The sequence below is a fragment of the Streptomyces olivochromogenes genome, from assembly GCF_001514115.1.
Lineage (GTDB): Bacteria > Actinomycetota > Actinomycetes > Streptomycetales > Streptomycetaceae > Streptomyces > Streptomyces olivochromogenes.
The window spans coordinates 114,018-229,360 of sequence record NZ_KQ948459.1; the positions used below are offsets into that span (position 1 = coordinate 114,018).

A 115,343-nucleotide genomic window follows, 5' to 3' on the forward strand; every position below is an offset into this window, starting at 1 on the left:
CCGCACAAGCTGTTCCTGCACTTCTTCGAGTCCCCGACCGAGATCCTCGGCGAGAACGGCCAGGTCGTCGGCCTGCGTACCGAGCGCACCGCCCTCGACGGCACCGGCAACGTCAAGGGAACCGGCGAGTACAAGGACTGGGACCTCGGTGCGGTCTACCGCGCCGTGGGCTACCTGTCCGACGAACTGCCCAAGCTCCCCTGGGACGCCGAGTCGGGCACCGTCCCGGACCAGGGCGGCCGGGTGATCGAGGAGACCGGCGAGCACCTGCAGTCGACGTACGTCACCGGCTGGATCCGACGCGGCCCCGTGGGTCTGATCGGCCACACCAAGGGCGACGCCAACGAGACCGTCGCGAGCCTGCTCGACGACCACGCGAACGGACGTCTGCACACGCCCGGCTCGCCCGACCCGGAGGCCGTGGACGCGTTCCTCGGCGAGCGGGACGTCCGCTTCACCACCTGGGAGGGCTGGCACCGCCTGGACGCCGCGGAGAAGGCGCTGGGCGAACCGCAGGGCCGGGAACGCGTGAAGATCGTCGAGCGCGAGGACATGCTCGACGCGAGCGGCGCGTAGACCTCGGGGGCTCCTCAGGGCCCCCTTGGCCTCAGCACTCCTCGACCTCAGGACCCCTCGGGCCCTTCAGCCGACGTAGTCGGCGACCAGAGTCGCGAACTCGTCGGGGGTGACCAGCCGGATGCCGAGGTCCTCGGCCTTGGCGCGCTTGGATCCGGCGCCTTCGCCGGCGACGACCAGCGTGGTCTTCTTGGAGACGCTGGAGGAGGAGCGGCCACCGGCGCGCTCGATGAGTTCGTTCATCTGGTTGCGGCTGAGCTTCTCCAGCGGGCCGGTCATGGCTCCGGTGACGACGACCGCCATCCCGGTCAGTGGTCCGCCCACCGGCTCCGCGCCCTGAGCGCCGGTATCGGCGTCGGTGTCGTCGGCGGTGACGGGCGGAGTGGCACCGGGCTCGGTCATGTTGACCCCGGCCGCGGCGAGCCTGTCGATGAGCGGGGCGAGTTCGGTGAGTTCGGCCACGATGGACGGGGCCTTTTCCGTGCCGATGCCCTCGACCCGCTGCATCGCCTCGGCGTCGGCGCCACGGATGTGGTCCATGGTCGCGAAGTACCGGGCGATACGACGGGACATGGAGCGGCCCGTGCCGCGGACGCCGAGCGCGCACAGCACTCGCGACAACGGCTGCCCCTTGGCCGCGCCGATCGCCGCGAGGAGATTGTCGGTGCTGGTCTCACCCATCCGTTCCAGGGTGAGGAGCTGGTCGCGCGTGAGGGCGAACACGTCGGCCAGATCGGCGACCAGGCCGGCCTCGACGAGCTGGACGACACGGGTGTGGCCCAGGCCCTCGATGTCGAGCTGGTCGCGGCCGGCGGCGTACGAGAGGGCGGCGACCAGGTGACAGTTGCGGCCGTTCTCACAGCGCCAGCGCTGCTCGCTGGTGTCGATGGCGGAGCCGCACCGCGGGCACACCTCGGGGAAGACGATCGGCCGCTCCTCGCCGGTGCGCAGATGGGCGACGGGGGCTTCGACGCGGGGAATCACGTCCCCGGCGCGGTGGACCATCACGTGGTCGCCCAGACGCAGGTCGCGGCGGGTGATGTCGGCAGGGTTGTGGAGGGTGGCGTAGGTGATGGTGGAGCCGTCGATCTCGACCGGTTCGAGGACCGCGCGCGGAGCGATGATGCCGGTGCGGCCCACGTTCCACTCCACCTCCAGCAGCCGGGTGATCTTCTCGACGGCCGGCAGCTTGTAGGCGATCGCCCACCGCGGCGCACGCGAACCGGATCCCGCGGCCTCCTGATCGGCGGCGAGGTCGGCCTTGACGACTATCCCGTCGATCCCGAACGGCAACTCCGCCCGAAGCGCGGCGATCTCCTTGACCCGGGCCAGGACCTGCTCGGCGGTCTCCGCCGTGGTTCCGGGCACGGCGGTGGCGGCGGTGGTGTTCACGCCGAGCTCGGCGCACCGGGCCATCAGCTCGCTGTGCGCGGCCTCGCCCAGCCGTGCCGCGAGAGCCTCCTCGGTGCCGGGCAGCGGCAGCAGGGCATAACCGAAGAAGGTCATCGGCACGGTGTAGGCGCGGTCCTTGGCGCGCAGCGTGCCCGCCGCGGCGTTGCGCGGGTTCGCGAACGGCTGGCCGCCGTGCGCGGTGCGCACCTCGTTGGCGTGCTCGAACTGGGCGGTGGTCATCAGGACTTCGCCGCGCACCTCCACCGTGACCGGCTCGGCGAGTTCGGCCGGGAGGCCTTCGACGGTGCCGATGGCGTGCGAGACGTCCTCCCCGGCCGTCCCGTCGCCACGGGTGATCAGCCGGGTGAGGCGACCATGGGTGTATCGGGCGGCGATCGCGAGCCCGTCGAGCTTCGGTTCGACATCGAACCGGGTGACGTCATGGCCGATCCGCCGGGCCAGCGACGCGGTCCAGGCGGTGAACTCCTCCGGCGAGAACACGTTGTCCAGGCTCAGCATGGGGACCGTGTGCGGGACGTCGCCCTCCACGGCGCCACCGGCGACCTTCCCGGTCGGTGAGTCGGGCAGCACCTCGTCGGGATGAGCGGACTCCCACGCCGCGATGCCCCGCACGAGCCGGTCGTAGGTGTCGTCGTCCAGTACCGACGTGCCGCCCGCGTAGTAGGCGGCCGAAGCCTTCACGGCGTCCTCGACCGCCTGCGCGTAGGCGGCGGCATCCACGATCACTGCGGCTGGTGTTGTCATACCCGCCATCCTGCACGCCACCACTGACAACGCCCCGGTACGCGTCCGCCGCACGCCGTCCGCCGCACGCCGGAAACCAGGTGACCGCGACGGCGGTGACCACTACGGTGAACTCGTTCAGGTGCGAAGGTTTCGGCTACTTCTCCTGTCAAGAGAGAGACGCGGGTTCGAATCCCGTCGCCCGCCCCGGCGGGTGTCGTCCAGCGGCCCAGGACACTTACGTCGCCGACACCGATCCCGATCTCTGAACACCGCGACACGGGCCGTCCGCCACGGGGGAGAACAGGCGGACGGCTTCGTCGTGCGCGGAGGAGCGGCTGTCGGTGACGACAGTCCGCCGCTCCCGCTCCCCCTCCTGCCCTCAGCCCGTCGGCCGCGGCTCAGCTCACTCCGGCGGCGCGGAACCCGGCGCGCCCACCCGCAGACCGTCCATCACGAGGTCCAGAAGGCGGGTGGCGCGCGGCTGCCAGTCCCCGTCCGCGTCGATCTGCCAGAGACCGGCGATGAAGAGGAAGAAGTCCTCGGGGGTCACTCCGGGGCGGATGCTGCCCGCCTTCTCGTTCGCCGCCAGGAGCAGCGCGGTGGCCGAGGACATCGCGCCGTGCCCCAGCCGGGTCAGGGTGCCGTGCGCGAGGGCGGTCGCGCGCAGGGCCTCCGCCAGGCCGGCCTTGGTCATGGCGAACTGGGCGAGGCGGTCCATCCACTCCCGCAGGGCCCGGTCCGGCGCACGCGTCTGGAGCAGCTGCGCCGCGGTGTCGGCGACCTGCTGCACCTCGTGGCGGTAGATCTCCAGGAGGAGTGCCTCGCGATTGGGGAAGTTGCGGTAGAACGTCCCTTGCCCGACCCCCGCCTTCTTGGCGATCGCGCTGAGCGGGGTGTCCGCCGACCGGGTCAGCTCGGCCAGGGCCACATCGAGAATGCGCTCGCGATTGCGCTGCGCGTCCGAGCGCAGCGGGGTGGCCTTCTTCTGCTGCACTCGGGCCTCCTTAGTCCTCCGCCCTCCCAGGCGAGTACCTTGCTAAGCGGACAGCTGTCCGATAGGTTCGAGATGAGCGGACAGCTGTCCGCTTAGGAGTTCACCATACCGCCGGATCCGGCCAGTGTGGACCATCGGTGGCCCCTTTTCCCGGCCCTCTCGCGACTTCCTTTCCCCCTCAGACAGGCGAAAGAAGGCTGATCATGGCCCCCACGACGTCCAGTGCCACGACCTCGACGTCCAGCACCATCACCCTGCACGTCAACGGCGAGAAGTACACGCTGCCCGTCGACCATCGCACCACCCTGCTCGACGCGCTGCGTGAGCGTCTCGATCTCACCGGTACCAAGAAAGGCTGCGATCAGGGTCAGTGCGGCGCCTGCACGGTGCTGCTCGACGGACGCCGGGCCGTCTCCTGTCTGCAGCTCGCCGTCGCCGCCGAGGGACGCGAGATCACCACCATCGAAGGGGTGGCGGACGGTGAGCGGCTGCATCCCGTGCAACAGGCCTTCCTCGACCTCGACGGCTACCAGTGCGGCTACTGCACGCCCGGCCAGATCTGTTCGGCCCTCGCGGTGATCGAGGAGCACGCGGCGGGCTGGCCGAGCGCCGTGACCGCGGACGTGCGGCCCGAAGCGGGGGTTCCGCAGCTCACGCCCGAGGAGATCCGTGAGCGGATGAGCGGCAACCTGTGCCGGTGCGGCGCGTACGTGTCGATCGTCCAGGCCGTCGCACGGGCGGCTCAGTCGTCCGATACGCGGTCGTCCGATACGCGGTCGTCCGAGACCAAGGAGGCGGCGGCATGAGGGAGTTCGACTACGAGCGGGCCCACGACGTCACCGGCGCGGTCGCGCTGCTGGGCGCCGACCCGGACGCGCGCTATCTCGGCGGTGGTACCAATCTCGTCGACCTGATGAAGAGCGGGGTGGAGCGGCCCGCCCGGCTCGTCGACGTGCGTGAACTCCCTCTCGACCGGGTCGAGTTCACCAGGAACGACGGGCTGCGGATCGGCGCGACCGTGACGAACAGCGACCTCGCCGCCCATCCCGACGTACGGCGCCACTACCCGGCGTTGACCCAGGCCGTGCTGGCCGGTGCCTCCGGCCAGCTGCGCAACATGGCCACGGTCGGCGGAAACCTGCTCCAGCGCACCCGCTGCGGCTACTTCACCGATCTGGCGAAGCCCTGCAACAAGCGGGTTCCCGGCAGCGGTTGCCCGGCCGTCGAGGGCGAGCACCACAATCACGCCATCCTCGGTGCCTCCGCGCACTGCGTGGCCACGCACCCCTCGGACATGGCCGTGGCCCTCACCGCCTTCGACGCCGTCATCTCCTACGAAACGGCGGACGGGCCGGGGAAGTTGCCGCTCGCGGAGTTCTATCTGCCGGTGGGTGACACCCCGCACCTGGAGACCGCCCTGCCGCCCGGCGCGCTGATCACCGGCGTCACCCTGCCGGCCGCCCCGGTCGCCGCCCGCTCCCGCTACCGCAAGGTGCGCGAGCGCGCCTCGTACGCGTTCGCGATCGGCTCGATCGCCGCCGCCCTCGACGTCCACGACGGTGTCGTACGCGAAGTGCGCCTCGCCTTCGGGGCGGTGGCCTCCCGGCCGTGGCGGGCCCGTGCGGCCGAACGGGCGCTGACCGGGGGACCGGCGAGCGCCGAGGCCTTCGCCGCCGCAGCGGACGCCGAGCTCGAGGCCGCCCGGACGCTGCCCCACAACGGATACAAGGTGCCTCTGATGCGCAATCTCGTCGTGGCGATGCTGACCGAGCTCACCGAGGAGGCGGCCCGATGACCGGTACGACCACGACCACGACCACGACCGCGACGACGGCGGCGACCGCGACGTTCGGGGCCGTCGGCGCCGCGCACACCCGCGTCGAGGGCGTGGCCAAGGTCACCGGGGCGGCGCGCTACGCGGGCGAGGTCCCGTATCCCGAACTCGCCCACGGCTGGCTGGTGTTGTCCACCGTGGCCCGTGGCCGGATCCGCGCGGTGGAGTCCGCGCCCGTCCTCGCGATGCCAGGCGTCGTCGCCGTCCTGCACCACGAGAACGCCCCGCGTCTCAACGGCGACTACACGAACGCCTTCGGGGTGCCCGACCCGATCGCCCAGATCTTCCAGCACGACCGGGTCCCGTTCGTCGGCTGGCCGGTGGCGCTGGTCGTCGCCGAGACGCCCGAGCAGGCCAGGGAGGCCGCCGAGGCCCTCGTCGTCGAGTACGACGAGGAGCCGCACGACGTCGTGTTCGCCGCCGGGCTTCCCGGGGTGTACGCGCCGGAGAGCGCCCCCGCCGCGCAGAAGGGCGACCTGGAGGTCGAGCTCGCCGCGTCCGCCGTCGTCGTGGACGCCGAGTACAGCACTCCGGAGGAGCACCACAACCCCATGGAGCCGCACGCGGCGATCGCACGCTGGGACGGCGGCCGGCTCGAGGTCGTCGACTCCAACCAGGGCAGCAGGTTCGTGGCGGACGAGCTCGCGAAGCTGTTCTCGCTCGACCCCCAGTCGGTGCGGGTGCGCTCGGAACACGTCGGCGGCGGCTTCGGCTCCAAGGGCACCCGCCCGCACTCGGTCGCCGCCGCGATGGCCGCGACCGTCCTGCAGCGCCCCGTCCGCGTCGTACTGACCCGCCGCCAGATGTTCTCGCTCGTCGGCTACCGCAGCCCCACGGCCCAGCGGGTCAGGCTCGGCGCCGACGCGGACGGCCGGCTGCGCGCGTTCGACCACCGGGCCGAGTGCCTCACCTCGACCGTGTACGAGTTCGTCGAGCGGGCCGCCGAGTTCGGGCGCGCGATGTACGACTCCGACGCGCACTACTCGCAGACCCGTGTCGTACCGCTCGACGTGCCGACCCCGAGCTGGATGCGGGCGCCCGGCGAGGCGCCGGGCTCGTTCGCGCTGGAGTCCGCGCTCGACGAACTCGCCGAGAAGTGCGGACTCGACCCGATCGCGCTGCGCGCCCGCAACGAACCGGCCGTCGGCCCCGTCTCCGGGCTGCCGTTCAGCGGCCGCAACCTGCTCGCGTGCTTCGAGGAGGGAGCCAGCCGGTTCGGCTGGGCGGACCGTGACCCGCGTCCCGGTGTCCGCCGCGAGGGCCGCTGGCTGCTCGGGACCGGCACCGCCGCGTCCACGTTCCCCGTGCTGTCCGCCCCGTCCACGGCGGCCGTGACGGCCGAGCCGGACGGCACCTTCACCGTACGGATCACCGCGTCCGACATCGGGACCGGGGCCCGGACCGCGCTCACCCTGATCGCCGCGGACGCGCTGGAGGTGGCGCCGGAGCGCATCCGGATGCGCATCGCGGACAGCGACTTCGGCTTCGCGATGATCGCCGGCGGCTCGATGGGCACCCGCTCCTGGGCCTGGGCGATCAGGGTCGCGGCGGACGAGCTGCGCGAGCGACTGGCTCTGGGCGGCGGCATTCCGCCGGAGGGGATCACGGCACGCTCGGACACCTCACAGGCGGTCGGCGCGCTGGAGCAGAAGGAACGGCACTCCTTCGGGGCGCAGTTCGCCGAGGTCGCCGTCGACGTCACCAGCGGGGAGGTGCGGGTGCGGCGGATGCTCGGCATCTTCGCGGCCGGCCGGATCGTCAACCCGCTGACCGCGCGCGGGCAGTTCGTCGGAGGCATGGTCTGGGGCCTGTCCATGGCCCTGCACGAGGAGGCTCACCGTGACCGGGCGAGCGGCGGCCATGTCGGCGCCGACCTCGCCGGCTACCACTTCTCCGCGCACGCCGACGTACCCGACATCGAGGCGGACTGGGTCGACGACCCCGACCCCGGGGACCCGGTCGGCATCAAGGGCATCGGCGAGATCGGGGTCGTCGGAGCGGCGGCGGCGATCGCCAACGCGGTCTGGCACGCGACGGGTGTACGTCACCGGAATCTGCCGATCCGCCCGGACCGGGTGCTGCTGGCGGGCGCGGGAGGGGACCGGGATGCTTGACATCGCAGGCGAGCTGAACCGGTGGGCCGAGGAGGGCCGGGACTTCGCCGTCGCCACCGTCGTGAGCGTCGGCGGCAGCGCCCCGCGCGGCCCCGGCGCCGCCCTCGCGGTCGACAGCGGCGGCACGGCCATCGGCTCGGTCTCCGGCGGCTGTGTGGAAGGCGCCGTGTACGACCTGTGCGTCCAGGCCCTCCAGGACGGCCGCACGGTGCTGGAGCGGTTCGGCTACAGCGACGAGGACGCCTTCGCGGTGGGGCTGACCTGCGGCGGAGTCATCGAGGTCCTGGTCACCCCGGTGCGCGCGGACGCGCCCGAGCGGCCGGTGTACGCGGCGGCGCTGGCGGCCGCGTCCCGGGGCGAGGCGGCGGCCGTCGCCCGGGTGGTCCGGGGACCGGCGGAACTGCTGGGGAGGGTGCTGCTCGTCCGCCCCGACAGCTCGTCCGGCTCTTCCGGGGCATCCGACTCCTCCGGGGCATCCGGCCCGTCCCGGTCGTCCACGCCGTACGCGGGCGGCCCGGGCGTCTCCCATGAGGGGAGCCTCGGCGGTCGTCCGGAGCTGGACCGCACGGCGGTGGCCGAGGCCCGTGCCCTGCTGGCGGCGGGCCGCACCGGCACCCTCGAACTGTCGGAGGACGGCGCGCGCTGCCCGGGTGTCGTGACCCTGCTCGTCGAGTCGAGCGTGCCGCCGCCCCGGATGATCGTCTTCGGCGCCGTGGACTTCGCGACGGCGCTGGTACGGGTGGGCAGGTTCCTCGGTTATCACGTGACCGTGTGCGACGCCCGCCCGGTCTTCGCCACCCGGGTCCGCTTCCCCGACGCCGACGAGATCGTGGTCGACTGGCCGCACCGCTACCTCCGGCGCACCGTCACCGACGACCGCACGGTGCTGTGCGTGCTCACCCACGACGCCAAGTTCGACGTACCGCTGCTGGAGGTGGCCCTGCGGATGCCGGTGGCGTTCGTCGGTGCCATGGGGTCACGTCGCACGCACGAGGACCGTGAGCGGCGGCTGCGTGAAGTCGGCCTGGGTGAGCGGGAGTTGGCCCGCCTGAGATCTCCGATCGGGCTCGACCTCGGGGCCCGTACGCCCGAGGAGACCGCGCTGTCCATCGCGGCGGAGATCGTCGCGGCACGGGAGGGCGGGACAGGCGCTCCACTGACCGGCTCCAGGACACCGATCCACCGCGACGGGGGCGGGCGGGGGACCGGTGCGGCGGGGGCACGGGAGGCTGCCTGAGAAAGGCGCGCGCGGACGGACGGCTCAAGCGCGAGGTGCACGGGTCGACCACCCTGGAGGTACCGCCGGTGCCCGCCCGGCGCGACCTGGGAGGTTGGAATGGACACCATGCACGCGGTGCGCGGCCACCGACGGGGCGGTCCCGAGCAGCTGACGTACGAGATCGCCCCGCGTCCGGTGCCGGGCCCGGGAGAGGTCCTGGTCGGGGTGCGGTCCGCGTCCATCACGCCGGACGAACTGGTCTGGGACGCGACCTGGACCGACAGCCTCGACGGCGGCGGCAGCGAGCGGGTGCCCGTCGTGCCGTCCAAGGAGGTGTCCGGTGTCGTCGCCGAGCTCGGCCCCGAGGTGTCGGACTGGAACGTCGGCGACGAGGTGTACGGGCTGATCCCGTTCACCCGGGACGGGGCCGCGGCGGAGTTCGTCGCCGTCCCCGCGGCCGTACTCGCCGCCAAGCCGGCCCGGCTCGACCACGACCACGCGGCGGCGCTGCCGCTGGCCGGGCTGACGGCCTGGCAGGGCCTGGTCGTGCACGGCGGCCTGCGCCCCGGTGCCCGGGTGCTGGTGCAGGGCGGCGCGGGCGGGGTGGGCTCCTTCGCGGTGCAGGTCGCGGTCGCGCTCGGTGCCTCGGTCACCGCGACGGCCGATGCCGAAGCCGCCGATTTCGTGCGCGAGCTGGGCGCCGAGCAGGTCGTCGACTATCGGAGCGAACGCTTCGAGGAGCATGTCGAGGACGTCGACCTGGTCTTCGACACCGTCGGCGGCGACACCCAGGAGCGCTCCTGGAAGGTGTTGCGTCCCGGCGGCCGCCTGGTGAGCATCGTCGCCCCGCCCGACGCCACGAAGGAGGGCGGCAGGTTCTTCGTCGTGGAACCGGACCGCTCCGGGCTGGAGGAACTGTCCCGCCTGGTCGCGGCCGGCGAACTGGCCCCGCCCGTCGACCACGTCTTCCCCCTCGCCGAGACCGCACAGGCGTACGCGGCACTGGAGCAGGGCCATCGCCGGGGCAAGATCGTGCTGCACGTCTCCTGAGCCGACACCGGACACGACAGGTAGTCGAGCCGTGGCCGCGGCGGACACGGGACGTGGTCGGGCCCTGTCCGCGGCTCAGGAGGCCGAGGCCGACCGAGTGAGCCAGTCGTACGCGGCCTGTGCGGTGAACTCGCCCTGACCTCCGCGCAGCAGCAGTCCCGCCGTGGCGAACGCCGGGTCGTCGGCCTGTGCGGCGACGTACGGGACGGCGATGCAGCGCATCCCGGCCGCGTGTGCGGCGGCGGCGCCCGGAGCGGCGTCCTCCAGGACCACGCAGTCCGCGGGGTCCGCCTCCAGACGGCGCGCCGCTTCGAGGAAGACGTCCGGGGCGGGCTTGCCGTGCGCGACCTCGTCGGCCGAGACGACGGTCGTCAGATGGGCGGCCAGGCCGGTGCCCGTCAGGATCGCCTCGATGGCGGCCATCGAGGAGCCCGAGGCCACGGCCATCGAGGCGCCCTCGGCGGCCAGCAGCTCGACGAACTTCCGCATCTCCGGGTACACGTGGGTGGCGGCGCGGGCCAGCTCCAGATAGCGGCGGTTCATGTCGGCGAGCAGGGCCTCCAGCGGGGGTCGCAAGCCGTAGCGCTCCTGCCAGAGCGCCACCGTCTCCCGGGTGCTGATGCCGACGTAGCGCTCGTGCTCGGCCCAGGTGAAGTCGGTGATGCCCTGCTCGGCGAGCGTCTGACGGCCGGCCTCGAAATAGTTCGGCTCGCTGTCCACGAGTGTGCCGTCGAGATCGAAGATGACCGAAGTGCGGCCGAGAGTGCTCATGGGGTCCAGGATGCCAAGCGAGGGCCGCGCGCGGCCGATCACCCCTGTGCCACCCGTCAGTTTCTCGTTGCTCGCCCGATCGACTCCACCAGCGGCAGCACCCGGTGCGGAACCCGCTCGCGCAGCGCCACCTCGGTGCGGGTGCGGACGACACCGGGCATGCTGATGAGCGCCTGGATCACGTCCTCCAGGTGGGCGTTGTCGCGCGCCACGACCCGGGTGAGCAGATCGCCGCCGCCCGTGATCGAGAACGCCTCGATGATCTCCGGTACGGCGGCCAGCGCGTCGCCGACCTCGTCGAGGTGGCCCTGTGTGACCTCGATGTGCACGAAGGCGAGGACGGGGTGGCCGAGCGCAGCGGGGGACAGCGAGGGGCCCGTACCGGTGATCACCCCGTCCCGTTCCAGCCGGTCCAGGCGGGCCTGGAGCGTGCCGCGGGCGACACCGAGCATGCGGGCGTACTCGCGCACGCTGGTACGCGGCTGCTCCAGCAGCAGCCGCAGGATGCGGGTGTCGAGTTCGTCCACGGCCATGATCCACCGGCCTCCCTGCCGCCTGGGCTGATCTTCTTCGACCGTACCAATGGCTCAGCCCGCCGTGAGCCCGGTGGGCCGGTCCACCTCTCCCCGCTCACTTCGTCCGCTCTCCCCGCTCGCCTTGCCCTCCGCGCCGCGTTTGCCGGTGCGTCGCCCACCGCGTTACCTGGAGGGGTGGCATTCGGCTCGAGGAGCGGCGAGGAGCGACGATGATCACGCAGGAGCAGGTCGACCGAATTCTCCGGCTCGGCGGGAACGGGCTCCCGTTCGTCTCCCTCTACCTTCCGGTGGAACCGGACCGGCCCGGCCGGCGTACGTACCGGGCCCGGCTGGCCAGTCTGCTGGAAGGGATCAGGCCGCTCGCGGACGACCGCTCGCTGGAGCACGCCGTACGGGTCTCGCTGCGCGACGACATCGCGAAGATCGAGAAGAGGCTCGGCGAGGAACCCCAGCGGCCCGGGACCGTCGTCGTCTTCTCCTGCAGTGGCCACGGCGTCTACGAGGAGGTATGGCTGCCGCGCGCCACCCACGAACGCGTCGTGGTGGACGCGGACCCCTACGTCCGTCCGATGCTGGCGGTGCTCGACGAGTACGACCGCACCTGCGCGGTCGTCGTGGACGAGGTCACCGCACAGGTCTGGGAGTACCACCTCGACGAGGTCCGGGAGCTGGCGGCGATCCGCGACCGGACGACGCGCGGGCCCGAGCACGCCGCGGGGCTCGACGAGGTCCGGGTCCGCGACAGGGCCGACGAGCTGAGCAAAAGGCACTACCGGCGCCTCATCGGCGAGCTCAAGCGCCTGTTCAAGGAGGGGGGCTTCGATCTGCTGGCCATCGGCGGGCACCCCTATCAGGTACCGGCCTTCATCGAGTTCCTCCCTCGTGACCTGCACGACCGGCTCGTCGGCCGCTTCACCGTCGACCGTGACACCGCGACCGCCGCCGACATCCGGGACAAGGTACGGGTCCTTGTCACCGACCGCGCGTACCAGGAGCAGGAGCGGCTGGTCGGCGAGATCCTCGAGGCCGTCGCGACCAAGCATCACGCGACGGTGGGGCTCGACGACACCCTGTGGGCGGGCTCGCTGGCCGCGATCCGGACGCTGGCCGTGGACGCGCAGGCCGTCGCCCCGGGAGTCGTCTGCGACCGCGACGGGCTGCTCGCCCGCACGGGGGAACAGTGCCCGCTCTGCCAAGACGCCCTGCGCGAGGTCCCCGACGTCATCGAGGAACTGGTGAAGACCGTCATCGAGGACGGCGGCGAGGTCCGCCACATCGAGACGGAGACGGACCTGCACACGCACCTGACCGGAGCCCTGCTGCGCTTCGAGCTCCCCCCGCACCCGGTCGACGCGGAGTGATGCCAATGGCATCCACATGGCTCCCCTCCCCGCTCGATGGCTGTGCCAATGGCTCAGTGCTCCGGAGTCCACTTGAGCCAACAGCCCCGATGATGCTGTGATGGGCAGGTCGATGGCGCTGCGGGACCCCCGCGGCGCCTTTTGCATGCCTGAAGGACAGGCCGAGCTCAAGGGGCGGGGAAACAGTGCTGAAGAGGGTGTTCGTGGCACCGGACCCGGGCCGGCTGCGGCTGCGCGGGGCCCTCCGGGCCGTCCTCGGCATCGGCCTGGCGGTGGCCCTGTGCGGCGTCACCGGTGCCTCCCTCGCGGGCGCGGTCGCGGGCGGACTCGCGGCGCTGCTCGCCCTCTTCACGGTCACCGACGCCACGGTCCGCGGACAGCTGGCGACGACGGCGCTGCTGCCCGTGGTGGGCCTTCCGGTCCTGGCCCTCGCGGCCACCCTGCACGACCACCCGGCGGCGCGGGGCGCGGCCTTCCTCGCCGTCGTCGGCGCCGGTGTGTACGCCCGCCGCTGGGGCGCGCGCGGCCATGCCCTCGGCGTCTTCGGGTTCATGGCCTTCTTCATGGCGCAGTTCCTGCACACCGTGCCGGCGCGACTGCCCGAGCTGTACGGCGCCGTACTGCTCGCCCTCCTCGCGTCCTCGGCAGTCCGATTCGGACTGTGGTGTTACGAGCGCCGGATGCCGCCCGCCGGGGCGCTCGCCCCCTCGGCCGGCCGCGGGCTCGCCCGTCCCACCACCCGCCAGGCGGTCCAGGCCGTCGTGGCCGCCGCCTTCGCCCTGGGCGTGGGAAGCCTGCTGTCCCAGGAGCGCTGGTACTGGGCCGTCGGCGCCGCCTGGTGGATCTTCGTCAACACCACCTCGCGCGGCGAGACCCTGATCCGCGGCTACCGCCGGGTCCTCGGAACGGTGATCGGCATCGCCCTCGGGGCCTCGGTCGTCGTCCCCCTGCACGGCGCGCCCGTACCGACCGTGGCCCTGCTCGCCGTGTGTGTGTTCGTCATCTTCTACAGTGCCGCGGTCTCGTACACCTGGATGATGCTCGCGGTGACGGTGATGGCCGAGCTGCTGTACGGGATGTTCGGCGTGCTGGACCAGCACCTGGTCGTGCTGCGGCTGGCGGAGACCGGCATCGGGGCGATCGGCGCCGCGCTGGCGGTGCTGCTCGTCCTGCCGATCACCACGCACGCCACGACGGACGCCTGGATCGTGCGGGCGATCCAGTGTGTCCACGCCTGCACGACCGAGGCCGCGGCCCGTCTGAACGGCTCCTCCGCCGCCGACCCCGCGGCACGCGTAGCGGAGCTGGAGACGGTGCTGAACAAGGTGCGACTCTCGCTCACGCCCCTTCTGCACCCCCTCAATCCCCTGCGTGCCCGTGGCCGCAGGGCGCGCCAGGTACTCGCGGCGCTCAACACCTGCGCGCGGGAAGTGCGGGGCCTCGCCGCCATCGCGTCGGACCCCGTGGCCTCCTGCGACAACCGCCTCACCGTCGCGTGCGAGCGCGTCGAGAGGGCCGTCGAGGCACTCACCTCACCCGAACCGCGGCGGATCACGGTCCAGGCCGGAACACCTCCCCTGGAAGAGCCGGTACTCGCACACCTGCACGGGCTCGAGCGGGCGCTCGCGGAACTCGCCGCGCCCCTTCTGCACCCCCGAGCTTCGAACCCCGTTCGCGTCTGACACGCGCGAGGCACGTGCACGGACCACGTAGAGGGTGGATCACCGCCCGGGCGGGGTAACCCCGCGGCTATCGGACACACGGAGCCCGCGGACCGTGCGGGAGCGGCCCGCGGGCCAAGCCGCTTGGGGGTGTCACCATGCGGGACTTCCCGCGAGGAACCGGACAGGGAGAGCGCTTCGGCGACGACGGGAGCGCGCGGCACCCGACGCCGTGGGCCGAGGGGCCGGGCGGCTGGCTGGACCGTGTTCCGGCAGGTCGCAGGGCCCGCGGCGCGACCCCGACCGCACCGCCGTACGCCATCGGATCCCGGCGGACGCAGCCGTCCGTCCCGGGTCTCGGCGGGCGCCTGATACCCGTGCCGGGCCGTTCCGCCGCCTCGGCGTCGCCCGACGACTCGCCGCCGTACGCACTCCTGCGCGCCGCCGCCGAGTTCCTCACCCTCCGCCACACCGAGGAGCGCCTCGGCGACCCGGCCCGGCGCATCGCCGCCGCGCGGACCGAGATCGCGGAGACCGGCACGTACCGCCACACCACCGAGGAGCTCACCTTCGGTGCCCGCGTCGCCTGGCGCAACGCCAACCGCTGCATCGGGCGCCTGTACTGGCGCTCCCTGTGCGTCCGTGACCGCAGGGACGTGCGGACGGCCGAGGACGTCGCCGAGGCGTCGGCGGACCATCTGCGGGAGGCCGCCGGCGAGGGCCGGATCAGGGCGCTCATCACCGTCTTCGCGCCTGATCGGCCGGGCCGCCCAGGGCCACGGATCTGGAACGAACAGCTCATCCGGTACGCCGGTTACGCCCGCCCGGACGGCTGTGTGACCGGCGATCCGCGCAACGTGGGCCTCACCGCGCTGGCCCGGCGGCTCGGCTGGCCCGGCGGCCCCGGCACCCCGTTCGACGTCCTGCCGCTGGTGATCCAGGGCGCCGACGGCAGGCCCGACGACCCACCCCGCTGGTTCACGCTGCCCAAGGACGCGGTGCTCGAAGTGGAGCTCGCCCACCCCGAGTACACCTGGTGGCGCTCGCTCGGACTGCGCTGGCACGCCGTGCCCGCGCTCGCCAACATGTGCCTGGAGATCGGCGGCATCTGCTACCCGGCGGCCCCGTTCAACGGCTGGTACATGGGCACCGAGATAGGCGCCCGCAACCTCGCCGACACCGACCGCTACAACCTCCTTCCGCACCTCGCCGACCGCCTCGGCCTCGACACCCGCACCGACCGTTCGCTGTGGAAGGACCGCGCGCTCGTCGAACTCAACCGCTCCGTCCTGCACTCCTTCGACCGCGCGGGCGTCACCGTCACCGACCACCACACCGAGTCCCGGCGCTTCCTCACCCACCTCGGCCGCGAGGAGCGCAAGGGCCGCCGGGTCGGCGCGGACTGGTCGTGGATCGTGCCGCCCATCTCCGGCAGCGCCACACCCGTCTTCCACCGCACCTACGAGACCGTGGAACGGCATCCGGCGTACGTCCACCACCCGGAGGCGCGCGCACGGGCGCTCGGGGAAGCGGGCGGGACCTTGGTCTAGACCGTTGGTCGCCGACTGCTACCGTCGGCCCCGGACAGCGCGGGACCGAGAGGGGAACGGCAGTGGCAGACGGCGGCACGCGGGAACAGCGGGCGTTCATCGGCTCGTTCACGGCGGCGGGAGGCCCCGGCGTCCTCACCGCGGCCGTGGACCGCGGCAGCGGCGCGCTGACCCTCCTGAGCGCGGTGGACGGCGTACCCGATCCCTCGTACCTCGCCCTGTCGCCCGCCCGCGACGTGCTCTACGCGGTCAGCGAGACGGCCGACGGCGCGGTGGCCGCGTACCGCGTGGACGGCGACGAGCCGAAGCCCGCCGGGCCGTTGGTATCCGTCGGAGGCAGCGGCCCCACGCACCTCAGCGTGTTCGCGGGACACGTCCTGACCGCCAACTACGGCTCCGGCAGCGTCACCGCCCTGCCCGTGCGCGACGACGGCACGCTCGTCGGCGCCGCCTCCAGCGTGCTCCAGCACAAGGGCCGCGGCCCGCACACCCCGCGCCAGCAGAGCCCGCACGCCCACCAGGTACAGCCCGACCCGAGCGGCCGCTGGGCCGTCACCGTCGACCTCGGCACGGACTCCGTGCGGGTCTGCGCGCTGGACGGCGGCCGGCTCACGCTGCACCGCGAGATCGCGCTGCGCCCCGGCTCCGGGCCCCGCCACCTGGCCTTCCACCCCCGCGGCGAACACGCGTACGTGCTCAACGAACTCGCCCCCACGGTCACCGTCTGCCGCTGGAGCGCCCTGGAAGGCTCTCTGCGCCCCGTCGGGGAGACGCCGGTGCTCTCGGGGGTCCCGGACGGTGACGCCTACCCCTCGGGCATCGTGGTGTCGCCCGACGGGCGTTTCGTGTGGACCGCCACCCGCGGCCAGGACGTCGTCTCCGTGCTCACGCCCGACGCGGTGGGCGAAGGGCTGCGACTGGTCGCCACGGTGCCCTGCGGCGGCGCCTGGCCGCGCGCGCTGGCCCTCGACCCCTCGGGGCGCTTCCTGTACGCCGCCAACGAGCGCTCGGGGGACGTCACCTGGTTCGCGGTCGACCCGGACACGGGGGTGCCGCGACGGGGCGGCTCGGTGGAGGTCCGGGCGGCGTCCTGCGTGGTCTTCGGCTGACCCGCCCGGCGGCGCCCCGCTGCCGGCGCGCGAGCCGCCGACGTACGAGAGCGTCGATGAGAGAAGGGCCCGCTCCGGTGAGAGGAGCGGGCCCTTCGACGTGCGAGGGGTGGTGCCTGGGCGGTCAGCGGACCGGCGCGCCCTGCGGCTGCTGCGGGGCGATGCCCAGCGCCGTCGTGTACTTGGCCAGCGCGAGCTTGCCGATCGCCGGGTACGGGCCGAGCGCCTCGGCGGCGGAGCAGCCCGCCTCCTTGGCGGCCGCGTCCAGCAGACCGGCGTCGATCTCCGGTCCGATCAGGTACGGAGCCAGGGCGAGCTGCTGGGAACCCGAGCCGCGCAGCTGCTCGGCGGTGGCCGCGATCGCGCCCTCCTCGTCCAGCGCCGCCGCCATCACCGGCACGGCGAGCCGCGCGGCGAGGAGCATGCCGGTGATCCCGGCCGCCTGTACGGCCTCCTCGCCGCCCACGGAGGCGAGGATGATGCCGTCGGCGGCCGTGGCCACGGTGAACAGCCGGGCACGGTCGGCGCGCGCCAGACCCGCCTCGGACAGGCGCACGTGCAGCGCCTCCGCGAGCAGCGGGTGGGGGCCGAGAACGTCGGTCAGGTCGGCCGCGATCCGGCTCTCCATGACGGCCTGGCGGACCCGGCGCAGCAACGCGTTGTCCGGGCCGGCGAGCAGGGGCACCACGACGGCGACGGGGCCGTCGGGCTGGGTCACGTCGGCACCGGCGGCACGGGCCTGCTCATAGCGGGCGGTGCGCTCCTCGGCGGCACGCGTGAGCACGGACTGCAGCGTGGGGAACTCGGCGTCGTCCCCGTCGAGGTACCCGATCCGGGCGTCGAGGCCGGGCAGCTCGGAGCGCGCGATGCTCACGACCTCCTCGGCGAGGCTGCGCGTGGCCGCGCTGGAGGTGCCCGGCACCGCGAGGACGAGCGCAGGCGCGCCCTCGGGAGCCGCCAGCGGCTCGGGTCGGCGGTGCCGCCCGGGCTGGCGAGGTCGCGGCATTCGTACTGGCAGGCCGGACGCGGGCCCAGTGGGGGAGCTCATGGCGACGCATGTTACTGGTTTCTTGGGCTCCCCTGTTCGGGGAGGGTGCAGGTGAGCGGTATCCGTCCCCTTTTGTCTGATGAGTTACGCGTGGATCAGAAATGATCGGTGTGGCTGGACTCGCCGGTGCTGTGGTGCTCCTGTGACGACCCGTGCGGGAGTCAACTTCACTTGTCCGACAGGCTGGATGAATCCTCCTTTCGGGTGACGGATGGCGAGGTTGTGCTCTTTTCGGTCATCACGTAGAGCATGTGTTCGTCGCGGGGGAGCGTGAGCCGGTCGCTCGCCAGGTCGAAGGCGATACGTACGGCGCCGTCCAGCGGGGTACCCGCGGCCGGTACCTGCCGGGCGTGCGGCAACCGCTGCGTCAACTCCGCGCGCAGCGGTACGAGGAGGGGGTCGCCCATCTTGAACAGGCCCCCGGTGAGCGCGACTCGGTCCTCCCCGGTGTCCGGGCAGACGGCGGCCGCGGAGTCGGCCAGGTGCCGGGCGGCGGCGCACAGCACGTCGCGCGCGACGGGGTCGCCCACGGCGGACGCGGCGCACGCGGCCACTTCGGGCGCGAAGGAGGCGAGTACGGCGGGCCGGTCGGTGCGTGGATACAGCTTGCCCGGCAACCCGGCCACCGGCCCGAACATCCGCTCGGCCCGCGCCAGCAGCTCCGCCGACCCGCCGGGGCGCCCGTCGAAGGCCCGCAGGGCCGCCTCGAGCCCGGCGCGGCCGATCCACGCCCCACCGCCGCAGTCGCCGAGCAGGTGGCCCCAGCCGTCCGCCCTGCGCCAGCCGCCCAGATCGGTGCCGACCGCGATCATGCCGGTGCCCGCGGCGATCACCGCGCCCGGCCGGGGGCCGAGCGCGCCCACGTACGCGGTCACCGCGTCGGCGGCCAACGCGAGCCGTCGCACGCCGAGTTCGCGCTCCAGCGCGGAGGGCAGCTCGGCGCGCAGTGCGTCGCCGAGGGTGGCGAGACCCGCCGCTCCGACGGCGACGGCCCCGAGTTCCTCCGTCCCGGTGGCGGCCATCAACTCCCTGGCCATCGGGAGCAGTTGCGCCAGCAGGTGTTCGGCGTCGATGCCGCGCGGGCCGGTGCGGACCGGCTCCTTGGAGGTCAGTGGAACGCCGACGACATGGCCGTGCACGGCCAGCGCAGCCCGCAGCCCCGAGCCACCCGAGTCCACCGCCAGCACACCGGCCGACGCGTGGGAGGGACGCAACAGGCTCCCCTCCTCTCTGCGGACCGGCCGGTTGGGCGATCGGTTGGGCGATCGGCTGGACCGGCTCGGTGATCTCGGCGCGGAGGAAGACTAGCGCCGAGGGGCCGGTTCGCGCGCGGTGCTCGTCCGTGGGAATCCGTAGGAATGTGTCACGGCGTGTGCCAGTAGAGTGGCACGTCGTGGCACCACGACCCTTGCATGAACTCATCGAAGCAGGCTGGGCGAAGGCTCTGGAACCTGCGGCCGAACGTATCGCCGCCATGGGGGACTTCCTCCGGGCCGAGATAGCGGCGGGCCGGACCTATCTCCCGGCCGGGGCGAATGTCCTACGAGCCTTCCAGCAGCCTTTCGACGATGTCCGCGTGTTGATCGTCGGCCAGGATCCCTACCCCACGCCGGGGATGGCCATCGGGCTGAGTTTCGCGGTGTCGCCTGAGGTGCGTTCACTGCCGGGCAGCCTGGAGAACATCTTCCGGGAACTGCACACGGACCTGGGGCTGCCCAGGCCGTCCAACGGCGATCTGACGCCCTGGACCGAGCAGGGGGTGCTGCTGCTCAACAGGGCGCTGACGACGGCGCCCCGCCAGCCCGCGGCGCACCGGGGCAAGGGCTGGGAAGAGGTCACGGAGCAGGCGATCCGGGCGCTGGTCGCGCGGGAGAAGCCGCTGGTGTCGATCCTGTGGGGGCGTGACGCGCGCAACCTGCGGCCGCTGCTCGGGGATCTCCCGGCGATCGAGTCCGCGCACCCCTCACCGATGTCGGCCGACCGCGGCTTCTTCGGCTCGCGTCCGTTCAGCCGGGCCAACGAGCTGTTGGAGAGGCAGGGCGTGCAGCCGGTGGACTGGCGCCTGCCGTAGAGCGGTCACCGGATCTCGTGCCATCCGCGCGGGTTCCGGGGCGCGTACGGGTTCTGTGGGCAGGGACGGGGCGGGCACCGGTGCGCGGCGGTGCCCGCCGGAAGGCGCGGGACGCGCCACTGTCGTGGACGACGAGACCGATCTGACCGTCGTCGGTGCGGCCGTGACGGAGCGTCAGTCGCCCCGCTCGCCGTCACCGCGACCTCGCCCCAGGACCGGCGGCATCCGAGCTCCCGTCGGATTTTCGGGCGGCATCGTGCAACCCCGCCATCGCCGAGCCCGTCGACGTGCATGAGACTGTGCTCCGCGACTGCACTCCGCAGCTCGTCCGCACCGACCCGGGAGGGACCAACAGCATGATCATTTTTGGCACCAGGGGATACCTGTACCAGCTCGCGATACTGACGCTGGTGTGTGGCCACTGCGGCAATCCCTCGGCGCACACGCTGCGCAAGCGTGTCACGAAGTTCACGCTGTTCTTCGTGCCGCTGTTCCCGATCTCGTCGAAGTACGCGACGCAGTGCACTTTCTGCGGCGCGGAGCAGAAGGCGACCAAGGAGCAGGCGGAGCAGCTGCAGGCGCAGGCCGCGAGCGCGCACGCCGCCCAGCAGCACGGCCAGCCGCAGCAGCCCCAGCAGCCGTACCAGGCCTGAGCCGGGGGCGGGGACCGGCGCGGCGGTACGTCGGCGGCGCCGCGCTCCCCGCGGACGGCGCCGGTCCGCCGCCGACCCCTTCCGTACGAGTCGTCCAGGTTGCATCCCGTGCCGCATAGGTCGGAAATGCCCCTCGTCGGGCAATGATGGACTACTTGGACATGGCGTCTCGACGGAAGGGAACCCTCTCATGGGTCTGATCGGATCGATCGGCCTGATCCTGCATCCCCGGCGCAATCCGGGGCCGGTCATCGAGTCGGTCGTGCAGTGGGCCCGCAAGAACGATGCCGAGGTGCTGGGGCTGCCGGACGAAGTGGGCCGTATCGCCTGCAGCGCCGTGGCCGTACCGGATCAGGACCTCGTCGCCCGGGCCGATCTGATCGTCAGTCTCGGCGGGGACGGGACCATGCTCCGTTCCATGAGGCTGCTGTCCGGAAGCGCCACTCCGGTGCTCGGCGTCAACCTGGGCCGACTGGGCTTCCTCGCGGAGATCGATGTCGACGAGCTCCAGCCGGCGCTGGACCGGATCGACAGCGGCCAGTTCACGACCGAGGCCCGGATGGCCGTACGAACGCGCCTCCCGGACGGGCGCGAGGTCCGTGCGTTCAACGACATCGCCCTTGTACGGGTACCCGGCAGCGGCATGGCCGCCATCGCGATCCGGCTCCAGGGCGAGGAGTTCATCCGCTACGCCGCCGACGCCGTCGTGGTCTCCACCTCGACCGGATCGACGGCGTACAGCTTCGCGGCGGGCGGCCCGATCCTCTCGCCCCGGGTGGAAGCCATCCTGGTCGTCCCCGCCAGCGCGCACTCGTCGTTCGACCGGGCGCTCGCCCTGCCCGCGGACGAGGACGTCACCCTCGAACTCCTCCCCACGACCGGGCGACTGGCGGTCGAGGTCGACGGCGAGGTGCTCGGCTACCTCGACGCGGGCGACCGGGTCACCGTGTCGGCGTGCCCCGCGGCGGCTCATGTCGTGCGCCTGGGCGGTACGACGTTCTACCAGCGAGCACGCAGAAAACTCGGCATCAAAGGAAGTATCGAAGCGGGCGCGCGAACCTCCCAGGACCCCGCCGACCCCTCGACGGGGTCCTGAGGAGCGGGCTGAGGAACGCGTCGTGAGCGGCACAGCGGCCGATGCTGATGGTCGTCCATGCGCATCCGGACGACGAGGCCGGTCAGACGGGCGGCACGCTCGCCCGATATGCGGCCGCCGGAGTGCGTACGGTTCTCGTCACCCGCACCGAGGGTGCGCAGGGCGACGGAGCCGGCAGCAGCAAGCCCGGGCACCGCGACCACGAGCCGGCGCAGGTCGCCGCACGCCGCACGCCGCACGCCGCACGCCGCTCCCGCGAGCTCGCCGAGTCGGGAGCCGCGCTCGGCGTCAGTGACCTGGTCCGGCCATGTCCGTACGCACGAGCTGACCGTCGCCGCCTTCGAGTGGACCAAGCGGGCCGGCGGATCTCCCGGCGAGGAGGGCGGCCGGCACTCGCGGAGCCTGCCGAAGCTGCACTACATCGCCGTGTCGCTCTCGAGTCTGCCAGCGGTGCGGGCCCTGGCGGAGGCCGCCCTCGGACCCGACGCCTGGATCCCTCCGCTCGATCGGGGGCTCAGTCCTGCCGGCCGACCCCTTGAAGCGCCGCCCGCTGCCGCGCGGCGCGCACCGCCGCCGACAGCGAGGCGATGTCGTAGGCGCCGTGGTGGCGGCGCCCGTTGACGAAGAACGTCGGGGTGCCCGAAACACCGCTGAGGTCGGCGGACTCCACGTCCGCCGCGACCCGGGCCGTCCCCGTGCCTTCGCGGAGGTCCTTGCGGAACCGTTCGGCGTCCAGGCCGATCTCCTCGGCGTAGCGGAGCAGGTCCTTCGGCCGCAGGTCACCCTGGTGCTGCATCAGCAGATCGTGCATCTCCCAGTACCCGTCCTGGTGGGCCGCGGCCTCGGCGGCCTCCGCGGCGAACTGGGCATTCGGATGGACGTCGGTCAGCGGCAGATGCCGCCACACGTAGCGCACGTCACCGAAGTCGGCGAGCAGCTCGCGCACCACGGGCTCGGCCAGGCCGCAGTACGAGCACTCGAAGTCCCCGTACTCGACGAGCGTCACGGGCGCCTCCAGCGGGCCGCGTACGTGGTCGCGGTCCACGTCCACGGGGTCGCTGAGGTCGACGATGGTGGTGCCCGTACCGAGGAGGGCCCGGACACGGGAACGCTTGGGAAGGGCGCCGATCACCGAGGTGACCAGCCAGGTGAGGAGGAACGCGCCCACCACGGCGGCGAGGATGCCGATCTTCGCCTCCGCCAGCCGGGCCCCGTCGAAGGCGAGGGTCGCGATCAGCAGGGACACGGTGAACCCCACTCCCGCCAGGGTGCCGCCCGCGGTGATGGCGCCCCAGCCGACCGGCGGGTGCAGCCGCCCGCCGCTGGCGCGTGTCGTGAGCCAGGTGGCGACGATGATGCCGAGCGGCTTGCCGAGCACATAGCCGAGGAAGATGCCGAGGGCGATCGGCGAGGTGAAGGCATGGGCCAACTGGCCGGCGCTGATGGTGATGCCGGCGTTGGCGAGGGCGAACAGCGGCACGATCACATAGCTCGTCCAGGGGTGGAACATCCGCGTGAGCCGGTCGTTGGGCGAGAGCGTCGAGGCGATCCCGCGCCGTACGGAGCGCTCCAGCTCCGGCGTCGGCTGCTCGCGGAAGCGCCGGAAGAGACGGCTGGCTCGTTCCAGGTCGACGCGCTCGGCCGGGTAGGCGTAGGTGAGCAGGCCCATCGCGAGCCCGGTCACGACCGGGTCCACCCCCGACTTGAGCAGCGCGACCCACACCGCCGCGCCCAGCACCGCGTACAGGGCGGGAACCCGTACCCCGAGGGTGCGCCGCACCAGCACGACGGCCGCGAAGAGGCCGAGCGCCGTCAGCAGCGCGGGCAGGACCAGGGCGCCGCTGTAGGCGACGGCGATCACGGCCAGGGCCAGGAAGTCGTCCACGACGGAGATGGTGAGGATGAAGACCCGAAGACTGTCGGGCAGCCGTGTCCCGAAGAGAGCGAGCATGCCCAGGGCGAAGGCCGTGTCCGTCGACATGGCGGCGCCCCAGCCGTGCAGGGAATCGTGGCCCGCGTTGAGAGCCAGGTAGATCGCGATCGGTACGACCATGCCGCAGAGCCCGGCGAGCAGCGGCAGCGTGACCCTTCTGCGCTCCCGCAACTCGCCCAGGTCGAACTCCCGGCGCGCCTCGAGTCCCACGACGAAGAAGAACAGCGTCATCAGCCCGCTGTTCACCCACTCCCGCAGGTCCAGGGAGACTTCGCCCGTCCCGATGCGGACCGACAGCTCGGTGCTCCAGAAGGCCTCGTACGTGCCCGGCCCCATGTTGGCCCAGGCGAGGGCCACGAGCGTGGCGGCCAGCAGAACCGAGGCACTGCCGGTCTCGGTCCGCAGGAAGGAGCGCAGCGGACCGCGCCCGTCCTTGCCACACACGGTCTGCCCCGACAAGGGCGAGGTCTCAGCCGGCACAGTCACCCCCTGATTCTCGCCCCGCGGGTGGTCCGGCACGCGGCGAAACGGTGTCGGGGAGGAGATCCGCCCAGGTGCTCGGGGAGGAGATCCGCTCAGTGGCCCGGTGGGGAGATCCGCTCAGTGGCCGGGGAAGCGGTCCGCTCAGTGGTCGGCGACGAGGTCCCTGATGGTCTTGACGACGTCGGCGGGGGCCTCCTCGGCCATGAAGTGACCGCAGGAGACGGTCGTGTGCCGCAGGTCGGGCGCCCAAGCGCGCCACCGCGCGGCGGCGTCGAAGCCGAGAGCCGCGCCCCAGTCCTGCTGGAGAACGGCCACGGGCATCCGCAGCCGGTTCCCGGCCGCACGGTCGGCCCGGTCGTGCTCCACGTCGATGCCGGCCGAGGCGCGGTAGTCGGCGACGATGGAGGGGACGGCCGCGCGGGAGGCCGCCAGGTAGGCGGCGCGGATCTCGTCCGGGATCGCCCTCGGGTCCCGCGTCCAGATGTCGAGGAAATGACCGAAGAAGACGTCCGCGGCGGCGTGGATCATCCGCTCGGGCAGACCCGGCGGCTGGGCCATCAGGTAGAGGTGGAAGCCGACGGCCGCGCCGGTCCCGTGCATCACGTCCCACATGTCCAGCGTGGGCAGCACGTCGAGCGAGGCGAGATGGGTGATCGCCTCGGGGTGGTCGAGGCCGGCGCGGATGGCGACCAGCGCGCCCCGGTCGTGTCCCGCCAGGGCGAAACGCTCGTGACCCAGAGCGCGGGCGAGCGAGACGACGTCGGCGGCCATGGTGCGTTTGGCGTACGCGTTCCCGTCGGCGCCGGTGTCGACGGGCTTGTCGCTCGCGCCGTAGCCCCGCAGGTCGGGACAGATGACGGTGTGGTCGGCCGCGAGGTCGGCGGCCACGTGCCGCCACATCAGGTGGGTCTGCGGGAAACCGTGCAGCAGCACGATCGGGCTGCCGGATCCGGCGACGGCGACGTGGAGCGCGACACCGTCGGCGACGGGGACGCGCCGGTAGTCGAAACCGGGGATGGTCGGTGCCATGGTTCGCCCTTTCTGGAAGGCGGAAGCGGAAGGTGACGGACACGACGAGCCTGCCGGGCGCGAATCAGCAGGTGATCAGCACGTGATCAGTACGGGATCAGTGCGGGATCACCACGTCGTCGGCGCAGTACCGTGGCGAGGGTGTCGGGAGAGGCGAGGAGGGTGCGGGTCGCGTTCGGTGTGCTCGGACCGACCGTGGCCGAGAGCGACGGCCGCGCGCTCGCGCTGAAGGGACCGAGGCACCGGGCCGTGCTGGCGCGGCTGGTGGTGGCCCGCCGCCGGGTCGTCCCTGTCACCCACCTGGTCGGCGACCTGTGGACGGATCCCCCGCCCGGCGCCGTGGGCGCCGTACAGACCTTTGTCGCCGCGCTGCGACGCGTCCTGGAGCCGGACCGTCCCTCCCGGGCCCCCGCCCGGCTGCTGGTCACGGACGGCCCCGGGTACGCGCTGCGCCCGGAGCCGGACGCCGTGGACGCCTGGTGCTTCGAGACGGCCGTCGGCGCCGCCGCGCGGCTGCCGGCCACGCAAGCGCTGCCGCGACTGGAGGAGGCGCTGGCACTGTGGCGCGGGCCCGCCTACGCCGAGTTCGAGGAGGAGGCCTGGGCCCGGGGCGAGCGCTCCCGCCTCGCCGAGCTGCGGCTCCAGGCGGTGGAGCAGCGGGCGCGGACGCAGCTGGCCCTCGGCCTGGCCGCCGAGGCGGTGCCCGACCTGGACGTACACCTCGCCGCTCACCCCTGGCGCGAGGACGCCTGGCGGCTGCTGGCGCTGGCGCTGTACCGGCAGGACCGTCAGGGGGATGCGCTGGGCGTGCTGCGCAGAGCCCGGGCGGTCCTGGCCGACCAGCTGGGGGTGGACCCCGGGCCCCGGCTGCGCCGCCTGGAGGCGGACATCCTCGCCCAGGATCCCGGGCTCGATCCGCCGGCCGGGCCGACGGAGACCACGGCCCGGCTGTGGACACGGACGGCGGCGGCCTACGACCGCACGGTCGCCGCCGGTGCCCGGGCCCGGTTGGAGACGACGGTGAGCCTGATCCGCAACCTCGCGGTCACCGGGGGCGGTGGGCTCGCGGCCGCCCGGCAGCACCGTATGGAGGCCATCGCGGCGGCGGAGGAGTTCGGCGACCCGGACCTGACCGCCCGGGTGATCGGTGCCTACGACGTCCCCGCGATCTGGACCCGCAGCGACGACCCGGAGCCGGCCCGACGGATCGTCGAGGCCGCCGAGCGCGCTCTCACCGCTTCGCCGGGCGACGCGCACGAGGCCTCGCGGTGCCGCCTGCTGGCCACGATCGCCCTGGAGACGCGCGGCAGCCGAGCACCACGCGGCCCGCAGGCCGCCCGCGAGGCGGAGGAGATCGCCCGGCGTCTCGACGATCCCGCGCTGCTGGCGTTCGCGCTGAACGGGGCGTTCATGCAGTCCTTCACCCGCGCGGGCCTGGCCCCACGGCGTGACGAGATCGGCGCGGAGCTGGTCGAACTGGCCGCCCGGCACGACCTGGTGACCTATGAGGTACTCGGTCACCTCATCCGGCTCCAGGCACGCTGCGCGCTGGCCGACTTCGCCGCGGCCGACCGCCATGCCGCCGCCGTGGACCGGCTGGCCGAGCGCCACGAGCTGCCGCTCGCGGGCGTCTTCACCCAGTGGTACCGGGCGTTGCGGCTGGCCGCGTCCGGGCAGCCGGCGGGGGCCGAGGCCGCCTACCGGGATGCCGCCGCACGGCTGGACGGCGCCGGGATGCCGGGCCTGGAGCGTGGGCTTCTCCCGTTCGCCCTGCTGTGCCTGCGGGTGCGGTACCGGAGGACGTGGTCCGACACCGAGTCAGCGGAAACTGGTCCAGGGGATACGGGTCCAGGAGGTACGGGTTCAGGAGAAACCGGTCCAGGAGGTTCCGATCCGGGGCCGGTCGAGATCGACCTGGGGGCGGACTGGGGCCCGTACCGCCCTTGGGCCGTGCCCTTCGCCTTGCTGGCATCCGGACGCCGGGCCGAGGCACGGGCGGCACTGCGCGCGCTCCCGGAGCCGCCGCGCGACCTGATGTACGAGGCGTGCTGCTGCCTGGAGGCCGTGGTCGCGCTGGAGGTCGGTGACCGGGACGTGCTGGAGCGGGCCCGCACCCGCCTGCTGCCGGCCGCCGGGGAACTCGCCGGCGCGGGCAGCGGCCTGGTCACCCTCGGCCCCGTCGAGGACCACCTCGCCGACATCACCACCGCGCTGCGGGCGCCGACGAGTCCAGTTCCGCCCAGATGATCTTTCCCTCGTGTGTGTACCGGGTGCCCCAGCGGTGGGCGAGCTGGGCGACGAGGAAGAGCCCGCGTCCCCCTTCGTCGGTGGTCCGGGCGTGTCGCAGCCGCGGGGAGCTGTTGCTGGTGTCGGTGACCTCGCAGATCAGACGGGATGCGCGCAACAGCCGCAGTCGCACGGGGCCCGGGGCGTAGCGCACCGCGTTGGTGACCAACTCGCTGACGACGAGTTCGGTCGCCATGGCCAGCTCTTCCAGTCCCCATGCACGGAGTTGGCGGGTGGCGAGGGCGCGGGCCCCGGCCACGGCGGCGGGATCGGAGGCCACGTCCCACGAGGCGACGTGGTCGGCGCTGAGCGCGTGCGTGCGCGCCACGAGGAACGCGACGTCGTCGGACTGCGGCGTGGCGGTCAGGCCCCGCACGTTGGCGCAGAGCGCCTCGAGCGGGAGATCGCAGGGGCACAGGGCGTCCCCGAGGTGGGCCATTCCGACGTCGACGTCCCGCTGGTCGCCTTCGATGAGGCCGTCGGTGTAGAGGCCGATCAGGCTGTTCTCGGCGAGTTCGATGTCGACTGCCTCGAACGGGAGTCCCCCCAGCCCCAGTGGTGGACCGGCCGGCAGTTCCGGGAAGCTGACCCGGCCCTCCGGAGTCACGAGGACCGGCGGCGGATGGCCGGCCCGGGCCAGCGTGCAGTTCCGTGTGACCGGGTCGTAGATGGCGTACAGGCAGGTGGCACCCATCACCGTGGTCCGGATCAGGTCGGCCGACGCGTCATGGGACTCCTCCTCGCTGAGGCGGAGCACCAGGTCGTCGAGGTGGGCCAGGAGCTCGTCGGGCGGCAGATCCATGTCGGCGAGCGTCTGCACCGCGGTACGCAGCCGGCCCATGGTGGCGGCCGCACTCAGACCGTGGCCGACCACATCGCCCACGACGAGGCCGACTCGGGCTCCGGACAACGGGATGACATCGAACCAGTCTCCGCCCACACCGTCCTTGGCGTCCGCGGGCAGATACATGGAGGCCACGTCCACGGCCATGCCGCCCTCCAGCGTATGGGGCAGAAGGCTGCGCTGGAGCGTCAGCGTGGCGTGGTGCTCCCGTGTGTAGCGGCGGGCGTTGTCGACGCAGACGGCCGCTCGTGCGACCAGTTCCCGGGCGAGCAGTACGTCGTCCGAGGTGAAGGGAGCCGGGTTCCGCGAGCGGACGAAGGTGGTGAGGCCGAGGACGGTGTCCCGGGCCCGCATCGGCACGGAGATGAGTGAGTGAAGTCCGAACTCGCGCATGCTCGAGGTCCTGGACGGCTGTTCGACGGCCCATTGAGGGTTGTCGGGGTTCAGCACCGGTATGAGGACGGGCTCGCCGTTCACGAGGAGCTCGAGATCGTGCGGGGGCGGGATGAAGTCCACCGGATCGCCGACCTGGGCGACCGCCTCCGGGCACCCCTCCCGGACGGAACTCATGCCCGCCCGCCGCATCACCGGCCCCGTCACCGCCGGACCCGCGTCGGACAGCCAGGTTCCGTGCCCCTCGGTGCTGAGGACCGGCTCCAGCAGATCCACGATGGCGAAGTCGGCGAACCGGGGCACGGCGAAGTCGGCCAGCTCCTGGGCCGTCTCCATGACGTCCAGGGTGCTGCCCACACAGGCGCCGGCTTCATTGACCATGGAAATCAGTTGGCGGGCGTTCCACCGGTCGGTGACGTCGAGCACCATGTAGCAGATGTCCGTGACGCCGCCCTCGACGTCCATCAAGGGGAAGAACGAAGTGGAGTAGGCGTGCTGCCGATGCGGGTCGGCCCAGCTCCAGCCGAGGTACTCGAAGTCGCTGACCGGCTCCCCGGTCCGCAGTACCTTGCGCATCACGTCTTCGAGGGCCTCCGCGTGGAGGCCCGGGAAGAGGTCGGTCAGGCGTCGGCCAAGACGCTGCTCACGCGGTATGCCGCCGATGCTCTCCAGGGTGTTGTTGACCCAGGTGCAGCGCAGGTCCATGTCCACGATGGCCATTCCCACGGGCGAACGGGTCAGGAACCCGTCCAGCACGGACTGCCCCATGGCCCGGCGTATGACGCGCTCCCGTGCCGAGACGAGAAAACACTCGTCGTCGCCGACCTGGAACGACGCGGAAACCCGCAGATTCACTTCGACACGACGGCCGTCGCGATGCGACAGCGTGACCTCTCCGCTCCAGGCCTGGCCCCCACGGCAGCGCTCCATGATCGCCGCTACGCGGCAGGGGTCTTCGGGCACGGCGAGCAGACGGCCGACAGAGCCTCCGACGACCTCGCGGGCCGAACGGCCGAGGAGTTCTTCCGCGCTTCTGGTCCAGCCGATCACCATGCCGGCCAGGGTGACGATCGCCGCCGCGTCCGAGGCTGCTTCTTCCGCACCGATATTGGGCTGTGTGCCGGGACCTTCGCCCGATTCCGGAATCGCAGGTGTCACGTCTTCACCGCCATCCCCATACCTCCATGCTCGCGCCTCCTGCAGCGGCGCGCCAGCGGCGCAAGGGACCGTTCGACGCGGTGAATTCGCTACTGGTCGGGTCGGCACCGCCACGGCGGGTGACCGACGCCGGATGTCGTCCCAGCGGCGGCTCCCGGGCCTCAGCCGACGACCGCGGCGCGTACGCACAGCACGTCCGGCAGATGAGAGGCCAGTTGCCGCCAGCTGTCCCCGTCGTCCGCCGACGCGTACACCTCGCCGTTGCGATTGCCGAAGTACACACCCGCCGGGTCCGCGCCGTCCGTGCAGAGCGCGTCGCGCAGCACCGTGCCGTAGTGGTCCTCCGTGGGCAGCCCCGCGGTCAGCGGATCCCAGGTCCTGCCCGCGTCCTGCGTGCGAAAGACACGACAGCGCCGGTCGGCCGGGACGCGGTCCGCGTCCGCGTTGATGGGGAAGACGTACGCCGTTTCGCCGCGGTGCGGATGCGCGGCCACCGCGAACCCGAAGGTGGACGGGAGGTCCGCGCCGATGTCGGTCCACTCGCCGCCCGCGTCGTCGCTGCGGTACACACCCCAGTGGTTCTGGAGGTAGAGCCGGTCCGGGGTCGACGCGTCCTGGGCGATCTTGTGCACGCACTGCCCGAACTCCGGGTTCGGATCCGGCAGGAACACCGCGGAGACACCGGAGTTGGACGGCTCCCAGCTCGCCCCGCCGTCGTGGGTACGGAACACCCCCGCCGTGGAGACGGCGACCGTGACGGCTCTTGGGTCGCGCTGGTCGGTGAGGACGGTGTGCAGCCCCTCGCCACCGCCGCCCGGCACCCACTGCGACCGGGTGGGGTGCTCCCACAGGGGCCGGACCAGCTCGAAGGACTCGCCCCTGTCCTCGGAGCGGTACAGCGCGGCCGGTTCCGTGCCCGCGTACACCACGTCCGGCTCGGCCGCCGCCGGGTGCAACTGCCACACCCGCTCCAGCGAAGCCCCGGTGTCCTTGGGGAACTTGACGGCGGGCCGCGCCGGTTCGGTCCATGTCCGCCCCAGGTCGCCGGAGTGGAAGACGGACGGACCCCAGTGCGCGCTGTCCCCTCCGGCCAGCAGCCGTGGTGTCCCGCCGCGGGTGTCGATCGCCACCGAGTACACGGCCTGCGCGTTGAAGTACGGACTTTCGTCGAACTCCCAGGCGGCGCCGCGCCGCCGTCCGATGAACAGCCCTTTGCGTGTACCGACGGTGAGCAGTACTTCGGCCATGCCGACCACCTCCGCGACGACGTCGTCTCAGACATCGGCCAGTCTGCACCCCGGCACTGACAGACTCCCCTGTACGTCGAATTACCGCAGGTCAGCCGGGTGGCGTTGGTCGTCGGCGACGTCTCGTCCCGGCCGACGCGCCTGCGGGCGAGGGATGGCCGGATTCGTGGAACGGTCGGGTCGTGGGGCTCGTTGTGAGCATCGGAGGGACCGATCCCGTATGGGAGGGCGATGTGGCATGTCCGTGCGGTCGTGAGGAGGATGCCATCGATGGCGGCATTCCGTGGTCCGAAGGCTCCGAAGGTGTGGCTGTGGCGATGGCGGCGCAACCCGCTGCGGCGTCGCAGTGACGCGCTGGAGGCATGGATCGTGCTCGTCGCCTGGGCGCTCACCGCGCTCGGCGGAGTGCTCACCTGTCTGCTGGCGACGCAGTCCGTGGAGAACGGCCTTGCCCGGCAGCGGGCCGAGTGGCACTCGGTTCTGGCGTTGCTCAACGACGACGTGCCGAAGTCGACCGCGTCGGCGAACGACGCCGACATGGTCTGGGCGAAGGTCCACTGGACCGCCGCGGACGGCTCGCCGCACGCCGGTCAGGCCAGGGTGCCCGTCGGCAGCCCCGGGGGCACCCCGGTGACCGTATGGACGGATGCCGGCGGTCGCCTCGTCGCCGAGCCCCCCACGCCCTCCCAGGCCCAACTGCGTGCCGCGCTGGTGGGCATCCTGATGGGGGTGAGTGTCGCGGGTGTGCCGTTCATCGGCGGACGGCTGGTACGCGGACGGATGGAACGGCGGCGCATGGCGCAGTGGGACGAGGACTGGCAGCGGGTCGGGCCCCTGTGGGGGCGGAAGACGGGCTGAGGAGACACCAGGGGTCAGGCCGGATCGTGGTCCTCCTCCGGTGCCCACGCGGCCGTGAGGAGGGATGCCGTGGCGGCCGAGGCGTACGTGGACGACGCGAGCCAGGCGCGGGCGTACGCCTCCGGATCGACCGGCCGCAGTCGGCCCAGCGCGTCATGGCGCCGGTCCGACGCGGTGTCCACCAGGGCCCGCGCGCACGCGGCCCCCGTGGTCAGACCCACCGCGGCGAGCCGACGAGGGAGTTCGCCGTCGGCCACGGTGGCGGTGACGGCGCGGCCACCCGCGACCGCGCGGTCCACGGCCCGCCGCAGGAGGTCGAGTTCCGTGGGAAGCGCGGGCGCCGGGACGGAAGGGACGACGGCCGTGCCGGTCCCGGGCAGGTGGGTGCGATTGAGGCGACGCAGGCCGAGGTCCGCGCGGATCGGGTCACCGTCCTTGTCCTGCCAAGCCGCGGCGAGGGCGCGTACACCGCTCGGCCGGTCCGCCGCGAGCCGCGCGACGAGGCGCAGGGACAGACCGTGGGCCCCCGCCAGAAGCCGGAGGTTCTCGACGTAGGGGAGTTCGGGACGCTCGTCCGGCGCCAGGAGGCGTACCAGGGGACCGCCGGCCACGGCGAACCCTCCGCCGGTGATCGTCCCGGTGAGAAAGAGCAGGTCACCACCCGCGTCCCGTTCGTCGGCGGGCTCGGCCGACCACCGCAGCGTGGCGGCCACCTGGTCGGCCGGGGAACGCCGCCACAGCGTGTCGAGCGGCTCCTCGTGCCAACGGGCCCCCGAGGCCCGTACGGAACGGACCGCGCCGCCACCGCCGATCCGCCCGTCCGGCGAGACCGTCGGGTCGGTGAGGATCGCCCCGCCGTGGTCGCCCAACTCCCGCAGGGTGAGAGCGCTGCCGCCGGGGACCGTGGAGCCCGCGGCCTGCCGAGCACGGTCGGCGTCGCCCGGCGCCACGTCGGACAGCGAGCGGAGCCGGCCGTCCTGCGCGAGGGCGTACGTGACCGCCCCGGCGTACCCCGAAGCGGTCACCACCGGCTCGGTGAACAGACCGTGCAGCCGCAGCGAACCGTTCGCCGTATAGGCCCGACGTGCGGTGCCGATCAGAACCGGGTCCGGCGCGCGGCGCAGCCCGACGGCGACGGTCAGCAACTCCGCCAGCTCCGAGGCCAGTTCCGACAGCCGGAAGGCGGGGTCCCCGGTGCCCGCCTCGGAGAGCCGTCGCGCCACCCGGACGGCCGCGGCCGCGGCGCGGTGAAGTCCGGCGACGCGCGCCGAGTGGGCGGCATGGAGGAGCGTGGCGCGGTGCACGGCACCGGAGCCGGTCACTCCGGCTGTCAGTACGGCGGTCGCGGCCGCTCGGAGGGCGTGCACCGCGGCGGACTGCGGGGGAGTGAGGTCGAGGGCCCCGGTCTCCGGAGGGACAGGGGTGGAGTCGCCGGCGTCCGACGGCACGACCGCCGTCGACGCCGGCCCGTCCGTCTCCTCCGCCAGCGGTGCCAGCGTCAGCACCGCCGCACGATGCAGACACGCGGGCGCGAGCAGACAGCTGCACACGGCATCCTCGGGGGACGTCACGACTCCGGCCGTGGTGGTGAGAGTGACCGTCGTCGCGTCGTCGACCCGCACCACGACCGTCGCGTCCGTAACGGCGACGGGCCAGTCGGCCGCCTTGGCCGCGGCCGAGTCGGCACGTTTGCGCAGACGGGTCGGGAGCGACTCCAGCGCGGCGGCCGCCACTTCGGCCGTCACCGGGGGAAGCGTGGTGATCGGTCGGGGAAGCGTGGTCATCGGTGGGTACCTCCCATGCGTTCGCCCACCCAGCGGGCCAGTTCCAGCGGGCTGAGGGCCGCCACCGGCATGCCCGCGGCCACCAGCTGTCCCGCCACACCGGTCGAGTAGCGGGGTCGGCCCGCGTCGTCCAGCGAGGCGCAGCCGAGGACATGGCAGCCCGAGTCGACGAGTGCCCGCACCTCGGACAGCAGGGGGCCCACCGGACCCCCCTCCTCGAAGTCACTGATCAGGACGACCAGTGTGCGGGAGGGAACCGTCACCAGTGAGCGCGCGTGCCGCAGGCCCCGGGCGATGCTCGTCCCGCCGCCGACCCGCACCTCGAGGAGCAGCCCGAGGGGATCGTCCACCTGGTCGGTGAGGTCCACGACCTCCGTCGAGAACGCCACGAAGTGCGTGCTCAGTGCCGGGACCCCGGCGACCACGGACGCGGTGAGCGCCGCCCAGATCGTCGACGCCTCCATGGACCCGGACACGTCGACGACCAGCACGAGCCGCCAGTCCGCCGCCTTGCGGGCCCGGGTACGGAAGACCGGCCGCTCGGGCAGTACCGTCACCGCTCCCGTCGCCGGATCGCGGCGCGCCGTCGCGAGGTTCGCGCGCACGGTGCGGGCGAGATCCAGGGGGCCGCCCGGTCTGCGGGTGGGCCGCGGATGCGCGAGACCGGCGAGGGCGGGCCGCAGCCTGTGGGCGAGAGCGTCCGTGAGCTCCTTGACCAGCCGGGCCACCAGGGGCCGAAGCCGGGCGAGTTGCTGCTCGGGCATGCCTCCCGCGTACGAGAGGACCGTCCGCAGGAGTTCGACCGAGGGGCGGGCCGAGGCGGGGTCGAGTTCCTGCAGCGCGTCGACGCGTCCGGCATCGGCCGCCGCAGCCAGCACCTCTTCCCGTACCCCGGGGCCGAAGAGCGCCGCGAGCTCCTCGGACCAGCTCCGCACATCCGGGAACGACGCCTCGCTCCCGCCGCCGGCGCCGCCATCGCCGGGCTCTGCGACCCCCTCGCCGCGCCCGCTCCCGTACAACTCGTCGAGTGCGCGCGCGATCCGGCCGGCTCGCCCCGTCAACTGCCGTGCCCTGCCCAGCAGGAGCCGCCAGCGATCTCCCGGGCCGAGGCTGTTGGGTACGGGGGGATTGTTGGGTCTGGCGGGACTGTCGGGGACAGGGGGATTGTTGGGTGTGGCGGGACTGTCGGGTACGGCGGGGTTGCTGGGCACGCCGGGGTTGTTGGGCACGCCGGGGTTGTCATGAGGGGGCTGATTCGAGGTCGGCGTCGGGTCCGTGCCCCAGGGGGCCAACACCGCCGTCGCCAACGCCGTCCGCCCCGCCAGATCCGCCGCCGCCATCCGGGCCAGGAACCCCGGCTCCGCCACCGCGTCCGGCAACTCCCCCACCGCCAGGCCGGTGCGGTCCTCCACCGCGGCGAGCATCCGGGACCGGGCCGCCGGCGCCAGGACCTCGAAGCCGGCGCGCAGGGCCGGCAGGCGGTCGAGGAAGGCCCGGTCGGTCAGGGACTCGACGCGCTCCAGGAGCGGGTCCACGGCCTCGCCCGTCTCGAGCAGCGGACCGGCGGCGAGCAGTGTGCCGCGCAGGAACGCGGCGAGGTCGGAACGGAGTTCGGGAGTCACGGCACCGTCGACACGGGAGGCCAGCCGGGTGCCGAACCCCGTCGCCTCCCGCAGCCCCAGCAGCACCCGGGCGGCTCCCGCGGCGCCGCGGATCAGCGGCGTACCGTCCTCGTCCAGGCGGCCGAGGGCGTCCGCGAGCCGGAGCCCGCCGCCCGCGGCGTCCACCCGGGTGGCGAGGTCCACCAGAGCGCGGGCGTCGGCGGTGTCGGTGGAGCCGGTCAGCCCGTCGAGCGCGCGGACACCGGCGGCGCCCAGCTCCTCGTACGCGGCCTCGATCCGCGCCTTCTCCCAAGGGGCGGGCAAGCCCGGCACATGCCCCGCGCCGATCCGGCTCAACAGGTCGAGCCCGCCGAGGAGTTCGGGCAGCGTTCCGGACGCGGGCAGCAGTTCGGCGACTTCCGTGAGGCGCTCCGAGGCGAGCCCCGGGAGGGCGCAGCGCGCCGCGTCGTCGAGCCCGGCGAGCACCTGGGCCGCGGTCGGACCGCCGTCGCGCCGCTCCACCGCCCGTCGCCGCTCCAGTACGCCGCCGGCCGCCTGTTCCAACGTCACTCCGTGAACGCCGGTCACATCCAGCATCGCCGCGGTCGACGGCGTCCAGGTCACCGTCCACCGTGTGGTGAGGGCGGCGCCGTCGCCGACCTGCGCGACGTCGGCCTCCTCGCCGTAGGGAACACGGCAGACCGCCATCCTGCGCAGACAGATCTCGCGCCGACGGTCGAGCTCGGACCGCAGCGCGTCGAGCCGCAGCTCACGACGGGCGGGAGCGGTGGGGGAGGGCAGTGAGAGTTCCGCGAGGAGGCCCTCGACCGCCGGGCCGAGGCCGGAGCGTGGCGTGCCGGGAGCGAGTCTCCCCTGCCGGTCACCGACGAGCACCCGCTCCATGGCCGCGGCCACCACCCGCCCCCGACCCAGCAACTGGCCCTGCGTGAGCACCGTCTGCACCGCCTCGACCAGCTCCCCGCGGCCCGCGGCGGGCAACCCGCGCAGGGTGGCCAAATCCCGCGCCACCCGCACCACTTCCCGGGCGTCGGCGGGGCCACTGGGATGCCCCGCCTCGCGGACGGCGGCGCAGATCCGCACGGCCGTCGCCGTCAGCAACTCGTCCAGCCGCCCCGGCTCCCCGGCCGCCCGGAACACCCCCCGCTGCCACTCCGGATCACGGATGCCGGCCGGATACCCGGACCGCTCGTCGAGCAGCGGGTACGAGTAGGGCACGAGGGACGTGATGACCGAGGAGACGTCCGCCGCGAGTCCGGCGCCCGAACGCTTCGGCCCAGCGTCTGAACTCACCGGCCCGGCGCCCGAACGCTCCGGCCCAGCGTCTGAACTCACCGGCCCGGCGCCCGAACGCTTCGGCCCGACACCTGAACTCACCGGCCCGACACCCGAACCCACCGGGCCGGTACCAGCCCGAAGCAGCGCGGGCGCGTGAAACGCCCCGATCACCGCCGCCGTACGCCGCCCCGCGTACTCGGCCAGTCGTCCCCGCATATTGGCCTCGCGCCGCAGGTCGTACGGGTCCACGGCGTCCTCTCCCGTGTCCGCCCGCAACGCCCAGCCCACGAGCAGCGCGGCGCGCCGCAGCTCCTCCGCCGCGGCGCCCGGCGCGCCCGACTCCACCAGCCGCGCCCACAGGTCGTCCTCCGTCCGGCCCCCGGCGCGCGCTCGCAGGGCGGCCGCCAGCCGCCCACGCCCGCCACCCGCCTGGCCCGCACCCGGCTCCTGCGCCACCTCCCGAGCCCGCTCCTGCGCGTCCCGCGCGGCCAGGGGCAGGTCGAACGGCACGACCGGCACCCCTGCCTCCCTCGCCCACCGAATCGCCGCGAGCTCCGGGGAGAACTCGGCGAAGGGCAGAAAGACCACCCCGCCGTGCTCCCGGCTCCCCGCCAGCGCCACCGGTGGCACCGTCGCCGGATCCCCCAGGTATTCCAGCCACGGCGCGAACTCCTCAGGAAGCTCGATGAGGAGCACCTCGGGCGCCGCCGCCGACAACATACCGGGCACGGCCGCCGCGAGCGCCGGCGAATGGTGCCGCACGCCGATCAGGAACGGCTCCCGACACTCCGCCAGCGCCTCCAGAGCCACCTCGGGCGACGCCGCCGAGTCGGCCACTGCCTCACACGAGGTCATCGCGCAGCTCCCACAGCGTCCGCCACAGCGCGGCGCCCTGCTCCGCGCGCCGCCGCACCGGACCGTCCCAGTAGCCCAGCAGCCGGGCGTGGTCGGCCGGGTCGTCCTTGCGTACCGTGCCGAGCAGATGGCCGGGCAGGGTGCGCACGACATCCCTGCCGTCCCCGAGATACGCGGCGCCCAGGCCCATGGACGTGGCGACCTGCACCGCCTCCGCCGTCGACATCACCGTGGTGGGCCGCTCGACCTCCCAGCCCTCCGCGCTCCGGCCCGAGCGCAGATCCCGGAAGGCCGTGACCAGCGCCTCCAGCACCGCGTCGTCCACGGAGAAACGGGCACCCGAGCGGGCGAGCGCCGCCGTGGCCTGGCCACGGACCAGCTCCGTCTCCGCGTCGAGGTCGTCGATCGGTCCGACGGTCTCGAAGTTGAAGCGGCGCTTGAGGGCGGCGGACATCTCGGAGACACCGCGGTCACGGAGGTTGGCCGTCGCGATCAGTGTGAACCCCGGCACGGCGTGCACCGTGCCGTCCCCGTCCGGACCACCGGCCAACTCCGGTACGGCGATGCGTCGTTCGGACAGCAGGGACACCAGGGCGTCCTGCACCTCGGGCAGACAGCGTGTGACCTCCTCGATCCGGGCGACGGCTCCCCGGGTCATCGCCGTGAGCACGGGTGAGGGCACCATGGCCGCTCGGCTCGGTCCCGTGGCGAGCAGCATCGCGTAGTTCCAGCCGTATCTGAGCTGGTCCTCCGTGGTGCCCGCGGTGCCCTGCACGGTGAGCGCGCTGGTGCCGCACACGGCGGCGGCCAGCAGTTCGGAGAGCATCGACTTGGCGGTGCCGGGCTCGCCGACCAGCAGGAGACCCCGCTCGCCCGCGAGCGTCACCACACACCGCTCGACGAGTCCCCGGTCGCCCACGAACTTCCGTGACACGACGAGCCGTCGCCCGTCCGCCCCGCTCAGTGTCTCGCCGTCCGAACCGCACACGAACGTCACCACGGCGCGCGGGGTCAGGTGCCAGCCCGGCGGTCGCGGGCCTTCGTCGTACTCCGCGAGAAACGCGAGCTCCTCGGCGTGACGGTCCTCGGGCAGCTCGATCTGCCGCGCGCCCGACACACCCGGCACACCCGTTACGCCCGACACAACCGTTACGCCCACCGCCTCCGTCACGTCCGTCCTGGCCTTCGCGCCCGCTGCCGTCGTCCCGTTCGCCGTGTTCTGTCCGCCGCTCATGCCCTGCCTCCGCTCCGGCCGCCCCGGCCACCTCTGCCACCGCGCCCGGCGAACTCCTCGAACCCGGGCGCGTCACCCTCGACGACCCGCCGCCAGGCCCGCGCGAACAACTCCGGCACGGGGCGGTCCGGCACCACGAAACCGTGGTTCGTCTCCGGCAGCAGCGGGGTCTTCCAGCTCTCGACGGGCAGCCGCGGCGCCTTGTGCTCCAGCCAGCCGCCGGGCAGGAACTGCGCTCGCCCGGCCCGGGACCGCTTCGCCTCCACCACCAGTCCGGCGGCGGCCAGTTCGGCCCTGGCCCGCTTCAGCCGGGCGGGCTTCCAGCCGGTCCAGGCCGCCTGATTGCGGTCCGTGGGGTCCGGGAGCGCGAGCAGCATGAGATAGAGCCCGGCCGCGTCTTCGGAGAGCCCGCACCGCTGCGCTGCCTCGGCCACCAGCTTCGGCACACTGTGCGCCGGGTGCTGTGCGGCTCCGGGAGGGCCGTCCGCCGTGATCTGGGCGGTGAACTCCTCGCTCAACAGTGTGCGCAGCGACTGCAGTTGCCCGCTGTCCCGGCTCAGCGCCGCGAGCAGCTTCAGCGCCGGGTGATCGGGTCCGCCCTCCTCGCCCGCCTGCGGCAGCACGGCCGACGGCCGCACCCATACGGTGTCCCACTCCGAGCGGTGCCGCATCGGCGCCAGCACGATCGCCGGGCCCGCCCGCAGCAGGCCCTCAGCGTCTCCGCCTCCCTGGGCGGGCAGCCCGAACGTCTCCCGTACCCGGGTCGACACCATGTTCCCGTCATGTCCCCAGGTCACCCCGAGGTCGAGCAGCAGCCCGGGGTCGGTGAGGCGCTCGCGGAGCATGCGCAGGGTCTCGGGCAGCGTCGCGCGCAGCGGATCGCCGTACGGCAGTCGATAGGCGAGCCAGCGCAGCATGCTGACGTACGCGGCCAGGGTGGATCCGGTGAACAGGGCCTGCGCGTCCAGCGGTTCGAGCCCGTTGCCCCGCATCCGCTGCTCGGTGCGGCCCGTCAGCTCGGGGCGAGCCTGGGGGTTCAGGGCGGCGTCGAGCATCCGGCCCGGCCCGATCTCGCTCACCATCCGCGCGATCAGCTCGGGCGGCGCCGCCCGCCGCCGCCCCCGGCGCTCGATCCAGATCCGTACGACGGGCTCCAGGTCGAAACCGTCGGTCCACAGCCGCTCCATGCGTCCGGGATCCGCGGGGACCAGCGCGGCGGTGAACAACTGCCGTTCCGCGACGGACAGTTCACCGAGGGCGCTCCGGGCGGCCCGTGCCTCCGCGCTCTTCGCGCCCAGCGGCTGAAGCTGCTCGGCGGGCAGGAGCCCGTCCTTGCCGTACGAGTTGAGCCCGGGCAGCCCGAGGAGCAGCAGCGCTCCGGCCACCGGGCTCACCCCCACCCGATCGGCGAACTCCCGCGCCTGCTCCGGCCGGTAGGGCAGCGGTCCCCGCTCCCTCACGAGCGCCACCAACCGCCGTACGGCGGGCGCCAGGACCTCGTCCCCGGACGTACCCCGGATCTCGGACTCGACGAGCGCGAAGCCCTCCCAGGGGCCGAACCCGCCCGCCGGGTCGTACTCGACGGCGTTCCAGTACGCGTCGCCCGCGTCGATCTTCTGGCAGGACAGGATCAGCAGCCGCCGGTCGCCCGAGGCCAGCACCTCCCCGACGCGCTCCGGCCGCTCCGACCGGGAGGCCTTGAGCTGCACGACCCGCAGTCGTCCGCGGGGATCGACGAGCACGCCGTCGCCGACCGACAGGACGGCGTCGAGGAATTCCAGCAGCCCGGCGCGCTGGTCGTCCCGCGTGGTGGGCGCGGCGGCGCGCAGGGCGGCCGCCACCGTGCCGGGACCGGTCAGCGAGAGCCAGGCGACCCCGGTGCCGACGAACGGGAACTTCGCGGGCGGTGTGCCCGGGGCCAACAGTGCGCGCAGCGCCCTGAGCTGGTCGACGGCGGTGGTGGCGTGCTGCTCGTTGCCGTAGTAACCGTAGAAGTGCCCGGGAGCGGCGAGCTCCCGCAGCGCCTCGCGCAGGACGTGGTCGTACGCGTGCCGGACCTCCTCCTCCACCTCGTCCCGCGGCGCGGCGACCGGCCGCTCGGCCCGCTCGGCGAGCGTGGCGATCCGCTTGACGCAGCGGGCCGTCTCCTCGACCAACCCGGCCACCCCGAGGGCGAGCCGCTCGTCGGTGACGGCGGGCAGCAGCCGGGCCACGGCCTCCCGGGGGCTCTCGCCGTCCCGGACGGCGGCCAGCAGCGCGGTGGCGTCCGCGTCGGTCACGGCCCGCAGCGCGGCCGAGCCGTGCTCGTCGCGGGGGCGCAGGGCGTGCCAGTACCACAGCGGGGGCAGGAAGCGGGTGCCCGCCGCATGTGCGCTGCTGCGGTTGCCCAGCTGGACGCGGGCCAGCGGCAGGCCGTCCCTGTCGCACAGCTCGACGATCGTGCGGTTCCAGCCCTCCTGCACGGGGTGCAGGAAGGCGCCGCCCGGCAGGCGCAGGGGCGGAGCCGGAATGCCCTTGGTGGTCGCCGGACTACGGCTCCCGTCGACCGAACAGGCTGTCCAGGCACCGGAGTTCTGGTCGTGCGTCACCCACCAGCCGAGCAGCCCGTCCTTGCTGCCGAACGGCGAGCCCTCCAGACCCGGCTGGACCGGCAGCAGGCGGCAGTCCGTCTGTGTGAGGACGATGCCCGGGCGGGCGTCGGCGAGCGCCGAGTCGAAGAACGCAGGCACCGACATCCGGCCGCGCTTGGCGGAGGCGGGGTCGTACTCGTGCCAGCGGTTCTCGTGCAGCACCCAGTACGAGATGCCGTCCGAGGCGATCTCACGGTGCTGCTCGGCGAACGTGGTGTCCCCGGCGTGCACGGGCCGGCCGCCGAAACAGCGGCCGCCGTCGGGCAGCGCGAGCGACACCGGGTGGCCGCCGTACCAGCCGCCCGGCAGGCCCGTCGGCTTGAACACGTCGGCGGGGCGCCCGGACCAGACGGCCCGCTGCTCGTTCCCGTACCCCGACGCGATGAGCCACTGACCGTCCACGTGACGCACCGTCGGCTCGCCGTACTGGCGTCCCTGGGACGGCAGGGTGAGCGTGCGCGCGTCGAGCAGCGCGTCGGGGCCGGCCAGCGCGACCTGGGTCTCGACCCGGACGATCAGCGCGGGCCAGGCGTCCGCGTACTGGTACGAACGGCCGGGCTGGTGCGGCCACGGGTGTTGTCCGCTCGTCGGCGGGGCGACCTTGCCGAGGGTTTCCAGGGCCTCTTCGAGGGCGGGCCAGCCCAGTTCGTCGAGGATGCCCGCGCGCAGGGTGCGGCCCAGGACCGGCGCGGGATCGAAGCCGACGATCCGCCGGACGGCCTCCGGTGCCGTCGCCAGTACGGCGGGTGCCGAGAAGCGGGAGACCTTGCTCAGCAGCTCGTCGAGCCCCGGCAGGCCGACCGGCTCGGCCAGTTCGGCGGCACGGTCCCGAAGCCAGCCCGCCACGGCCGTGCGCAGCGCCGGATGGTCCGCGAGCCGCCGCACGCGGGCCGAAGGACCGGACCCGGGTCCGTCCACGAGCGAGAGGCTCTCCACCGCCCTGCGCAACAGAGGGGCGAAACGGGGGTCGGTGGTGACCGCGAGCAGGTCCCGGCGGCCCGGGCGCTCGTCGTCCGTCCAGTAGCGCAGCTCCAGGCCCTCGGTTCCCGGGGAAGGGTCGGCGACCGGCACACCCGCCGCCAGGGCGGTGTCCAGCAGGTCGAGATCCACGTAGGCGTTCCAGCCCCGCTCGCGCAGCAGCCGCGCCGGCTTGCCGTCGGCGATCAGCCGGGGTGCCAGCCGCTCCACCAGGGCGAGTTCCTCGACGAGCCGCTTGCGCTGCCGCCAGCCACGCTGACGGTGCCGGTCCCAGGAGGTCAGCCAGTCGGCGGCGTCGACCGTGCCGTCGACCAGCAGACCGATCGCCCCGCAGGCGTCGAGCAGCGCCAGCCACGCCGCGTCGAACTCCTCGCGCTGATCACCGCCCGTGGACGGCATCAGCGTCAACAACCGTTCCCGTACCGCCGGATCCTCGTGCGCCAGCTCCGCCAGAGCGGGCAGCGCGGACTTCCAGAAGCTTCCGGCCGCGCGGTTCATGGCGCCCGAGGGGAGGATCGCGGCGAGCAGTGCACGCTCCTCGGCGCGCGGATCGAGCCCCGCACCCTTCGCCAGCCGCCGCAGATCCTCCAGCATGCCCGCGTAGGGAGCGATCCCGGCCGCGCAGCGCTGCGACGACAGCGTCCTGAACTGCTCGTACGCGGCTGTGCCGGACAGCCGTGCCGCCAGCCCCTTGGCGTGGTCGCGCAGCGCCTTCCCGCTCAGCGCGCCCGCCCCGGCGAACTCCAGGAACACCTCCCGCAGCCGGTCCTCGTCCACGTCGAGGGCGTGCCGCTGTTCGGCTGCCCGGGCCTTGCCGAAGAACGACGCGGCGTGCTGGCGCGACTCCGCCGCCAGGAACAACCGGGCCACCTGCTCGTAGTACGTCGGCAGGAAGTGCGGCACCGAGCGGTCCAGCCGGGCGCCGATCTCGTCGAAGCCGTCCTTGGCGTGGCCCGGCTTGCTGGACACCATCCGGGTGAGCCGCTCCATCTCCTTGACCACGGCGAGCGCATGGTGCCCGTTCACCGGGTCGTTGACCAGCGCCCAGGCGGGGAAGCCCAGCGACTGGCGCCTCACCCGCCCCACCGGCGCCGAGTCGGCGGTGCCGAAGCCCAGGTACTCCAGGGCGAGGTCCTCGGCGGGCCCGATCGCCTCGGGCACCAGCCGCACCACCGTGCGCCCCTCCAGTACGGGATGCCCGTACGTCCGTGCCGTCAGCACATCGCCGGCAGCCTCGCCCAACGGCAGTACCGCTCCCGACTCCAGCAGCTGATCCGCGCTCACAGCTCCCCCTCCTCGTCCTCGCCGTTCACCACACGCCCCGCGTACACCAACGCCGCCATCCGGACCCCCTCCGACCAGGCGACCGGCCCCACCTCCCGCAACGGCAGCCGGCGCCCGCCCGCGACCCGCCACTCCAGGCCGCCGGTGCGGGTCTCGGCCTCCGGGTAGTCGGCGCCGATCCAGTAGGCCGCCTCCACCGCGACCCCGTCCTCGACCAGCGGGCACACCGCGTACCCGCCGCGCACCCGATAGCCGTACGAACCCGCCCGCGCGGTCGCGTGCCGCAGTTCCTCGAACTTCCCGCCCGCGTAGGCACTCCACTCGAAGGCGGCGCCGTCCCTCTCGTCCGGCCGCGGCCAGACCTCCCGGAACAACTGACCGGCGCCCTGCTCGACACCGAGCTCCGCCGCGAACTCCCGCAGCTCCTCCAGGTCTTCGAGGAGCACCGGATGCGGTATCACCACCGTCCGCGCGGCGAGTCGGACCGAGTCGCCGTCCAGGTCGACCACGCCGAGGCCCTGCTCCGGATCCGCGTCCCGCAGGAATCCGGCGCGCTCCAGCGCGACCGTGCCGTCCGTGTCCACCGGCGCCACCACCAGGTCCCGCAGCGCCGCCTGCCAGGCGGCGTCGGGCCACACCCGGGCCAGCAGCTCCGTCGGCACGGGCAGGGAGCGGACGATCCAGGTGTCCACCTGGGAGCGGCACTCGCGCTCATGCCGCTCCAGCCACTCGGCCAACTGCCGCAGCCGGACGACCTCCACGTCGTCCCGCAGCTTCGCGGGCACCTGCTTCAGCGTGCGTCCCGCCGCGTTGCGGCACCGCACCTGTGTGCCGTCCAACGTGACGGCATACCCACTGGATGTCTCGATCCAACCCATGACAGGACCCCTCCCCAACCCACCTGTCGACGATGGTGATCACAGTAGGGGAGGGGTCTGACAATGACTCGACGGGTCGTGCTCAACTGGCCCTGAGCTGCGGTTTCTACGCGGCGTCCAGGGCGGCGCGGCAGGCACGCAGCAGCTGTTCGTCCTCGCCGATGTTGTCGCTCCAGTAGGTGTCGGCCCGCGCCTGGTGCCGCCGTGGCGTGGCGAGTTCCGTACGGAGCAGATCGTGGGCGGGCGCGCCCGCCGGCCCCATCCGGGTCAGGCAGTCGGCGAGGAGGGGGCGGGTGTGCGCGTTCTGCTCCCAGGCGGAGCGGAGCGCCGGGAGGACCGGTTCCGGATCTCCGGCGATGTCCCACAGGGAGCCCGCGGCGCTCGCACGCAGCCACACCTTCCCGGAGTCGGCCATGCCGCGCAGTGCCGGCAGGGCGGGTCGGGCCGCGGGCCCCAGTCGGCCCAGGGCCTCGGCCGCGTTGCGTGCGTGGAGCTGCCCCGCCACCAATTCCCTTCGCAACGTCGGCAGTACGGCCTCGGCGTCGCCCTCCAGCGACCAGAGCGCACCGGCCGCCGCCACCGCGCACTCCCCGTCCAGCAGTTCACGCAGGGCCGGTATCGCCTCCCGCGCGTCCGGGCCGCACCTGCCGAGCGCGTCGGCGATCGCCCGTACGAGCCATTCCCGGCTCCGCAGCCCCTCCGGCGCCCCGTGCAGCAGCCGCAGCATCTCCGGTACCGCCGGCGCGTGTCCCAGCCAGCCGAGCGCGAACAGCAGCGGCACCGCACGGTCGTAGGTGTCGAGTGCGTCGAGGGGCAGCTCGCCGAGCCGCTCGCGCAGCAGCGGAGCGAGCGGGGCCGCCGCGGGGCCCAAGTGCTGTACTACGTAGCCGGTTTCGGGGGGTACGACCGGCCCGTCCAGCACCTCGGCGAGCGCCGCCACCGCGCGCGGATCGCCGGCTCTGGCCAGCGCCTTGAGCGGGGCGCCGAGGGCCGGTGTCCCGTGCTCCCACTGGCGTATTCGGTGCTCGGAGCCGACCGCCACCAGGGCGGCGAGGTGGTCGGCGGCCGGGGCGGCCAGACCGAAGAGTGTCTCCAGGACGGAGGCCGCGGCATCGCGCAGCCGCTGTTCCTCGGTGACGACCTGTTCGCCGATCAACGCGACCAGCTCTTCGTACGAGCCCCGCCATTCACGGAGCAGCCCCGCCGCCATCCACACGCCGTTGCACCGGTCGGCCGGCTCGTCGCTGCTCAGCTGTCCCTTGAGCAGGGCGATCCGGTCGGCGGTCCGGCCGCCGAGCGCGGTGTGCAGCGTCCGCAGGAGATGACCCCCCTCCTCGTCGTCGGGGCGCAGGCGCCGCAGGTGGCCGATGAGGGTGTCGGTGTCGGGCCGCTCGGGCTGGTCCGGCACCCGGGGGCGTCGTGATCTGGCCCGGAGCAGCGCGACGACGGTGGGAACGAGGTCGGCCGGCAGGCGATCGGGTGCGCAGCCGGCGAGTTGGCCGAGGGCGGCGAGCCGCAGCCCGGGGTCGTGCGGAGCGGCACCGAGTTCGACGAGGTACTCCACCGCGGGAGCGGCGGACGCGGGGTGCAGGCGCGCGAACAGCCCCAGGCCCTCGGCCAGGGCCGGCCGGACCTGTTCCTCCTCTTCCTCCTCGAGTCGTCCCGTCAACAGCCCAAGGACGCTCTCCGGTTGGCCGAGGAACCGCACGAGCGCCGTCGGTGCCGCCCGGCGCACCTCCGGGTCCCGGTCCGCGAGCAGACCGACGAAGGCCTCGGCGCCCGAGCGAACCGCCGTCCGGGCCATGGCGTAGTTGCCCTCGGCGCCGTCCCCGTCTTCGAGCGGACCGTCGTCGAAGGCGTCCCCACCGCCGATGCTGACGAGCAGCTCCACGACGCCGGCCCGGTCGCGGAGTTCCGCGTGTCCGACGAGTTCGAACAGGAACGGGATGCACGCGAGCGTCGAGTCGTAGACATCGCCCTGATGGTGCACGGCTCCGTACATCCCGTCGAGCGCTCTCTCACGCTCCTGCGGGCACGTGGAGGTCAGTCCCCGGAGCAACTCCGGGACGTCCTCGGCGCTTCCATAGGCATGCTTCATCGAGGCCCAGCCGACCTCGTCCATCCCCGTGAACACGGCATCCTCCCCAGGTGTACGACAACTCATCGTGAGTGTGCACCAAGGCACTGACAGTCACATGTGCCTTTTGGGGCGTGTTCCGGCGCCGGGGCCGGCAAGGGCCCGCCGCCCGCGCCCAGGGGATTCGCATCGAGGCGGGGACGGCGGGGGACCGGTGGGACGCGTCAGACTCCGACGCCGAAGTCGGAGGCGATCCCGGACAGACCCGAGGCGTACCCCTGGCCGACCGCGCGGAACTTCCACTCCGTGCCGTTGCGGTACAACTCGCCGAAGATCATCGCGGTTTCGGACGCGGCGTCCTCCGACAGGTCGTAGCGGGCGAGTTCGGTGCCGCCGGCCTGGTTGACGACACGGATGAACGCGTTGCGGACCTGGCCGAAGCTCTGTCCGCGCGCGTCGGCGTCGTGGATCGAGACCGGGAACACGATCTTGGCGACCTCGGCCGGTACGCCGGCCAGGTTCACCTTGATCGACTCGTCGTCGCCCTCGCCCTCACCGGTCAGGTTGTCGCCGGTGTGCTCGACCGAACCGTCCGGGCTCTTCAGGTTGTTGTAGAAGACGAAGTGCTGGTCCGAGAGGACCTTGCCCGACTCGTCGACCAGCAGCGCGGACGCGTCGAGGTCGTAGTCGGTGCCCGTCGTGGTCCGCACGTCCCAGCCCAGACCGACCAGGACCGCGGTCAGGCCCGGCGCCTCCTTGCTGAGCGAGACATTGCCGCCTTTGGACAGGGAAACTCCCACGCTGCTCTCCTCCGTGCTGCCGTCGGCCGGGCGAGTGGATGCCCGGCACTGGATGGATCGACACCAAAAAAACTACATCACTGTAGAAATAAAGCGGGAGTTGTCGGCCGGAACTTGTCGGTCCTACGTGCTCCTCGCCACGATGCCGGGCGTGACCAGGCCCGTTTCGTACGCCGTGACGACCGCCTGGACGCGGTCGCGGAGGCCGAGTTTGGCGAGGATGCGGGCGACATGGGTCTTGACCGTCGCCTCGGCCAGGTGGAGGTGGGCGGCGAGTTCGGTGTTGCTCAGGCCCTGGGCGAGCAGACGCAGGACTTCGAGTTCGCGTGGGGTCAACGGGGCAAGGTCGCGAGGGAGCGCGGCCGTCTCCGGGGACCGGCGGGCGTGGCGTTCGACCAGGCGGCGGGTGATCGCCGGAGCCAGGAGCGCGTCGCCGGAGCGGACCAGGCGGACGGCGGAGACCAGGTGTTCGGGGGTGACGTCCTTGAGGAGGAACCCGCTGGCCCCGGCGGACAGCGCCGCGTACACCAGGTCGTCGAGGTCGAAGGTGGTCAGGATGATCACGCGAGGCGGGTCGGACGCGCCGGTCAGGATGCGGCGGGTCGCCTCCAGGCCGTCCAGTTCCGGCATCCGGATGTCCATCAGCACCACGTCGGGGCGGGTGCGGCGGACCGCCTCCACGGCTTCGGCGCCGTCGGCCGCCTCCGCGACCACGTCGATGCCGTCGGCCATGAGGATCATCCGGAAGCCCGTACGGGCGAGGGTCTGGTCGTCGGCGACCACCACGCGCAGCGGTGACGTCATCACGCCTCCAGGGGGATCAGCGCGGTGACACGGTAGCCGCCGGTCGGACGTCGTCCGGTGTCCAAGGTGCCTCCGTACACGGCCAGTCGCTCGCGCAGACCGAGCAGGCCACGGCCGTTTCCGGTGGTCGTCGCGGACGCGTCCGGCGTGCCCCCGGTGTCCTTGACGTCGACACGGAGACGGTCGGTGCCGTACTCGACCGTCACTGTCGCCCTGGCACCGACCGCGTGCTTCACCGTGTTCGTCAACGCCTCCTGCACCACCCGATACGCGGCCAGGTCGACCCCCGACGGCAGCGCACGGGGCGGCCCCGTGATCGTCAGTTCCACGGGTACACCGGATTCGCGTACCCGTCCGACCAGGGACTCCAACCGGTCCAGGCCCGGCTGCGGCGCGAGATCCACCGCGGCGGCCGGTTCCGGCCCTTCGGCCTCCATCGTCAACAGCCCCATGGCGTGCCGCAGTTCGGCCATCGCCGCCCGGCCGCCGGCCTCGACCGCGAGCAGGGCCTCGCGGGCCTGGTCGGGCGCGACGTCCATGACCTTGCGGGCGGCGCCGGCCTGGATGACCATCACGCTGACGTTGTGGGTGACGACGTCGTGCAACTCACGGGCGATGCGGGCCCGTTCATGCTCGGCGGCGCGGCGCAGCTCCGCGGCCCGCTCACGTTCCAGCGCCGACATCCGTGCCCGGCTCTCGTCGGCCCGCAGCTTCCACATCCGCAGCCCGCTCGCCGCCACCACGAGCGGGACGAGGATCAGCAGCGTGACGTACTGGGTGGGGACCGTGGGCGACACGTACGGGGAAGTCGGCCCCGAGTTCATCGATGTCCCGACCGTGGCGACCGAGACCGCGGTCACCGGCAGACTCGCCAACGTGGCCACGCGGTAGGGGCCGTAGGCCGCCGCGCTGTAGGCGGCGACGACACAGGGGTAGAAGACCAGGCGCTGTGCGTCGTGCGGTGTCAGCGCCGCGGCGCCCGTCACGATCCACAGCACGGCCAGTGGGTAGCGGCGGCGCAGTGCCAGCGGCAGCGTGGCGACGACCGCCAGCGCGAGCGCCACGATCACACTGCCCGTCTGCGTCGAGCCGGCGAACGGGGCGATGCCGTCGTGGGCGTCGCGCACCCGACCCGCACCGGATTCCACGGCCCACTCGGTCAAGGCGCCTGCGAGGACGAGCGTCAGCGTGACGTCGAAGACGAGGTTCCGGCGGGTCGGTCGCGGGAGCGGACCGGCCTGAAGCCTCAGGTGTTCGAGGGCCGTGCGGAGGGTCAGGGAGTGGGCGAAGAGGCCCTTGCGCAGGCCAATCACCCGTCCCAGCAGGTGCCTTGGGCGCAGGGGGTGTTTCGGCGGTACGGGCGCGTCCGATCGCGGAGGGTCCAGGACCCCCACCGGGTCGGCCGAAGAGTGCCCGATCGACGCGTTCATCACCGGGCCATTCTCGCCGCGCGCCGCCCGCTCCGGCATCCTCCTTGCCGACCCCGGCGCGACCTCCCTCTACATCGCTCGCCTACATCGCAGGGATGACCCGGTACGGCCTCATCCGGACGCGGTAGCGGAAATGACTCGGCCGACCGACGCGCCCGGAGCGGCGGCGCACCTAGCGTCCGGGCAGACCGGCCGACTGGCGGGCGGGACCGAGGGAGACACCATGACCACACCCCTGATCGAACTGTGCGAGGTGAGCCGGAAGTACGACGACGGGCCGCCCGCGCTGCACGACACGTCGCTGACCGTCCGGGCAGGCGAGGCGGTCGCGATCCTCGGACCGTCCGGCAGCGGCAAGTCCACCCTGCTCAACCTGATCGCCGGCCTGGACCGGCCGGACACCGGGACGGTCACCGTGGACGGCGTACGGGTCGACGGGCTCGGCGAGGCCGCCTCGGCGCGCTACCGGCGCGACAGGATCGGGATGGTCTTCCAGTTCTTCAACCTGCTCGACGACCTGACCGTCGCCGACAACGTCGTCCTGTCCGCCCAACTGGCCGGGATGCCCCGCGGCGAGGCACGTCGCCGCGCGGCGGAACTGCTCGGGACGCTGGGTGTCGACCGGCACGCCCGCGCCTACCCCGGGCGGCTGTCCGGCGGCGAACGCCAGCGTGTCGCCGTGGCCAGGGCCCTGATGAACCGTCCGCCCCTGCTGCTGGCCGACGAGCCGACCGGCGCCTTGGACAGCGCCTCCGGGGAGGAGGTCGGCGCACTGCTCACCGATCTCAACGCCGACGGACAGACCATCGTGGTCGTCACCCACGACCCCGCGCTGGCCCGGTCCTGCACCAGCCGCACGGTCCGGCTCGTCGACGGCCGGATCACCGAGGACGTCAGGCCGGAGGCGGTCCGATGAGCGTGCTGGGCCGGGTCGTGCGCTCGGGCGTCGGACGCCGCCGGGTGCAGACCCTCGTGATCGGGCTGACCATGACGATGGCCGTGACCGCGGCCGTCCTCGGCGGATCGCTCCTGGTGGCCTCCAGCGCGCCCTTCGACCACGCCTTCGCCCGGGAGCACGGGGCGCACCTGTCCGTGCAGTTCGACGCGCGCCGCGCGACGGCGGCGCGGCTGTCCGCCTCGGCGGACGCCCCGGGGGTGGCCGAGGCGTCAGGCCCGTTCGGGACCGCGACGGTCACCCCGCACACCGACATCGAAGGCATGGGCGGTGGCATGGACGGCGGCATCGACGGGGTGCCGATGACGGTCGTCGGCCGCGCCGAGCCGCACACCGGCGTCGACCTGGTCGCGCTGACCGAGGGACGCTGGGCCGAGCGGCCTGGCGAGATCGTGATCTCTGACGGATCCCAGCCGTTCCCGAGCCTGGGGCGACGGCTCACGTTCCCCGCACTGCCCGGGGGCCCGACGCTGAAGGTGGTCGGCCTGGCCCGGTCGGCGAGCCGCACCGGCGACGCCTGGGTCGTCCCCGCCCAGATCGCCGCGCTGACGCCGCACGGCCGCGGCGCAGGTTACGAGATGCTCTACCGTCTCACCACGGCGGACACCGCCGCCCGGGTCGCCGCGGGCCGTCGCGCGGTGACAGCGGTCGTCCCGGCGGGAGCGGTGAGCGGGGCGCAGTCCTGGCTGACCGTCAAGAAGGCCGCCGACCGGGAGACCGCGCTGTTCGTTCCGTTCCTGCTCGCGTTCGGTGTCCTCGGCCTGGTCATGTCGGTGCTCATCGTGGGCAATGTGGTCGCGGGGACGGTCGGCGCGGGGCTGCGGCGCATCGGCATTCTCAAGGCCATCGGGTTCACCCCGCACCAAGTGGTACGGGCCTACGTCGGCCAGGCCCTGGTCCCGGCCGCGATCGGCACCGCCCTCGGTGTCGTCGCGGGCCACCTCGCCACCGTCCCGGTGCTGTCCGAGACCGCGAACGTCTACGGAACGGGCGGCCTGGCGGTCGCTCCCTGGGTCGACATCGCCGCGGTCGCGGGGGCGCTGGGTCTGGTGGCGGTCACCGCCTGGGCCGCCGCCTGGCGGGCGGGGCGGCTGCGTACGGTGGACGCGCTCGCCGTCGGCCGTACGCCGTCTCCCGGGCGTGGCCGACGGGCGGGCCGGGTGAGCGCTCTGCTGCCGTTCCCGAGGCCGGTCGGCCTCGGGCTGGCGCGTCCTTTCGCCCGCCCGGCCCGCTCGGCAGCCATGGGCGCCGCCATCGTCTTCGGCACGGTGGCCGTCACCTTCGCCGTCGGCCTGTCCTCGTCGCTCGCCGAGGTGATGGAGGCGCGGGCGCACGACGCCGCCGACGTCACCGTCGGAGTCTCGGGACCGCGGAACTCCATGGCACCGGGCGCCAAGAGCCAGGGCGCCGAGAACCAGGACGGCGAGAGTCCGGGCGCCAAGACTCAGGGTGCCAAGAATCCGAGTGCCCAGGCTCCGGGCGCCGCGAAGGAGACCGAGGCCGATCCCGCCGCGATCACCGCGGCCATCGACTCCCAACCGGGCACCGGAAAGTACTACGGCATCGCCACCACCCAGGCCACCGTCTCCGGTGCGGCCGGTGTCATCAGCGTCGTCGCGTTCACCGGGGACGCTTCCTGGGGCGGCTACGACATGGTGTCGGGGCGGTGGATCGAGGGGCCCGGTGAGGCCGTCGTACCGACCCCCTTCCTGACCGCCACCGACACCCGGGTCGGCGACACCGTCACCCTGAACGACCACGGCACGGCCGTCACGGTCCGGATCGTCGGAGAGGTCCTCGACACCCACCACCAGGGCATGGAGGTCTTCACCGACCGCGTGACCCTCGCCGCCGCCGAACCGGACCTCCAGGTCGAGAGTCACCACATCGCGGTGAAGGCCGGCACGGACGTGGCGGCCTACACCGACCGGCTGAACACCGCACTGCGGCCGCTGGGCGTCACCGCCGAGAACGGCCGGGTCGGCAACAACAGTGGCACCGTCGCCGTGCTGAACTCCCTGACCGCGGTGCTCACCCTGATGCTCGTCGCGGTCGCCGGACTCGGCGTGCTCAACGGAGTCGTCCTGGACACCCGGGAACGGGTCCGCGACCTGGGCATCCACAAGGCCCTCGGAATGACGCCGCGGCAGACCGTCGTCATGGTCGTCACCTCGGTCGTCATGACCGGACTCGTCGGCGGCGCCGTCGGAGTGCCGCTCGGCGTCGCCCTGCACGGCTGGATCATGCCTGCCATGGGACACAGCGCCGGGCTGAACCTGCCCGAGTCCGTCATCGCCGTCTACCGCACGCCCGAACTGGTCCTGCTCGCCCTCGGCGGACTGCTGATCGCCGTCCTGGGCGCGCTGCCGCCCGCGGGCTGGGCCGCCCGGACCCGCAGCGCCGTCGCCTTGCGTACGGAATAGCAGCGGAACAGGAGCGGAACGGGAACGGAAGGGCGACGGAAGGGGGAGCCGGGAGCCGTGCGATTCGAGCCCATGGTTGTACTGTTGCGCAAAGCGGCAATCTTCAAGTGGGTGGCGGCCAGTGGGGCGTGCCCTCGACCGAGGCGAAGAAAGGCGGGCGCGCGATGCTCCGCAACGGACTGGAACCCTGGCACCTGCTGATCGTGGCGATCGTGCTCATCGTGCTGTTCGGCTCGAAGAAGCTGCCGGACACCGCCCGTGCGCTGGGCAAGTCGATGCGCATCCTCAAGAGCGAGACCAAGGCGATGAAGGACGAGAACCCCGCGTCCGCCGCCACCGCCGAACAGGGCACGGCTCCCGTGACCCCCACGGCGGTCATCAGGAACTCCGCCGAGCAGGCCGCCCCGCGCGCGACGACCGAGGCTCCGAGCGCCGCGCACTGAGCCCATGTGGTCCGTGTCCGGGGACGGCGCACACCGCCCCCGGACACGGACACGTCTGAGGACTCAGTCCTCTTCGCCGCCTTCGTCGTCGTCGCCCTCGAAGAAGTCACCCACCTCGTCGACGACTTCGGCCGCGACCAGCCCGCCGACCACCCCCACCGCGAGTCCCGCCGCGCCGGCCGCGACCGCGGTACCGAGGCCGGGCCCGGAGCGGTGGCCCTCATGACCGGACCCGTAGTCGGACCCGTAGCCGGACTCATGGGCCGAGTGCTGCCCGTACCCGCTTGCGGCGGCATACGGATCGGCGTGGCCGTACGTGGCGTGCGAGCCGTACGACGCCCGGTGCTCGACCAACTGCCTGACCCAGCCGTCGACTTCGCTGTTCCAGTCGCGGCCCCCGACAGCGTGATGGCTCACCGTGAAGCGAGTGAGGGCGTCCTGCCCGGACTCGAAGAGCCCGCCGCGCTTGTCGGCCTCCAGGACGATCTCCATGCCGGCCGGGGTGGCCAGGAAGGTCAGCTCGATCTCGTTCACCGCGTGCGCGTACTGCGGCGCGGGTGTCAGCTCGATCTCCTGGTAGAAGGGCAACTGCTGCCCCGTACCCCCGATGTGGCCGTGTTCGAGATCGGCGGACTTGAAGCCGAAGCCCAGCTGCCCCAGCGCCTCCAGGACCGCTTCCTGGACCGGCAGCGGACGCACCGTGAGCGGATCCAGGTCGCCCTTGTCCCTCGCACCGGCCACCGCGAGCTCGGTGCGCACACCGAGGACGATGCCCAGCGGCTGCCCGTACAGCTCGCTGACCGGTGTCTCCCACGGCAGGGACACACTGAACGGAACGCTGTACCGCTCCTGCTCGGCGAGGCGGAAACCGCCGCCGACCGTGAACCGCTCGAAGACGACGGCGCCCTCGCTCTCCCCGTCCTCGTGCTCGGCCTCCACCCGGGCGATCAGTTCGAGCCCGATGTGCTCGATCTCCACGTCCGCGCTGCCACCCTGGAGATGGACCTGCCCGGACAGGATCCCGCCGGGCGCCACCGCGCCGCCGTCGAGAACCGTGTCCACCGAGGGGCCGCCTGCGCCCATCGCCCCGAGCAGCCGTTTGAACACCATGTCGGTGTGGCTCCTTCACTGATCGCACTCATCGTTCCGAACCGGCTCGGAGCGAGCCCCGAGCCGGTGGGATCAGAACTGACGGCATCGGTAATGAAGTTCCCAAGTCACCTGGACGGAGGCATCTTTCACGACTGGGTGCGCCCGAAGCAGTGCTCCAGCTCGTCCAGGTCGTAGAACGCGCTGCCCTTCGCCACGGGCGCGCAGCCCGCCTTGAACGCGGTCTCCTTCTCGTTGTAGAGCATCCGCACCAGATAGGTGTCGCCCTTGCGGAACACGTCCCACTGGATGTTCGCGGCCATCGGGGCCACCGAGCCGCCCCGCCAGGGGTTGTCCGTATAGGTGTACGGCCGAGTCGTCGTCACCGGCTTCGTGCTGCCCGGCAGCCGCATGAGTGCGGCGAGCGGGATGATCTCCTCGGCGTGGGTGAAACGCAGCTCCGCGCCGAGGTCGCTGGTTCCGTCACGCTTGGCCTCGGCCTTCTTGAAGAAGTCGTCGAGCAGGACGTCCGCCATCTTGTACGTGATGTCGCTGTCCGCGAAGCCCGGTCCCTTCTCGTAGAAGTCCTCGGCGTCGCTGAGACAGGCGAACCAGGCGGCGTCGCGCGGGGCGAGGTAGCGCTCCAGGTGCCAGCTGCCCTCGTCGGTCATGGCCGGGGCGATGCTGTAGAGGTTGTAGACCGCCTGGGCCGCGTCCACCTCGCTGCCGATGGAGGCGAACTCCCCGTCCGAGATCCGCTGTACGAAGGCCGGGGTGAAGATCCTCTTCAGGATGTCGCGGGCCGCGCGGTGGGTGGCCGGCTGCTCGGTGACGTTCTTGAGCGTGGTGGCCAGCCGCTGGTCGTGGGCGATGTAGTCGCGGTAGGCGGCACCGCCCGCGGACTTGTGGAAGTAGAGCAGGTCGGGGTCGGTGCGCGCCGGGCCGATGAGGGGAGCGAGAGCCGGGTCGGCGTCGGTGAGCGCCGAGGCGAAGAGGGCGCCGCTGTCGACGGCGCGGCCCTGGCCCGAGCTGACCACGTCGATCGGCTCGGAGTCCTTGGCGATCCGCGCGAACAGTCCGGGCAGCCGCTGTGCCATGCGCGCCGCCGTGTCCTGGATCTCCCGCTTGCCCCGGCCGCTGAGGTTGCCGTATCCGACCTTCTCCATCGCCGCCAGCAGCGAGCGCACCTGCGGGCCGAACTCCGCACCGGGACGGGTGAGTTGGCCCTCGCTCTCGGCCTTGTCCCACAGCTGGAGGATCAGCTCTCCGTCCTCGCCGCTCGTCGCCGCGCGCGAACCGTGCCGGGACACGTTCTCGGTGAACACCGGGACGAAACCCTTCGGTGCCCGCTGGTACGTACGGGCGTTCTGCTGCGGCGCGTACGGCGTCTTCGTCCCGTAACTGCCCGACGCCCCGCCCGCCGCCTGCGCAGGGAGCGGGGACATGAGGAGGACGGAGAGCGCGGAGAGGGTGAGGGCCAGGGCGGGGGCGGCCGCGATGCGTTTCATGAGGGCGTCGATTCGTCCGGGGGCGGGCTCGGTGATCGGCCGCATCGTTTCCGGACGACGTGAACGTCGGGTGACTGTGACATGGCGGGCGCCGGGTGCGCATGCCCCGGCGCCCGCACCTCGAACAGGCCCGAAATGACACCTGGTTGAAGAAGGGCTACCTGGTTGAAGAGGTGTTGGCCGAGGAACTGCTCTGCTGACCAGGGACCTGCCCGCTCCCGTGTCCGGGGACCTGCCCGCTCCCGTGCGGGGGTCGTGACCGTCCTCCCGGCCTCCGCAGGAGTGGGCGGCGGCCGAGCGCGGGCAGCGCGGGCGGGGTGAGGAAGCCCTCCGCGCGGGCGGCGGCGATCCCGATGCGGGGGAGATCGCTGCTCTTCTCGAAGAGGAGGTAACGGGGCTCCCAGACGGGCCGGTACTTGGCGTTGGCCCGGTAGAGGGACTCGAGTTGCCACCAGCGGGAGAGGAACGTCAGCACCGCGCACCACAGACGCAGCACGGGTCCTGCGCCCAGCCGGGAGCCGCGCTCGAAGACGGAACGGAACATGGCGAAGTTCAGCGAGACCCGCTGCACCCCGATCTCCTCGGCGCGCAGCAGGAGTTCGATGACCATGAACTCCATGAGGCCGTTCTCGGAGTCACGGTCCCGGCGCATCAGGTCGAGCGACAGCCCCTTGTCGCCCCACGGCACGAAGCTCAGCACGGCCCGCGGTTCGTCCTGGCTGTCACGGCACTCCAGCATCACGCACCGGCCGTCGCCCGGGTCGCCGAGCCGGCCGAGAGCCATGGAGAACCCACGCTCGGTCTCGCCGTCCCGCCAGTGGTCCGCCTTGTCGATGAGGGTGGCCATGTCGGCCTCGGGGATGTCCTCGTGGCGGCGGATGCCGACGGTGTACCCGGCCCGGCGGATGCGGTTGTGTGCCTGGCGCACTCCGCGCATCGCGCGCCCTTCGAGGGTGAAGTCGGCGCGGTCCACGATGGCTTCGTCGCCGAGTTCGAGGGCGTCGAGGCCGTGCCGGGCGTAGATCGTGCCGGCCTCCTCACCGGCGCCCATCACGGCCGGCGTCCAGGCGTGCCGCCGCGCCTCGTGCAGCCATGCCTCGATCGCACCGGGCCAGGCCTCGGGGTCGCCGATCGGGTCGCCGGAGGCCAGGGTCACTCCGCCGACCACCCGGTAGGCGATCGCCGCCTTGCCGCTCGGGGACCACATGACGGCCTTGTCGCGGCGCAGCGCGAAGTAGCCCAGCGAGTCCCGCTCACCGTGCTTGGCGAGAAGGTCGCGCAGACGTCGCTCGTCGTCCTCGCCGAGGAGTTCCCGCCCGCGCGGCGCGCGGAAGCAGGCGTAGAGCACGAGCAGGAAGGATGCCGCGATCAGGATGTTGACGATCACGTCCACCCAGCGGGGCGCGACCACCGAGTCGAGGCGGTCGGCGAGCGGGCCGACGCTGACCCCGCGCAGCAGCGTGTACGCGATCCGGTCGCTCAGCGGTGCCCCGGACACCTTGTTGGTGGCGCTCACCAGCAGCGTTCCGAGGGTGCCGCTGACCAGGAAGCCACCGGCGCCGACGGCCAGCGCCAGCCGGGGGTTGGAGCGGTCCCCGACGGCCTGGAACTCTCTTCGACCGACCAGCAGCGCGACGACGAAGAGCCCGGTGAACACGGTCGAGAACCAGTTGAAGCCGTGCCGTCGGTACTGCTCCTGCGTGAGCGCCAGGACGTACAGCCCGAAGAGCGGTCCCGCCAGCAGCATGTTGAAGATCCACGCGGCCCGTTTGCGGCGCCGCATCACCAGGGCCAGGAACAGCGCCAGCGCGGCCGAGACCAGTCCGGCGGTGGCCAGGTACGGGGTGAAGAACTCGCCTCCGTTGTGCTCGTGCACCTCTTCCCGGAACGGCAGCGACGTGACCGCCACCACGTTGAGCAGTGCGAGGAGTCGCAGGTACCAGACCGTGGCCGCGGCCGCCCGTGGTCGCAACCGGGCGGCGATGGCTGGCCGTCCGGTCGGGTCCGTCCGGCGCGACTTCGAGTTCCTCTGTTCCGGGACGAGTACTGGCTGTTGTGCAGACACCGTGGAGCATCACCTTGGGGAGAGGGCGGTGGGGGAGAGCTGCGGGAGCGGGGGCGGAGAACTCTGTGTGTTCCCTGAGAGGGCCAGAGCGGGGAAACCCTACATGTTGTAAGGAAGGGGCGAGTTGTGGTCGCGGTGAGGATTGCCGCCGAGGGTCTTAACGAGTGGCGGTCAGCGGTGTTGCGGGGAAGGACTGCCTGGTCCCGGCGGTGCCGCGGGGTAAGCAGCTGGTAAGAATCGAAGCGCGGACGGAATCTCCGCGGTGGGGGCGCGACCGCACCGCCGGGCTGTCGCCATGCGTCCCGCGCAGGGACGCGGGCACCGGGACTCCGATCCGTCACTCGCGTATTACCGCAGCTCAGGCGCGTGATGCCTGTCTTGCGCGGCCCCCGTGCCAGTTGATCGGCCGATCTGCCCTCGTTACGGCCGACCCGGGCTCGGGATGCGATCCGCGTCCACTGTGTTGCGATTTGCACGCTCTCTTGACCGTTAGTTAGGCATGCCTACACTAAGCCCCGCTCTTGGCCGTCCGGCCTGGTATTTGCTGCATCGGAGAGAGGCCCGAGGTGTGGGACGACGCGTTTCCCAGCTTTCTGATCGGTCTGCGTGAGGGGTTGGAAGCGGGACTGATCGTCTCGGTTCTGGTGGCCACGCTCGTACGGTCCGACCAGCGCGCCCGACTTCCCCATGTGTGGACGGGAGTTGCCGCCGCCATCGGGTTGTCGATGAGCTTCGGTGCGGTCCTCACGTTCACGGCGGCGAACCTGCCCGGGAAGTCGCAGGAGGCGTTCGGGGGCACGCTCAGTCTGGTCGCGGTCGTGTTCGTCACCGCCATGGTGTTCTGGATGCGGCGCTCGGCCCGTACGTTCTCCGGCGAGATCAAACAGAAGGTCACCGCCGCGCTGGGCATGGGAGCGGGCGTACTGATCGCCACGTCGTTCCTCGCCGTCGGCCGCGAGGGTCTGGAGACCGCGCTGTTCCTGTGGACCACCGCGCAGGCCGCGGGGAGTTCGTCGGGTCCGCTGGCCGGAGCGGCGGTCGGACTGCTGCTCGCCGCGGCGCTGTGCTGGGGCCTGTACCGGCGCGTCCTGCACATCAACCTCACGCGGTTCTTCAGCATCACCGGCGCCGTGCTCATCGTCATCGCCGCGGGCGTCCTCGGCTACGGCATGCGCGACCTCCAGGAAGCCACGGTGATCCCGGGCGGCACGTCGTACGCCTTCGATCTGTCGGCGCATCTCGACCCGGCCTCCTGGTACGTCACCGTCGTCCAGGGCACGCTCAACCTCACCCCGCAGATGACCTGGCTTCAGGTCGGTGTCCACGGTGCGTACCTGGCGATCGTGATGACGCTGTTCGTACGCGGCGTCCGCGGGGCGGCCCCGGCGAAGCCGGTGCCTGTGGCGTCCGCCGCCGCGGTGGCCGAGACGGCGGACGGCTCCGTGCCCGTGGGGCTCGCTGCCGCGGTGGCCGCCGAGCCGACGTCCGGGGCGTCCGCACCCGCCGCGGGCACGCAGCTCGCGGTGCTCCCCGCGACGGACGTCGCGGGGGCAGCCAAGCGCGTGTCCGTGCCGCTCGACCCCGCCGAGGCGGAGCAGCCCGCGACGCCCGCCGCCATGCGGGCCGAGGGTCCCGCCGACCCCGACGCCAGGAGTGCCGCCGCGTCGACCGCCGTCGAGGCCGAGCGGTCCGCCGCGCCCGCTCCGGCCGGGGGTGAGGCCGGGTCTGTTGCCGCCGACGCCGACAGGGCCGCCTCGTCGGCCGCGATCGAGGCCGAGGCCGACCCGTCCGCCACGTCCGCCGCCGAAGGCGAGCGCGCCTCCGTAGACGAGGCCGCCGCTGAAGGCGAGCGCGCCTTCGCAGGAGAGCCCATCGCCGAAGGCGAGAAGTCCGCCGAGCCTGCCGACTCCGGACCCGAGGAGCCGTCCGCTTCCGCCGAGGGCGCCGTGGCCACGCCGTCCACCCCCCGTCGCTTCCCCCGCTGGACGGTCCCCGCCGTTCTCGTCGCCGTGCCCGCGCTCATCGCGGGGATCACCGTCGCCGCCAGCAGCGGAAAGCCCGCGTCCGGGACGCCCGTCGTCGAGGTGTCCGCGGCCGACTGCGGCAAGGGCTTCACCGCGCCCAAGCCGGGTCGGCAGACCTTCCAGGTGCGCAACACCGGCTCCCGTACCTCCGAGATCTATCTGATCGACCCGGTCAGCAACGCCGTCTACGGCGAGGTCGAGGGCATCGCCCCCGGCACCACCCGCGCCCTGATCGCCACCGTCGGGACGGGCTCGTACGCCTGGCGTTGTGTGCCCAACGGCGGGAAGGCCGTCACCTCGGCAGCCGTACGCGTCGGCGCGGGCGGCGGCTCCGTCCAGGCCGTACTGCCGGTCTCCGAGAAGGACCTCGCCGCACCGCTGGCCGCCTACCGGACGTACGTCGACCAGGGTCTGGCCGACCTGCAGACCAGGACACGCACCCTCCAGAGCGACCTGGACGCCGACAAGCTCGACCAGGCCCGCAAGGACTGGCTCCCCGCGCACACGCAGTACGCCTCGCTCGGCGCCGCCTACGGAACGTTCGCCGACTTCGACGCGAAGATCAACGGACGTACGGCCGGACTCGCGGGCGGGGTCGACGACCCGGCCTTCACCGGCTTCCACCGCATCGAGTACGGCCTGTGGCACGGCCAGTCCGCCGCCACCCTCGCGCCGTACGCCAAGCAACTCGCCGCCGATGTGGACGCCCTGCGCATGGACTTCCCGAAGCAGGACTTCGACCCGGCCGACCTCCCGCTGCGCACCCACGAGATCCTCGAGAACACCCTGCACCGCGAACTGAGCGGCAACGCCGACTACGGCAGCGGCACCGAGCTGGCCACGACCGAGGCCAACCTCGACGGCACCCGCGAACTGCTCAGCCTGCTCCGCCCGCTGATCGACAAGCGCAACGCGAAGGTGATCCCGGCCGTCGACACATGGATGCGGCGCACCGAGCAACTGGTGCTCGCCCAGCGGGCCGAGGACGGCACCTGGACGCCGCTGGACAAGCTGTCCGACACCGACCGGCAGCGCCTCGACGGCTCGGTCGGCCAGTTGCTGGAAGAGCTCGCCCCGATCCCGGACCTCCTGGAGATCCGCAAGGCCGCGTGAGCAGCCCAACGCCTGCTTGAGCAGCCCCGAGGCCGCGTCAGCAGCCCGGCGGCGCCGACCCCGAGACCGTCGGCCCACCCGCGCACCGAACCACCGCCCCCGCAGTACCGGGACCATGTGCCCACAGGAGAGGACCTCCCCCGATGACGACCCCGAGCCAGGACGACCAGGCCGCGCAGGGCGGCTGCCCCTTCGGCCGCCGTACGTTCACCAAGACCGCCCTCGGCGTCGGCGCGGCCGGAGCCGCCCTGGCGGGCGCCGGGCTCGTCGGGGCCCAGGTGGCCGCCGGCAGCACTCCCGCCGCGGCGGCCGACTCGGGCAGCGGCAAGGTGTCCTTCCACGGCGCCCACCAGGCCGGCATCACCACCCCCGCGCCCACGGCCGCCGTCTTCGTCTCCTTCGACGTCATCGCCGAGGACCGCACCCAACTGATCGCCCTGCTGCGCACGATCACCGAACGGGCCCGCTTCCTGACCACCGGTGGCACCCCGGCCGACCTCGGCGTGGGCGCACCGCCCTCCGACAGCGGTCTGCTGGGCCCGGACCTGCCCGCGGACGACCTCACCGTCACCGTGGGCGTCGGCGCCTCGCTCTTCGACGACCGCTACGGCCTCGCCGACCGCATACCGCGCCACCTCAAGCCGATGCGCACCTTCCCGAACGACAACCTCGACGCCGCCGAGTGCCACGGCGACCTGTCCTTGCAACTGTGCGCCGCCAACTCCGACACGGTGCTGCACGCCCTGCGCGACATCACCCGGCACACCCGCGGAGCGATGCAGATCAAGTGGCGCGTCGACGGCTTCCAGAACCCGTCCCGTCCGACCGGCGCGCAGCGCAACTTCCTCGGGTTCAAGGACGGCATAGCCAACCCCGACACGACCTCGTCCCGCGAGATGGACAAGCTGGTCTGGGTCACCGCGGCCGACGGCGAACCGTCCTGGGCGGTCGGCGGCAGCTACCAGGTCATCCGCATCATCCGCATGCTGGTCGAGTTCTGGGACCGGGTCTCGCTCACCGAGCAGGAGAAGATGATCGGCCGCCGCCGTGACACCGGCGCACCCCTGGACGGCGCCCAGGAGACCGACATCCCGCGCTACACCAAGGACCCCAAGGGCGAGGCGATCCCGCTGGACGCACACATCCGGCTCGCCAACCCCCGTACGGCGAAGACCGACACGGCCCGGATCCTGCGCCGCGGCTACAACTACGACCGAGGCGTCGACAAGGCGGGCAACCTCGACATGGGCCTGGCCTTCTGCTGCTACCAGCAGGACGTGGCCCGTCAGTTCGAGGCGACCCAGACGCGTCTGATCGACGAGCCGCTCGTCGACTACATCAGCCCCACCGGGGGCGGCTACTTCTTCGTGCTGCCCGGGGTGAAGGACAAGTCCGACTGGCTGGGCCGCTCCCTCGTCGAGGGCTGATGCGAAGGGTGAAGAGGGGGCTGGGCCGGGGCCGGCAGCGGGGGCAGACGCGAGGCCGTCCCGTCCAGCATGCCGAGCAGGAACGGCATCACTCCCCGCTCCAGCAGGGCCAGTTGCCACTCCTCATGGGCCCGTCTCACCTCGGGATCGCGGTCCTCCGAGGTGGGGCGGTCGCGCGTCGCCAGTGACCAGAGAAGGTCGCCCAGCGCCGCGCCCGCGGTCACCGCGGCCAGGATCACCACCACCATGATCAGCCCGTCGTTCAGATGCGGGCGTACGTCGAGGGCGTGCAGGTCGAACCCGCTCAGGACGTACACGCCCGCGGCGACGACGCCGAGACTCGGCACGAGCAGCGCCGAGACGGACACGGAGCCATCCCCCACACGTACGGCGGCCTTTGAGGGTCCGCCATGTCGTTGCGAGTCCCGCACGCGGAGGTACCGGTCGTACTCGACCGCGGCGGTCGAGGAGAGCGAGGGGCGCGCCTGAAGGGCTTCGGCGCGCAGGCGCTCACGCGTGTCCGCCACGCCGACGCGGTCCACGGCTGCCATGATCTCGGGGGAGTGGAGGGCCCGGTCCAGGATCCGCTCGAAGGTGCCGTCACTCGGCGCCGCCGGACCGTCGTCACGTTCCTTCATTTGGGGGTCCCCCGAGACGTAAGAGGCTCACGATGAGGCAAACCCTACAGTATGTAGGGTTTCCGCTCGTCAACCGCTTCGGTGTCGGGTCTCCATCGGGTCGCGGGATCTTCGTGGGATCATCGGTACGGGACACGTCGCCCTGCGCCGAGTGTCACGGCCTCCCGGTGGCCCGGTGCACGAAGGCGGGCGGGAGGTTCGACCACACCACGGGCGAGCGTTCCAACCTCTCGAAGCGGCCGGCCAGTTCGGCGGTGAAGTCACGCGCGGGCGGAGTCCAGGCCGCGTGCAGATACGCGAAGGTGGTGAACCGGCCGCCGGGCGCCAGGACTTCACTCACGGCGTCCAGGATGCGCCCGCGCCGCTCCCGCGACATGACCGTCCACGGCAGCCCGGAGACCACCGCGTCGACCGGTCCGCTCACCGCGGCGGGCAGCTCGGCGGCCGAACCCCGCACCACGGTCAGCCGTTCGTCGCGTCGCGCGGCCGACAGCCGTGCCGCGAGCAGCGGATTGAGCTCGACCGCGACGAGCCGCGTGTCGGGCGCGAGCCGGGCGAGGATCGCGTCGGTGAACACCCCGGTCCCCGGGCCCAGTTCGACGACGAGCCGGGCTCGCTCCAGACCGATGCCCTCGGTCATCGCGTGGGCCAGCCGACGTGAACTGGCCGCCACGGCACCGGTCATGAGGGGCCGTCTGAGGAACTCGGTGGTGATCGACATGGCGCCCATGCTGGAAGCACGCCGGGTGGCCGCACGTCGTATCCCCGGCCGGTGCGCGTACGACCGCGGGAGGACCCCGTGACGCCCCGCAGGACGATGCGGCGGAGCGGGCCCCGGTCATAGCGTGAGGCGGTGCAACGGCTGATCGAGACCCTGCTCCGCCGGCGGCGCGGCCATCCGTGGCTGACGGACGTCCTGTTGGTCGTGCTGGTGGCCGTGCCCCCGGTCATCCGCCCGGAGCCGGGCTGGCGGCCGGTCTGGGTACAGGTGGGTGTGTACGTCGCCCTGGTGCTGCCGCTGCTGTGGCGCCGCCGTCGGCCGGTGCTCGTCGCGGCCCTGGTGACGGCGGCCTTCTGGGCGCAGTACCTCGGACACGTGTGGGGACAGGAACCGGGGCGTGGCGCCGTCGCCCTGGCCGCCGTCCTGGCCACCCTCACCGTGCGCGGTCTGCGCCGCGCCGCCGCGCTGACGGTGGTCTGTGCCGCGGCCTGCGTAGTGCTGTGGATTCCCGCGTGGCAGCGGGAGTACGTGGGTCCGGGCGCCCGAGGTGCCTGGCTCACCCCGCTCGCGGTGGGGTTGCTGCTGGCCGGGGCCTGGGTGTTCGGCGAGTACGTCCGTGCCCGGCGCGCCTACCTCGCCGAGTTCGAGCGGCGGACCGTACTCGTCGAGTCGGAGCGCCTCGCCCTGGCCCGGGTCGCCGTCGCCGAGGAACGGGCGCGCATCGCCCGCGAGATCCACGACGTCCTCGCGCACAGCGTGAGCGTGATGGTCCTCAACGCCGAGGGCGGCAGGCTGATGCGGCATGTCGACCCCGCCGTCGTCGACCGCACCCTCGGCGTCATCAGCGCGACCGGCCGCGAGGCGCTCGGTGAACTGCGCCGACTGCTGGAGGTGCTGCGTACGCCCGACGCGGCCGCCTCAGCCGATCCCGACCCCGACTCCGCCCCCGCCCCCGACTCCGCCCCCGAGCACCTCTCGGCCGATCTGCGTCGGCTGATCGGACGCCTCGACACGAGCGGCACGCGCGCCCGGCTGGACCTGCGCGGCGAGCAGGACGGCCTTCCGGCGGACCTCACCGTGCAGACGTACCGCATCGTGCAGGAGGCGCTCACCAACATCGTCAAGCACGCGCCGGCGGACGCCACGATCCACGTACGGGTCGACACGGGTGCTCAGGGGCCCGGGCGGCTGGTCCGCGTGCGGGTGGAGAACTCGGCCGGAGCCGCGGGGGGCGCCGTCACCGAGCGCCCCGCCCCGCTGCCCTCGTCCGGTCGCGGCCTCACCGGCATGCGCGAACGCACCGCCCTGTACGGCGGGAGTGTCGACGCCGGGCCCACACCCGACGGCGGCTACCAGGTCGCCGCCACCCTGCGCGCCTCCGGGCCCGAGCCCACCGGGACGGCCCCATGACCGGGCCGACCCCGACCTCGACCCCGTCCCCGTCCCCGACGTCGTCCCCGTCCCGCGTGCTGATCTGCGACGACCAGGAGCTGATCCGGATGGGGCTGCGCATGGTCGTCGACAGCCAGCCCGACCTCACCGTGGTGGGCGAGGCCGCCGACGGCGACGCGGCGATCGCGGGCGCCGCCGCCCTGGAGCCGGACCTCGTCCTGATGGACGTACGCATGCCCGGTCTGGACGGACTCGCCGCCACCGAGCACCTCTGCGCGCAGCCCCACGGGCCCCGGATCCTCGTCGTCACCACCTTCGACCTCGACGAGTACGCCTACGCGGCCCTGCGTGCCGGCGCGAACGGCTTCCTCGTCAAGGACGCCCCGGCCGAGGAGATCCTGGTGACCGTCCGGGCGGTGTTGCGGGGCGAGGTCATGGTGGCGCCCTCGCTCACCCGGCGCCTGGTCGAACGCTTCGTCCTGCACGGGCCCGCGTCCGCGTCCACGCCCGCCCAGCGCCGGCGCCTCGCCGCCCTCACCGAGCGGGAGCGGGAAGTTCTCGCCCTGGTCGCCCGGGGACTGGCCAACGGCGAGATCGCGGCCCGCCTCTTCGTCGGGGAGACGACCGTCAAGACCCACCTCGGCCGCGTCCTGACCAAGCTCGGCCTCCGGGACCGTATCCACGCGGTGATCTTCGCCTACGAGAGCGGGCTGGTACGGGCCGGGGACTGAGCGGTGACGGGGGTGAGGGGTGGCGGTGGCGGGGGTGCGCGGTGACGGGGATCGAGCGGCGACGGGCATCCCGCCGTTCGGCGGGACTTCTCCGCCGTCTGGCGCTGCCTTGTGACCGCGGGCGCGAGGCACGATGGCAGCCAGTGGTCACAGGGACGTGGCCCGGACGCAGGGAGAGCCGATGACCACCAATGCTTCCGCCGAGGCGCAGGGCTCCCGGGTGGGGCCGCCCCCGCCGTTCGACCCGGAACTCGCCGCCGCCCTCGAGATCATCCGCGAACAGCTGCCGTCCTCGTTCAGCATCGAGATGATCCCGGCGCTGCGCGAGGGCGTGGCACTGTCCGAAGGGGCGGACCTGGACCTGACCCGGGACGGCGCCTTCGCGGTGGAGGAGCGCACGGTGCCCGGGCCGCAGGGCGCACCGGACATCTCCCTGCTCATCTGCCGGCCGACCCGGGCCGCCGCGGCCGTGCCCGTCGTCTACCACGTGCACGGCGGCGGCATGGTGATCGGCGACAACCGCACCGGCGTCGCGGAAATGCTCGACTGGGCCCAGGAGTTGGGCACGGCCGTGGTGTCGGTGGAGTACCGCCTCGCACCCGAACACCCGCATCCGGCCCTCGTCGAGGACTGCTACGCCGGACTGAAGTGGACGGCCGAGCACGCCGGGGAACTGGGGTTCGACCCCGAGCGGATCATCGTCGCGGGCGAGAGCGCCGGGGGCGGTCTGACCGCGGCGGTCGCCCTGCTCGCCCGGGACCGCGGCGCACCGGCGCTCCTGGGGCAGGTGCTGTTGTGCCCGATGCTCGACGACCGCAACGACACCCCCTCCAGCCGTCAGATGGCCGGTCTCGGCGTGTGGGACCGCGCGGCGAACCACATGGGGTGGACGGCCCTGCTCGGTGACGCCCGCGGCCGCCCGGACGTCTCTCCCTACGCCGCCCCGGCCCGCGCCGAGGACCTCTCCGGCCTGCCCCCGGCCTTCATCGACGTCGGCTCGGCGGAGACCTTCCGGGACGAGGCCGTCGCCTACGCGAGCGGCCTGTGGCAGGCGGGCGGCCGGGCCGAACTCCACGTATGGCCCGGTGGCTTCCACGGATACGACCTGATGGCGCCGCAGGCCGCCCTGTCCCAGGACACCAAGGCCGCACGTCTGCGCTGGCTGCGCCGGCTCCTGGAGAACTGAGCCCGTCCACCGGGTGTTCTCGCCGGTGACGGCTTGGCACCGGGCGCCGGAAGACGGAGCATGAGGAGGCGACGCGTTCCGGTGGCCCGTGCGAGGTGAGTGAGTTCGGTGAAGGAGCTGGCGGGAAGGCTCGCGGCGCTCGACCCCGACGCGGGTGCCGCACTCCAGGTGATCTCCTACTTCGACCGGCTGATCGAGGGCCGGGCGGGTCTGGAGTCCCTGGTGCGGGGCGCGGCCGTGCTGTCCGGCTGCCCGGCCCGGCTCGTCGACGAGGAGCGCGGGGTCCGCGTCCGGGTCGAGGCCGACGGGCTGCGCCGGGACGACGGCGGCCCTCTCGATCCGGCCTGGCCCTCGACCCCCTTGACGCCGGACGGACCGCCTGCCGTCTGGCTGGAGCGCACGGGAGTCTCCGACGGGGTCCACGCGATGGTCCTTGAGCGCGCCGCGGCCGCCGCCCGGGTGGTGCTCGACCGGACGCGCGGGCGGGCTCCGGAAAAGGCCCGCGAGGCCGACCCCGCCTCGGTCGAGGTGCTCCTGGACCCCTCCGCCGCCGAGCACGCCCGGCGTCAGGCGGCCGTCCGGCTCGGCCTGCGGGACGCGGCCGCCGCCCGTGTGGTGGCGACCGCGGAGGGCGGGCCGCTCGTCGAGGCGGTGCCCGCCACCGGCGACAGCACGCCCACCACCGGTGGCCGTCGCGCGGGCATCGGCCCCGCGGTGCCCGTGGGGGACCTTCCGGCGTCGTGGGCCGCCGCCCGCACCGCCCTGCGGTTCACCGCGGAGGGCACCGACCAGGACCCCGGCCCCCGCACGGTGTACGCGGACGAGCTGGGCGGCCTCGCGCTGCTCGCGGACACGGTCGGCCCGACCACGGAACCCGTCCCCGACGTCCGCGCCCTCGAACGCGCCGTCGCGACGGCACCCTGGGTGGCGAGCACGCTGAACGCGGTCGCCTTCAGCACGAGTCTGCGCGCCGCCGCGGCGGAGCTGAACGTGCACCACTCCACACTCCAGGACCGCCTCGTCCAGGCCGAGCACTGGCTCGACTGGCCGGTCCACGACCCGCACGGCCGGCTCCGCCTCCAACTGGCGCTGGTCCTACGGCGGTTGCACCGGAACGCGGCACGCTAGTACTGCTACACGGAGCGGTGGTACTGGTCGGGGACGTGGACCTGGATCTCCGTGCCCAGTTCACGGGCCGCCAGGCGTGCGAACGAGGGGTTGCGCAGCAGCTCGCGCCCCAGCAGCACGGCGTCGGCCTCGTCGTTGGCGAGGATCTTCGCGGCCTGCTCGGCGTCGGTGATGAGACCGACGGCGGCGACGGGCAGCGAGGTCTCCGCCTTGACCCGGGCGGCGAAGGGGACCTGGTAGCCCGGCCCGACCGGAATGCGTGCGCCCGAGACGTTGCCGCCGGTGGAGACGTCCAGCAGGTCGATGCCGTGCGCGCGCAGCTCGCCCGCGAAGCGGACGGTGTCGTCCGCGCTCCAGCCGCCCTCCTCCAGCCAGTCGGTGGCGGAGATCCGGAAGAACAGCGGCTTGTCGTCGGGCCAGACCTCCCGCACGGCGTCCACGACCTCGAGGGCGAAGCGGACACGGTTCTCGTACGAGCCGCCGTACGCGTCGGTGCGGCGGTTGGAGTGCGGGGAGAGGAACTCGTGGACGAGGTATCCGTGGGCGCCGTGGATCTCGGCGATCTCGAAACCGGCGTCCAGGGCGCGCCGCGCCGCGTCCGCGAACTGACCCACGATCTCCCGGATCCCGGCCACGGTCAGCTCGGTCGGCACCGGGTGCCGCTCGTCGAAGGCCAGCGCGCTGGGAGCGAGCGGCTGCCAGCCGTACGCGTCCTCGCCGACCGGCGCGCCGCCCTTCCAGGGACGGTCGGTGGAGGCCTTGCGGCCGCTGTGCACGAGCTGGATCGCGGGCACGGTGCCCTGGCTCCCGAGGAAGCGGGTGATCCGGCGGAAGGCCTCGACCTGGGTGTCGTTCCAGATGCCCAGGTCGTAGGGGCTGATCCGGCCCTCGGGGGAGACGGCGGTGGCCTCGACGACGATCAGCCCCGTGCCGCCGGCGGCACGGGCCGCGTAGTGGGCGAAGTGCCAGTCGTTCGGCGCGCCCGTCGAGGGTCCCTCCGGCGCGGCCGAGTACTGGCACATCGGGGGCATCCACACCCGGTTCGGGACGGTCACCTCGCGCAGGGTGAAGGGCTCGAAGAGCGTGCTCACGGCGGACTCCGTTCGTCGAGGGTGCCGAGCTGCACCTCGTACGATAGGCATCGTAGTACGGGATGTGTCAAACTACGAGAGACGTCGAACAATCCTCGTACACTGGGGTTCCTGGACGAAGATGAGGTTCCTGGACGAAGTGGAGCCATCGTGACGACCGCAGACCCCGCCGGCAGCAGCCGTGACCTGCCGCACCCCGTGCGTGAGGAGATCCGCCTGGAGTCGGTGCTGCACGCGCTCTCCGACCCCATGCGGCTGCGGATCGTGCGAGAGCTCGCCGCCGTCGGCGACGAGCTCTCCTGTTCGCACTTCGACCTGCCGGTCACCAAGTCCACCACCACGCACCACTTCCGGGTGCTGCGCGAGAGCGGGGTGATCCGGCAGGTCTACCGGGGAACGGCCAAGATGAACGCCCTGCGCGGAGCCGACCTGGACGCGCTGTTCCCCGGGTTCCTCGACAGCGTCCTCGCCGCGATCGAGGGGCAGGGCGAGCGGCTCGGCGAGCCTCGGCGAACGGCTGGGTGACCGGCCGAGCGCCCGGCGGGGATCAGACCGAGGCGGCCTTCGGTTCGGCGGCGGCCCCGGCCGAACCCGCCTTCCCCGGCAGGTGGTTGAAGAGCAGGTTCAGGACGATCGCCGTCAGGCACCCGGCGCTGATCCCGCTGTTCATCACCGTCTGGAACCAGTCGGGGAACTTCGCGTAGATCGTCGGCACGCCGACGGGGAGCATGCCCACGGCGACCGAGACGGCCACCACCGTCAGGTTGTTGTTCCCCTTGAAGTCCACCTCGGCCAGCGTCCGCAGCCCGCTCGCGGCGACCGTCCCGAACATCACCAGACCCGCGCCGCCAAGGACCGGCGCCGGCACCGCCGCGACCACCGCGCCCAGCTTGGGCAGCAGACCGAGCAGGACGAGGATGCCGCCCGCGGTCGCCACCACCCAGCGGCTGCGCACCCGGGTCATGCCGACCAGGCCCACGTTCTGCGCGAACGCCGTGTAGGGGAAGGTGTTGAACACACCACCGAGCACCGTGGAGAGACCGTCGGCGCGCAGACCGTCGGCCAGCGTGCGCGGCTCGACCTTCCGGTCGGTCATCTCGCCGACCGCGATGAGGTCACCGGTCGTCTCCGTCATCGTCACCAGTGCCACGACCAGCATCGACACGATCGCTGAGGCGTGGAACGTCGGCGTGCCGAAGTGGAACGGCGTGCTGATCCCGACCCAGTCGGCGTCCCCGACCCCGCCGAAGTCCGTGAACCCGAACGGCACCGCCACGGCGAGGCCCACCGCGATGCCGGCCAGCACCGCGATCCGGCTCAGGAAGGGCGGCGCGAACCGCTGCACACCCAGCACCACGGCCAGGACGAAGCCCGCGAGCGCCAGGTTCTTCGGCGCCCCGAAGTCCTTCGCGCCCACGCCGCCGGCCGCCCAGTTGCCCGCCACCGGCAGCAGTGAGACCCCGATGATCAGGATGACGGTGCCCGTGACCAATGGGGGGAAGAAGCGCAGCAGCCTGCCGAAGACCGGCGCCAGCAACATGATCGCGAGTCCCGCGACGATCACCGATCCGTAGATCGCGGGCAGTCCGCCGCCCGTCGTCCCGATCAGGACCATCGGCGTGACCGCCGCGAAGGTGCAGCCCTGCATGATCGGCAGTCGTACGCCGAACCGCCAGAAGCCCACGCACTGGATGAGGGTCGCGATACCGCACACCAGCAGGTCCGCGGTGATCAGATACGCGAGGTCGGCGGGCGAGAGCTTCATCGCCCCGCCCACGATCAGCGGTACGGCCACCGCGCCCGCGTACATCGCGAGCACGTGCTGGAGCCCGAAGGCGGCCAGGTGGCGTACGGGTGGGACCTCGTCGACGGGATGCACGGGATGCGCGGGTGCGGTGGTCGCCATGGGCACTCCAGAAGCGGCGGGTGGGGACGGGGGCGGCCGGACGGCGCGGGGAACGTCCGAACAGCACGAGACCGTAAGGGGCTTGAACAGTTTGTTGATTTCCGGCCCGTTGCCGCTATGTGTCATGCCCACCGAGTTGCGCCCGACCCCGCCGGAAAGCCCCTAGGACGAACCGGAAAGCCGCTGGGACGAACCGGAAAGCCCCTAGGACGAAGTCGCCGTCCGCGCCGCCGCCAGCAGGGACGTCCAGTCGGGCAGCTTGACCACACCCCGTCCGAGCGAGGCCCCGAGCTCCGCCTCCGCCCGCTCGATCGCCTCCCATCCGGCCCACGGAACCGGTGTCGCCCCGGCCGCCCGCAGTGCCGCGAGGGGATCCTCGGCCGACTCCCGTCGCATGAGTTCGGGGGCGTCCTCGACGAGCGAGGCCACCGTCTCCTTGGCGCACGGCCGGTTGGTGCCGATGACACCGGTCGGGCCCCGCTTGATCCAGCCCGCCACATACTCGCCCGGCGCGACCACGCCGTCGCGCAGCACCCGGCCCGCGCGGTGCGGCACCGTGCCGTGGTCCGTGTCGAAGGGCAGTCCTTCGAGGGGGACGCCCCGATAGCCGACCGAGCGCAGCACCAACTGCGCCTCGATGTCCTCGTACCGTCCCGTGCCCGTCACTCCGCCGTGTCCGTCGGGCGCCGTGCGCTCGAAGCGCACCGCGCCCACCCGGGTGCCGTCGCCCTCGTCGGGAAGCAGCTCGACCGGGCGCAGGAAGAAGCGCAGCCGGATCCGGCGGGCCCGGTCCTGCGGCGGCGCGGCGGCCCACCCCCGCAGCACCTCCACATTGCGGCGCTGGGCGGCGGGCAGGTCCGACGGGTCGGCGTACTGCGGATCGAGCGCCAACTCCTCAGGATCCACCACGACTTCGGTGTCCGGCAGCGAGCCGAGCTCGCGCAGCTCCTTGGTGGTGAACCGGGCCTGCGAGGGTCCGCGCCGCCCGATCATGCTGATCTCGGTCACCTTGCTCGCGGCCAGCGCTCTCAGCGCCGCCTGCGGCACGTCCGTGGGGCTCAGCTCGGACGCGCCGCGGGCCAGCATCCGGGTCACGTCGACGGCGACGTTCCCGACGCCGACGACCACCGCCGAGCGCGCGCCGAGTACGAAGCCGTCGGTGACGGAGTCGGGGTGCGCGCTGTACCAGGACACGAACTCGGTCGCCGACCAGCTGCCCGACAGCTCCTCGCCCGGCACTCCGAGATGGCGGTCGGTGGCGGCGCCCACGCAGTAGACCACCGCGTGGTACAGCTCCCGCAGCCGGGTCACGGGCACCCCGCCCGGGCCGACCTGGACGTCGCCCAGGAACCGCACCCGCTCGTCCTCCAGGACCGTCCGCAGATTGCTCTGCAGCGACTTGATCTTCTCGTGGTCCGGCGCCACGCCGTAGCGCACCAGGCCGTACGGGCACGGCAGCCGGTCCAGGACATCGACCCGGACCTCGGACAGCCCGCTCTGGACGAGGCTCTGGGCGGTGTAGACCCCGCTGGGCCCTGAGCCGACGACGGCGACATACAGCACGGCGGAACTCCCAATCCGAAACCCGAACAGCTCGAGGAGATCGCTGATGGCTCCAGCATCGCACCACCGACGCTCCGCTGACAGGGTGCGGCGCGCGGCACGCGCGTACGGGTTCAGTCGCACGGAAAGTCATGACATGAATACATGTTGTGATCGTTCCGGTGGCCGCCGGAGGTGTCGCCGAGCGTCACTGCAACTCGCGCATCCTGTTGATCTCGCTCGTCTGCTGGGCGATCACGTCGTCGGCCATCTCCTCGACCTGGATGTTGTTGCCCTGGGCCTTCACCTCCGTGGCCATGGAGATCGCCCCGTCGTGATGTGTGATCATCAGCTTCAGGAAGAGCGCGTCGAAGGCCCTGCCCCGCGCCGTGCGCAACTCCTTCAGCTGTGCCTCGGTGGCCATGCCGGGCATCGCCTCGTGCCGGTGCTCCGTGGCCCGCTTGGCGCCGTCGTGGGCCGTGAGCCAGCCCTTCATCGTGGTGATCTCCGGCCCCTGCGCGGCCGCGATCCGCGCGGCGAGCCGCTTCACCTGGCCCGACGCCGCCTGCTTCGGGGCGAGTGCGGTCATCTCCAGGGCCTGGGTGTGATGTTCGATCATCATCCGCGCGTAGGCGAAGTCCGCCGTGTTGGGGGAGTCGTCCTCGTTGCGCTGCTTCGCGGCGTCCGCGGCGGAGAGCGTCTCGGCCGCCTCGCCCGGCTTGCCGGGGACGATCACCGAAGGCCCGCTCGTCCCGCCGGACTTGGGAGCGGAACCCGAGCCGGAGTCGCAGCCGCCGAGCACGAGCACGGCGATCGTCAGCGATGCCGCGCCCGGGAGCGCACGGCGGGCGCGGGACGTACGGGGCGCGCGGGACGTACGACGGAGCAACACATCGACCTCCAGGGGCACATGAATCGCCGGACACCTCACGGGTGTTTCATGACCGTCCTAGCACGCCGGTGAACGTTACTGATCAAAAACCTTCATTACGAGTGCGTTGCCATCTGTTGATCAGCGCATGGTCCGGACGATACTTCTGGGGTCCGTGAACCGTTCGACTGCGAACGGCTACAAGGGAGGACGCAGTGACCCTGTTGATCGATCCCCGAACGCGGCGCAGACGCCTGGGAGTTGCCGCGGCCGCGGCCGGACTCCTGGCCGCGCTGCTCACGGCCGGCCCGGCGGCCGCGACACCCGATCCCGGGGACGGCCCCGCCGTTCCGGAGAAGGTGTCCCGCAGTGACGCCGTCGAGACCAGGACGGCGATCGCGAACGGCGAGATACCCGGGCAGGACGAGATCGTCCACTCCGACAACATCGAACACCTCACCAACATCCCCAAGGACGCGCTGCCCGGCTTCAATTCCGACCTCGCTTTCCAGGGCAAGTACGCCTTCGCCGGCAACTACGACGGCTTCCGCATCTTCGACATCAGCAACCCGAAGGCGCCCAGGACGGTGGCGCAGGTGCTCTGCCCGGGCTCGCAGAACGACGTGTCCGTCTCCGGCAACCTGCTCTTCCTGTCCACCGACTCCTCGCGCAGCGACAACTCCTGCAACAGCACCACGCAGCCCGCGACCGAGAAGTCCTCGTGGGAGGGCATGAAGGTCTTCGACATCACCGACAAGGCGAACCCGAAGTACGTCGCCGCCGTCGAGACCTCCTGCGGCTCGCACACCCACACGCTGGTGCCCGAGCGCAAGAACGTCTACATCTACGTCGCCTCGTACTCGCCGAGCGCCACCTTCCCCGACTGCCAGCCCCCGCACGACGGCATCTCGGTCATCAAGGTGCCGCGCAAGGCCCCTGAGAAGGCGGCCGTGGTGAACTTCCCGGTGCTGTTCCCGGGCGAGGGACCGGACGGCGGTGGCAACCCGGGCGCGCCCACCAACCCGGGTGTCTCCAAGACCACCGGCTGCCACGACATCACGGTCCTGCCCTCCAAGGACCTGGCTGCCGGTGCCTGCATGGGCGACGGCATCCTGTTCTCCATCAAGGACCCGGAGCACCCGAAGGTCATCGACCAGGTCGAGGACAACGTCAACTTCGCGTTCTGGCACTCGGCGACCTTCAACCAGAAGGCGAACAAGGTCGTGTTCACCGACGAGTTGGGCGGCGGTGGGGCGGCCACCTGCAACGCGGCCATCGGTCCCGACCGCGGCGCCGACGGCATCTACGACATCGTCGGCAAGGGCGACAAGCGCAAGCTCGTCTTCAAGAGCTACTTCAAGATCCCCCGCCATCAGGCCGACACCGAGAACTGTGTGGCCCACAACGGTTCGCTGATCCCCGTCAAGGGCAAGGACCTCATGGTCCAGGCCTGGTACCAGGGCGGCGTCTCCGTCTGGGACTTCACCGACTCCTCGAACCCGAAGGAGATCGCCTACTTCGAGCGCGGACCGCTGACCACCGACAAGCTCACGGTCGGCGGCGCCTGGTCGGCGTACTACTACAACGGCTATATCTACTCGAACGACATCGCCAAGGGCTTCGACGTCCTCAAGCTCAGCGACCGGCGCACCGATCCGGCCAAGCGGGTCCACCTGCGCGAGCTGAACGTCCAGACGCAGCCGGACTACTTCGACTGATCGTCAGACGGCTGATCGTCGGACGGCTGATCGTCACGCGGCTGCTCGTCCGGTCGTCGGCCGGTCGTGAAGAACCGTGACAGATCGTCCTCGCACGTCCCGCCGGGCACCTCGGTGTCCGGCGGGACACCCATCTCCCAGTCGAGGTGGTAGCGCTCGAACAGCTCGGCCCGCAGCCTCGGGACCGGCATCGGCACACCCGGCACCAGGGCCGCGTACACCGCGCCCATGAGCACCGCCCGCAACATCGGGTAGTCGGTGTCGGCGTCCAGGGAGCCGTACCCGGCGACGGTCTCCCGCAGCAGTTGCGCGAGGCGCTGCTGCTCCGGACACTGCATGAACCCCTCGCCCTGCAGTATTCCCGCCATGTGCTGACGCATCAGCACGGGCCGGTCCCGCGCCAGGCCCAGAATCGCGTCGATGGCCCGCGCCAGCCGCTCCCGGCCGTCCTCGGTACGCGGCTCGCGCTCCAGCCCCTCCTCCAGCGTGCGGTGCATCATCCGGTGCACAGCGGACTGCAGGAGCTGGCGTTTGCCGGGGAAGTAGTACGACACCAGTCCGCGCGCCGATCCCGCGCGATCCGCGATGTCCCCGAGCGTCGTCGCCTCGTAGCCGCGCTCGTTCACCAGCTCCACCGCGGCCTGCAACAGCCGCTCCCGGGAACGCCGCCGCAACTCTTCATTGACCGACGGGCTGCGCGGGGACATGCTGGAACTCCTGTGTTGACTGGCTGCCAGCCAACTATACTCAGAGCGTCCGGGCCGTGACCCACCGCGGGGGAGGCTTCGGGCTGCCGTCCGCCTGGGGCGACGCGGGGGATCGTCTCAGGCGGACGGGCACACGGCGAGCGGAATTCCCGGCCGCGCGGGATTCCCGAGCGAGTCGCACAGCCGCCCTGGCCTCCTTAGAGTGGGCGAAAGTGCCGAGGAGGCGGGTGGAGATGGATCAAGAGCAGATCCTGGCCAAGATCACGGCGATGGTGGACGACGAGCGTCGGCTGCGCGACGCCGCCGCATCAGGGCAGATCGACAGCGCCACGGAACACGAACGGCTCGGACAGCTGGAGCGCGAGCTCGACCAGTGCTGGGACCTGCTGCGTCAGCGGCGCGCGAAGTCCGAGTTCGGGGAGAACCCGGACGAAGCGCGCGTACGACCGTCTTCGCAGGTCGAGGGCTATCAGAGCTGATCGTGAGGGAGCCGCCTCCGGGCCGCCTCCGCGCCTGCGAGCCGCCCCCGGGCCCCCGGGTCTCCGGGCCGACATCGACGGCCCTCGGGCCCGCGGGTGCTCCCGGGAAGGTGCGCGGGTCAGCCGACCAGGTCCAGCACCGGCCGCAGTCCCTCCGGGCGCTGCGACGCGGGCAGGTGGTCCACGAAGTGCACCGCGCAGCCCAGCGCCGCCGCACCTCCGTCGGCGCGGCGGTCGTCCCCGACCATGAGCGTGTCCTCGGGGGCGATGCCCAGCGCGTCGCAGGCGGTCGCGAACAGCCGGGGGTCCGGCTTCTGGATGCCGTGCTCGTACGACAGCACGTACGCGCCCACGTACCGGTCGAGGCCGTGCTCACGGAAGACGGGCCGCAGATCCCAGCCGATGTTGCTGACCACCCCGACCGCGACCCCGCGCTCGCACAGGGCGTCGAGCACCTCGGCCGTGTCGGGGTAGGGCCACCACGCCGCCGGGAGCATGTGACGGTCGTACAGCGCGTCGTGCAGCCGGGCATCGGGCAGCCGCACCTGGCGGGAGATCGCGGTGTACATGACCCGGTGCCCCTCGGCACTCGAGTCCCGCCTGCGCCACAGGTCCTCCGAGCCCTCCGGCAGCCGGGGCGCGACGACACCGCCGGGCAGCGCGCCCACCGCCTCCAGGGCGTCCGCCGCCTCGGTCAACTCCCGCTCCGGCAGGGTGAGATCGGCGTCCCTGAGCACCGCGCGCAGCCAGGACTCGGTCGGTTCGGCGCGGAACAGGGTTCCGGAGAAGTCGAAGAGCACGCCTTTGATCGTCATGAGGGAGATCCTTCGGGGCGCGCTCCGGGCCGGTCAAGCATGTTCCGTGCGGGTCGAGCACACTGCGTGCCCGTCAAGTACGTTTCGAGCCGCTCCGGCGCTCATGGGCCATCACCGCCAGGGCGACCACCAGCGCGCCGAGCAGCCAGCCGCCCAGGACGTCCGAGGGCCAGTGCACGCCCAGCCAGACACGGGTCAGCCCGACACCCACGACGCAGACCACGGCCAGCGCCAGTGCCGTACGCCGCAGCGCGCGCCCGGCGCCGTACAGGTGGAGCAGCCAGAGCAGCAGCCCGCACACCACCGTCGCGGTCATGGCGTGGCCCGAGGGGAAGGCGGCGTAGTGCGCGGAGTCCACGGGGTCGGGCCAGACGGGGCGCGCGCGGCCGACCGCCGCCTTGAGCGACTGCTGCACCACCGTGCCCAGGACACAGGCGGCCGTCACCCACAGCGCCGGCCACCACGCCGAACGCTGCCGTACCAGCCAGAGCACGACCAGCGCACCCAGCGCGCGCATCGTCCACGGGTCCCACACCCAGTCCGTCAGAACGCGGAACACCTCGGTGACACCGGGTTCGTCGACCGCCCAGCGGTGCGTGGTGCGCGCGATGTCGCCGTCGAGGGCCAGCAGCGGTCGCCAGGAGAACGCGACCAGCAGGAGAAGCAGCACGGACGGAACGGCGACCGCCGCCGCGGTGACTGCCGCGGTCCGGGGGGTCGGGGCGCGAAGCGGTGGGTCGACGGGCGGGGAGCGCATACGGTGATCCTCGCCGACGTACGGGGCCGGAGACCAACCCCGTGGCACCGAACCGCCGTTGTCGCGGCTAGCCGAGCGCCCGCAGGCCCGGTACGAACGCCACCAGCAGGGGGATCACCGGCACCAGCGTGGCCGCCGCGGTCAGTCGCAGCCGCCGCGACGGCGTCAGCCGGTCCGGGGGAGCGAGCAGGCGGTGCACGCGCTGCGGGACGTGGGCCTGCGGAGTCGGACAGGGGCCGAACACGCCCCGGTCCTCGTTCAGTTCCACCAGCGCGAGGGCGGTCGTGAGGCGGCCGAAGCGGCGGGAGGCCATGTCGTCGGCGGCGAGTTCGACCAGGCGGTGCATCTCGTCGCGGAACGCGGCGAACACGGGCACCTGCGGAAAACCGACGGCGAGCGCGGCCGAGCAGTGCAGCAGCCAGTCGTGCCGGGCCCGCGCGTGCCCCTGCTCATGGGCGAGCACGGCGTCCAGCTGACGCCCCTTGAGACGGCGCAACGCGGCTGTGGTGACGACCAGTTGGGGAGCGGTCCCGGGCAGCCACCAGGCGTCAGGACGCTCGCCCTCCAGCACCACCAGCCAGTCACTGCTCGGCTCCTCACCGGGCAACAGCGGTGCGCGTACGAGGAGTTCGTCACGGCTCTGGCGACGGTGGGACCGGGCCCGCAGCACCTCGCGGACCAGCATCGCCGCGGTCCAGGCGCCACCGCAGGCGAGCGCCACGGCGGTCGTCGCGGCCCACGGGCTCCCCTTGCTCAACGCGTAGGCGTCCACGACGGAGTGCGGAGCGGGAGCGAAGACATGGCCGCGCACCGCCACCCACGCGGCGGCCGCGCTCAGCGTCATCGACAGGACGCAGCACAGCAGAACGGCCGCCACCACGCACTGCCACGCCCACAGGGCGACCACGGGTTCATGGTCCGGCCAGTCCGCCCGGGCGAGCAGTCGTGGAGCGACCACGGCGGCCAGGGCGCCGAGCAGCAACAGTGCCGCGGGGACCATCATGAGGTGAAGCCTATGAGCGGAGCGTCGCCGGGGGATACGGCCCGCGACGACAAAGTGACGTACGCCACGGTTTCACATGGCCGGGGCCGGAGTGGTTCTCAGAGCGTGACCAGCATGGCCAGCATCGCGATCCCCATGGACAGACGGCACGCCTGTGACAGCTCGGGGCGGTCGCCCCAGCCGAGGGTCCGGGGGGTGCCGCGGAGCGTCACCGAGTCGCCGACCACCGCAGCGACCGGCAACAGCCGGGCCCCGGAGCGCAGCACGTACCCGACGAAGTAGACCAGGAGCGCCCCCGTGACCAGAGGAATCCCGGAACCGCCGCCGTGCCCGTGGTGCCCGGGGGAGGCGGCCATCGCGGCGGCCATGTAGACCATGGCGCAGGCCCCGACCAGATGGTGCAGATGGTGGGGGCTGCTGCGGACCGACCACAGGGTGCGCAGGGCGGCGCCGGCGAACACCGCGGCGTACGCGAACCAGGCCCAGCGCGGCGGAGTGGCCGCCGCCGCGGGCACGGCCATCGCGGCCATGCCGAATCCCATGAGCGCCTCGGCGCCCGCGGTGCGGCGTTGCTCCTCGACGGGGCTGCGCATCCGCAACAGGCAGTAGGCCCCGCTCGCCGCGCACAGCGCTACGAGCAGCCAGCCGGGTGACGCCGGTCCGTGCACCGCGTACCTCCCCGCTCGACGGAGTCGGACAGTCGTTGATGTCGGACAGTCGGTCAGGTCATGCCCGGCCCGGGCGGTGCGCAAGCGAGCGCACAGGTGTACGCGGGGGAGCGTGCGGGAGTGCGCCGCAGGTGGGCGCGGGTGAGCGGTGACGGGAGAATATATTTCACGAGTAAAACACCTGCTAAACTTAGAGCCATGAGCAGTGCGACCCCCCAGATCCCCCGTGTACGCCGCCGTCCCCATGGACGTCACCGCTCCCCTGGACGTCGTCTCCCGCTGGCCGGTGTGCTGCGGCTCGGCCGCCCCGCCGACATCTGGTTCAAGCCCGCGCTGAGCGTGGTCGCCTCGGTCGCCGCGCCGAATCTGACGCTTCTCGCGCTCGGCCGACTCGACCTGGCCATGTACACCATGGCCGGATCGCTCTGCGCGCTCTACGCCCACAACCGTCCGTACGCCGCCCGCGCCCGCGCGCTCGCCTGGGTCGTCCTCGGCATGCTCGGCGGCCTCGCCGTCGCGCTGACCGCGGCCTCGCTCACGACGAACGCCGTCGTGCTGGTCACCGTCGGCGCGCTGCTGGCCGCCGTGCAGAAGGCGCTGTGCGACGCCACGCGCATCGGGCCGCCCGGTCACGTGGTCCTCGCCTTCATCAGTTCCGCGTCCCTGTTCGTGCCGCAGACGCTCGGCCAGGTTCCCGGCCATCTCGCGCTGGGCGCCGCGGCGGGTGCCTGGGCGTGGATCGTCGGCATGGCACCCGGACTCGTCCGCCCGCACGGGCCCGAGCGCCGCGCGACGGCGCACGCGCTGAACGCCGCGGCCACCTACGCCGAGACGGCGGGCAGCGGTGACGGGGCCGCCCGGGCCCGCGCCGCCGCGGCCGCCGCCGTGCACGGTGCCTGGCAGTCGCTGCTCTCCACCGGCGCCCGCAGCGCGCCCCGGCGCGCCCTGGAACGGCTCGTCGTGCGCGCCGAGGTGGCGATCGCCGCGCCCGCCGACACGGAGCCCGAGCGGTTGCGGGCGTGGGCATGCGAGGTACGGGGCGCCGGGCCCGTACCTCGTCCGGACGACCTAGGGGATGCCGCCGACGAACTCCTGGGCGTGGAAGTCGCACTCGCCGTGCCCCCGAACCCCTTGTTGCGTCGCCTGGGTCCACTCGCCCCGATCGCCCTGCGCACCGCGGTCGGCTGTGCCCTCGCCGGATACGCGTCGCTCGCGTTCGGCGTCGGCCGCCCCTACTGGGCGCTGGTCACCGCCGCCTCGCTCTACCAGGCCAACGTCACCCTGACCTGGAGCCGGGGAGTGCAGCGCGTCGTCGGCAACCTGATCGGCGTCCTCTTCTTCGCCGCGCTCGCCCCGTTGGCCCATCTCAACCAGGCGGTCCTCGTCCTGCTGTGCCTCGCCCTCAACTTCGGCGCCGAGGCCCTGATCGGCCGCAACTACTGGCTCGGCAGCATCTGCGTGACCCCCATGGCGCTGCTCATCACCGAGTTCGCCCGCGTCCAGCAGCCCGGTGAGCTGATGACCGACCGGGTCGCGGACACCCTGGTGGGTGCGTTGGTCGGCTTCGCCGCGGCGGTCGCGGTCACCAACCGGCGGGCCGGCGCCCGTATCGAGGACGCCCTCGACGCCGTCGAGCGGGCCCGTGAACGAGCCGTGGACCTGCTCGACGCCGAGCGTCCCGAACCCGGCGCCCTGGAGTCCGCCCGCCGCTCGCTGTCCGCTGCCGTCGTCGAGTTGCGCGCCACCGCCGACGCGGCCGCCGGCGAATGGTGGCAACGCGCCCTGCCGGAGGAGCGGGTGATGCGGGCCGAGCAGTCCGGACACCGTACGCTCGCGGCGACGGTACGACGGCAGGGACTGCACTCCTTGGAGGGCGCACAGGCATGACGGCAGCGGATGGGCGCGCGACGGACGCGGCACTCGGCCAGAGCGGCACTGCGACCCCGGCGACACCTCGGCACGCGGCGCCACACGGGCAGCCGAGTCGGATGAGCGAGCCCCCGGCTGGACGGTCGGGTTCGGCGGGCGATGCGGTCGGAGGTGCAGCCGGCGCGGACGGTCCGGCGGCCCGGCGGTCGGCGTCGACGGACGCGCGCGCCGGGGGGCGCGGCCCGTCGGGCGACTCGGCCGGACGGGGGCTCTCGACGAGTGCTCCGCTGGGAGGAGTGGCGTCGGCGGCCAACGGGACCGAAGACGAGGCCGGCGCGACCACCCCGGCCGGGGGGTCCATGCCGACGCATCCGCGGACCGGTCGGTCGGCGTCGGCGGGCCCCGGGCCCGCGGGGGCGGGCGGGGCGGACACGCCCGCGGTTGGGCCCGGCGCCACCACGGAACCCGAGCCCGCCCCCCAGGCTCCCTCGGGTGCGTCGGGTGCGTCGGGTGCGTCGGGTGCGTCGGGTGCGTCGGGCGGCTCGGGCGGCCCGGCCGGCTCAGGCACTCCGGGCAGCCCGGCTGCTGCGGGTGCCGCGGCCCCCTCGGGTGCCCCGGATGCCCCGGCCTCCTCGGGCGGCCCGGCTGCCTCGGGCAGCCCAGCCCCCTCAGGCTCTCCGGCCCCCTCAGGCTCTCCGGCCCCCTCGGGCGGCCCGGCCCCCTCGGGCGGCCCGGCCCCCTCGGGCGGCCCGGCCCCCTCGGGCGGCCCGGCCCCCTCGGGCGGCCCGGCCGCCTCGGGCAGCCCAGCCCCCTCAGGCTCTCCGGCCCCCTCAGGCTCTCCGGCCCCCTCGGGCGGCCCGGCCGCCTCAGACACTCCGGGCAGCCCGGCCCCCTCGGCCTCCCCGGGTGCCCCGGCTCCCTCGGGCGGCCCGGCTGCCTCGGGCAGCCCAGCGGCCTCAGGCACTCCAGCTCCCTCAGGCTCTCCGGCTTCCTCGGACAACCCGGCCCCCTCTGGTACCCGGGCCCCCTCTGGTACCCGGGCCCCCTCTGGTACCCAGGCCCCCTCAGGTACCCCCACCACCGCACCCCCCGACACCCCGCCCCCGGTCGACACCATGGCCGCCGTGGTAAGGCAGTGGCAGGCCGTGCATCCCGGGATCGACACCGGGCCGATGGAGATCATCGGCCGGATCAACCGCTCGGCCGCGCTGCTCCAGCAGGCCGAGGACGCCCCGTTGCGCCGGGCCGGGCTCACCCGTCCGGAGTTCGACGTCCTCGGGACCCTGCGCCGCACCGGTCATGAGCTGACCCCCAGTGAGATCGCCCGCGAGACGTTCTCCTCCGGTGCCGCCGTCACCAAGCGCCTGAAGCAACTGACCGAGCGCGGCCTGGTCGAGCGCCGAGGTGACACCCGTGACCGCCGGGTCGCGCACGTCCGGCTCACCGACGCGGGGCGCGACCTCGTCGACGGCATCCTGCCCCAGCAGCTCGCCTATGAGACGACGGCCCTGTCCGGGATCGACCTCGCCCGCCAACGCGAACTCGCCGACCTGCTCGGCGAGTTGCTCGGTCAGCTCGAAGGCCGTCTCGGGATGCCACGCGTCTGAGGCGGCCTGGGGGGCTCACTTGCTTCGGGGTCACTCACCGTTGACACGAGCCGCGCGCCGCTCCTACGTTCAGGTTCGCCCGGTTCGGGGTTCCGCCTGGCGTACGGGATGTCGAACAAGTAGAGGGACCGCGGAGGCGCAGTGGCAGCAGACACCGAGACGCTCACCATCGACCTCGGCACCGACACCGGCGCCTTCCACGGCGGGGCGAGCGGCACGCTCTACGGCCTGTACGGCGACGGAGTGCCCAGCCGCAACGTGGTCGAGGGCATGTACGTGCGCACGGTGTCGACCAAGGCCCAGGACGGCACCCAGCACCCCGGCGCCGACGCCCTCGACATCCTGCCCTCCTTCGTGGAGTGCGGCGGCAGGGACGTCTACGTCTACCTGACCGACATCTACCGCGGCTTCCCCTACCAGTGGCCCGGCGCCACCGGCGAGGAACGCCTCGCCGACTTCCGGGCCAGGGTGGAGAAGCAGGTCAGGCAGGTCCTGACGACGGGTGCCCTCAAGTCCCACATCGTCTACGTGCCTTTCAACGAACCCGAAGGAAACATGTTCGGCACGGGGGAGTGGAGCTATGACACAACCTCCTGGCACACCGACCCGCTGAACTACTTCGCTGCCTGGAAGGACCTCCACCACCTCATCAAGGGCCTCGACCCGCACGCACGCATCGCGGGCCCCAACACCTGCGTCCTGTACGAGGAGGTGCGGGGCTTCCTGGAGTTCGCCAAGGCCCACGACGTCCTCCCGGACGTGGTGACCTGGCACGAGCTGTCGACACCCGCCGCGATCCGTACGAACGTCGCCAAGTACCGCGACATGGAGCGGGAGTTGGGGATCGGCCCCCTCCCCGTCAACATCAACGAGTACGCGCACAACTACCACCTGTCCGTGCCCGGGCAGATGATCCAGTGGATCTCCGCCATCGAGGAGTCGAAGATCGACGCCGACATGGCGTACTGGAACATCGACGGCAACCTCAACGACTCGGCGGTCGAGGCGAACAAGGGCAACGGCCAGTGGTGGCTGTTCCACACCTACGGCCGGATGACCGGCCGCACGGTCCATGTGCGGGCGCCGCACCCCAATGCCCAGTACACCCTCCAGGGCGTTGCCACGCTCGACCGGGACAAGCGCCAGGCCCGCGCCCTGTTCGGCGGCAGCGGCGGCGCCGCGGATCTCGTCTTCGAGAACGTCCCCGCCGAGATCTTCGGCGGCACGGTCCACGCGAGGCTCCACGAGATCCCGTGGACCGGCCAAGTCGGCGCCTCGGCACAGCCGTTGCGCATCAAGGACCTCGAACTGCCCGTCGACGAAGGCAGGGTACTCCTTCCCCTCGCCGACCTCGACGCGATGTCCGCCTACGAGGTGATCCTCTCGCCGGGCGGCGACGGGGTCCTCGCCCCGCCCTCGATCGGCTGGCGCCGGTCGTACCACGCGGAGAACGCGACCTGGACGGGCGAGGGTTACTCGAGGAACGGGCCCGAGGGATCCCCCGCCGACGTCGACAGGTTCGCCACCTCGGGCACCTACCACGTCGGCGGACTACGCACCGGCTCCGACCTCGTCGTCGCCTTCTCCGTCGAGGTCCCGCAGGACGGGACGTACGACCTGAGCGTCCTCGCCAACTCCCACAACCTCCACGAACTCGTGCGGGAGCAGGGCCCCACCAACGTCTTCCTTCGTGTCGACGGCGCGGACCCCCAGGAGCTGCGCCTCCCCCTCGGCTACAAGCCGGTCGTCTGGGGGCACACCGACACCCGGGTGGAGCTGACGGCGGGCGCGCACACGCTCACCCTGTCCGCGCGGGACCCCGACCTCGGCGCCACCCGGGGCGACGCGATCATCGACCGGATCGACCTCGTCCTGCGGGACGCGCACGTGACCGCGCCCGCGCTGTACGAGGCCGCGTACGCGGGCCTCGGCGCCGGCGCCCGCGTGACGTACGAGCACCGCGGCGCCCGCGGGCCGGGTGCCGTACTGCTGCCGCCAGGAGGGACCGCCACGTTCTGGGTGCACGCGGCCGTCGACGGCGAGGCGCTCGTGACGGTGGATCAAATCGGCCCAGGAGAGGGGTTGTTGACGGTCAACGGGGTGGAGGTGGGAGGCCTCGACCGGGCCAGGATCCCGCTGTTCCTGACCGGTGGCATCAACAAGCTGACGGTGACCGGCACTTCGGAGCTCCTCGTCCTCGACCGGCTGTGCGTGGGACCGGGAACCGGACGCCTCGAGACCACCGTGTACCCCGCCGAGGAGGGCACGGTGACCGGCGAGGCCAAGGTGACGGGCGCCCACACCTTCGCCACCGGCGGGAAGGCGGTCGAGGGAATCGGCCGGGGACCGGACAACGCCCTCACCCTGACCGTCACGGCGGCACGCACCGGACGTCATGCCCTGACCGTCCGCTACTCCAACGGCGAGCAGCCCCCGGCCACCCACTACAACCCCGATCCGGTCTGCCGCCACGCGGACCTGTCCGTGAACGGGGCGCCGGCGCACCGGATCCTCTTCCCCACCACCTTCCACTTCAACAACTTCTGGGACCTCACCGTCCCCGTCACCCTGAACGAAGGCACCAACACCCTCACCTTCACCGCCGACGAGCGGCCCGACTTCGACGGCGACACCACCAACGCCCACCAACAGCGCTCCGCGTACGCGCCCGTCATTGACCAGGTGGCGGTGACACCCCTGGCATGAGCTCCGGTCGAGCGTCCGGCTAGCCCTCCTCGCCCGCCACATGAACCCCGAAGAACGCCCCCTGCGGGTCCCGCAGGACGGCGATCCGGGGGCCGTCCGGTACGGACGTGGGCTCCATGAGAATGCTGCCGCCCGCCCCGACGGTGGCGTTCGCGGTGGCGTCCACGTCCTCGACGGCGAAGTACGGCAGCCAGTGCGGCGGCACCGCGTGCGGGAAGTTGTCGTCCATCGCCACCATGCCGCCGAAATCGGCTCCCTCGATGCCCCACTGCGTGTAGTGCTCGGAGGCGTTCACGGTCCAGCCGAAGACCGTGGTGTAGAACTCGACGGCCCGGTCCGGGGCGCGCGTCAGCAACTCCACCCACCCGAGCGCGCCCGGCGCGTTGAACAGCCCCGCGCCCGGGAAGGCCCGCGCCTGCCACAGCTGGAAGGCCGCGCCGGTCGGATCGAACACCACCGCGAAACGCCCGACGTCGAACACGTCCATCGGGCCGAGGACGACCGTGCCGCCCGCGGCCTGCACCGCGTCGACGGCGGTGTCCGCGTCGGCCACCGCGAACGAGACGTTCCAGGCGACGGGCTGCGACTCCTGGTACAGCGGGGAGATCGCCGCGACCGGCGCGTCGCCGAGGTGCGCGACCGTGTAGCCGCCCGCCTCCTGGCGCGGGTCGGTCTCCGGGCGCCAGCCGAACAGATCGGCGTAGAAGCGCTTGGCCGCCTCCAGATCACTGGTCCCGAGCTCGGTCCAGCACGGACCGCCGGTCACCGGCTTGTCGAGCTTCATGACGTTCCTCCACCCTGCCGCCAGAAGGCCCCTCCAGCACGCTATGCCCGTGCCCTGGCCGTGGCTATCCGGGCCCGACCCCGGGCACCTGATCCCCTCACCGCCGGCAGCCGCGCCCGAACCCACTGGTCACCCTTGACGGCTCGTGGATGGACGCGGACACAGACGGCCGTCCGCTCAGATGTGCGTGTCGGGGGTGCCGCGAACCGCATACGCCGGCAGGCGGGCTTCCCCCAGGTAGGCCGGGGAGAGCGAGAGGCCGAACCGCTGCTCGATCACGCCGAGGGTGCGCCGGTAGGTATCCGTGTAGTGCTCGCGTTCGTGAGCGATGACGGTGGTCCCGTCGGGCTCCAGCACGTGCCCGGCCACGAGGTCCGGAAGCAGCAGGTCAGGCTCCCGGCCCCAGCGCCACACCTCCTCGCCCAGCCCGAAGCCACACAGTTCCGCGCCGTCCCGCGCGTAGAAGACAGTGGCTGGCGGATGCTCTTGCATCGGCACGTAGTGGACGGCTTCGGCACCATCGCGGGAGATCTCTGCCAGCCGCTCCCCGCCGGTCGAGTCCCCGTACTCCAGAGCGAACGACCAGCCTCCATGCTCTCCGACCCGTACAACACCATCGCCGTCCTGGCCCGGGCGGTACCACTCGCCGAGGTCCCACGCCTCGGCGTCGGTGATCGGCTCGGTCGCTCCGTCCCGGTCGCCTCCCATACGCACCGCCAGTTCCTGCGCGGATATCCCGCGTGCGAACACCACGCTGGACATCCAGTGCTCCAGATCGACCAGCCACCGAATCCCGTCGTGCATGCCTTCGCCCCTCACTCATCAGCCCTTGACTGCCGGGGCGCACCCTATGACGCGCCACCGACACGGCGATCTCGCAGAGCAGCGCCAAGTGATCACGTCGTCGTAGCCGCGCCCGGGGCCGCTGTCACACCTGCTCGCCAGGGTCGCGATCATGAGTGACGGAGTCGAGTGCATGGACGAAGAGCTGGGCCGTGGAGGCTTCTCCCTCATGAGGGTGAAGGGGATCAGTCACGAGGAACTGGCCGTCCGCCTGGGCGCGCAGCCCGGCACCACCATGGACCCGGACACCGCCCACGAAACGCTGAAGCTCTCCCCCGGAGCATGGGACCTGCCCGACTGCGCGATGCTCGGCGAAACCGGCAACGGCTGGGCGTTCGCGGTCGAGTCTCCCGAGGCCCGCGACCGCGTCGACCGGCTCGCCCCGGGCAGGGACATGTGGTCGAAGCACACGGTCGTCAGCATCTGGGACAGCACCATGGATCCGCCGATCATCAACGTCAACGTGGATGCGGACCACCCGCTCACCCGTCGCTTGGTCGCCGAGGGCGGACTCGGCGTGCGCTTCGTCCGCGTCCACAGAGACGATGAGTCCGACGATGTGACGATGTCGGATGATTACAAGGTCCGCGACTACAAGGTCCGCGACATACCCGGCCACCCGCCGCAGGGATGCCCAGGGGAGCAGAGGAGCCCCGCGCACTTGCTCCCCCGTGGAAGTGAGCGGGGCCTCTTCGTTTCCGCAGGTCAGACCGTCACGGGCGGAACCGCAAGGGATGATCCTCGGGGATCTCGACGACAACGATCTCGGTACCGTCCGGATCCGCGATCCACATCTCGATCAGCCCCCACGGCTCCTTCAGCGGCGGGCGCACGATGTCGACCCCGGCCGCCGACAGCTCCTCGTGCGCCGCGTCGGCGTCGGCCACCTGGAGCCAGAGCCTGAGCGCGGGCGAGGGCGGGGTCTCGGAGCGGCCCGAGACCTCCAGGAAGCCGCCGCCGAGGAAGTAGACCGTGCCGCGCTCGGGCCCCGTCCCGAACTCCCGGTGGACGGCGAGCCCCAGAAGCTCGCCGTAGAAGGAGCGGGAGCGCTCCGGGTCGGTGGGCCGCAGAAGGATCCGACTGCTCAGTACATGCACCATGCGCCCGGAGCCTAGGGCCTGTCCGGGCGATCACGGTGGAGCGAGGCGACGCGATGAGGGTCCCCCGCTCGCGCGAAGTCGAGAGTGGGGGAGTCGTCGAGCGACGACAACGTCGCAGATGTGAGCCCGCCGTGGAGCAGCCGATGTCACCGCCACCGCGGGTCTGCGCCGTGATCGGCCGGACAGGCCCTCGGGCCTCAAGGGCGGGGGCGTTACGCTCGGCGGTGCCCGAGCTGCGCCAGAGAATTCGGAGAACCGTTCCATGGACACCGCCGCCGCCACCGGACTGACCTTCCGCGATGCCACCGACGCCGATGTGGACGCCCTCGTCGCACTGATCGAGTCGGCCTACCGCGGGGACTCCAGCCGGACCGGCTGGACCACGGAGGCGGACATCCTCGAAGGCCAGCGGACCGACCCGGAGGGCGTGCTCGCCGTCATCAAGTCGCCGAACAGCCGCCTGCTGACCGTGGAGCGGGACGGCGGCGTCGTCGCCTGCTGCCAGCTCGAACACCGCGGCGACCACGCCTACTTCGGCATGTTCGCGGTCAGCCCCGCACTCCAGGGCGGCGGACTCGGCAAGGTGATCATCGCCGAGGCGGAGCGGCACGCCCACGAGACCTGGGGTGTCGCGGAGATGCACATGACCGTGATCTCCGCACGCGAGGACCTCATCGCCTGGTACGAGCGGCGCGGCTACCGCCGTACGGGAAAGATGACCCCCTTCCCGTACGGCGACGAGCGCTTCGGCATTCCGCAGCGCGACGACCTGCAGTTCGAGCTGCTGGTCAAGCCCCTGGCGCAGCCGGCTGAGTGATCCTCAGGCCGTGAAGCGGCCGGTGCGTTTGATCTGGGGGTAGTCGGTGGTCGCGCCGTCCAGCTCCAGAGCGCGCACCAGCCGCAGGTGGTCCTGGGTGTTCACCACCCAGCCGATGATCCGCAGATCAGCCTTGCGGGCGTGCTCGACGACCTCCAGGGTCAGCCGGCGGATATTGAGGCAGACGGTGGCAGCGCCGGCCTCCACGGCGCGGTCCACGACATCGACGTCGTAGCGGCTCGCGATGAGCGCCGTGCGGACGCCCGGCACGAGCCGGGTGATCTCGGCGATCGCCTCGTCGTGGAACGACGACACCTCCACCCGCCCCACCAGATCGCGCCGGAGCATCACCTCGGCGAGCGCCCGCGCCGCCGCCGTGTCCTTGATCTCGGCCTGCAGCGGCGCTCTGACGGCGTCCAGGACCTCTTCGAAGACGGGCACGCGCTCACCGTGCCCGGCGTCCAGGGCGCGCAGCTCGGCGAGGGTCTTCTCGGCGATCGGCCCCGAGCCGTCGGTCGTACGGTCCACGTCCGCGTCGTGCATGACGACGAGCGCGCCGTCCTTGCTCAGATGCAGATCGAGTTCGATCAGGTCGAGGCCCGCGTGCTGGGCGGCGATGAAGGAACGGAGGGTGTTCTCGGGTTCGACACCCATCACTCCGCGATGACCGATGGTGAGGAAGTTCAAGATTCGACTCGCTTCCGTCGACGGCGGCTCGGCTCGCGCGTGGTCTCGGCGGCACCCACGCGGCAAGGCCGCAGCCTAATCGTCCCGCAGCGCGATGTACCCGCTCGTACGCCAGGCAGGGCGTGTCTGCCGCAAGGGGAGAGCGGGCCGTTGGCGCCGGGGCACGTCACCCGGGCGTGGGCGAGTCTTCCGGCGGTTGACCCCGAGCGCCCCGGAGCCGTTGCTCGTGCCACTTCGCGGCGCTTCCCACGGATGTCCGTGTGCCCGGCGCCGTAGAGGGGAAGTAGTCGCCTTCACGGTTTCCGGCAGGAAAAAGAGCGGTGAAGAAGGGGTGGTGCAGGATAATCTATCGAGTCTCCCCTTGCGGGAAGGAACCTCGTTTACATACGGTGTGCATACGCGAGGTTCTCCCGTGGAGGGTGAGAGATGACGGAAATTCTTGTGTCAGTGGGTCTGGAGGAGCGGGTTCCTCCCGTGGGCAGGGTGGTGGAGCACCCGGCTTGGCCTGTGCTCAAGGATGCCGTGGAGGAGATCCGACCCTGGCAGTCCAAGGACGGGTCGATCGACTTCGAGGCCGAGGGCGCCCCGGACACGGCCGATGCCGAGCTGGCCGTACGCCGTGCGATAGACGCCATCGAGCAGCTCGCCCCGCTGCTGCCGCACGACGCCGAGTACCACGAGGCGCTCGTGAAGGACCTGCGCCGCTGGGCCGACGGTGGCTTCCAGGTGCCCGACTTCCTGGACTCCCTGCTGGCCTTCCAGCCCGCCGCGCACCGCGAGGACGGCCTCCAGCACCTGGTCGTCTTCCCGATGTACACGCAGAACGGCAACCCGGACCGCAACTTCGAGGCGGTCGTGCTGCGCATGGTCTGGCCGGAGTGGCTGGCGGAGCTGGAGCGCACCCGCTACGACAACCCGCTGTTCTGCGGCATCACCTTCGAGGACTTCACGGCGGGCTACGACACCAACTCGGCCGTCCTCTTCCCGGAGACGATCGCCGTGCGCGAGGCGCCGGAACGTTTCTCCTGGGGTGGCATCTTCTGCGACCGCGAGGCCGCCCGCTTCCGCGCCGTCACCGACGCCGCCGTGGACGTCCTGGGCCTTCAGCTGCCCGAGGACATCGCCGCGATGGTCCACGACCAGCAGCGCTGCGAGCAGGCCTTCGTGCTGTGGGACATGGTCCACGACCGCACCCACAGCCACGGCGACCTGCCGTTCGACCCGTTCATGATCAAGCAGCGTCAGCCGTTCTGGATGTACGGCCTCGAGGAGCTGCGCTGCGACCTCACCGCCTTCAAGGAGGCCGTGAAGCTGGAGGCCGAGGGTCACCAGCACGGCCGTGACGTGCAGTACGCGGTGCTCTTCGACCGGATGTTCCGCTTCCCCGTCACCGGCGACCGCGTCCGCAACTACGACGGTCTCGGCGGCCAGCTCCTCTTCGCCTACCTGCACCAGCACGACGTCGTCCGCTGGACCGACAACAAGCTGCACATCGACTGGCAGCGCGCCCCGCAGGTGACCAACCAGCTGTGCGCCGAGATCGAGGACCTCTACCGGGCCGGCATCGACCGCCCCAAGCTCGTCCACTGGTTCAAGGCGTACGAGCTCGTCTCCACCTACCTCGCCCCGCACCCCGGCTCCCGCTGGGCCAAGGGCCCGGACGCCCTCGATCTGACCCAGCCGCCCCGTAAGCTCGTCGACGACGTGCTTCCGGACGAGTTTCCGCTGAGCATGTTCTATGAGGCGCTCTCCAAGAAACTGAAGAACGTGATCGCCTCCACCAAGGGCATCACCGCGACGAGCGCCGAGCGGGCCGCCGCGTGAGCGCTCGTACCGGGGATGTTCAGGAGGCGAAGGCGATGGCACACGGAAACGGCAACGGACCCCTCAGCGGCGCGGTGATCGCGGTCGCCGGAGCGGGCGGACCCGCCGGGCGCGCGACCCTGGCCCGGCTCGCCGACGCGGGCGCGACCGTCATCGGATCGGACAACGATCCCGAGCGGCTCGCGGAGGCCGTGGACGCGGCCCGCTACGGGCACGGCGGCGCCACCGTCGTGGGCGACACGGTCGACCTGCTCGATCTCGAGTCGACCCGCGACTGGGCCATCCGCGTCGAGAAGGACTTCGGCCACGTCGACGGCCTGGTCCATCTGGTCGGCGGCTGGCGGGGCAGCGAGACCTTCACCAGGACGAGCCTCGACGACTGGGACTTCCTGGAGCTGCTGCTCATTCGCACGGTGCAGAACACGTCCCTCGCGTTCCACGAGGCGTTGCAGCGCAGCGACCGTGGCCGCTACCTCCTGATCAGCGCGGCCGGCGCGAGCAAGCCCACCGCGGGCAACGCCGCCTACTCCGCCGCCAAGGCCGCCGCCGAGGCGTGGACGCTGGCCATGGCCGACTACTTCCGCAAGGCCGGGGGCGAGCAGGGTCCGACTTCCGCGGCTGCCATCCTGGTGGTCAAGGCACTGGTGCACGACGCGATGCGCGCCGAGCGCCCGAACGCGAAGTTCGCGGGCTTCACGGACGTCGAGGATCTGGCCGAGGCCATCGCCGACGTCTGGTCGCGGCCCGCCGGTGAAGTGAACGGAAACCGTCTGTGGCTGACCGAGAAGCCGTGAACCCTCCGAAGACCGACGCCCGGCGTCACCACGACCCGGCCGTCCGCGGCTTCGCCAGCGACAACTACGCGGGGGCCCACCCCGAGGTGCTCGCCGCCGTGGCCCTGGCCAACGGCGGGCACCAGGTCGCGTACGGCGAGGACGACTACACGGCGAACCTCCAGCAGATCATCCGCAGCCACTTCGGCGCCACCGCCGAGGCCTTCCCGGTCTTCAACGGGACCGGCGCGAACGTGGTCGCGCTCCAGGCGGTCACCGACCGCTGGGGTGCGGTGATCTGCGCGGAGAGCGCGCACATCAACGTCGACGAGGGCGGCGCCCCCGAGCGCATGGGCGGCCTCAAGCTGCTCACCGTGCCGACGCCCGACGGCAAGCTCACCCCCGAGCTGATCGACCGTCAGGCCTTCGGCTGGGACGACGAGCACCGTGCGATGCCGCAGGTCGTCTCGATCACCCAGAGCACCGAACTGGGCACCCTCTACACGCCCGACGAGATCCGCGCGATCTGCGACCATGCCCACGCGCACGGCATGAAGGTGCACCTGGACGGGTCCCGGATAGCCAACGCGGCCGCCTCCCTGGACGTCCCCATGCGGACGTTCACCAACGCGGTCGGTGTCGACCTCCTGAGCCTCGGCGGGACGAAGAACGGCGCGCTGTACGGCGAGGCCGTCGTCGTCCTCAACCAGGACGCGGTCAGTCACATGAAGCACCTGCGCAAGCTGTCCATGCAGCTCGCCTCCAAGATGCGCTTCGTCTCCGTGCAGTTGGAGGCACTGCTCGCCAAGGACCTGTGGCTGCGCAACGCCCGCCACTCCAACCAGATGGCCCAGCGGCTGGCCGAGGGCGTGCGCGCGGTGCACGGCGTGGAGATCCTCCACCCGGTCCAGGCCAACGCCGTCTTCGCGCGTCTTCCGCACGACGTGAGCGAGCGGCTCCAGAAGCGCTACCGCTTCTACTTCTGGGACGAGGCGGCGGGCGACGTCCGCTGGATGTGCTCCTTCGACACGACCGAGGACGACGTCGACGGGTTCGTGGCGGCGCTCAAGGAGGAGATGGCTCACGCGTAGCCCGAGCGCCATCGTGTGCATAGGTATGCGGTCACCTGAAAAGTCATTGACTCTCGGGTGATCGCATTCCTATGCTCTCCGGGCATGGAGCTGATCCAGAACACCGCCGACCTGTCCGCCTACTTGGCCGCCGACGAGGTCATCGACCATCACCATCCGCTCGTACGGGGGACGGCCGCGCGGCTGGCCAAGGGGGCCGTCGACTCGTATGCCTATGCGCGGTCGGCCTTCGAATTCGTGCGCGACACCATTCCGCACTCGCAGGACTCCGGCGATCTTCGGGTCACCTGGCGTGCCTCGGACGTGCTGGAGCGGCGCACCGGCATCTGCTACGCGAAGTCTCACGCCCTGGCCGCGCTGCTGCGGGCCGAGGACATCCCGACGGCGTTCTGCTACCAGAAGTTCGACGAGGTGCACGGGCTCGTCGCCGTACGGTTCAACGGCGCCTGGCACCGGCAGGACCCCCGAGGCAACACGCCGGGCGTGGACGCCCAGTTCTCCCTGGACGGCGAGCGGCTGGCCTTCACGCCCGACCCCGAGTTCGACGAGCTCGACTATCCGGTCCTGTACGCCGAACCTCATCCGGTCGTGCTGAGCGTCCTCAAGGCCGCCCCTGACCGGCCGTACCTCTGGAAGACGCTTCCCGCCGCGCTCTGAGGCCGATCACCCATCACCCGGACGCGGGCGAGGTGGTGTGGTGCGACGGGGCCGAACTCGCCGCACTCCTGGAGAAGTTCAGCCCCGGGACGCGGCGTGGATCACCGTCCACGCCGCGGCGTGACGATTCAGCGGGCCTCGGCCGCCTTCACCTCTTCGGGGGTCGGCGCCGTGCCGCCGAGGTGTGCGGGCATCCACCACGTGTCGTCCGGGCCCTTGGGGCGGACCGGATAGGCGCGCTGCGCGGCCTCCAGGAGCTCCTGGACACGCCCGCGCAGCCCCCGGGTGATGGCGCCCGCGTACTGGTCCTGCGGCGCCTCCACCGGTTCGCCGACCCGGATGGTGATCGGGGTGTGGCTGCGCTTGAAGTTGCGCGGGTGGCCCTTGGTCCACAGCCGCTGGGTGCCCCACAGGGCCATCGGGATCAGCGGCACGCCGGCCTCCTGGGCCATGCGCGCGGCACCCGACTTGAAGCTCTTCAGGGTGAAGGACTGGGAGATGGTCGCTTCGGGAAAGACGCCGACGATCTCGCCGGACCGCAGTGAATCCAGCGCGTGCTGATACGCCGTCTCGCCCTGCTTGCGGTCCACCGGGATGTGCTTCATGCCCCGCATCAGCGGACCGGAGATCTTGTGCCGGAAGACCGACTCCTTCGCCATGAAACGCACCAGGCGCTTCTGGGGCAGGGTGGCCAGACCGTCGAAGATGAAGTCCAGATAACTGATGTGGTTGCTGACCAGCACGGCGCCGCCCGAGCGCGGAATGTTCTCCGATCCCTTGCAGTCGATCTTGAGGTCCCAGGCCTTGAACAACACTTGGGCGAGACCGACGACGGGACGGTAGACAAGCTCTGCCATGGACGGGGTGGACCCTTTCTCTCTGCTCGGGAAGGGGTCTCCCGGCGGGAAAGTTACGCAGCCGTAGGTTTACGGCATTGCGCAGATCGTGCCCCAAGAACGGACGAGTGGCCAGTCCCAGTGCCGCGATGCGGCGAGATCCTCGTCACGTGTCCCCTGATCGACCTCGCACTTCTAACTCACCGTCACTGGGCGCGTACGGTCAACCGACGTACGAGCAGGTACATCTCGCAGCCCAGGCAGTACCCGAACGCCGCGTTGAGGAACGCGGCCGCCAGCGCGCAGCCGGTCGCGGCGAACCCCAGCCAGTCGGGCCCCGCCGTGAAACCGATCAGACCCACGACGGCGAACACGAGCCCGACGGCCTGCGCGAACTGCGGCGGCTGCGGCGACTCGAACTGTGCGGGCGGCCCGAGTCGGGGGCGTACGACCTTCCGGAACAGCCAGCCGTAAGGAGAGCGCGCCACGCCGCCCGAGGCGCCCAGTGCGAACGCCAGTACCTGCCAGGCCAACAGCCAGGTGCTGCCGGTGATCAGAACGACCGCCAGTACGACGGTCGTCACGGCCGCACCGAACCGCGGCCCTCTTGCGTCAATGTCCATGAATCAAGCATTCCGTATGAACGGCGGTCCGTGGACCCGGGAATCTTTGCGGTCTCGTGAATGCTTGTGCTGGAGATGACCGGACTTGTGGTGTGCGTGGTGGTGCTCGCGGCGGCGAGCGCGTTCGGAGTGCTGCAACGGCGGCGGAGCGGGAGGGTGAGAGTGCGCGGGCGTGACGGTGGAAAGCGGCTCGGCGCGGCGGAGTTGGGGGAGGGGCTCGGTGAACGGGCCACGCTCGTCCAGTTCTCCAGCGCTTTCTGCGCTCCCTGCCGGGCCACCCGGCGGGTGCTCGCCGAGGTGGCCGGAATGGTCCCGGGCGTGCACCACGTGGAGATCGACGCCGAGGACCGCCTCGAACTCGTCCGCGAACTCGAGATCCTCAAGACCCCGACCGTGCTCGTCCTCGACGCCGACGGACGGATCGTGCGGCGCGCGACCGGACAGCCGCGCAAGGCGGATGTGATCGCGGCGCTGGGAGAGGCCGTCTGACTCGTGGCGATCATGGTGAGGCATCTCGCAGATGACCGGACGTACTTGACTGCACGCACCACCTATCGTCAACCTGACCGTATGCCCCCGGAACTCCTTCTCTTCGAGCGCGTCCACGTGGACCTGGCCCGCACCGCGAGTGCGCGCTGTCCGGTCTGTTGAGCACCTACGGACCTTCCCCCACTCTCGGCTTCGCTCGAGCGGGGGGACCCCACGTCACCCCTCGCAGAAGGACGACTCCATGACGGCCACGCCCGACCTGGACAGTTTTCGGCTCGCTTCTCCCGATGCGCAACTCGCCTCACCCGACCTCCTGCGCTCCGTCTTCCGGCAGCACGCGGCCGGTGTCGCCGTGATCACGGCGCAGGGCGGCTCGGGTCCGGTGGGCTTCACCGCCACCTCGCTCAGCTCGGTCTCCGCCGAACCCCCGATCGTCTCCTTCGGCATCGGTGTCGGCGCCTCCAGCTGGCCCACGATCTCCGAGTCCGACCACGTCGGCATCCACATACTCGGTGAGCACCAGCAGGAACTCGCCGCCACCTTCGCCCGCAGCGGCGCCGACCGCTTCGGCGCGCCCACCCGTTGGCGCAAGGGCCCGGAAGGTGTTCCCGTCCTCGACGGCGTACTGGCCTGGCTCGTCTGCCGGGTCGCGGCGCGGGTGCCGGCCGGGGACCATCGCATCGTGCTGGCCGAGGTCGTCCTCGGTGATCCGTCGGGCGTGGGCCGCCCGCTGCTGTACCACCAGGGCCGCTTCAACGGCCTGCGCGACTGAAGCTACTCGCCGGTCCTACTGGTGAGTCCTACTCGTCGGTTACGCAGCGTTGCCAAGGTCACAGTTCAAAGCGCTTGCTTAGTGGGCAGGAACTGGGTGTACTGGCGAGTAATATTTCGTTCGGAGCGCGGGCCGCCCCGACCGGGATCGGCCGCTTCAGGCGCCTATGCTGCCTGAAAGAAGGCAGCCCAGAAATGACGATGCAGTAGGAGAGCCGGCGTGAGCTTGAGGATCGTTGTCACTGTGAAGTACGTGCCCGACGCCACTGGCGACCGGCACTTCGCCGATGACCTGACCGTGGACCGTGACGACGTGGACGGTCTGCTCTCGGAGCTCGACGAATACGCGGTGGAGCAGGCGCTGCAGATCGCCGACGAAGCGGACGACGCCGAGATCACCGTGCTGACCGTCGGCCCCGAGGACGCCAAGGACGCGCTGCGCAAGGCGCTTTCCATGGGCGCGGACAAGGCCATCCACGTCGAGGACGACGACCTGCACGGCACCGACGCGATCGGTACGTCGCTGGTGCTCGCCAAGGCGATCGAGAAGGCCGGCTACGACCTGGTCATCTCCGGCATGGCCTCGACCGACGGCACCGCCGGTATCGTCCCCGCCCTGCTGGCCGAGCGCCTGGGTGTCCCGCAGGTCACCCTGCTCTCCGAGGTCTCCGTCGAGGACGGCGTCGTCAAGGGCCGCCGTGACGGTGACAGCGCGTCCGAGCAGCTGGAGGCCTCCCTCCCGGCCGTCGTGTCGGTGACCGACCAGTCGGGTGAGGCGCGCTACCCCTCCTTCAAGGGCATCATGGCCGCCAAGAAGAAGCCGGTGGAGTCCTGGGACCTGGAGGACCTGGAGATCGAGGCGGACGAGGTCGGTCTCGAGGGCGCCTGGACCAAGGTCGACTCCGCGACCGAGCGCCCGGCGCGCACGGCCGGCACGATCGTCAAGGACGAGGGCGAGGGCGGCAAGCAGCTCGCCGAGTTCCTCGCGGGCCAGAAGTTCATCTAAAGGCCCGTTCGAGGCTCGCTGAACCTCCACTCGCTGACCGCCCCTCATCTTTCGTAAGCAGGAGAGAAGAAGTCCCATGGCTGAAGTTCTCGTCTACGTCGACCACGTGGACGGCGCCGTCCGCAAGCCCACCCTGGAGCTGCTGACGCTGGCCCGCCGCATCGGTGAGCCCGTCGCCGTCGCCCTCGGCTCCGGCGCCGAGGCCACCGCCCCCGCGCTCGCCGAGCACGGCGCGGTCAAGGTCCTCACGCACGACGCCGCCGAGTACGCCGACTACCTGGTCGTCCCGAAGGTGGACGCGCTCCAGGCCGCGTACGAGGCCGTCTCCCCGGCCGCCGTGCTCGTCCCGTCCTCCGCCGAGGGCAAGGAGATCGCGGCGCGTCTCGCGATCCGCATCGGCTCCGGCATCATCACGGACGCGACCGACCTGGAGGCCGGCGACGAGGGCCCGGTGGCCACGCAGTCCGCGTTCGCCGCCTCCTTCACCACCAAGTCCCGTGTCGCCAAGGGCACCCCGGTCATCACGGTCAAGCCGAACTCGGCCGCCGTGGAGGCCGCCCCGGCCGCGGGCGCCGTCGAGGCCCTCGCGGTCTCCTTCTCCGAGAAGGCCACCGGCACCAAGGTCACCGCGCGTACCCCGCGCGAGTCGACCGGCCGCCCCGAGCTGACCGAGGCCGCGATCGTGGTCTCCGGCGGCCGTGGCGTCAACGGCGCCGAGAACTTCTCGATCATCGAGAACCTGGCCGACTCGCTCGGTGCCGCCGTGGGTGCCTCGCGTGCCGCGGTCGACGCCGGCTGGTACCCGCACACCAACCAGGTCGGCCAGACCGGCAAGTCCGTCTCGCCGCAGCTGTACATCGCCTCCGGCATCTCCGGCGCGATCCAGCACCGCGCCGGTATGCAGACGTCGAAGACGATCGTGGCGATCAACAAGGACGCCGAGGCGCCCATCTTCGACCTGGTCGACTACGGCGTGGTCGGCGACCTCTTCGAGGTCGTCCCGCAGCTCACCGAGGAGATCAAGACCCGCAAGGGCTGATCGATTCCGGCTCCGGCCGTACGAGGCCCCCGTGACCGCCCGCGCGGTCACGGGGGCCTCGCTCATGCCAGACTCAGCCAGGCCTGCACGGGCAGATGGTCACTCGGGAACTGCCCGTCCACCGAGAAGGTGTTGACGGCCGCACGGTGCACACTCACCCCGGGGCCGACCAGGATCCAGTCGATACGGTCGCCGTCCGGCGTCAACGGCTGGTAGCCGTGGAAGGTCCCGTAGAGCGTGCCGCGCTCGGCCGCCGTGTCCCAGGTGTCGACGAGCCCGGCGCCCAGCATCGCTTCGTACGCCGGGTTCTGGTGGGCGACGGCATTGAAGTCGCCGGTCACGACGAGCGGCAGAGCGCGGTCGAAGCGCGCGATGCGTTCGGAGATCAGACGCGCGGCACGCATGCGCGCGTACTGACTCGCGTGGTCCAGATGGGTGTTGAGCACATAGAACTCCCGTGCGTCCCGCAGGTCGCGGAAGCGGACCCAGGTGACGATGCGCGGGAAGGCGGCGCCCCAGGTGTTCGAGCCGATCAGCTCGGGGGTGTCGGAGAGCCAGAAACTGTCGTGCTCGACCGGTGCCAGCCGACGGGTGTCGAAGAAGATCGCCACCGCCTCGTCATGGCTGCCGCCCACGCGGCCCGTGCCGATCCAGTCGTAGTGCGGTCCGAGGTCGGAATCGATGTCACGCAGTTGCTGGTAGATGCCCTCCTGGGTGCCGATGACGTGGGGAGCCTCCCGGCGCAGCAGCTCGCGCATCACCGGGCGGCGCACGGCCCAGCTGTTGGGCTCGGCGGTGCTCGCGAAGCGCAGGTTGTACGTCATGACCTCCAGGCGGTGGCCGCCGCGCCGGCTGGCGGAGGCGGACGCCGTGGTGAGCAGGGGTATGGCGACCGCGGCGGCCACCACCGTCCGCAGACCCAGGCGTCGCGTCACTCTGAGGGCGTTCGACATGTGTGATCCCCTCCCCTCGGGGCCAGCATGAGGGGTGTGCCCCGCGACGCGAAAGAAGGCGTGGGACAGGAGTGCACATGACGGACCACGCCGTGGACAGGTGTTGACCATCAGGAAGGGCCATGGATAACTTCGCTCTACGGATTGTTGATTCCGTGGAGCGGAAAACTGGAGGGTGTGGGATGGGTCAGGGCCAGCAGGAGAACGTGGCGACGAGCCTCGCGGGCGCCGTCAGCGAGGAGATCAGCGCCTCCCTCGCCCCGGTCGACGCGGAACTGGCGCGGCGTTACCCCGGAGACCCCGGCACCCGGCAGCCCGTCCACACCGTGTACGTCCCCGGCGACGTGTTCGCCGCCGACACCATCCGCTCCTGGGGCGACCGGGCCCTCGCCGCCCTCGACGAGCACGCCCCCGACGCGGCGTCCTTCGCCGCCGTCCTCGGCCTCACCGACGACCTCGCCGAACCCGTGTACGACCGCGTACGAGCCAAGCTGGAGCGCGAGCCCATCGAGGACCTGCGGGTCGACTTCGAGGACGGCTACGGCCCGCGCCCGGACGCCGAGGAGGACGAGGCGGCGGCCCGCGCGGCGCGCCTGATCGCCGAGGCGTACGAGAACGGCACGGCGGCCCCGTACATGGGCATCCGCATGAAGTGCATGGAGGCGCCGGTACGGGACCGGGGCATCCGCACGCTCGACATCTTCCTGACGGGTCTGATGGAGTCGGGAGGTCTGCCCGCGGGGCTCGTGCTGACGCTGCCCAAGGTGACGTACGCCGAGCAGGTCACCGCGATGGTCCGGCTCCTGGAGGAGTTCGAGAAGGCGCGCGGCCTGGAGCCCGGCCGCATCGGCTTCGAGATCCAGATCGAGACCAGCCAGTCCATCCTCGCGACCGACGGCACCGCGACCGTCGCCCGGATGATCCAGGCCGCCGAGGGCCGCGCCACCGGACTGCACTACGGCACCTTCGACTACAGCGCCTGCCTCGGCGTCAGCGCCGCCTACCAGGCCAGCGACCATCCGGCCGCCGACCACGCCAAGGCGATCATGCAGGTCGCGGCGGCCGGCACCGGCGTACGCGTCTCGGACGGCTCCACCAACGTGCTGCCGATCGGCCCCACCGAGAAGGTCCACGACGCCTGGCGCCTCCACTACGGCCTCACCCGCCGCGCCCTGGCCCGTGCCTACTACCAGGGCTGGGACATGCACCCCGGCCACATCCCGACCCGCTACGCCGCCGTCTTCGCCTTCTACCGCGAGGGCTTCGAACAGGCGGCCGCCCGCCTCTCCCGCTACGCCAACCACACCGACGGCGACGTCATGGACGAGCCCGCCACCGCCAAGGCCCTCAGCGGCTACCTCCTGCGCGGCCTGGACTGCGGTGCCCTCGACATCGCGGAGGTGGCGAGGGTGACCGGCCTGACGAGGGCCGACCTGGAAGGATTTGCGGTGCCGAGGCGCGGCGACCTGACCGTCTCTGCGAAGTAGAGCGCCCCGAAAGGGGCGCGGGGCTGTGACACTGTGCGGCTCCGCCGCGTGGGCGCGACCAGCCGCATTGGGCCCGCACTGTGACGACGGACCGCCTACGCGTACCTCTCAAGCCCGGAAGCAATGGTGAGCCCCTCCGAGGCGAACAGCCGGGTCCCCCGTGCGCAGAGCGCGGCGTCGCCACGCGCCCGCGCGCAGAAATCCTCCGGCGTCTCCCCGAACAGCTCCCGCAGCCGCTCCGACCCGGCGAGCAGTGAGGCGAGCAGCGGGCGCTCGCCGGGGTGCAGGCGAGGTGTCCCGGAGCCGTTGTGGAGAACCCCGCGGCGGTTGACGTACACATGGGCACCGGGCAGGAGCTCACCGGAGTCCAACACGATCCGCACCTCGGAGGCGGACAGCCACGCCCGGCCGTACGCCCCCTCGGCCACCGCGACGCCCTCACTCGCGTCCACCACCGCGAGCTGCGCCGCGTCCAGCCACGTGAGGAACAACTCGCCGACGGCGCCCGGCGCGTGGAACGGCGACGCGGACACGTACCCCATCGGACTCACATGGGCCGAGACGCCGACCCCGAGGCCGAAGACCCGCGTCTTCACCATCGGGATCGTGCCCGACACCCCGGACCGCGCCATCTTGTGCCGGAGTTGGGCCGGGCAGGCGTTGGAGCCGACCGCCAGGACCGGGACGCGGTCCTCGTACACCCCGCGCGTGAGCGGCAACAGCCGGTCCCCGTCGAGGAGTACGGACTCCTCGGGCCGGGCGCCCGGGTAGCTCAGCGGGTGCTCGCGGGGCGCCTCGGCGAGGCCGAGCGCTTCGAGAGTGCGCGGGTCCGGCTCGGCCACGGCTCAGTCCGCGGGCGGCAGTTCGCCCGAGCCGCGGGTGATCAGACGGGTCGGGAGTTCGATGCGTTCCGGGGTGATGAGGGTGCCCTCCAGCTGGCGGAAGAGGCGTTCGGCGGCGGTGCGGCCGAGGGTGGCGGCGTCCTGGGCGACGACGGTGACGCCGGGCTCGAGGAGGTCGGCGAGCTCGATGTCGTCGAAGCCGACGAGGGCGACGGGCCGACCGCGCTCGGCGATGACACGGACGACCGTGACGGTGACGCGGTTGTTGCCGGCGAAGACCGCGGTGACGGGGGAGGGGCCGGACAGCATGTCCTCGGCCGCCTTCCGCACCCGCTGCGGGTCGGTGACGCCCAGGGACATCCAGTCGTCCTCGACGGGTATGCCCGCGTCCTCCATGGCCGCCCGGTAGCCGCGCAGCCGCTCGGCGGCGGTGTGGATACGCGGCATGTCGCCGATGAAGCCGATCCGGCGGTGGCCGTGGGCGATCAGGTGGGCGACGCCGTCGCGGGCCCCGCCGAAGCTGTCGGACAGCACCACGTCGGCGTCGATCTGTCCCGCCGGGCGGTCCACGAACACCGTGGCGACGCCCGCCTTGATCTCGGGCTCCAGATAGCGGTGGTCGTCCCCGGCCGGGATGATCACCAGCCCGTCCACGCGGCGTGCGCACAGGGCGAGGACCAGTTCCTGTTCGCGGTCGGGGTCCTCGGCGCTGGAGCCGTTGATGAGCAGCGCGCCGTGGGCGCGGGCCACCTCCTCGACCGCGCGGCTCAGGGGGCCGTAGAAGGGGTCGGCGAGGTCCTCCAGGACGAGGCCGATGCTCGCGGTGCGGCCTTTGCGCAGCACCCGGGCGCTGTCGTTGCGGCGGAAGCCCAGCGCGTCGATGGCCTCCTGGACGCGGCGCTCGGTGTCCGGAGTGACTCCGGGCTCACCGTTGACGACCCGCGAGACCGTCTTGAGGCCCACCCCGGCTCGTGCCGCCACGTCCTTCATGGTCGGACGGTTGCCGTAGCGGTTCTCGGATCGGCGGGCGGTCTCTGCCACGATGCGCTGTCCTGTCCTGTCGTCCACGGTTCCCGTCGTCCACGCGGCGGTCCCTGTCGGCCACGGGTCCTGTTGTCCACGGGGGTGCGTCGGTCCATGGGGTTGTATGAGGATGTGGCGTCGAGCATAGAGCCTGGACAACGTTGTCAGATGCGGGAGACACTGTCCACCGCATTCTCCGGCCTGCGCCCCCCATCGCGAGACCGGTCTGCCCCTTTCGCCAGGTTCACCGGGAGAACTGACACTGATGCACACCGACCTCGTGGCCGCGCTCGACATCGGCGGCACCAAGATCGCCGGAGCGCTGGTGGACGGCCGCGGCCGCATTCTTCTGCGCGCGCAGCGCGCGACGCCCGCGCAGGAGGACGGCGACACCGTGATGGGGGCCGTCGAGGAGGTGCTCGGCGAGCTGACCGGGTCACCGCTGTGGAACCGGGCGGGAACCGTCGGCATCGGCAGCGCGGGGCCGGTGGACGCCTCCGCGGGCACGGTGAGCCCGGTGAACGTGGCCGGCTGGCGCGACTACCCGCTCGTCGAGCGGGTCCGCGCGGCGACCGGGGGCCTGCCGGTCGAGCTGATCGGCGACGGGGTGGCCATCACGGCCGCCGAGCACTGGCAGGGTGCGGCGCGCGGCCATGACAACGCCCTGTGCATGGTGGTCTCGACGGGTGTCGGGGGCGGGCTGGTCCTGAACGGTCAGCTCCACCCCGGTCCCACGGGCAACGCGGGCCACATCGGGCACATCAGCGTGGACCTCGACGGTGACGCCTGCCCGTGCGGTTCGCGCGGCTGCGTGGAGCGCATCGCGAGCGGCCCGAACATCGCGCGGCGGGCGCTGGAGAGCGGCTGGCGGCCGGGGCCCGACGGTGACACCTCGGCCGCCGCGGTGGCCGCCGCCGCGCGCGAGGGCGACCCGGTGGCGGTGGCCTCGTTCGAACGCGCGGCGAAGGCGCTGGCGGCGGGCATCGCGGCGACCGCGACCCTCGTCGAGATCGACATCGCCGTCATCGGCGGGGGCGTGGGCAAGGCCGGGGACGTGCTCTTCGCGCCGCTCCGCAAGGCGCTGGCCGACTACGCCACCCTGTCCTTCGTGCGGCGGCTGACCGTGGCGCCCGCACTGATGGGCACGGACGCCGGTCTTGTCGGCGCGGCGGCGGCCGCGCTCAGCAGGCAGCCGAGCAGCACCGCGGAGCGGGTCGCGGGCTGAGCGCCGCGCCGAGCCGCGGCTGATCGGCCGGGGCCCGGGATGGCCCGCCGGGTCGGGGGCCGCCGGCCCCACCCGGGTCGGCGGACTGCTGAGCGCGGCCGCCGCCGCGGTTCGCGGGTCAGGGCCGGGTGCGCCGACCAGTGGTGCGGGTGATCCACCGGGGGCGATGGGGGTGTCGGGGGGTGAGTGGAACCCGGTCGCGGCTCGAGCCGTGACCGGGCCTGCGGTCCGGGACCGACGGCGCCTGCGAGGAGCCTGCTCGGGCCGATTTCCCCGGGCGCGGTCGGCTCGACCCCGGTCGTGCCGAGCACGTCGGTCGCCGGCGGAGTGTCCGGGGCGGGGTGCCGGCGTGGGGCGGCCCGACGGCCGACAGGGGCCGATCGGCCGGGTTTCCACCCGCTGCCGAGCCGCAGGAGGCCCCCGGCTCGGCGCATTGCTCAGCAGGTCAGTCGGGCGTCCGCCCAGTCCGCGTGGTCCGAGTCGACGCCGTCGCCGCCGTCGGTGACGACGAGGCGGACGACCTGGGCGCCGGTCACGTCGGCCGAGACCGGCTGGGCCGGCATGGCGTTGGTGAGGACCCCGGTCGAGGCGACCAACGCGCCGTCCGCCCAGATCTCGAACGCGACGGTGCCCTTGGCGCCCTTCTCGTCGTCGACGCCGACATCCGCGGTGACGGTCCGGCACCGCTTGCCGGTGTAGTACTCGATGGCGCTCGGGGCGTGCGCACCGAGTCCCCTGGCGTAGACGACTCCGCCGAGAGTGATCGGATGACCGTCGCCCGCGGCGCTCTCCCCGTTGCTGGTGTTGCGTTCAACCGGGCCGAATCCATTGGTCGTCGACAGCCATGGCAGGTCGCCGAGGTAGGAGACGCCCGAAGGGGGAGCCACGACGACCGACACCGTGAGCGGGAGCACGCTCTCGGTGCGTATGCCGGTCGGTGAGCGGTACGTGGCCCTGAGCGTCAGGCCGTACGATCCCGCGGCCGTGCCCTCGGGCGCGGTGACCCGCCACTTCGTACGCAGGGAGTGTCCCGTGCGTACCGTGCCCGCCGTGGTCGGTGAGGCGGCCGCGACCTTCCAGCCCGTCGGGCCGCTCAGCGCCACCGAGACGTACCGCGCGGGCGTACGGCCGAGGTCGGTCACCGCCGACGTCAGGGAGACCGGCTTGCCCGACTCCACCAACGGGCTTCCGTCCAGGCCGAGTTCGACGGCGGGCGGGTTCTTGGCCCAGTGGCGGTCGGCCGAGACGCGGACGAGGACCGTGCCGTGCGCGGGGACGGTCGCGGAGATGGCGCCGGCGGTGTTGTAGCTCCGGTGCTGCCACAGGTCGCGCAGGGTGTAGCCGTGGGCGGCCGGCAATCCCACGGCCGCCGTGGTCGTGGCGATGTGCTGGGCGCTGCCGGTCTCGTTGAACAGCGCCACCGTCCGGCTGCCGTCCTTCATCTCCTTGGCGACGACCCAGCGTCCGCCCGCGGAGGAGAGCACGGTGCCCTGCCTGCCCAGGGGGTCCTGGTCGACCGCGATGACTTCCTTGTTGTCGAGGATGTCGAAGGTGGCGGGCGACGCCTTGCGCAGATCCGAGCCGATGAGCAGCGGAGCCGCCATGACCGACCACATCGAGAAGTGCGAGCGGTACTCGGTGTCGGTCATGCCTCCGTTGCCGACCTCCAGCATGTCCGGGTCGTTCCAGTGACCGGGACCCGCGTGCGGGGCGAGGGGCAGGTTCTGCTTGAGGATCGACAGCATCGAGCCCCAGTTGTCGCTGATGTCACCGGTCGTGCGCCACAGATGTCCGACGTCCGAGGCCCACTCCCAGGGCTTGTTCTCGCCCCATTCGCAGAGGCTGTAGACGATGGGCCGCCCGGTCGCCTTGAGCGCGTCCCGCATGGTCGTGTACCGCAGCTTGGCGTCCACGCCCTGGTTGTTGCAGTTGTCGTACTTGAGGTAGTCGACGCCCCAGTCCGCGAACTGCCGGGCGTCGCTGTACTCGTGGCCGAGGGCGCCCGGGAACCCGACGCTGTCGCACGTCTTCGTGCCCGCGCTGGTGTAGATGCCGAGCTTGAGTCCCTTGGCGTGGATGTAGTCGGCGACCGCCTTGATCCCGTTCGGGAAGCGCACCGGGTCGGGTACCAGCTTGCCGTCGGCGTCCCGGGACGGCAGGGCCCAGCAGTCGTCCAGATTCACGTACTGGTACCCGGCGTCCTTGAGCCCCTTCTCCACGAAGAGGTCCGCGATCCCCTTGACCATGGTCTCGTTGAACTCGGCCCGGCAGTGCGTGGAGTTCCAGTTGTTGAAGCCCATCGGAGGGGTGAGCGCGAGGCCGTCGGCCAGGGCGGGGGACGCGGGGGCTTCGGTGGGGGCGGGGGCGGCCAGGGCCTCCGGGGCGGTCAGGCCGGTCGTACACAACAGGGCCGTCGCGAGTGCTCCGACCACTCTTCGGCTGGTTGTGCGGGTGGGAAGGTGACGCATCGTTACGTTCCTCCGAACTCGCGAAAGATAGGATGACTGCATGTCCGCGACAAGGGTGCGCGCTTACGGTAGGACCTGTCCAACTCTGTTGGAAGAGAAGTGGTAACGGTTGTTCGATATCTCGTCCGAACCCTTGACGACACTCCGACATGGGAGTGAGATCCAAGCCTCGCGTTCGGTTGTGTTGGGTGGCACCCCGAGGAGGGGGACATGGCACAGTCATCGTTGAAGGGGACCGTTGTGCCCGAAGGCACCTCAGGTCATCGGATGTCCCGGCGAAATCTCTTGCGTGGTGCGGCCCTCGGCGCCGGCGCGCTCACGCTCCCCGCCCTGCTGTCCGCCTGCGGCGACGGACCCGGCGGAAACAAGAACGAAGTCACCGTCGGGTCCAACGCCTCGGACCCGGTCCCCAAGAAGGCGTACGCGGCGGCCTTCTCGGCGTACGAGAAGAAGTCCGGCAAGAAGGTCAAGGTCAACACCAAGGACCACAACGACTTCCAGGAGAACATCAACCGCTATCTCCAGGGCACGCCCGACGACGTCTTCATGTGGTTCGCGGGATATCGCATGCAGTACTTCGCGGAGAAGGGACTCCTGCACGAGATCAGCGACGTGTGGAGCGGCTTCACCGGCTTCTCCGCGGCCCTGAAGGAGCAGTCCACCCACTCCGGCAAGCAGTACTTCGTGCCGTACTACTACTATCCGTGGGCCGTTTTCCACCGCAAGAGCCTCTTCCAGTCCAAGGGCTACCAACAGCCCAAGACCTGGGACGACTTCATCGCACTGGCCAAGCGGATGTCGAAGGACGGGACGCCCGTCGCCTTCTGCGACAAGGACGGCTGGCCCGCGATGGGCACCTTCGACTACATCAACATGCGCCTGAACGGATACGACTTCCACAAGTCCCTGATGGCCGGCACGGAGGCATGGACCGACGCCAAGGTGAAGAACGTCTTCGACACCTGGCGCGAGGTCATGCCCTACTACCAGAAGGGCGCCCTCGGCCGGACCTGGGAGGAGGCCGGGCAGAGCCTCCAGCAGCGCAAGACGGGGATGGCGGTCTTCGGAATGCCGCACCCGGGCACCCAGTTCCCCGAGAACGAACGCGACGACATCGACTTCTTCGCCTTCCCCGAGATCGACCCGCAGTACGCGCAGGACGCCGTGGAAGCACCCATCGACGGCTTCCTGGTCGCCAAGAAGTCGAAGAACCTCGACGGTGCCAAGGCCCTCCTGACATGGCTGGGCACCCCCACCGCCGAGAACACCTACCTCGCCCTCGACCCCAACAACGTGGCCGTCAACGACGGGGCCGACACCGCCAAGTACAGCGCCCTGCAGAAGAAGTCGGCCCAGCTCGTCTCGGGCGCCAAGCAGATCTCGCAGTTCATGGACCGCGACACCCGTCCGGACTTCGCCTCGACCGTGATGATCAAGGCGATCCAGGACTTCATCGGCAACCCGAAGGACGTCGACGGTCTCTGCAACAGCATCGAACGACAGAAGAAGACCATCTTCTCGTCGCCCGTCGGCTGATCACTGGGGGAAGACGTTCCGTGGCGCTCAACATCCCACGGCGCGCCGGACGACGGCGGCTGCGGCGCTTCACCCGCCGCGACACCGTCGTCCTCGGCGTGCTCCTCGGCATACCCGTCCTGCTCGACATCGTCATCGTCTGGGGCCCGACCCTCGCCTCCATCGGGCTCTCCTTCACCTCCTGGGACGGCGTCGGCGACATCCACTGGGTGGGCGGCGACAACTACAAGAACGTGTTCGAGAACTACCCGGCGTTCTGGCCCGCCGTCCGCCACAACGTCCTGTGGCTGCTCTTCCTCGGCCTGATCGCCACGCCGTTCGGACTGTTCCTCGCGGTGCTCATCGACCGCGGAGTGCGCTTCAGCCGCTTCTACCAGTCCGTGATCTACCTGCCGGTCGTGCTCTCGCTCGCCATCGTCGGCTTCATCGCCCAGCTGATCCTCGGCACCGACCAGGGCGTGGTCAACACGATCCTCAACAACCACGAGAACCCCATCGACTGGCTCGGCGACGCGCACCTCAACATCTGGATGATGATGATCGCGGCGAGCTGGCGGCACACGGGTTACGTCATGATCCTCTACCTCGCCGGACTCAAGTCCGTCGACCCGCAGCTGAAGGAAGCCGCCGCGATCGACGGCGCGAACGCCCGCCAGACCTTCTTCCGCGTCGTCTTCCCGACCCTGCGCCCGGTCAACGTGATCGTCGGTGTCATCACCGTCATCGAGGCGCTGCGCGCGTTCGACATCGTCTACGCGGTCAACAAGGGCCGCAACGGCCTGGAACTGCTCTCCGTCCTGATCACCGACAACATCATCGGAGAGGCCAGCCGCATCGGATTCGGCTCCGCCATCGCGGTAGTCCTGCTCACCGTCTCCCTGGGGTTCATCGTGACGTTCCTGGTCCAAGAGCTGCGAGGTGCGCGCGAACGATGACCGCCGACATCCGCACCGGCGCCCCCGTGCGCCCGGCACCCGCTCCGGAGAAGGCGCCCGCTCCCCGCCGCCGGCCGCGCCCGGGCCGTTTCGGCGTCCACATCTTCCTGATGGGCGTCTCGCTCGCCTTCCTCGCGCCGCTCCTGCTCGCCGTCTACGCCTCGCTGCGCCCGTACGAGGAGACGGCGCAGAACGGCTACTTCTCCTTCCCGAAGCACCTGTCCTTCGAGTACTACCGCCGCGCCTACAGCGAATCCGGTATGGGCAAGTACTTCACCAACACCCTGCTCATCGCCGTGCCCGCCGTCCTCGTGACCCTCTTCCTCGCCTCGTTCGTCGCCTTCGCCGTGTCCCGGCTGAAGCTGCGCGGGGGCCTCGTCCTGCTGATGTTCTTCACCGCGGGCAACCTGCTGCCCCAACAGGTCATCGTCACCCCGCTGTACGTCCTGTTCAACAGGATCCCGCTGCCGTGGTGGATGTCCGACTCGCTGACGATGTACGACTCCTACTGGGCCGTCATCATCGTCAACATCGGCTTCCAGATGGGCTTCTGCGTCTTCGTGCTGGCCAATTTCATGCGGACGCTGCCGCAGGAGATCCTCGAGGCCGCCATCGTCGACGGCGCGGGCGTGTGGACCCAGTTCTGGCGCATCACCCTCCCGCTGTGCCGCCCCGCCCTCGCGGCCCTCGGGACCCTCGAGTTCACCTGGATCTACAACGACTTCCTCTGGGCCCTGATCTTCATCTCCAACCCCGACAAGCTCCCGATCACGTCATCCCTCAACAACCTCCGCGGCCAGTTCTTCACCGACTACAACCTGCTGGCCGCGGGCTCCGTCCTCGTCGCCCTCCCCACGATCCTGGTCTTCCTGCTCCTGCAAAGGCACTTCGTCGCGGGGCTGACACTGGGGTCGACCAAGGGCTGATCCGCGCGTCACTCGCAGCCGACGCCGTCCCCGTCGCGGTCGAGGTGGCGGCCGTAGCCGGGATCTCCCACGTGGACGGGCGCGGCGCAGTTCTCGTAGTACACGGAGCCCCCGCCGCTGTCGTCGCTGCCGCCACCGCCCGCGACGGCGGGCTGCGCGGTGACCGTCGCGCGTACGGTCTTCGTGCTCCGCACGGTCACGGTCGCTGCGGGCGTCGCCGTGACCGTCTCCGTGGCCGTCCGCGTCGCGGTCGCGGTCGTCGTGGCGGTGACGGTGGTGGTCGGACCGGGCTTCGCCGTAGCGGACTCGGTGGTGTTTCCGCCGCTGTTGCCGATGCCGACGCCGATGAAGAGGGCCACGGCCAGCGCGGGCAGTACGTAGCGCTTGCGGGCCCAGCCCGGGGCGGTGCGGGTCGATGCGGCGGGTGGTGCCGTGTACGGGTTGGTCATGTCGTCCCCCCTGAGGTGTTTCGAGTGGGGTGACGGTAGTGCTGCCGAAGTGTCCGAAGTGGAGGAGTGGGAGTTGCGTGACCCACCCGTGACTCCTTGTCGCGTTCGGAGTTGAACCGGGCATGAAGAAGCGCAGCATGCTCGCCATCGCCTCCCTCGCCACCGGGTTCGTCGTCGCGGCGATCACCCCGTCCCACGCCGTCGACGGCGACTCCCTGGGCGACCTGCCCGTCAAGGACACGCTCAGCAGCCTCGACCACACGCTCGGCAGCGACAGCCTGGCCGTGGACGACACCACGCTCGGCCAGAACGACTGAGGCGAGGGAACGACAGGCGGCGCCGGTGCTCCCCGGGACGGAACACCGGCGCCGCGCTGTCGGCTCCCTCATCTGCGGCTGGTTTCCGTGGCAGGGTGAAGCGGGCAAGCCTCAGGGGGCCAATAGAAGAGGGGGAACTGTCCGTGATCGTCTGGATCAACGGAGCGTTCGGTGCAGGGAAGACCACCACCGCACGGGAACTGATCGACCTGATCCCGAACAGCACGCTCTTCGACCCCGAGGTGATCGGCGGCGAGCTCGCGCACCTGCTGCCCGCCAAACGCCTCGCCGAAGTCGGCGACTTCCAGGACCTGCCGATCTGGCGGCGCCTGGTGGTCGACACCGCGGCCGCCCTGCTCGCGGAGCTCGGCGGCGTGCTCGTGGTTCCCATGACCCTGCTGCGCCAGGAGTACCGTGACGAGATCTTCGGCGGCCTCGCCTCGCGCCGGATCGAAGTACGCCATGTGCTCCTCGCCCCGGCGGAAACGATCCTGCGGGCGCGCATAGCCGGCCGGGAGATACCCGAGGACCTCCCCGACGGCGAGATACGGGTGCGCCAGTGGTCCTACGACCACATCGAGCCCTACCGCGCGGCGCTCGCCTCCTGGCTCACCGCCGACGCCCACCCCGTCGACACCAGCGCCCTCACCCCGTACGACACCGCGCTGCGCGTCGCCGAAGCCGTACGCACCGGTGACGCGTCGGCGTGCGACATCGTGCAGACCCCCGAACCGACCTCCGAGACCGTCGCCGCCGGAGTCCTCCTCTTCGACGAGGAGGACCGGGTGCTGCTCGTCGACCCCACCTACAAGGCGGGCTGGGAGTTTCCCGGCGGCGTCGTCGAACCGGGGGAGGCTCCCGCGCGCGCGGGCATGCGCGAGGTCGCCGAGGAGACCGGCATACGGCTCGAGGACGTACCCGGTCTGCTGGTGGTGGACTGGGAGCCGCCCGCACCCCCCGGCTACGGCGGTCTGCGCCTTCTCTTCGACGGCGGCCGCCTCGACTCCGGCGAGGCCCACCGGCTGCTGCTGCCCGGCCCCGAGCTGCGCGCCTGGCGCTTCGTGACCGAGCGGGAGGCGGCGGACCTGCTGCCGCCGGTGCGCTACGAGCGGCTGTGCTGGGCCCTGCGGGCGCGGGAGCGCGGCGCCGCGCTGTATCTGGAGGCCGGTATACCGCTCGGCTGACGTCGAGACCGGGCCGCCCCTCGGCCGACGTCGACGGTGTACGGACACAGGGCGATCCGGCACCGATGGTCAACGGCGCACGGAGCGGAGGCTGTTCACGCAGTGGTTCGTACAGAGCGAGTGCGGTGGAGACGTCGCCGTACGTCTCGGCGCGCAACGGGACGGTCGCTCCGGGGCCGTTCACCAGGCCGAGCCGGAGGGTCCTCGCCGGGTGGCGAGGACCCTCTCGGCCGGGTGGTCAGCTCGCCGCGTACTTCTGGAGGAACAGCGCCTCCGTGACCGAGAGACGCTCCAGCTCGTCGGGCGAGACGCTCTCGTTCACGGCGTGGATCTGCGCCTTCGGCTCACTCAGGCCGATGAGCAGGATCTCCGCGTGCGGGTAGAGCGAGGCGAGGGTGTTGCACAGCGGGATGGAACCGCCCTGGCCCGCGGACTGCATCTCCTCGCCCGGGTAGGCGACCGCCATCGCCTCCGCCATCGCCGTGTACGCCGGGCTGGAGGTGTCGGCGCGGAACGGCTGGCCCTGGCCGATCTGCTCGGTGCTCACCCGCGCGCCCCACGGCGTGCGCGCCTCCAGATGCGCCTGCAGGAGCTTGCTCGCCTCGACCGCGTCCACGCCCGGCGGCACCCGCAGGCTCACCAGCGCACGCGCGCCCGCCTGCACGGACGGAGTGGCACCGACGACCGGCGGGCAGTCGATGCCGAGCACGGTGACGGCCGGACGTGCCCAGATGCGATCGGCGACCGTACCCGAGCCGATCAACTCGACCCCGTCCAGCACCTTGGCGTCCTTGCGGAACGCCTCCTCCTCGTACTGCAACCCATCCCAGCGGGCGTCCCCGGTCAGCCCGTCGATCGTCGTCGAACCGTCCTCGGCGCGCAGCGAGTCCAGTACGCGGATCAGCGCGCCCAGCGCGTCGGGCGCCGCCCCGCCGAACTGGCCCGAGTGCAGATTGCCTTCCAGCGTGTCGATCTGCACGCGAACGAGCGTCATCCCGCGCAGGGTCGAAGTGACCGTCGGCAGACCCAGCCGGAAGTTGCCGACGTCACCGATGACGATGGTGTCGGCGGTCAGCAACGCCGGGTGCTGCTCGGCGTACTGCTCCAGACCGCCCGTGCCCTGCTCCTCCGAACCCTCGACGATCACCTTGACGCCCACCGGAACGCCACCGTTCGCCTTCAGCGCGCGCAGCGCGAGCAGGTGCATGATGAACCCGCCCTTGCAGTCGGCGGCGCCGCGCCCGTACCAGCGGCCGTCGCGCTCCGTCAGCTCGAACGCCGGGGTCGTCCAGGCAGCCTCGTCCAGCGGCGGCTGCACGTCGTAGTGCGCGTACAGCAGCACGGTCTTGGCGCCCTCGGGCCCGGGCAGGAAGCCGTACACCGACTGCGTGCCGTCCGGGGTGTCCAGCAGCGCCACGTCCTGGAAACCCTCGGCGCGCAGCGCGTCGGCGACCCAGTTCGCGGCGCCCTCGCTCTCACTCCTCGGGTACTGGTCGAAGTCCGCCACCGACTTGAAGGCCACCAGTTCGGTGAGCTCCGCCTGCGCCCTGGGCATGAGCGAGGCGACGGTCTCGGCGACCGGATTCGACGACATGGGCACGCTCCTTGTAGGTGCGACGTTGTACTTCTGTGTACAAGTGATCGGGTGGTGCGTACGCGCGTCCCTGGTGTGCAGGGCGCATACGCCCCCGATCCTCCCACAGTGGCCTGCGGCGATGCCCGCCGTAGGATGCTTGGGACCGTGGCGGCAGACGGCTGGACTGGGAGCAGTAGACCATCGTGAGCAGCGAGAACTCTTCGGCGGACGACGAACAGCGGGTGTGGGACGTCGTCGTGGTCGGCGCGGGGCCGGCGGGCGCCTCGGCCGCCTATGCGGCAGCGGTCGCGGGACGCAGCGTCCTGCTGCTGGAGAAGGCGGAGCTGCCCCGCTACAAGACATGTGGCGGCGGCATCATCGGCCCCTCGCGCGACGCCCTGCCGCCCGGCTTCGAGCTACCGCTCCAGGACCGGGTGCACGCGGTCACGTTCTCGCTCGACGGCAAGTTCACCCGCACCCGGCGCTCCAAGCAGATGCTGTTCGGGCTCATCAACCGGCCCGAGTTCGACCAGCAGCTCGTCGAGCACGCCCAGAAGGCGGGCGCCGAGCTGCGCACGGGAGTGACGGTCTCGCGGGTCGAACAGCACGGGTCCGCCGTGCCCGACCGGCGTACCGTCGCCGTCGTCCTCCAGGGCGGCGAGGCCGTGCTGGCGCGGGCGGTCGTCGGCGCGGACGGCAGCGCCAGCCGCATAGGGGCGCATGTCGGTGTGAAGCTCGACCAGGTCGACCTCGGCCTGGAGGCGGAGATCCCGGTGCCGGAGACGGTCGCCGAGGACTGGCAGGGACGGGTCCTGATCGACTGGGGTCCCATGCCG

General features: G+C 71.9%; 92 protein-coding genes and 1 pseudogene (2 of these 93 cut by a window edge). 48 read left to right on the forward strand and 45 right to left on the reverse strand.

The genetic code is table 11. The annotated features are described in order from the left end of the window. Positions 1–576: the final stretch of an FAD-dependent oxidoreductase gene (locus AQJ27_RS24520; RefSeq protein WP_067372762.1), read on the forward strand. 789 nt of this gene lie to the left of the window's left edge; only the last 576 of its 1,365 coding nucleotides appear in the window; its start codon lies off the left edge, out of view; it ends in the stop codon at positions 574–576. Between the two features lie 66 nt (positions 577–642). Here AQJ27_RS24520 and ligA read toward each other — a convergent pair whose 3' ends face one another. Then, positions 643–2,742 (reverse strand): NAD-dependent DNA ligase LigA, encoded by a 2,100-nt coding sequence (gene ligA / locus AQJ27_RS24525; RefSeq protein ID WP_067372766.1) that lies wholly within the window; start codon positions 2,740–2,742, stop codon positions 643–645. Between the two features lie 376 nt (positions 2,743–3,118). Next, complete coding sequence (locus tag AQJ27_RS24530) at positions 3,119–3,709, reverse strand: TetR/AcrR family transcriptional regulator (protein WP_067372769.1); 591 nt, start codon at positions 3,707–3,709, stop codon at positions 3,119–3,121. Positions 3,710–3,912: 203 nt separating this feature from the next. Between AQJ27_RS24530 and AQJ27_RS24535 the strand changes: the two genes are divergently transcribed. The 5 genes from AQJ27_RS24535 (at position 3,913) to AQJ27_RS24555 (ending at position 9,926) form a co-directional block, all read left to right on the forward strand. After that, the gene (locus AQJ27_RS24535) at positions 3,913–4,515 is read left to right on the forward strand and encodes a (2Fe-2S)-binding protein (RefSeq protein ID WP_067372772.1); all 603 of its coding nucleotides are present in this window, start codon (positions 3,913–3,915) and stop codon (positions 4,513–4,515) included. Then, on the forward strand, positions 4,512–5,504 hold the full coding sequence (locus AQJ27_RS24540) for an FAD binding domain-containing protein (RefSeq protein ID WP_067372775.1): 993 nt from the start codon (positions 4,512–4,514) through the stop codon (positions 5,502–5,504). The genes AQJ27_RS24535 and AQJ27_RS24540 overlap by 4 nt, the downstream gene beginning before the upstream one ends. Next, the gene (locus AQJ27_RS24545) at positions 5,501–7,657 is read left to right on the forward strand and encodes a xanthine dehydrogenase family protein molybdopterin-binding subunit (RefSeq protein ID WP_067372778.1); all 2,157 of its coding nucleotides are present in this window, start codon (positions 5,501–5,503) and stop codon (positions 7,655–7,657) included. Before AQJ27_RS24540 ends, AQJ27_RS24545 begins: the two co-directional genes overlap by 4 nt. Beyond that, positions 7,650–8,894, forward strand: coding sequence for an XdhC family protein (locus tag AQJ27_RS24550; RefSeq protein ID WP_067372781.1), 1,245 nt, complete (start codon positions 7,650–7,652; stop codon positions 8,892–8,894). Before AQJ27_RS24545 ends, AQJ27_RS24550 begins: the two co-directional genes overlap by 8 nt. A gap of 99 nt (positions 8,895–8,993) precedes the next feature. Then, on the forward strand, positions 8,994–9,926 hold the full coding sequence (locus AQJ27_RS24555; protein ID WP_235613568.1) for an NADP-dependent oxidoreductase: 933 nt from the start codon (positions 8,994–8,996) through the stop codon (positions 9,924–9,926). A gap of 75 nt (positions 9,927–10,001) precedes the next feature. Here AQJ27_RS24555 and AQJ27_RS24560 read toward each other — a convergent pair whose 3' ends face one another. Together AQJ27_RS24560 and AQJ27_RS24565 are read right to left on the reverse strand one after the other, a co-directional pair. After that, positions 10,002–10,697 carry an HAD family hydrolase gene (locus AQJ27_RS24560; protein ID WP_067373464.1) on the reverse strand — a complete coding sequence of 232 codons (696 nt, stop codon included), beginning with the start codon at positions 10,695–10,697 and terminating at the stop codon, positions 10,002–10,004. Positions 10,698–10,753: 56 nt separating this feature from the next. Next, positions 10,754–11,230, reverse strand: coding sequence for an Lrp/AsnC family transcriptional regulator (locus AQJ27_RS24565; protein ID WP_067372784.1), 477 nt, complete (start codon positions 11,228–11,230; stop codon positions 10,754–10,756). 212 nt (positions 11,231–11,442) lie between these two features. Between AQJ27_RS24565 and AQJ27_RS24570 the strand changes: the two genes are divergently transcribed. The 4 genes from AQJ27_RS24570 (at position 11,443) to AQJ27_RS24585 (ending at position 16,914) form a co-directional block, all read left to right on the forward strand. Beyond that, complete coding sequence (locus AQJ27_RS24570; RefSeq protein WP_067372787.1) at positions 11,443–12,594, forward strand: baeRF10 domain-containing protein; 1,152 nt, start codon at positions 11,443–11,445, stop codon at positions 12,592–12,594. 185 nt (positions 12,595–12,779) lie between these two features. Then, positions 12,780–14,276 (forward strand): FUSC family protein, encoded by a 1,497-nt coding sequence (locus AQJ27_RS24575; protein ID WP_067372790.1) that lies wholly within the window; start codon positions 12,780–12,782, stop codon positions 14,274–14,276. Between the two features lie 137 nt (positions 14,277–14,413). After that, positions 14,414–15,805, forward strand: coding sequence for a nitric oxide synthase oxygenase (locus tag AQJ27_RS24580; protein WP_079065219.1), 1,392 nt, complete (start codon positions 14,414–14,416; stop codon positions 15,803–15,805). 62 nt (positions 15,806–15,867) lie between these two features. Beyond that, entirely contained in the window at positions 15,868–16,914 is a 1,047-nt protein-coding gene (locus AQJ27_RS24585) for a lactonase family protein (protein WP_067372793.1), read from the forward strand. Between the two features lie 124 nt (positions 16,915–17,038). Here AQJ27_RS24585 and AQJ27_RS24590 read toward each other — a convergent pair whose 3' ends face one another. Both AQJ27_RS24590 and AQJ27_RS24595 read right to left on the reverse strand, forming a co-directional pair. Beyond that, on the reverse strand, positions 17,039–17,962 hold the full coding sequence (locus AQJ27_RS24590; RefSeq protein ID WP_096239944.1) for a sirohydrochlorin chelatase: 924 nt from the start codon (positions 17,960–17,962) through the stop codon (positions 17,039–17,041). Positions 17,963–18,129: 167 nt separating this feature from the next. Beyond that, complete coding sequence (locus tag AQJ27_RS24595; protein ID WP_235613567.1) at positions 18,130–19,176, reverse strand: N-acetylglucosamine kinase; 1,047 nt, start codon at positions 19,174–19,176, stop codon at positions 18,130–18,132. Between the two features lie 179 nt (positions 19,177–19,355). Between AQJ27_RS24595 and AQJ27_RS24600 the strand changes: the two genes are divergently transcribed. The 4 genes and pseudogenes from AQJ27_RS24600 to AQJ27_RS58785 all read left to right on the forward strand — a co-directional run. Then, positions 19,356–20,033 carry a uracil-DNA glycosylase gene (locus AQJ27_RS24600; protein ID WP_067372796.1) on the forward strand — a complete coding sequence of 226 codons (678 nt, stop codon included), beginning with the start codon at positions 19,356–19,358 and terminating at the stop codon, positions 20,031–20,033. Positions 20,034–20,389: 356 nt separating this feature from the next. Beyond that, positions 20,390–20,686, forward strand: a complete 297-nt coding sequence (locus tag AQJ27_RS24605; protein ID WP_067373474.1) for a zinc-ribbon domain-containing protein — start codon at positions 20,390–20,392, stop codon at positions 20,684–20,686. Positions 20,687–20,876: 190 nt separating this feature from the next. After that, on the forward strand, positions 20,877–21,782 hold the full coding sequence (locus AQJ27_RS24610; RefSeq protein ID WP_096239942.1) for an NAD(+)/NADH kinase: 906 nt from the start codon (positions 20,877–20,879) through the stop codon (positions 21,780–21,782). A gap of 41 nt (positions 21,783–21,823) precedes the next feature. Beyond that, positions 21,824–22,081 (forward strand): annotated as a pseudogene (locus AQJ27_RS58785) (PIG-L family deacetylase); the annotation flags it as partial. Between the two features lie 215 nt (positions 22,082–22,296). Here the strand turns inward: AQJ27_RS58785 and nhaA are convergent. Further along, positions 22,297–24,195, reverse strand: coding sequence for a Na+/H+ antiporter NhaA (gene nhaA / locus AQJ27_RS24615; protein ID WP_079065223.1), 1,899 nt, complete (start codon positions 24,193–24,195; stop codon positions 22,297–22,299). A 144-nt stretch (positions 24,196–24,339) separates the two neighbouring features. Further along, positions 24,340–25,227, reverse strand: a complete 888-nt coding sequence (locus AQJ27_RS24620; protein WP_067372799.1) for an alpha/beta fold hydrolase — start codon at positions 25,225–25,227, stop codon at positions 24,340–24,342. A gap of 162 nt (positions 25,228–25,389) precedes the next feature. On the opposite strand from AQJ27_RS24620, the gene AQJ27_RS24625 reads away from it, so the two are divergent. Continuing rightward, a complete protein-coding gene (locus AQJ27_RS24625; protein WP_067372802.1) occupies positions 25,390–27,474 on the forward strand; it encodes an AfsR/SARP family transcriptional regulator in 2,085 nt (694 codons plus the stop codon). Here the strand turns inward: AQJ27_RS24625 and AQJ27_RS24630 are convergent. Then, positions 27,428–29,908, reverse strand: coding sequence for a SpoIIE family protein phosphatase (locus AQJ27_RS24630; RefSeq protein ID WP_425275225.1), 2,481 nt, complete (start codon positions 29,906–29,908; stop codon positions 27,428–27,430). The genes AQJ27_RS24625 and AQJ27_RS24630 overlap by 47 nt on opposite strands. Before the next feature lie 161 nt (positions 29,909–30,069). Beyond that, positions 30,070–31,155: a WD40/YVTN/BNR-like repeat-containing protein gene (locus tag AQJ27_RS24635; RefSeq protein WP_067372805.1), complete on the reverse strand. Its 1,086-nt coding sequence runs from the start codon at positions 31,153–31,155 to the stop codon at positions 30,070–30,072. Positions 31,156–31,425: 270 nt separating this feature from the next. Here AQJ27_RS24635 and AQJ27_RS24640 point away from each other — a divergent pair, with 270 nt between their 5' ends. Further along, a complete protein-coding gene (locus AQJ27_RS24640; RefSeq protein WP_067372808.1) occupies positions 31,426–32,013 on the forward strand; it encodes an Rv1733c family protein in 588 nt (195 codons plus the stop codon). A 14-nt stretch (positions 32,014–32,027) separates the two neighbouring features. On the opposite strand, the gene AQJ27_RS24645 is transcribed toward AQJ27_RS24640, so the two are convergent. The 9 genes from AQJ27_RS24645 to AQJ27_RS24685 all read right to left on the reverse strand — a co-directional run bounded on the left by AQJ27_RS24645 (position 32,028) and on the right by AQJ27_RS24685 (position 49,544). Then, positions 32,028–33,797, reverse strand: coding sequence for a hypothetical protein (locus AQJ27_RS24645; protein ID WP_067372811.1), 1,770 nt, complete (start codon positions 33,795–33,797; stop codon positions 32,028–32,030). Beyond that, positions 33,794–37,549 (reverse strand): vWA domain-containing protein, encoded by a 3,756-nt coding sequence (locus AQJ27_RS24650; RefSeq protein WP_067372814.1) that lies wholly within the window; start codon positions 37,547–37,549, stop codon positions 33,794–33,796. The genes AQJ27_RS24645 and AQJ27_RS24650 overlap by 4 nt, the downstream gene beginning before the upstream one ends. Beyond that, complete coding sequence (locus tag AQJ27_RS24655; protein WP_079065224.1) at positions 37,536–38,783, reverse strand: ATP-binding protein; 1,248 nt, start codon at positions 38,781–38,783, stop codon at positions 37,536–37,538. The genes AQJ27_RS24650 and AQJ27_RS24655 overlap by 14 nt, the downstream gene beginning before the upstream one ends. Then, positions 38,780–43,675, reverse strand: a complete 4,896-nt coding sequence (locus AQJ27_RS24660; RefSeq protein WP_067372817.1) for a hypothetical protein — start codon at positions 43,673–43,675, stop codon at positions 38,780–38,782. The genes AQJ27_RS24655 and AQJ27_RS24660 overlap by 4 nt, the downstream gene beginning before the upstream one ends. Beyond that, positions 43,672–44,553, reverse strand: coding sequence for a DUF4132 domain-containing protein (locus AQJ27_RS24665; protein WP_067372819.1), 882 nt, complete (start codon positions 44,551–44,553; stop codon positions 43,672–43,674). Before AQJ27_RS24665 ends, AQJ27_RS24660 begins: the two co-directional genes overlap by 4 nt. Before the next feature lie 106 nt (positions 44,554–44,659). After that, positions 44,660–46,687: a HEAT repeat domain-containing protein gene (locus AQJ27_RS24670; RefSeq protein ID WP_067372822.1), complete on the reverse strand. Its 2,028-nt coding sequence runs from the start codon at positions 46,685–46,687 to the stop codon at positions 44,660–44,662. 167 nt (positions 46,688–46,854) lie between these two features. Beyond that, positions 46,855–47,430, reverse strand: a complete 576-nt coding sequence (locus AQJ27_RS24675; protein ID WP_054228841.1) for a TerD family protein — start codon at positions 47,428–47,430, stop codon at positions 46,855–46,857. Between the two features lie 123 nt (positions 47,431–47,553). Then, a complete protein-coding gene (locus AQJ27_RS24680) occupies positions 47,554–48,234 on the reverse strand; it encodes a response regulator (RefSeq protein ID WP_067372825.1) in 681 nt (226 codons plus the stop codon). Further along, on the reverse strand, positions 48,234–49,544 hold the full coding sequence (locus AQJ27_RS24685) for a sensor histidine kinase (protein WP_425275226.1): 1,311 nt from the start codon (positions 49,542–49,544) through the stop codon (positions 48,234–48,236). The genes AQJ27_RS24680 and AQJ27_RS24685 overlap by 1 nt, the downstream gene beginning before the upstream one ends. Positions 49,545–49,887: 343 nt before the next feature. Between AQJ27_RS24685 and AQJ27_RS24690 the strand changes: the two genes are divergently transcribed. The 3 genes from AQJ27_RS24690 to tatA all read left to right on the forward strand — a co-directional run bounded on the left by AQJ27_RS24690 (position 49,888) and on the right by tatA (position 53,485). Continuing rightward, the gene (locus tag AQJ27_RS24690; RefSeq protein WP_067372828.1) at positions 49,888–50,580 is read left to right on the forward strand and encodes an ABC transporter ATP-binding protein; all 693 of its coding nucleotides are present in this window, start codon (positions 49,888–49,890) and stop codon (positions 50,578–50,580) included. Continuing rightward, positions 50,577–53,042 (forward strand): FtsX-like permease family protein, encoded by a 2,466-nt coding sequence (locus AQJ27_RS24695; protein ID WP_201264328.1) that lies wholly within the window; start codon positions 50,577–50,579, stop codon positions 53,040–53,042. The genes AQJ27_RS24690 and AQJ27_RS24695 overlap by 4 nt, the downstream gene beginning before the upstream one ends. 164 nt (positions 53,043–53,206) lie before the next feature. Next, positions 53,207–53,485 carry a Sec-independent protein translocase subunit TatA gene (gene tatA / locus AQJ27_RS24700; protein ID WP_067372831.1) on the forward strand — a complete coding sequence of 93 codons (279 nt, stop codon included), beginning with the start codon at positions 53,207–53,209 and terminating at the stop codon, positions 53,483–53,485. 63 nt (positions 53,486–53,548) lie between these two features. Here tatA and AQJ27_RS24705 read toward each other — a convergent pair whose 3' ends face one another. The 3 genes from AQJ27_RS24705 to AQJ27_RS24715 form a co-directional block, all read right to left on the reverse strand. Continuing rightward, positions 53,549–54,595 carry a sporulation protein gene (locus AQJ27_RS24705; protein WP_067372834.1) on the reverse strand — a complete coding sequence of 349 codons (1,047 nt, stop codon included), beginning with the start codon at positions 54,593–54,595 and terminating at the stop codon, positions 53,549–53,551. Positions 54,596–54,723: 128 nt separating this feature from the next. Further along, complete coding sequence (locus AQJ27_RS24710; protein ID WP_067373493.1) at positions 54,724–56,082, reverse strand: histidine-type phosphatase; 1,359 nt, start codon at positions 56,080–56,082, stop codon at positions 54,724–54,726. 157 nt (positions 56,083–56,239) lie between these two features. Next, entirely contained in the window at positions 56,240–58,147 is a 1,908-nt protein-coding gene (locus tag AQJ27_RS24715; RefSeq protein ID WP_079065226.1) for a phosphatidylglycerol lysyltransferase domain-containing protein, read from the reverse strand. A gap of 566 nt (positions 58,148–58,713) precedes the next feature. On the opposite strand from AQJ27_RS24715, the gene efeU reads away from it, so the two are divergent. Beyond that, positions 58,714–61,284, forward strand: a complete 2,571-nt coding sequence (gene efeU, locus AQJ27_RS58790; RefSeq protein ID WP_235613566.1) for an iron uptake transporter permease EfeU — start codon at positions 58,714–58,716, stop codon at positions 61,282–61,284. Positions 61,285–61,427: 143 nt separating this feature from the next. Next, a complete protein-coding gene (gene efeB, locus AQJ27_RS24725; protein ID WP_067372837.1) occupies positions 61,428–62,711 on the forward strand; it encodes an iron uptake transporter deferrochelatase/peroxidase subunit in 1,284 nt (427 codons plus the stop codon). On the opposite strand, the gene AQJ27_RS24730 is transcribed toward efeB, so the two are convergent. Both AQJ27_RS24730 and AQJ27_RS24735 read right to left on the reverse strand, forming a co-directional pair. Next, a complete protein-coding gene (locus AQJ27_RS24730; protein ID WP_067372840.1) occupies positions 62,642–63,349 on the reverse strand; it encodes a hypothetical protein in 708 nt (235 codons plus the stop codon). The two genes, efeB and AQJ27_RS24730, sit on opposite strands and share 70 nt — an antisense overlap. Positions 63,350–63,503: 154 nt before the next feature. Beyond that, complete coding sequence (locus AQJ27_RS24735) at positions 63,504–64,070, reverse strand: class I SAM-dependent methyltransferase (protein WP_067373495.1); 567 nt, start codon at positions 64,068–64,070, stop codon at positions 63,504–63,506. Positions 64,071–64,202: 132 nt separating this feature from the next. Between AQJ27_RS24735 and AQJ27_RS24740 the strand changes: the two genes are divergently transcribed. From AQJ27_RS24740 to AQJ27_RS24755, 4 genes are all read left to right on the forward strand, one after another. After that, complete coding sequence (locus AQJ27_RS24740) at positions 64,203–65,480, forward strand: sensor histidine kinase (protein ID WP_079065227.1); 1,278 nt, start codon at positions 64,203–64,205, stop codon at positions 65,478–65,480. Continuing rightward, a complete protein-coding gene (locus AQJ27_RS24745; RefSeq protein ID WP_067372843.1) occupies positions 65,477–66,193 on the forward strand; it encodes a response regulator in 717 nt (238 codons plus the stop codon). Before AQJ27_RS24740 ends, AQJ27_RS24745 begins: the two co-directional genes overlap by 4 nt. A gap of 181 nt (positions 66,194–66,374) precedes the next feature. Further along, a complete protein-coding gene (locus AQJ27_RS24750; RefSeq protein WP_067372846.1) occupies positions 66,375–67,379 on the forward strand; it encodes an alpha/beta hydrolase in 1,005 nt (334 codons plus the stop codon). 108 nt (positions 67,380–67,487) lie between these two features. After that, entirely contained in the window at positions 67,488–68,507 is a 1,020-nt protein-coding gene (locus tag AQJ27_RS24755) for a helix-turn-helix domain-containing protein (protein ID WP_067373501.1), read from the forward strand. Positions 68,508–68,512: 5 nt separating this feature from the next. On the opposite strand, the gene AQJ27_RS24760 is transcribed toward AQJ27_RS24755, so the two are convergent. Further along, positions 68,513–69,598, reverse strand: a complete 1,086-nt coding sequence (locus AQJ27_RS24760; RefSeq protein ID WP_067372849.1) for an NADH:flavin oxidoreductase/NADH oxidase — start codon at positions 69,596–69,598, stop codon at positions 68,513–68,515. 150 nt (positions 69,599–69,748) lie between these two features. Between AQJ27_RS24760 and AQJ27_RS24765 the strand changes: the two genes are divergently transcribed. Then, the gene (locus AQJ27_RS24765; protein WP_067372852.1) at positions 69,749–70,123 is read left to right on the forward strand and encodes an ArsR/SmtB family transcription factor; all 375 of its coding nucleotides are present in this window, start codon (positions 69,749–69,751) and stop codon (positions 70,121–70,123) included. A gap of 22 nt (positions 70,124–70,145) precedes the next feature. On the opposite strand, the gene AQJ27_RS24770 is transcribed toward AQJ27_RS24765, so the two are convergent. From AQJ27_RS24770 to AQJ27_RS24780, 3 genes are all read right to left on the reverse strand, one after another. Continuing rightward, positions 70,146–71,504: a nucleobase:cation symporter-2 family protein gene (locus AQJ27_RS24770; RefSeq protein WP_067372855.1), complete on the reverse strand. Its 1,359-nt coding sequence runs from the start codon at positions 71,502–71,504 to the stop codon at positions 70,146–70,148. A 204-nt stretch (positions 71,505–71,708) separates the two neighbouring features. Beyond that, positions 71,709–73,067 (reverse strand): FAD-dependent oxidoreductase, encoded by a 1,359-nt coding sequence (locus AQJ27_RS24775; RefSeq protein WP_067372858.1) that lies wholly within the window; start codon positions 73,065–73,067, stop codon positions 71,709–71,711. 187 nt (positions 73,068–73,254) lie between these two features. Then, positions 73,255–73,956 (reverse strand): DUF305 domain-containing protein, encoded by a 702-nt coding sequence (locus AQJ27_RS24780; RefSeq protein ID WP_096239940.1) that lies wholly within the window; start codon positions 73,954–73,956, stop codon positions 73,255–73,257. A 176-nt stretch (positions 73,957–74,132) separates the two neighbouring features. On the opposite strand from AQJ27_RS24780, the gene AQJ27_RS24785 reads away from it, so the two are divergent. Beyond that, positions 74,133–75,635 carry an LVIVD repeat-containing protein gene (locus tag AQJ27_RS24785; RefSeq protein WP_067372862.1) on the forward strand — a complete coding sequence of 501 codons (1,503 nt, stop codon included), beginning with the start codon at positions 74,133–74,135 and terminating at the stop codon, positions 75,633–75,635. Here the strand turns inward: AQJ27_RS24785 and AQJ27_RS24790 are convergent. Further along, complete coding sequence (locus tag AQJ27_RS24790; protein ID WP_067372864.1) at positions 75,623–76,342, reverse strand: TetR/AcrR family transcriptional regulator; 720 nt, start codon at positions 76,340–76,342, stop codon at positions 75,623–75,625. The two genes, AQJ27_RS24785 and AQJ27_RS24790, sit on opposite strands and share 13 nt — an antisense overlap. A gap of 233 nt (positions 76,343–76,575) precedes the next feature. Here AQJ27_RS24790 and AQJ27_RS24795 point away from each other — a divergent pair, with 233 nt between their 5' ends. Then, a complete protein-coding gene (locus AQJ27_RS24795; protein ID WP_067373507.1) occupies positions 76,576–76,821 on the forward strand; it encodes a DUF2630 family protein in 246 nt (81 codons plus the stop codon). 119 nt (positions 76,822–76,940) lie between these two features. Here the strand turns inward: AQJ27_RS24795 and AQJ27_RS24800 are convergent, their stop codons facing one another. The 4 genes from AQJ27_RS24800 to AQJ27_RS24815 form a co-directional block, all read right to left on the reverse strand. Continuing rightward, positions 76,941–77,636, reverse strand: a complete 696-nt coding sequence (locus tag AQJ27_RS24800) for an HAD family hydrolase (RefSeq protein ID WP_067372865.1) — start codon at positions 77,634–77,636, stop codon at positions 76,941–76,943. 73 nt (positions 77,637–77,709) lie between these two features. After that, entirely contained in the window at positions 77,710–78,393 is a 684-nt protein-coding gene (locus AQJ27_RS24805; RefSeq protein WP_067372867.1) for a phosphatase PAP2 family protein, read from the reverse strand. Positions 78,394–78,460: 67 nt separating this feature from the next. Further along, positions 78,461–79,396 carry a M56 family metallopeptidase gene (locus tag AQJ27_RS24810; protein ID WP_067372869.1) on the reverse strand — a complete coding sequence of 312 codons (936 nt, stop codon included), beginning with the start codon at positions 79,394–79,396 and terminating at the stop codon, positions 78,461–78,463. Positions 79,397–79,494: 98 nt separating this feature from the next. Further along, complete coding sequence (locus tag AQJ27_RS24815; RefSeq protein ID WP_067372872.1) at positions 79,495–80,064, reverse strand: DUF5134 domain-containing protein; 570 nt, start codon at positions 80,062–80,064, stop codon at positions 79,495–79,497. Between the two features lie 198 nt (positions 80,065–80,262). Between AQJ27_RS24815 and AQJ27_RS24820 the strand changes: the two genes are divergently transcribed. From AQJ27_RS24820 to AQJ27_RS24830, 3 genes are all read left to right on the forward strand, one after another. Beyond that, complete coding sequence (locus tag AQJ27_RS24820) at positions 80,263–81,951, forward strand: FUSC family protein (RefSeq protein WP_079065228.1); 1,689 nt, start codon at positions 80,263–80,265, stop codon at positions 81,949–81,951. A gap of 1,097 nt (positions 81,952–83,048) precedes the next feature. Continuing rightward, the gene (locus AQJ27_RS24825; protein ID WP_067372878.1) at positions 83,049–83,540 is read left to right on the forward strand and encodes a MarR family winged helix-turn-helix transcriptional regulator; all 492 of its coding nucleotides are present in this window, start codon (positions 83,049–83,051) and stop codon (positions 83,538–83,540) included. A 141-nt stretch (positions 83,541–83,681) separates the two neighbouring features. Next, positions 83,682–86,246 carry a carbohydrate-binding protein gene (locus tag AQJ27_RS24830; RefSeq protein ID WP_067372881.1) on the forward strand — a complete coding sequence of 855 codons (2,565 nt, stop codon included), beginning with the start codon at positions 83,682–83,684 and terminating at the stop codon, positions 86,244–86,246. 19 nt (positions 86,247–86,265) lie between these two features. On the opposite strand, the gene AQJ27_RS24835 is transcribed toward AQJ27_RS24830, so the two are convergent. From AQJ27_RS24835 to AQJ27_RS24850, 3 genes are all read right to left on the reverse strand, one after another. Continuing rightward, complete coding sequence (locus AQJ27_RS24835) at positions 86,266–87,030, reverse strand: VOC family protein (RefSeq protein WP_067372884.1); 765 nt, start codon at positions 87,028–87,030, stop codon at positions 86,266–86,268. A gap of 177 nt (positions 87,031–87,207) precedes the next feature. Continuing rightward, on the reverse strand, positions 87,208–87,834 hold the full coding sequence (locus AQJ27_RS24840; protein ID WP_067372887.1) for a DUF6461 domain-containing protein: 627 nt from the start codon (positions 87,832–87,834) through the stop codon (positions 87,208–87,210). A 752-nt stretch (positions 87,835–88,586) separates the two neighbouring features. Continuing rightward, complete coding sequence (locus AQJ27_RS24850; protein WP_067372893.1) at positions 88,587–88,973, reverse strand: VOC family protein; 387 nt, start codon at positions 88,971–88,973, stop codon at positions 88,587–88,589. 262 nt (positions 88,974–89,235) lie between these two features. On the opposite strand from AQJ27_RS24850, the gene AQJ27_RS24855 reads away from it, so the two are divergent. After that, positions 89,236–89,790, forward strand: a complete 555-nt coding sequence (locus AQJ27_RS24855) for a GNAT family N-acetyltransferase (protein ID WP_067372896.1) — start codon at positions 89,236–89,238, stop codon at positions 89,788–89,790. 3 nt (positions 89,791–89,793) lie between these two features. Here AQJ27_RS24855 and AQJ27_RS24860 read toward each other — a convergent pair whose 3' ends face one another. Beyond that, positions 89,794–90,477 carry a glycerophosphodiester phosphodiesterase gene (locus AQJ27_RS24860; RefSeq protein WP_067372898.1) on the reverse strand — a complete coding sequence of 228 codons (684 nt, stop codon included), beginning with the start codon at positions 90,475–90,477 and terminating at the stop codon, positions 89,794–89,796. A gap of 426 nt (positions 90,478–90,903) precedes the next feature. On the opposite strand from AQJ27_RS24860, the gene AQJ27_RS24865 reads away from it, so the two are divergent. The 4 genes from AQJ27_RS24865 to AQJ27_RS24880 all read left to right on the forward strand — a co-directional run bounded on the left by AQJ27_RS24865 (position 90,904) and on the right by AQJ27_RS24880 (position 94,822). After that, positions 90,904–92,301 (forward strand): DUF6421 family protein, encoded by a 1,398-nt coding sequence (locus tag AQJ27_RS24865; protein WP_067372902.1) that lies wholly within the window; start codon positions 90,904–90,906, stop codon positions 92,299–92,301. Between the two features lie 35 nt (positions 92,302–92,336). Then, a complete protein-coding gene (locus AQJ27_RS24870; protein WP_067372905.1) occupies positions 92,337–93,095 on the forward strand; it encodes an SDR family oxidoreductase in 759 nt (252 codons plus the stop codon). After that, positions 93,092–94,165 (forward strand): threonine aldolase family protein, encoded by a 1,074-nt coding sequence (locus AQJ27_RS24875; RefSeq protein WP_067372908.1) that lies wholly within the window; start codon positions 93,092–93,094, stop codon positions 94,163–94,165. Before AQJ27_RS24870 ends, AQJ27_RS24875 begins: the two co-directional genes overlap by 4 nt. Before the next feature lie 84 nt (positions 94,166–94,249). Continuing rightward, positions 94,250–94,822 carry a transglutaminase-like domain-containing protein gene (locus AQJ27_RS24880; protein WP_067372911.1) on the forward strand — a complete coding sequence of 191 codons (573 nt, stop codon included), beginning with the start codon at positions 94,250–94,252 and terminating at the stop codon, positions 94,820–94,822. 128 nt (positions 94,823–94,950) lie between these two features. Here AQJ27_RS24880 and AQJ27_RS24885 read toward each other — a convergent pair whose 3' ends face one another. After that, the gene (locus tag AQJ27_RS24885) at positions 94,951–95,679 is read right to left on the reverse strand and encodes a lysophospholipid acyltransferase family protein (RefSeq protein WP_067372914.1); all 729 of its coding nucleotides are present in this window, start codon (positions 95,677–95,679) and stop codon (positions 94,951–94,953) included. 185 nt (positions 95,680–95,864) lie between these two features. Then, positions 95,865–96,281, reverse strand: a complete 417-nt coding sequence (locus tag AQJ27_RS24890) for a DUF4395 domain-containing protein (protein WP_067372918.1) — start codon at positions 96,279–96,281, stop codon at positions 95,865–95,867. 75 nt (positions 96,282–96,356) lie between these two features. Between AQJ27_RS24890 and AQJ27_RS24895 the strand changes: the two genes are divergently transcribed. The 4 genes from AQJ27_RS24895 to AQJ27_RS24910 all read left to right on the forward strand — a co-directional run bounded on the left by AQJ27_RS24895 (position 96,357) and on the right by AQJ27_RS24910 (position 99,586). Further along, positions 96,357–96,770, forward strand: coding sequence for a TlpA family protein disulfide reductase (locus AQJ27_RS24895; RefSeq protein ID WP_067373516.1), 414 nt, complete (start codon positions 96,357–96,359; stop codon positions 96,768–96,770). A gap of 241 nt (positions 96,771–97,011) precedes the next feature. After that, positions 97,012–97,542 carry a flavin reductase family protein gene (locus tag AQJ27_RS24900; RefSeq protein WP_067372921.1) on the forward strand — a complete coding sequence of 177 codons (531 nt, stop codon included), beginning with the start codon at positions 97,012–97,014 and terminating at the stop codon, positions 97,540–97,542. 219 nt (positions 97,543–97,761) lie between these two features. Next, a complete protein-coding gene (locus AQJ27_RS24905; protein WP_054228809.1) occupies positions 97,762–98,547 on the forward strand; it encodes an electron transfer flavoprotein subunit beta/FixA family protein in 786 nt (261 codons plus the stop codon). Positions 98,548–98,623: 76 nt separating this feature from the next. Further along, positions 98,624–99,586: an electron transfer flavoprotein subunit alpha/FixB family protein gene (locus AQJ27_RS24910; protein ID WP_067372924.1), complete on the forward strand. Its 963-nt coding sequence runs from the start codon at positions 98,624–98,626 to the stop codon at positions 99,584–99,586. A 62-nt stretch (positions 99,587–99,648) separates the two neighbouring features. Here AQJ27_RS24910 and AQJ27_RS24915 read toward each other — a convergent pair whose 3' ends face one another. Continuing rightward, the gene (locus AQJ27_RS24915) at positions 99,649–100,539 is read right to left on the reverse strand and encodes an endonuclease/exonuclease/phosphatase family protein (RefSeq protein WP_067372927.1); all 891 of its coding nucleotides are present in this window, start codon (positions 100,537–100,539) and stop codon (positions 99,649–99,651) included. Positions 100,540–100,721: 182 nt separating this feature from the next. Here AQJ27_RS24915 and AQJ27_RS24920 point away from each other — a divergent pair, with 182 nt between their 5' ends. After that, positions 100,722–102,026: a DUF6986 family protein gene (locus tag AQJ27_RS24920; protein ID WP_067372930.1), complete on the forward strand. Its 1,305-nt coding sequence runs from the start codon at positions 100,722–100,724 to the stop codon at positions 102,024–102,026. Positions 102,027–102,121: 95 nt separating this feature from the next. On the opposite strand, the gene AQJ27_RS24925 is transcribed toward AQJ27_RS24920, so the two are convergent. Together AQJ27_RS24925 and AQJ27_RS24930 are read right to left on the reverse strand one after the other, a co-directional pair. Continuing rightward, positions 102,122–102,868, reverse strand: coding sequence for a hypothetical protein (locus tag AQJ27_RS24925; RefSeq protein ID WP_067372933.1), 747 nt, complete (start codon positions 102,866–102,868; stop codon positions 102,122–102,124). Positions 102,869–102,871: 3 nt separating this feature from the next. After that, the gene (locus AQJ27_RS24930) at positions 102,872–103,936 is read right to left on the reverse strand and encodes a LacI family DNA-binding transcriptional regulator (protein ID WP_079065229.1); all 1,065 of its coding nucleotides are present in this window, start codon (positions 103,934–103,936) and stop codon (positions 102,872–102,874) included. 220 nt (positions 103,937–104,156) lie between these two features. Between AQJ27_RS24930 and AQJ27_RS24935 the strand changes: the two genes are divergently transcribed. Further along, positions 104,157–105,116: an ROK family protein gene (locus AQJ27_RS24935; protein WP_067372939.1), complete on the forward strand. Its 960-nt coding sequence runs from the start codon at positions 104,157–104,159 to the stop codon at positions 105,114–105,116. 437 nt (positions 105,117–105,553) lie between these two features. On the opposite strand, the gene AQJ27_RS24940 is transcribed toward AQJ27_RS24935, so the two are convergent. Then, the gene (locus AQJ27_RS24940) at positions 105,554–107,584 is read right to left on the reverse strand and encodes an NPCBM/NEW2 domain-containing protein (RefSeq protein ID WP_201264326.1); all 2,031 of its coding nucleotides are present in this window, start codon (positions 107,582–107,584) and stop codon (positions 105,554–105,556) included. A 267-nt stretch (positions 107,585–107,851) separates the two neighbouring features. Between AQJ27_RS24940 and AQJ27_RS24945 the strand changes: the two genes are divergently transcribed. Genes AQJ27_RS24945 through AQJ27_RS24955 form a run of 3 tightly spaced genes read left to right on the forward strand, consistent with a single transcriptional unit; the run spans position 107,852 to position 110,981 of the window. Next, positions 107,852–109,120, forward strand: coding sequence for an ABC transporter substrate-binding protein (locus tag AQJ27_RS24945; protein ID WP_067372945.1), 1,269 nt, complete (start codon positions 107,852–107,854; stop codon positions 109,118–109,120). Positions 109,121–109,140: 20 nt separating this feature from the next. Further along, complete coding sequence (locus tag AQJ27_RS24950) at positions 109,141–110,055, forward strand: carbohydrate ABC transporter permease (RefSeq protein ID WP_079065231.1); 915 nt, start codon at positions 109,141–109,143, stop codon at positions 110,053–110,055. Next, entirely contained in the window at positions 110,052–110,981 is a 930-nt protein-coding gene (locus AQJ27_RS24955; protein WP_054228799.1) for a carbohydrate ABC transporter permease, read from the forward strand. Before AQJ27_RS24950 ends, AQJ27_RS24955 begins: the two co-directional genes overlap by 4 nt. Before the next feature lie 8 nt (positions 110,982–110,989). Here the strand turns inward: AQJ27_RS24955 and AQJ27_RS24960 are convergent, their stop codons facing one another. Next, the gene (locus tag AQJ27_RS24960; RefSeq protein WP_067372948.1) at positions 110,990–111,430 is read right to left on the reverse strand and encodes an excalibur calcium-binding domain-containing protein; all 441 of its coding nucleotides are present in this window, start codon (positions 111,428–111,430) and stop codon (positions 110,990–110,992) included. Between the two features lie 122 nt (positions 111,431–111,552). Between AQJ27_RS24960 and AQJ27_RS24965 the strand changes: the two genes are divergently transcribed. After that, positions 111,553–111,747 carry a hypothetical protein gene (locus AQJ27_RS24965; RefSeq protein WP_067372950.1) on the forward strand — a complete coding sequence of 65 codons (195 nt, stop codon included), beginning with the start codon at positions 111,553–111,555 and terminating at the stop codon, positions 111,745–111,747. A gap of 143 nt (positions 111,748–111,890) precedes the next feature. Further along, a complete protein-coding gene (locus AQJ27_RS24970) occupies positions 111,891–112,931 on the forward strand; it encodes an NUDIX hydrolase (protein WP_067372952.1) in 1,041 nt (346 codons plus the stop codon). Positions 112,932–113,169: 238 nt separating this feature from the next. Here AQJ27_RS24970 and AQJ27_RS24975 read toward each other — a convergent pair whose 3' ends face one another. Next, positions 113,170–114,525 (reverse strand): dipeptidase, encoded by a 1,356-nt coding sequence (locus tag AQJ27_RS24975; protein WP_067372954.1) that lies wholly within the window; start codon positions 114,523–114,525, stop codon positions 113,170–113,172. A gap of 185 nt (positions 114,526–114,710) precedes the next feature. Here AQJ27_RS24975 and AQJ27_RS24980 point away from each other — a divergent pair, with 185 nt between their 5' ends. Then, positions 114,711–115,343, forward strand: partial view of a geranylgeranyl reductase family protein gene (locus tag AQJ27_RS24980; RefSeq protein ID WP_067372955.1) — the 5' portion only. The gene runs 624 nt beyond the window's last position; only the first 633 of its 1,257 coding nucleotides appear in the window; it begins with the start codon at positions 114,711–114,713; its stop codon lies off the right edge, out of view.

Bases quoted from the DNA above. Each gene is read 5' to 3' on its own strand.
- ligA (WP_067372766.1), bottom strand. From the start codon at position 2,742: ATGGCGGGTATGACAACACCAGCCGCAGTGATCGTGGATGCCGCCGCC.
- AQJ27_RS24535 (WP_067372772.1), top strand. From the start codon at position 3,913: ATGGCCCCCACGACGTCCAGTGCCACGACCTCGACGTCCAGCACCATC.
- AQJ27_RS24540 (WP_067372775.1), top strand. From the start codon at position 4,512: ATGAGGGAGTTCGACTACGAGCGGGCCCACGACGTCACCGGCGCGGTC.
- AQJ27_RS24545 (WP_067372778.1), top strand. From the start codon at position 5,501: ATGACCGGTACGACCACGACCACGACCACGACCGCGACGACGGCGGCG.
- AQJ27_RS24550 (WP_067372781.1), top strand. From the start codon at position 7,650: ATGCTTGACATCGCAGGCGAGCTGAACCGGTGGGCCGAGGAGGGCCGG.
- AQJ27_RS24555 (WP_235613568.1), top strand. From the start codon at position 8,994: ATGGACACCATGCACGCGGTGCGCGGCCACCGACGGGGCGGTCCCGAG.
- AQJ27_RS24560 (WP_067373464.1), bottom strand. From the start codon at position 10,697: ATGAGCACTCTCGGCCGCACTTCGGTCATCTTCGATCTCGACGGCACA.
- AQJ27_RS24565 (WP_067372784.1), bottom strand. From the start codon at position 11,230: ATGGCCGTGGACGAACTCGACACCCGCATCCTGCGGCTGCTGCTGGAG.
- AQJ27_RS24570 (WP_067372787.1), top strand. From the start codon at position 11,443: ATGATCACGCAGGAGCAGGTCGACCGAATTCTCCGGCTCGGCGGGAAC.
- AQJ27_RS24580 (WP_079065219.1), top strand. From the start codon at position 14,414: ATGCGGGACTTCCCGCGAGGAACCGGACAGGGAGAGCGCTTCGGCGAC.
- AQJ27_RS24590 (WP_096239944.1), bottom strand. From the start codon at position 17,962: ATGAGCTCCCCCACTGGGCCCGCGTCCGGCCTGCCAGTACGAATGCCG.
- AQJ27_RS24605 (WP_067373474.1), top strand. From the start codon at position 20,390: ATGATCATTTTTGGCACCAGGGGATACCTGTACCAGCTCGCGATACTG.
- AQJ27_RS24610 (WP_096239942.1), top strand. From the start codon at position 20,877: ATGGGTCTGATCGGATCGATCGGCCTGATCCTGCATCCCCGGCGCAAT.
- AQJ27_RS24620 (WP_067372799.1), bottom strand. From the start codon at position 25,227: ATGGCACCGACCATCCCCGGTTTCGACTACCGGCGCGTCCCCGTCGCC.
- AQJ27_RS24635 (WP_067372805.1), bottom strand. From the start codon at position 31,155: ATGGCCGAAGTACTGCTCACCGTCGGTACACGCAAAGGGCTGTTCATC.
- AQJ27_RS24640 (WP_067372808.1), top strand. From the start codon at position 31,426: ATGGCGGCATTCCGTGGTCCGAAGGCTCCGAAGGTGTGGCTGTGGCGA.
- AQJ27_RS24645 (WP_067372811.1), bottom strand. From the start codon at position 33,797: ATGACCACGCTTCCCCGACCGATCACCACGCTTCCCCCGGTGACGGCC.
- AQJ27_RS24650 (WP_067372814.1), bottom strand. From the start codon at position 37,549: ATGACCTCGTGTGAGGCAGTGGCCGACTCGGCGGCGTCGCCCGAGGTG.
- AQJ27_RS24655 (WP_079065224.1), bottom strand. From the start codon at position 38,783: ATGAGCGGCGGACAGAACACGGCGAACGGGACGACGGCAGCGGGCGCG.
- AQJ27_RS24665 (WP_067372819.1), bottom strand. From the start codon at position 44,553: ATGGGTTGGATCGAGACATCCAGTGGGTATGCCGTCACGTTGGACGGC.
- AQJ27_RS24680 (WP_067372825.1), bottom strand. From the start codon at position 48,234: ATGACGTCACCGCTGCGCGTGGTGGTCGCCGACGACCAGACCCTCGCC.
- AQJ27_RS24690 (WP_067372828.1), top strand. From the start codon at position 49,888: ATGACCACACCCCTGATCGAACTGTGCGAGGTGAGCCGGAAGTACGAC.
- AQJ27_RS24695 (WP_201264328.1), top strand. From the start codon at position 50,577: ATGAGCGTGCTGGGCCGGGTCGTGCGCTCGGGCGTCGGACGCCGCCGG.
- tatA (WP_067372831.1), top strand. From the start codon at position 53,207: ATGCTCCGCAACGGACTGGAACCCTGGCACCTGCTGATCGTGGCGATC.
- AQJ27_RS24705 (WP_067372834.1), bottom strand. From the start codon at position 54,595: ATGGTGTTCAAACGGCTGCTCGGGGCGATGGGCGCAGGCGGCCCCTCG.
- AQJ27_RS24710 (WP_067373493.1), bottom strand. From the start codon at position 56,082: ATGAAACGCATCGCGGCCGCCCCCGCCCTGGCCCTCACCCTCTCCGCG.
- efeB (WP_067372837.1), top strand. From the start codon at position 61,428: ATGACGACCCCGAGCCAGGACGACCAGGCCGCGCAGGGCGGCTGCCCC.
- AQJ27_RS24730 (WP_067372840.1), bottom strand. From the start codon at position 63,349: ATGAAGGAACGTGACGACGGTCCGGCGGCGCCGAGTGACGGCACCTTC.
- AQJ27_RS24735 (WP_067373495.1), bottom strand. From the start codon at position 64,070: ATGTCGATCACCACCGAGTTCCTCAGACGGCCCCTCATGACCGGTGCC.
- AQJ27_RS24745 (WP_067372843.1), top strand. From the start codon at position 65,477: ATGACCGGGCCGACCCCGACCTCGACCCCGTCCCCGTCCCCGACGTCG.
- AQJ27_RS24750 (WP_067372846.1), top strand. From the start codon at position 66,375: ATGACCACCAATGCTTCCGCCGAGGCGCAGGGCTCCCGGGTGGGGCCG.
- AQJ27_RS24770 (WP_067372855.1), bottom strand. From the start codon at position 71,504: ATGGCGACCACCGCACCCGCGCATCCCGTGCATCCCGTCGACGAGGTC.
- AQJ27_RS24790 (WP_067372864.1), bottom strand. From the start codon at position 76,342: ATGTCCCCGCGCAGCCCGTCGGTCAATGAAGAGTTGCGGCGGCGTTCC.
- AQJ27_RS24795 (WP_067373507.1), top strand. From the start codon at position 76,576: ATGGATCAAGAGCAGATCCTGGCCAAGATCACGGCGATGGTGGACGAC.
- AQJ27_RS24800 (WP_067372865.1), bottom strand. From the start codon at position 77,636: ATGACGATCAAAGGCGTGCTCTTCGACTTCTCCGGAACCCTGTTCCGC.
- AQJ27_RS24805 (WP_067372867.1), bottom strand. From the start codon at position 78,393: ATGCGCTCCCCGCCCGTCGACCCACCGCTTCGCGCCCCGACCCCCCGG.
- AQJ27_RS24810 (WP_067372869.1), bottom strand. From the start codon at position 79,396: ATGATGGTCCCCGCGGCACTGTTGCTGCTCGGCGCCCTGGCCGCCGTG.
- AQJ27_RS24820 (WP_079065228.1), top strand. From the start codon at position 80,263: ATGAGCAGTGCGACCCCCCAGATCCCCCGTGTACGCCGCCGTCCCCAT.
- AQJ27_RS24825 (WP_067372878.1), top strand. From the start codon at position 83,049: ATGGCCGCCGTGGTAAGGCAGTGGCAGGCCGTGCATCCCGGGATCGAC.
- AQJ27_RS24835 (WP_067372884.1), bottom strand. From the start codon at position 87,030: ATGAAGCTCGACAAGCCGGTGACCGGCGGTCCGTGCTGGACCGAGCTC.
- AQJ27_RS24840 (WP_067372887.1), bottom strand. From the start codon at position 87,834: ATGCACGACGGGATTCGGTGGCTGGTCGATCTGGAGCACTGGATGTCC.
- AQJ27_RS24850 (WP_067372893.1), bottom strand. From the start codon at position 88,973: ATGGTGCATGTACTGAGCAGTCGGATCCTTCTGCGGCCCACCGACCCG.
- AQJ27_RS24855 (WP_067372896.1), top strand. From the start codon at position 89,236: ATGGACACCGCCGCCGCCACCGGACTGACCTTCCGCGATGCCACCGAC.
- AQJ27_RS24865 (WP_067372902.1), top strand. From the start codon at position 90,904: ATGACGGAAATTCTTGTGTCAGTGGGTCTGGAGGAGCGGGTTCCTCCC.
- AQJ27_RS24870 (WP_067372905.1), top strand. From the start codon at position 92,337: ATGGCACACGGAAACGGCAACGGACCCCTCAGCGGCGCGGTGATCGCG.
- AQJ27_RS24880 (WP_067372911.1), top strand. From the start codon at position 94,250: ATGGAGCTGATCCAGAACACCGCCGACCTGTCCGCCTACTTGGCCGCC.
- AQJ27_RS24885 (WP_067372914.1), bottom strand. From the start codon at position 95,679: ATGGCAGAGCTTGTCTACCGTCCCGTCGTCGGTCTCGCCCAAGTGTTG.
- AQJ27_RS24890 (WP_067372918.1), bottom strand. From the start codon at position 96,281: ATGGACATTGACGCAAGAGGGCCGCGGTTCGGTGCGGCCGTGACGACC.
- AQJ27_RS24895 (WP_067373516.1), top strand. From the start codon at position 96,357: ATGACCGGACTTGTGGTGTGCGTGGTGGTGCTCGCGGCGGCGAGCGCG.
- AQJ27_RS24900 (WP_067372921.1), top strand. From the start codon at position 97,012: ATGACGGCCACGCCCGACCTGGACAGTTTTCGGCTCGCTTCTCCCGAT.
- AQJ27_RS24910 (WP_067372924.1), top strand. From the start codon at position 98,624: ATGGCTGAAGTTCTCGTCTACGTCGACCACGTGGACGGCGCCGTCCGC.
- AQJ27_RS24915 (WP_067372927.1), bottom strand. From the start codon at position 100,539: ATGTCGAACGCCCTCAGAGTGACGCGACGCCTGGGTCTGCGGACGGTG.
- AQJ27_RS24920 (WP_067372930.1), top strand. From the start codon at position 100,722: ATGGGTCAGGGCCAGCAGGAGAACGTGGCGACGAGCCTCGCGGGCGCC.
- AQJ27_RS24935 (WP_067372939.1), top strand. From the start codon at position 104,157: ATGCACACCGACCTCGTGGCCGCGCTCGACATCGGCGGCACCAAGATC.
- AQJ27_RS24940 (WP_201264326.1), bottom strand. From the start codon at position 107,584: ATGCGTCACCTTCCCACCCGCACAACCAGCCGAAGAGTGGTCGGAGCA.
- AQJ27_RS24945 (WP_067372945.1), top strand. From the start codon at position 107,852: ATGTCCCGGCGAAATCTCTTGCGTGGTGCGGCCCTCGGCGCCGGCGCG.
- AQJ27_RS24955 (WP_054228799.1), top strand. From the start codon at position 110,052: ATGACCGCCGACATCCGCACCGGCGCCCCCGTGCGCCCGGCACCCGCT.
- AQJ27_RS24960 (WP_067372948.1), bottom strand. From the start codon at position 111,430: ATGACCAACCCGTACACGGCACCACCCGCCGCATCGACCCGCACCGCC.
- AQJ27_RS24965 (WP_067372950.1), top strand. From the start codon at position 111,553: ATGAAGAAGCGCAGCATGCTCGCCATCGCCTCCCTCGCCACCGGGTTC.
- AQJ27_RS24975 (WP_067372954.1), bottom strand. From the start codon at position 114,525: ATGTCGTCGAATCCGGTCGCCGAGACCGTCGCCTCGCTCATGCCCAGG.